This window comes from Asanoa iriomotensis (genome assembly GCF_016862515.1).
In the GTDB taxonomy this organism is placed as follows: Bacteria; Actinomycetota; Actinomycetes; order Mycobacteriales; family Micromonosporaceae; genus Asanoa; species Asanoa iriomotensis.
This window is the reverse complement of record NZ_BONC01000032.1, coordinates 1-98,094: the sequence shown is the minus strand read 5'-3', so window position 1 is coordinate 98,094 and position 98,094 is coordinate 1. Positions and strand designations below refer to the sequence as shown.

General features: G+C 70.9%; 95 protein-coding genes, 2 tRNA genes and 1 pseudogene. 54 read left to right on the top strand and 44 right to left on the bottom strand.

Annotated features, from left to right (window positions below; translation table 11 throughout):
* The 4 genes and pseudogenes from Air01nite_RS22565 to Air01nite_RS22550 form a co-directional block, all read right to left on the bottom strand.
* Positions 1-365, bottom strand: a pseudogene (locus Air01nite_RS22565) (hypothetical protein); the annotation flags it as partial.
* 9 nt (positions 366-374) lie between these two features.
* Positions 375-1,802 (bottom strand): ferredoxin reductase family protein, encoded by a 1,428-nt coding sequence (locus Air01nite_RS22560; RefSeq protein WP_203704902.1) that lies wholly within the window; start codon positions 1,800-1,802, stop codon positions 375-377.
* A complete protein-coding gene (locus Air01nite_RS22555) occupies positions 1,795-3,162 on the bottom strand; it encodes a DUF1501 domain-containing protein (protein ID WP_239090888.1) in 1,368 nt (455 codons plus the stop codon). Before Air01nite_RS22555 ends, Air01nite_RS22560 begins: the two co-directional genes overlap by 8 nt.
* 17 nt (positions 3,163-3,179) lie before the next feature.
* A complete protein-coding gene (locus tag Air01nite_RS22550; protein ID WP_203704898.1) occupies positions 3,180-5,174 on the bottom strand; it encodes a DUF1800 domain-containing protein in 1,995 nt (664 codons plus the stop codon).
* A gap of 360 nt (positions 5,175-5,534) precedes the next feature.
* Here Air01nite_RS22550 and Air01nite_RS22545 point away from each other — a divergent pair, with 360 nt between their 5' ends.
* The 4 genes from Air01nite_RS22545 to Air01nite_RS22530 are packed head-to-tail and all read left to right on the top strand — an operon-like array spanning position 5,535 to position 8,693.
* A complete protein-coding gene (locus Air01nite_RS22545; protein ID WP_203704897.1) occupies positions 5,535-6,605 on the top strand; it encodes an ABC transporter substrate-binding protein in 1,071 nt (356 codons plus the stop codon).
* Entirely contained in the window at positions 6,602-7,396 is a 795-nt protein-coding gene (locus Air01nite_RS22540) for an ABC transporter ATP-binding protein (RefSeq protein ID WP_203704896.1), read from the top strand. Before Air01nite_RS22545 ends, Air01nite_RS22540 begins: the two co-directional genes overlap by 4 nt.
* Positions 7,386-8,234, top strand: coding sequence for an ABC transporter permease (locus tag Air01nite_RS22535; protein WP_203704894.1), 849 nt, complete (start codon positions 7,386-7,388; stop codon positions 8,232-8,234). The genes Air01nite_RS22540 and Air01nite_RS22535 overlap by 11 nt, the downstream gene beginning before the upstream one ends.
* A 3-nt stretch (positions 8,235-8,237) precedes the next feature.
* Positions 8,238-8,693, top strand: a complete 456-nt coding sequence (locus Air01nite_RS22530) for an RrF2 family transcriptional regulator (protein ID WP_203704892.1) — start codon at positions 8,238-8,240, stop codon at positions 8,691-8,693.
* A gap of 5 nt (positions 8,694-8,698) precedes the next feature.
* Here Air01nite_RS22530 and Air01nite_RS22525 read toward each other — a convergent pair whose 3' ends face one another.
* Both Air01nite_RS22525 and Air01nite_RS22520 read right to left on the bottom strand, forming a co-directional pair.
* Complete coding sequence (locus Air01nite_RS22525; RefSeq protein WP_203704890.1) at positions 8,699-9,250, bottom strand: peptidoglycan-binding domain-containing protein; 552 nt, start codon at positions 9,248-9,250, stop codon at positions 8,699-8,701.
* A 45-nt stretch (positions 9,251-9,295) separates the two neighbouring features.
* Positions 9,296-10,531, bottom strand: coding sequence for an FAD/NAD(P)-binding protein (locus Air01nite_RS22520; protein ID WP_203704888.1), 1,236 nt, complete (start codon positions 10,529-10,531; stop codon positions 9,296-9,298).
* 83 nt (positions 10,532-10,614) lie between these two features.
* Here Air01nite_RS22520 and Air01nite_RS22515 point away from each other — a divergent pair, with 83 nt between their 5' ends.
* Genes Air01nite_RS22515 through Air01nite_RS22505 form a run of 3 tightly spaced genes read left to right on the top strand, consistent with a single transcriptional unit; the run spans position 10,615 to position 13,831 of the window.
* Entirely contained in the window at positions 10,615-12,021 is a 1,407-nt protein-coding gene (locus tag Air01nite_RS22515) for a selenium-binding protein SBP56-related protein (RefSeq protein ID WP_203704886.1), read from the top strand.
* Positions 12,018-12,662, top strand: coding sequence for a hypothetical protein (locus Air01nite_RS22510; protein ID WP_203704884.1), 645 nt, complete (start codon positions 12,018-12,020; stop codon positions 12,660-12,662). The genes Air01nite_RS22515 and Air01nite_RS22510 overlap by 4 nt, the downstream gene beginning before the upstream one ends.
* Before the next feature lie 2 nt (positions 12,663-12,664).
* Positions 12,665-13,831 carry an agmatinase family protein gene (locus Air01nite_RS22505; protein ID WP_203704882.1) on the top strand — a complete coding sequence of 389 codons (1,167 nt, stop codon included), beginning with the start codon at positions 12,665-12,667 and terminating at the stop codon, positions 13,829-13,831.
* Here Air01nite_RS22505 and Air01nite_RS22500 read toward each other — a convergent pair.
* Positions 13,821-14,306 carry a septum formation family protein gene (locus Air01nite_RS22500; protein ID WP_239090893.1) on the bottom strand — a complete coding sequence of 162 codons (486 nt, stop codon included), beginning with the start codon at positions 14,304-14,306 and terminating at the stop codon, positions 13,821-13,823. The genes Air01nite_RS22505 and Air01nite_RS22500 overlap by 11 nt on opposite strands.
* A gap of 60 nt (positions 14,307-14,366) precedes the next feature.
* On the opposite strand from Air01nite_RS22500, the gene Air01nite_RS22495 reads away from it, so the two are divergent.
* The 6 genes from Air01nite_RS22495 to aroQ all read left to right on the top strand — a co-directional run bounded on the left by Air01nite_RS22495 (position 14,367) and on the right by aroQ (position 19,400).
* Positions 14,367-15,134, top strand: coding sequence for a GNAT family N-acetyltransferase (locus tag Air01nite_RS22495; protein WP_239090887.1), 768 nt, complete (start codon positions 14,367-14,369; stop codon positions 15,132-15,134).
* Between the two features lie 9 nt (positions 15,135-15,143).
* The gene (locus Air01nite_RS22490; RefSeq protein WP_203704877.1) at positions 15,144-16,037 is read left to right on the top strand and encodes a DMT family transporter; all 894 of its coding nucleotides are present in this window, start codon (positions 15,144-15,146) and stop codon (positions 16,035-16,037) included.
* 5 nt (positions 16,038-16,042) lie between these two features.
* Positions 16,043-16,795: a MerR family transcriptional regulator gene (locus Air01nite_RS22485; protein WP_203704924.1), complete on the top strand. Its 753-nt coding sequence runs from the start codon at positions 16,043-16,045 to the stop codon at positions 16,793-16,795.
* Positions 16,796-16,805: 10 nt separating this feature from the next.
* Positions 16,806-17,279, top strand: a complete 474-nt coding sequence (locus Air01nite_RS22480; protein ID WP_203704876.1) for an aminoacyl-tRNA deacylase — start codon at positions 16,806-16,808, stop codon at positions 17,277-17,279.
* A 139-nt stretch (positions 17,280-17,418) separates the two neighbouring features.
* Entirely contained in the window at positions 17,419-18,948 is a 1,530-nt protein-coding gene (gene zwf, locus Air01nite_RS22475; RefSeq protein WP_203704875.1) for a glucose-6-phosphate dehydrogenase, read from the top strand.
* A complete protein-coding gene (gene aroQ / locus Air01nite_RS22470) occupies positions 18,948-19,400 on the top strand; it encodes a type II 3-dehydroquinate dehydratase (protein ID WP_203704874.1) in 453 nt (150 codons plus the stop codon). The genes zwf and aroQ overlap by 1 nt, the downstream gene beginning before the upstream one ends.
* Here aroQ and Air01nite_RS22465 read toward each other — a convergent pair.
* The 3 genes from Air01nite_RS22465 to Air01nite_RS22455 are packed head-to-tail and all read right to left on the bottom strand — an operon-like array spanning position 19,390 to position 22,025.
* A complete protein-coding gene (locus Air01nite_RS22465) occupies positions 19,390-20,547 on the bottom strand; it encodes a CaiB/BaiF CoA transferase family protein (protein ID WP_203704873.1) in 1,158 nt (385 codons plus the stop codon). The two genes, aroQ and Air01nite_RS22465, sit on opposite strands and share 11 nt — an antisense overlap.
* A 12-nt stretch (positions 20,548-20,559) precedes the next feature.
* Complete coding sequence (locus Air01nite_RS22460) at positions 20,560-21,261, bottom strand: permease prefix domain 1-containing protein (RefSeq protein WP_203704872.1); 702 nt, start codon at positions 21,259-21,261, stop codon at positions 20,560-20,562.
* A 29-nt stretch (positions 21,262-21,290) separates the two neighbouring features.
* Positions 21,291-22,025 (bottom strand): class I SAM-dependent methyltransferase, encoded by a 735-nt coding sequence (locus Air01nite_RS22455; protein ID WP_203704870.1) that lies wholly within the window; start codon positions 22,023-22,025, stop codon positions 21,291-21,293.
* Positions 22,026-22,090: 65 nt separating this feature from the next.
* On the opposite strand from Air01nite_RS22455, the gene Air01nite_RS22450 reads away from it, so the two are divergent.
* Both Air01nite_RS22450 and Air01nite_RS22445 read left to right on the top strand, forming a co-directional pair.
* Positions 22,091-23,128: a TRM11 family SAM-dependent methyltransferase gene (locus Air01nite_RS22450; protein ID WP_239090886.1), complete on the top strand. Its 1,038-nt coding sequence runs from the start codon at positions 22,091-22,093 to the stop codon at positions 23,126-23,128.
* A gap of 29 nt (positions 23,129-23,157) precedes the next feature.
* Complete coding sequence (locus Air01nite_RS22445) at positions 23,158-23,487, top strand: YciI family protein (protein ID WP_239090892.1); 330 nt, start codon at positions 23,158-23,160, stop codon at positions 23,485-23,487.
* Positions 23,488-23,491: 4 nt separating this feature from the next.
* Here the strand turns inward: Air01nite_RS22445 and Air01nite_RS22440 are convergent, their stop codons facing one another.
* Entirely contained in the window at positions 23,492-24,592 is a 1,101-nt protein-coding gene (locus tag Air01nite_RS22440) for an L-dopachrome tautomerase-related protein (protein WP_203704866.1), read from the bottom strand.
* A gap of 128 nt (positions 24,593-24,720) precedes the next feature.
* On the opposite strand from Air01nite_RS22440, the gene Air01nite_RS22435 reads away from it, so the two are divergent.
* The 3 genes from Air01nite_RS22435 to Air01nite_RS22425 are packed head-to-tail and all read left to right on the top strand — an operon-like array spanning position 24,721 to position 27,100.
* Positions 24,721-25,905, top strand: a complete 1,185-nt coding sequence (locus Air01nite_RS22435) for an aminotransferase-like domain-containing protein (protein WP_203704865.1) — start codon at positions 24,721-24,723, stop codon at positions 25,903-25,905.
* Positions 25,902-26,315, top strand: coding sequence for a cupin domain-containing protein (locus Air01nite_RS22430; RefSeq protein ID WP_203704863.1), 414 nt, complete (start codon positions 25,902-25,904; stop codon positions 26,313-26,315). Before Air01nite_RS22435 ends, Air01nite_RS22430 begins: the two co-directional genes overlap by 4 nt.
* A complete protein-coding gene (locus tag Air01nite_RS22425) occupies positions 26,312-27,100 on the top strand; it encodes an SDR family oxidoreductase (RefSeq protein ID WP_203704861.1) in 789 nt (262 codons plus the stop codon). The genes Air01nite_RS22430 and Air01nite_RS22425 overlap by 4 nt, the downstream gene beginning before the upstream one ends.
* Here the strand turns inward: Air01nite_RS22425 and Air01nite_RS22420 are convergent.
* Positions 27,097-27,648, bottom strand: coding sequence for an Lrp/AsnC family transcriptional regulator (locus tag Air01nite_RS22420; RefSeq protein ID WP_203704858.1), 552 nt, complete (start codon positions 27,646-27,648; stop codon positions 27,097-27,099). The genes Air01nite_RS22425 and Air01nite_RS22420 overlap by 4 nt on opposite strands.
* A 263-nt stretch (positions 27,649-27,911) precedes the next feature.
* On the opposite strand from Air01nite_RS22420, the gene Air01nite_RS22415 reads away from it, so the two are divergent.
* Together Air01nite_RS22415 and Air01nite_RS22410 are read left to right on the top strand one after the other, a co-directional pair.
* The gene (locus Air01nite_RS22415; RefSeq protein WP_203704856.1) at positions 27,912-29,897 is read left to right on the top strand and encodes an LVIVD repeat-containing protein; all 1,986 of its coding nucleotides are present in this window, start codon (positions 27,912-27,914) and stop codon (positions 29,895-29,897) included.
* 204 nt (positions 29,898-30,101) lie between these two features.
* Complete coding sequence (locus Air01nite_RS22410; RefSeq protein ID WP_203704854.1) at positions 30,102-30,788, top strand: DUF305 domain-containing protein; 687 nt, start codon at positions 30,102-30,104, stop codon at positions 30,786-30,788.
* A 715-nt stretch (positions 30,789-31,503) separates the two neighbouring features.
* On the opposite strand, the gene Air01nite_RS22405 is transcribed toward Air01nite_RS22410, so the two are convergent.
* Together Air01nite_RS22405 and Air01nite_RS22400 are read right to left on the bottom strand one after the other, a co-directional pair.
* A complete protein-coding gene (locus Air01nite_RS22405) occupies positions 31,504-35,811 on the bottom strand; it encodes a galactose-binding domain-containing protein (protein ID WP_203704852.1) in 4,308 nt (1,435 codons plus the stop codon).
* 172 nt (positions 35,812-35,983) lie between these two features.
* On the bottom strand, positions 35,984-36,343 hold the full coding sequence (locus Air01nite_RS22400) for a hypothetical protein (protein WP_203704850.1): 360 nt from the start codon (positions 36,341-36,343) through the stop codon (positions 35,984-35,986).
* 281 nt (positions 36,344-36,624) lie between these two features.
* Here Air01nite_RS22400 and Air01nite_RS22395 point away from each other — a divergent pair, with 281 nt between their 5' ends.
* On the top strand, positions 36,625-37,275 hold the full coding sequence (locus Air01nite_RS22395) for a TetR/AcrR family transcriptional regulator (protein WP_203704848.1): 651 nt from the start codon (positions 36,625-36,627) through the stop codon (positions 37,273-37,275).
* Positions 37,268-37,537, top strand: coding sequence for a DUF1905 domain-containing protein (locus Air01nite_RS22390; RefSeq protein WP_203704846.1), 270 nt, complete (start codon positions 37,268-37,270; stop codon positions 37,535-37,537). The genes Air01nite_RS22395 and Air01nite_RS22390 overlap by 8 nt, the downstream gene beginning before the upstream one ends.
* On the opposite strand, the gene Air01nite_RS22385 is transcribed toward Air01nite_RS22390, so the two are convergent.
* The 3 genes from Air01nite_RS22385 to Air01nite_RS22375 form a co-directional block, all read right to left on the bottom strand.
* Positions 37,521-39,707 (bottom strand): MMPL family transporter, encoded by a 2,187-nt coding sequence (locus Air01nite_RS22385; protein ID WP_203704844.1) that lies wholly within the window; start codon positions 39,705-39,707, stop codon positions 37,521-37,523. The two genes, Air01nite_RS22390 and Air01nite_RS22385, sit on opposite strands and share 17 nt — an antisense overlap.
* A 1-nt stretch (position 39,708) precedes the next feature.
* Positions 39,709-40,248, bottom strand: a complete 540-nt coding sequence (locus tag Air01nite_RS41615) for a TetR/AcrR family transcriptional regulator (RefSeq protein WP_203704842.1) — start codon at positions 40,246-40,248, stop codon at positions 39,709-39,711.
* A gap of 62 nt (positions 40,249-40,310) precedes the next feature.
* Positions 40,311-41,030, bottom strand: coding sequence for an isocitrate lyase/PEP mutase family protein (locus Air01nite_RS22375; protein WP_203704840.1), 720 nt, complete (start codon positions 41,028-41,030; stop codon positions 40,311-40,313).
* Between the two features lie 121 nt (positions 41,031-41,151).
* Between Air01nite_RS22375 and Air01nite_RS22370 the strand changes: the two genes are divergently transcribed.
* Positions 41,152-41,532, top strand: coding sequence for a VOC family protein (locus tag Air01nite_RS22370; protein ID WP_203704838.1), 381 nt, complete (start codon positions 41,152-41,154; stop codon positions 41,530-41,532).
* A gap of 455 nt (positions 41,533-41,987) precedes the next feature.
* Here Air01nite_RS22370 and Air01nite_RS22365 read toward each other — a convergent pair whose 3' ends face one another.
* Positions 41,988-42,836, bottom strand: a complete 849-nt coding sequence (locus tag Air01nite_RS22365) for a hypothetical protein (RefSeq protein WP_239090885.1) — start codon at positions 42,834-42,836, stop codon at positions 41,988-41,990.
* Positions 42,837-42,956: 120 nt separating this feature from the next.
* Between Air01nite_RS22365 and Air01nite_RS22360 the strand changes: the two genes are divergently transcribed.
* The 3 genes from Air01nite_RS22360 (at position 42,957) to Air01nite_RS22350 (ending at position 46,748) form a co-directional block, all read left to right on the top strand.
* Positions 42,957-43,634: a GNAT family N-acetyltransferase gene (locus tag Air01nite_RS22360; protein ID WP_203704836.1), complete on the top strand. Its 678-nt coding sequence runs from the start codon at positions 42,957-42,959 to the stop codon at positions 43,632-43,634.
* Positions 43,635-44,646: 1,012 nt separating this feature from the next.
* Positions 44,647-45,300, top strand: coding sequence for a DUF4304 domain-containing protein (locus Air01nite_RS22355; protein ID WP_203704834.1), 654 nt, complete (start codon positions 44,647-44,649; stop codon positions 45,298-45,300).
* A gap of 224 nt (positions 45,301-45,524) precedes the next feature.
* A complete protein-coding gene (locus tag Air01nite_RS22350; RefSeq protein WP_203704832.1) occupies positions 45,525-46,748 on the top strand; it encodes an acyltransferase family protein in 1,224 nt (407 codons plus the stop codon).
* A gap of 307 nt (positions 46,749-47,055) precedes the next feature.
* Here the strand turns inward: Air01nite_RS22350 and Air01nite_RS22345 are convergent, their stop codons facing one another.
* The 3 genes from Air01nite_RS22345 to Air01nite_RS22335 are packed head-to-tail and all read right to left on the bottom strand — an operon-like array spanning position 47,056 to position 48,274.
* Positions 47,056-47,436 carry a VOC family protein gene (locus tag Air01nite_RS22345; RefSeq protein WP_203704830.1) on the bottom strand — a complete coding sequence of 127 codons (381 nt, stop codon included), beginning with the start codon at positions 47,434-47,436 and terminating at the stop codon, positions 47,056-47,058.
* Entirely contained in the window at positions 47,436-47,960 is a 525-nt protein-coding gene (locus Air01nite_RS22340) for an SRPBCC domain-containing protein (RefSeq protein ID WP_203704827.1), read from the bottom strand. The genes Air01nite_RS22345 and Air01nite_RS22340 overlap by 1 nt, the downstream gene beginning before the upstream one ends.
* Positions 47,957-48,274: an ArsR/SmtB family transcription factor gene (locus Air01nite_RS22335; protein WP_203704825.1), complete on the bottom strand. Its 318-nt coding sequence runs from the start codon at positions 48,272-48,274 to the stop codon at positions 47,957-47,959. The genes Air01nite_RS22340 and Air01nite_RS22335 overlap by 4 nt, the downstream gene beginning before the upstream one ends.
* Before the next feature lie 83 nt (positions 48,275-48,357).
* Here Air01nite_RS22335 and Air01nite_RS22330 point away from each other — a divergent pair, with 83 nt between their 5' ends.
* The gene (locus tag Air01nite_RS22330; RefSeq protein ID WP_203704823.1) at positions 48,358-48,861 is read left to right on the top strand and encodes a DinB family protein; all 504 of its coding nucleotides are present in this window, start codon (positions 48,358-48,360) and stop codon (positions 48,859-48,861) included.
* 171 nt (positions 48,862-49,032) lie between these two features.
* On the opposite strand, the gene Air01nite_RS22325 is transcribed toward Air01nite_RS22330, so the two are convergent.
* The 4 genes from Air01nite_RS22325 to Air01nite_RS22310 all read right to left on the bottom strand — a co-directional run bounded on the left by Air01nite_RS22325 (position 49,033) and on the right by Air01nite_RS22310 (position 52,350).
* A tRNA-Val gene (locus tag Air01nite_RS22325) sits at positions 49,033-49,104 on the bottom strand.
* Positions 49,105-49,138: 34 nt separating this feature from the next.
* Positions 49,139-49,603: a peroxiredoxin gene (locus tag Air01nite_RS22320; RefSeq protein WP_203704821.1), complete on the bottom strand. Its 465-nt coding sequence runs from the start codon at positions 49,601-49,603 to the stop codon at positions 49,139-49,141.
* A gap of 7 nt (positions 49,604-49,610) precedes the next feature.
* Entirely contained in the window at positions 49,611-50,045 is a 435-nt protein-coding gene (locus Air01nite_RS22315) for a DUF3052 domain-containing protein (RefSeq protein WP_203704820.1), read from the bottom strand.
* A gap of 145 nt (positions 50,046-50,190) precedes the next feature.
* Positions 50,191-52,350: a thiamine pyrophosphate-dependent enzyme gene (locus tag Air01nite_RS22310; RefSeq protein WP_203704919.1), complete on the bottom strand. Its 2,160-nt coding sequence runs from the start codon at positions 52,348-52,350 to the stop codon at positions 50,191-50,193.
* Between the two features lie 175 nt (positions 52,351-52,525).
* Here Air01nite_RS22310 and Air01nite_RS22305 point away from each other — a divergent pair, with 175 nt between their 5' ends.
* Together Air01nite_RS22305 and aceE are read left to right on the top strand one after the other, a co-directional pair.
* Positions 52,526-52,933 (top strand): YjbQ family protein, encoded by a 408-nt coding sequence (locus Air01nite_RS22305; RefSeq protein ID WP_203704819.1) that lies wholly within the window; start codon positions 52,526-52,528, stop codon positions 52,931-52,933.
* A 154-nt stretch (positions 52,934-53,087) separates the two neighbouring features.
* Positions 53,088-55,841 carry a pyruvate dehydrogenase (acetyl-transferring), homodimeric type gene (gene aceE, locus Air01nite_RS22300; RefSeq protein WP_203704917.1) on the top strand — a complete coding sequence of 918 codons (2,754 nt, stop codon included), beginning with the start codon at positions 53,088-53,090 and terminating at the stop codon, positions 55,839-55,841.
* Between the two features lie 11 nt (positions 55,842-55,852).
* Here aceE and Air01nite_RS22295 read toward each other — a convergent pair whose 3' ends face one another.
* Together Air01nite_RS22295 and Air01nite_RS22290 are read right to left on the bottom strand one after the other, a co-directional pair.
* The gene (locus Air01nite_RS22295) at positions 55,853-56,416 is read right to left on the bottom strand and encodes a GNAT family N-acetyltransferase (protein ID WP_203704818.1); all 564 of its coding nucleotides are present in this window, start codon (positions 56,414-56,416) and stop codon (positions 55,853-55,855) included.
* A 57-nt stretch (positions 56,417-56,473) separates the two neighbouring features.
* Positions 56,474-58,012, bottom strand: coding sequence for a gamma-glutamylcyclotransferase family protein (locus Air01nite_RS22290; RefSeq protein WP_203704817.1), 1,539 nt, complete (start codon positions 58,010-58,012; stop codon positions 56,474-56,476).
* A 144-nt stretch (positions 58,013-58,156) separates the two neighbouring features.
* Here Air01nite_RS22290 and Air01nite_RS22285 point away from each other — a divergent pair, with 144 nt between their 5' ends.
* Positions 58,157-58,477, top strand: coding sequence for a hypothetical protein (locus tag Air01nite_RS22285; RefSeq protein ID WP_203704816.1), 321 nt, complete (start codon positions 58,157-58,159; stop codon positions 58,475-58,477).
* Here the strand turns inward: Air01nite_RS22285 and Air01nite_RS22280 are convergent.
* Positions 58,474-58,851: a hypothetical protein gene (locus Air01nite_RS22280; RefSeq protein WP_203704815.1), complete on the bottom strand. Its 378-nt coding sequence runs from the start codon at positions 58,849-58,851 to the stop codon at positions 58,474-58,476. The two genes, Air01nite_RS22285 and Air01nite_RS22280, sit on opposite strands and share 4 nt — an antisense overlap.
* A gap of 32 nt (positions 58,852-58,883) precedes the next feature.
* Positions 58,884-59,447 (bottom strand): hypothetical protein, encoded by a 564-nt coding sequence (locus Air01nite_RS22275; protein WP_203704813.1) that lies wholly within the window; start codon positions 59,445-59,447, stop codon positions 58,884-58,886.
* Positions 59,448-59,539: 92 nt separating this feature from the next.
* Between Air01nite_RS22275 and Air01nite_RS22270 the strand changes: the two genes are divergently transcribed.
* Positions 59,540-59,611, top strand: a tRNA-Val gene (locus Air01nite_RS22270).
* 426 nt (positions 59,612-60,037) lie between these two features.
* Here Air01nite_RS22270 and Air01nite_RS22265 read toward each other — a convergent pair.
* Positions 60,038-60,796 carry a helix-turn-helix domain-containing protein gene (locus tag Air01nite_RS22265; protein WP_203704811.1) on the bottom strand — a complete coding sequence of 253 codons (759 nt, stop codon included), beginning with the start codon at positions 60,794-60,796 and terminating at the stop codon, positions 60,038-60,040.
* 497 nt (positions 60,797-61,293) lie between these two features.
* Entirely contained in the window at positions 61,294-61,719 is a 426-nt protein-coding gene (locus Air01nite_RS22260) for a ribosomal maturation YjgA family protein (RefSeq protein ID WP_203704809.1), read from the bottom strand.
* A gap of 387 nt (positions 61,720-62,106) precedes the next feature.
* On the opposite strand from Air01nite_RS22260, the gene Air01nite_RS22255 reads away from it, so the two are divergent.
* Positions 62,107-63,183: a hypothetical protein gene (locus tag Air01nite_RS22255; RefSeq protein ID WP_203704806.1), complete on the top strand. Its 1,077-nt coding sequence runs from the start codon at positions 62,107-62,109 to the stop codon at positions 63,181-63,183.
* A gap of 199 nt (positions 63,184-63,382) precedes the next feature.
* On the opposite strand, the gene Air01nite_RS22250 is transcribed toward Air01nite_RS22255, so the two are convergent.
* The gene (locus Air01nite_RS22250; protein WP_203704805.1) at positions 63,383-63,643 is read right to left on the bottom strand and encodes a hypothetical protein; all 261 of its coding nucleotides are present in this window, start codon (positions 63,641-63,643) and stop codon (positions 63,383-63,385) included.
* A 403-nt stretch (positions 63,644-64,046) separates the two neighbouring features.
* Positions 64,047-64,574: a hypothetical protein gene (locus Air01nite_RS22245; RefSeq protein WP_239090884.1), complete on the bottom strand. Its 528-nt coding sequence runs from the start codon at positions 64,572-64,574 to the stop codon at positions 64,047-64,049.
* 141 nt (positions 64,575-64,715) lie between these two features.
* On the opposite strand from Air01nite_RS22245, the gene Air01nite_RS22240 reads away from it, so the two are divergent.
* Positions 64,716-65,180: a DIP1984 family protein gene (locus Air01nite_RS22240; protein WP_203704803.1), complete on the top strand. Its 465-nt coding sequence runs from the start codon at positions 64,716-64,718 to the stop codon at positions 65,178-65,180.
* A 569-nt stretch (positions 65,181-65,749) separates the two neighbouring features.
* On the opposite strand, the gene Air01nite_RS22235 is transcribed toward Air01nite_RS22240, so the two are convergent.
* The gene (locus Air01nite_RS22235; protein ID WP_203704801.1) at positions 65,750-66,265 is read right to left on the bottom strand and encodes a hypothetical protein; all 516 of its coding nucleotides are present in this window, start codon (positions 66,263-66,265) and stop codon (positions 65,750-65,752) included.
* A gap of 155 nt (positions 66,266-66,420) precedes the next feature.
* Between Air01nite_RS22235 and Air01nite_RS22230 the strand changes: the two genes are divergently transcribed.
* The 6 genes from Air01nite_RS22230 to Air01nite_RS22205 all read left to right on the top strand — a co-directional run bounded on the left by Air01nite_RS22230 (position 66,421) and on the right by Air01nite_RS22205 (position 73,473).
* Positions 66,421-67,332 carry a phosphotransferase family protein gene (locus tag Air01nite_RS22230; protein ID WP_203704799.1) on the top strand — a complete coding sequence of 304 codons (912 nt, stop codon included), beginning with the start codon at positions 66,421-66,423 and terminating at the stop codon, positions 67,330-67,332.
* 37 nt (positions 67,333-67,369) lie between these two features.
* Positions 67,370-68,422 carry a winged helix DNA-binding domain-containing protein gene (locus tag Air01nite_RS22225; protein ID WP_203704797.1) on the top strand — a complete coding sequence of 351 codons (1,053 nt, stop codon included), beginning with the start codon at positions 67,370-67,372 and terminating at the stop codon, positions 68,420-68,422.
* A gap of 60 nt (positions 68,423-68,482) precedes the next feature.
* The gene (locus Air01nite_RS22220) at positions 68,483-69,799 is read left to right on the top strand and encodes a GH1 family beta-glucosidase (protein ID WP_203704795.1); all 1,317 of its coding nucleotides are present in this window, start codon (positions 68,483-68,485) and stop codon (positions 69,797-69,799) included.
* Positions 69,786-71,048 carry an MFS transporter gene (locus tag Air01nite_RS22215; protein WP_203704793.1) on the top strand — a complete coding sequence of 421 codons (1,263 nt, stop codon included), beginning with the start codon at positions 69,786-69,788 and terminating at the stop codon, positions 71,046-71,048. The genes Air01nite_RS22220 and Air01nite_RS22215 overlap by 14 nt, the downstream gene beginning before the upstream one ends.
* Before the next feature lie 141 nt (positions 71,049-71,189).
* Entirely contained in the window at positions 71,190-72,596 is a 1,407-nt protein-coding gene (gltX, locus tag Air01nite_RS22210; protein WP_275408300.1) for a glutamate--tRNA ligase, read from the top strand.
* Between the two features lie 196 nt (positions 72,597-72,792).
* Entirely contained in the window at positions 72,793-73,473 is a 681-nt protein-coding gene (locus Air01nite_RS22205; RefSeq protein WP_239090883.1) for a hypothetical protein, read from the top strand.
* Here the strand turns inward: Air01nite_RS22205 and Air01nite_RS22200 are convergent.
* From Air01nite_RS22200 to Air01nite_RS22190, 3 genes are all read right to left on the bottom strand, one after another.
* Positions 73,470-74,027, bottom strand: a complete 558-nt coding sequence (locus Air01nite_RS22200; RefSeq protein ID WP_203704791.1) for a TetR/AcrR family transcriptional regulator — start codon at positions 74,025-74,027, stop codon at positions 73,470-73,472. The genes Air01nite_RS22205 and Air01nite_RS22200 overlap by 4 nt on opposite strands.
* A 62-nt stretch (positions 74,028-74,089) precedes the next feature.
* Positions 74,090-74,395, bottom strand: coding sequence for a hypothetical protein (locus Air01nite_RS22195; RefSeq protein ID WP_203704789.1), 306 nt, complete (start codon positions 74,393-74,395; stop codon positions 74,090-74,092).
* Positions 74,396-74,537: 142 nt separating this feature from the next.
* Positions 74,538-75,089 carry a hypothetical protein gene (locus Air01nite_RS22190; protein ID WP_203704787.1) on the bottom strand — a complete coding sequence of 184 codons (552 nt, stop codon included), beginning with the start codon at positions 75,087-75,089 and terminating at the stop codon, positions 74,538-74,540.
* A 160-nt stretch (positions 75,090-75,249) separates the two neighbouring features.
* Here Air01nite_RS22190 and Air01nite_RS22185 point away from each other — a divergent pair, with 160 nt between their 5' ends.
* Positions 75,250-76,422: a sensor histidine kinase gene (locus tag Air01nite_RS22185; RefSeq protein WP_203704786.1), complete on the top strand. Its 1,173-nt coding sequence runs from the start codon at positions 75,250-75,252 to the stop codon at positions 76,420-76,422.
* Here the strand turns inward: Air01nite_RS22185 and Air01nite_RS22180 are convergent.
* The gene (locus tag Air01nite_RS22180; protein WP_203704785.1) at positions 76,402-77,037 is read right to left on the bottom strand and encodes a phosphatase PAP2 family protein; all 636 of its coding nucleotides are present in this window, start codon (positions 77,035-77,037) and stop codon (positions 76,402-76,404) included. The genes Air01nite_RS22185 and Air01nite_RS22180 overlap by 21 nt on opposite strands.
* Positions 77,038-77,061: 24 nt before the next feature.
* On the opposite strand from Air01nite_RS22180, the gene Air01nite_RS22175 reads away from it, so the two are divergent.
* The 8 genes from Air01nite_RS22175 to Air01nite_RS22140 all read left to right on the top strand — a co-directional run bounded on the left by Air01nite_RS22175 (position 77,062) and on the right by Air01nite_RS22140 (position 85,973).
* Positions 77,062-78,255, top strand: coding sequence for a PucR family transcriptional regulator (locus Air01nite_RS22175; protein WP_239090882.1), 1,194 nt, complete (start codon positions 77,062-77,064; stop codon positions 78,253-78,255).
* 136 nt (positions 78,256-78,391) lie between these two features.
* Positions 78,392-79,561: an acyltransferase domain-containing protein gene (locus Air01nite_RS22170; protein WP_203704783.1), complete on the top strand. Its 1,170-nt coding sequence runs from the start codon at positions 78,392-78,394 to the stop codon at positions 79,559-79,561.
* On the top strand, positions 79,558-80,502 hold the full coding sequence (locus tag Air01nite_RS22165) for a beta-ketoacyl-ACP synthase III (protein ID WP_203704782.1): 945 nt from the start codon (positions 79,558-79,560) through the stop codon (positions 80,500-80,502). Before Air01nite_RS22170 ends, Air01nite_RS22165 begins: the two co-directional genes overlap by 4 nt.
* 48 nt (positions 80,503-80,550) lie before the next feature.
* Positions 80,551-80,790, top strand: coding sequence for an acyl carrier protein (locus Air01nite_RS22160; protein WP_116075309.1), 240 nt, complete (start codon positions 80,551-80,553; stop codon positions 80,788-80,790).
* 1 nt (position 80,791) lies between these two features.
* The gene (gene fabF, locus Air01nite_RS22155; RefSeq protein WP_203704781.1) at positions 80,792-82,018 is read left to right on the top strand and encodes a beta-ketoacyl-ACP synthase II; all 1,227 of its coding nucleotides are present in this window, start codon (positions 80,792-80,794) and stop codon (positions 82,016-82,018) included.
* 27 nt (positions 82,019-82,045) lie between these two features.
* Positions 82,046-83,467 carry an acyl-CoA carboxylase subunit beta gene (locus Air01nite_RS22150; RefSeq protein ID WP_203704780.1) on the top strand — a complete coding sequence of 474 codons (1,422 nt, stop codon included), beginning with the start codon at positions 82,046-82,048 and terminating at the stop codon, positions 83,465-83,467.
* Positions 83,468-83,539: 72 nt separating this feature from the next.
* Entirely contained in the window at positions 83,540-84,169 is a 630-nt protein-coding gene (locus Air01nite_RS22145) for a class I SAM-dependent methyltransferase (protein WP_203704778.1), read from the top strand.
* Between the two features lie 22 nt (positions 84,170-84,191).
* Positions 84,192-85,973: an ATP-binding protein gene (locus tag Air01nite_RS22140; protein ID WP_203704776.1), complete on the top strand. Its 1,782-nt coding sequence runs from the start codon at positions 84,192-84,194 to the stop codon at positions 85,971-85,973.
* Here Air01nite_RS22140 and Air01nite_RS22135 read toward each other — a convergent pair.
* The 4 genes from Air01nite_RS22135 to Air01nite_RS22120 all read right to left on the bottom strand — a co-directional run bounded on the left by Air01nite_RS22135 (position 85,970) and on the right by Air01nite_RS22120 (position 88,669).
* On the bottom strand, positions 85,970-86,899 hold the full coding sequence (locus tag Air01nite_RS22135; protein ID WP_203704774.1) for an ion transporter: 930 nt from the start codon (positions 86,897-86,899) through the stop codon (positions 85,970-85,972). The two genes, Air01nite_RS22140 and Air01nite_RS22135, sit on opposite strands and share 4 nt — an antisense overlap.
* Positions 86,900-86,912: 13 nt before the next feature.
* A complete protein-coding gene (locus tag Air01nite_RS22130; protein ID WP_203704772.1) occupies positions 86,913-87,467 on the bottom strand; it encodes a TetR/AcrR family transcriptional regulator in 555 nt (184 codons plus the stop codon).
* A 10-nt stretch (positions 87,468-87,477) separates the two neighbouring features.
* The gene (locus Air01nite_RS22125) at positions 87,478-88,251 is read right to left on the bottom strand and encodes a class I SAM-dependent methyltransferase (protein ID WP_203704771.1); all 774 of its coding nucleotides are present in this window, start codon (positions 88,249-88,251) and stop codon (positions 87,478-87,480) included.
* A gap of 88 nt (positions 88,252-88,339) precedes the next feature.
* Entirely contained in the window at positions 88,340-88,669 is a 330-nt protein-coding gene (locus Air01nite_RS22120; RefSeq protein ID WP_203704770.1) for a hypothetical protein, read from the bottom strand.
* A 216-nt stretch (positions 88,670-88,885) separates the two neighbouring features.
* On the opposite strand from Air01nite_RS22120, the gene Air01nite_RS22115 reads away from it, so the two are divergent.
* The 5 genes from Air01nite_RS22115 (at position 88,886) to Air01nite_RS22095 (ending at position 94,921) form a co-directional block, all read left to right on the top strand.
* Entirely contained in the window at positions 88,886-89,377 is a 492-nt protein-coding gene (locus Air01nite_RS22115; RefSeq protein WP_203704769.1) for a DUF3145 domain-containing protein, read from the top strand.
* Positions 89,378-89,529: 152 nt separating this feature from the next.
* Complete coding sequence (locus Air01nite_RS22110) at positions 89,530-91,248, top strand: glycoside hydrolase family 3 protein (RefSeq protein WP_203704768.1); 1,719 nt, start codon at positions 89,530-89,532, stop codon at positions 91,246-91,248.
* A 61-nt stretch (positions 91,249-91,309) separates the two neighbouring features.
* Positions 91,310-92,326 carry a glycosyltransferase family 2 protein gene (locus Air01nite_RS22105; RefSeq protein ID WP_203704767.1) on the top strand — a complete coding sequence of 339 codons (1,017 nt, stop codon included), beginning with the start codon at positions 91,310-91,312 and terminating at the stop codon, positions 92,324-92,326.
* Positions 92,323-94,665 carry a hypothetical protein gene (locus Air01nite_RS22100; protein WP_203704766.1) on the top strand — a complete coding sequence of 781 codons (2,343 nt, stop codon included), beginning with the start codon at positions 92,323-92,325 and terminating at the stop codon, positions 94,663-94,665. The genes Air01nite_RS22105 and Air01nite_RS22100 overlap by 4 nt, the downstream gene beginning before the upstream one ends.
* A gap of 61 nt (positions 94,666-94,726) precedes the next feature.
* A complete protein-coding gene (locus tag Air01nite_RS22095) occupies positions 94,727-94,921 on the top strand; it encodes a hypothetical protein (protein ID WP_203704765.1) in 195 nt (64 codons plus the stop codon).
* Here the strand turns inward: Air01nite_RS22095 and menC are convergent.
* Both menC and Air01nite_RS22085 read right to left on the bottom strand, forming a co-directional pair.
* Positions 94,870-95,991: an o-succinylbenzoate synthase gene (menC, locus tag Air01nite_RS22090; protein ID WP_203704763.1), complete on the bottom strand. Its 1,122-nt coding sequence runs from the start codon at positions 95,989-95,991 to the stop codon at positions 94,870-94,872. The genes Air01nite_RS22095 and menC overlap by 52 nt on opposite strands.
* Before the next feature lie 11 nt (positions 95,992-96,002).
* Entirely contained in the window at positions 96,003-96,854 is an 852-nt protein-coding gene (locus Air01nite_RS22085; protein WP_203704761.1) for a GNAT family N-acetyltransferase, read from the bottom strand.
* Positions 96,855-97,115: 261 nt separating this feature from the next.
* Here Air01nite_RS22085 and Air01nite_RS22080 point away from each other — a divergent pair, with 261 nt between their 5' ends.
* Positions 97,116-98,045: an alpha/beta fold hydrolase gene (locus Air01nite_RS22080; protein WP_203704759.1), complete on the top strand. Its 930-nt coding sequence runs from the start codon at positions 97,116-97,118 to the stop codon at positions 98,043-98,045.
* The last annotated feature ends 49 nt before the right edge of the window (positions 98,046-98,094 follow it).

The window sequence follows — 98,094 nt, the reverse complement described above, 5'->3', positions numbered from 1 at the left end:
GTGCGGATGTCGGCGATCCGGTTGCCGTCGACCTCGATCACGACCTGGACCGCGCCGTACGGGTTCTCCACCCGCGGCCCGACCACCTTGTTGGACTTCGGCGCGGCGGGCGGCGGCGGCGCGGCGGCCTGGGTGGTCCGGCCGGGCTTCGGCTTCGCCGCGGACTTGGTGGCCGACGGCTTGCCGGTGGCCGGCGCACCCGACGGCCCCGCCGACGGCGGCGCCCCGGAGGGCGTGGCGGACGGCGTGGCTCCGGCGTTGGCCGCCGCCACCGTGTCCGGTGCCGCACCGCCACCGCCTTTGGCCACGACCAGCAGAGAGGTGCCGGCGGCGAGCCCGGCTACGGCCAGCGCGGCACGGCGCACAGGAAACCCCTACAACTCGAAGGCGGCAAGATGGATCTTCTTCCGGCGTACGCCGGCCCGGCGCACCGTCTTCTGCGCCGCCTCGACGAACCCGGCCGGTCCGCACAGCCAGACGTCCCGGCGTTCCAGGTCGGGCACGAGCTGGCGCAGGCCGTTGGGGCTCATCACCTGGCGCGGGCCGGGGTCGGTGCGGGCGCCGATCACGTACCAGACGTCGAGGTCGCGGGCCCGGGCCAGCCAGTCGATCTCGCGCTGGAGCACCACGTCGGCGGGCGTGCTGGCCCGGTAGATCAGCGTCGCGCCCGGCGGCAGTTCCTCCAGCATCGCCCGGATCGGCGTGATGCCGATGCCGCCGGCGATCAGCAGCGAGCGCGGCGCGGTGCGCTGGGCGGCGGTGAACGAGCCGCGCGGCCCGATCGCCCACACCCGCGCCCCGGAGTCCAGGTCGCGCAGCTCCCGGGTGTAGGCACCGACCACCTTGACGGTCAGCCGCAGCCACCGGCCGTTCTTGGCCGCGGAGACCGAGAAGGGGTGCGACTGCCACCACAGTCCCCGAGCCAGGAAGCGGAAGCGGAACCACTGTCCACCCAGGAGCTTGAGCCGGTCGAGGTGGCGGCCGGTCAGGTAGATGGAGATGGTGTCCGGGCCCTCCGCGACCACGTCGGCCACGCGCAGCCCGTACCGCAGATTGAAGATCAACGGCGCGATCACCCGGCCGTACGCGAGGATCACGACCACACCGATGTAGGCGGCGATCCAGCCCGTGCGTACGAGACCGGGCTTGAACAGCTGTTGACCCAGCGAGAACTGGTGGCCGAAGGACAGGTAGAGCACCAGGTAGGTGGACATGTGCAGCCAGCGCCACAGCTCGTAGGGCAGCGCGTTGCGCACCGCCCGGACCGAGAAGAGCCCGACCGCCGTGAGGATGCCGGCCGACAGGAACGCCTCGAGCATGTCGGGCACGTCGACGATCAGCACACGGGCCTCGACCAGCGGGTTGTAGCCGTCGAGGCTCCCGTAGCCGACCAGGATCAACGCCATGTGTGCGAGCACCGCGACGATCAGCGCGCCGCCGATGTCCCGGTGCCAGCGGGTCATCAGCTCCTCGCCGGCCAGCCGGTCGAGCAGGCGCAGCCGGCTCATCAGCAGGATCTGCACGAGCATCACGTAGCCCGCGACCAGGCCGACGATCCGGCCCGCGGCCAGCGCGATGGCGCCTGTGTCGCCCAGCGAGCCGGCCGGCGTGGCCAGCCACCACGGCACGACGGCGAGCACCAGGCCGACCCAGAACAGCAGCACGAGGGCGCGCCGGCCGGTGGCGCCGCGGCGCGCGGGAACGTTGACCGGCGCCGGTGCGGGGCGACCGTCGGACCGGGTCGGGGGGTCCCCGGTCCGACGGCGGCCCGCTACTACGGCGCCCGTTGGGTAGTCACGCAAAGAGCTTCACCGGGGCATACTTCTGACGGGGGAAGATCTTGTCCACCTCGGCGTTGGTCAGACCGAACCGGCCCTGCGCGACGGCACCGTAGACGTTGAACATGTTGTTGTATTCGGGGACGTTGCCTCCGTCCAGCTTCTCCAGCCCGTCCCACCGGCCGAGCAGGTTGCCGGCCAGCTTCTTGCCGGAGAGCAGCGCGATGACGCCGCCGTGGCCGTGGTCGGTGCCGCTGCCGTTCTGGCTCACCCGCCGCCCGAACTCGCTGGACACCAGCACGGTCACGTCGGCCGCGGCCGGGCCCAGGTCGTCGAAGAACGCGGCCAGCGCCCGGGCCAGCTCGTTCATGTGGTCGAACACGTAGCCGCCCTGGGTGCCCTGGTTCTCGTGTGTGTCCCAGCCGCCCATGCCGACGGTCGCCACGCGCACGTTGGCGCCACCCTTGATGAGCTGCGCGAGCTGGCGGAAGGCGTTGCCGATGCCCTGGTATTCCACGCCGTCGGCCGGCTGGTAGCCGTCGGCCGCGAGCTTCTGCGCCAGGCTGAGCGCCGCGAGACCTTCCTGCACCGACTCCTGCACCGGGTGGTTGATGTCGGTGAACAGCGTCTTGATGGCCTTGGCGGTGGCCGCCTTGAACCGCTGGTCGCCGTTGAGGTTGAACGACCCGACGCTGTTCATCGCGATCGCGCCGTTGGTGCCGACCAGCGAGCGGGGCAGTGTGCTGCCGATGCCGACGCTGCGGAACGCGGTGCCCGGGCCGAGCGCGTCGACCAGGCTGTCCAGCCAGCCCCGGCCGCCGGTCTCCCCCGGCAGGCCGCCCAGGTTGCAGGCGTCCGCGGCCTGGAAGTGGCTCAGCGACAGGCGCGGGTCGGTCACCGCCGGCACGAAGCCGAGCTGCCGGGCGTCGAGGTATTTCTTGAGCGGCTCGAAAGCACCGGTGAGCCGGAAGCCGCGCTGCAGCGCGATGCCGCCGTTCTCGGGGATGAGCTGGTCCGGACGGACCTTGGCGAGCACCGGGTCGTCGGCCGGCGCCACCATGGCCAGGCCGTCGAGCCCGCCGTAGAGGAACACGTGGATCAGCGTCCCGGTCTTCGTCGCCGCGAACGACGCCCGGGTCGAGACGAACTGCGTGGTGGCCAGCGCGGTCGCGGTCGCCGCGGCGCCCGTGACGAACGTCCGCCGGGTCATCCCGCGGCCGTCCTGCTGCTGCTCCTCGAGCTCGTTGAGCTGCTGCAGCCGGTCGCGCTCGGCGGTGTTCTCGGCCTCGACGGCCATCGCCTCGGCCCGCAGCACGGCGTCGAACCGGTTGCCGCCCAGCGCCTTGAGGTCGGAGCAGTCCGGGTGGACGGGGAAAGTTGACACGCTGCTCTCCAAAGGAATCACCGGAGGTGGTGCTGCGGGGATGCGAGCAGCGCCCGCACGACGGACGTCAGCGCGCCGTTGAGCGACGCGTCGACCTTGGCGTTGGCGGCGACGCCGGCGATGCCGAGCAGCGCCGCCTTCTCCTTGGCGCTCAGCGTCTGGTGCACCAGGCGCTTGGCCAGCGCGTCGACGTAGGCGCCGGCGGTGGCCGGCGGCTTCGCGCCGGCGAACTTCTCCGGCGTCACGTACGAGAACATCCGGCGGTTGCCGTTGACGATGTCCAGCGCCTCGTTCCAGCCGTTGATCATCGTGCCGGCCGAGGTCCAGGCCAGGAAGATGTCGGGATAGCCGTTGGGCGTCGCCTGGCCGGTCGGGAACTGGCCGAGCTCGTCCATCTTGTTGCGGATCTGCCGCAGCCCCTCGGCGAACGGCGTGCGGTTGCGGTTGCCCTGCTGGAAGCCGGGGCTCGGGGTCGGCGAGACACCCAGCGTCCGGTACGTGGCCGCCAGGTACTCCATCGGCCGGCGTACCTTCTGCCCGACCGCGGCCCAGAACTCCGACGAGCGGAACAGCGTCATCAGCACCGGCTTGATCGCGCCGGCGTTCGCGGTGTACGTCTTCGCCAGCCGGTCGATCAGCGACTTCGGCGGGGTGTCGGAGACGAACCGGACGGCCAGGTTCAGCGCGATGTAGCGCGCGGTCGAGGGGTGCAGGCCCAGGAAGCGGAAGTACGCGTCGCTGGCCGCCTCGCCGCCCTCGGCGGTGCCGTTCGGGTGGCTGAACCCCATGATCTTGACCGGGCCGACGTGGTGCCGCTCCGGCTGGTAGACGTACTGGTCGTCGCGGACACCGCGGCCGGTCTGCAGCAGCGCGGCCTGCTTGACGTCCTTCTCCGTGTAGCCGCCGTCGACGCCGACCGAGTACAGCTCCAGGTTCTCCCGGGCCAGGTTCTCGTTGACGTTGTCCTTGCTCGACTGGTTCTGGTTGAGATAGATCAGCAGCGCCGGGTGCCGGTTGGCGGCGACCAGCATCTCCGGGTAGCGGCCGAGCGCGTGCTTGCGGATGACGTCGCGGTCGAAGCTCGAACGGACCATGTCGGAGCCGTCGAAGAACGGGCCGACGTGCAGGAAGTCGTTCCAGAAGTCGACCATGACCTCGAGGAGCTGCCGCTCGGAGAAGATCATGCGGCCGACCGCCCCGTCGACGACCTCCTGGTCGGCCTGGGTGCCGCGCTCGTTGAGGGCGTCGCGGTTGGCACGCACCTGCGCGATCGACATGTTCAGCGTCGTCAGCTCGCCGAGCTTGAGCTCGCCCGCGGTCGGCGCGATCTTCGCCGGGTCGAGCTGGAGCCGGATCCAGTTGTCGATGCCGAGCCGGCGGATGTCCGCGATCACCTTGGGGGTCGGGCCGAAGGTGGCGCGCCGAGCCAGGTGCAGCACCGGATCCTTGGCGAGGGCCGTCTTGACGGTGACCTTGGTGTTGGCCGCGGCCTCGCTCGGGGTCGCGTACACCCGGCCCGTGGCGGGGGCGTTGCGGCGCAGCTCGTTGCCGGCGCGGGAGCCCATGTAGGACTCGTTCTGCTCGGTGTACGTGCGTACCGTGCTCGGCTGCTGCTGCGCCGGCGAGTTGGAGATGGCGTTGTTGAGCTCCGCGGCCGTGGCGTCCACACCTCCGTCGCCGAGCAGCTTGTCGATCAGGCCACGGCCCTGGTCGGTGAAGCTGAGCGCGGCGCCGCCGCCGGCCACCGCGAGCGCGCCGCCGAGTGCCATCAGCGCCCGCCGCCGGCCCTTGTCTGTGCCGGGCTCGTCGTCGTCCTCGTCGTAGGGCTCTGGCAGGCCGGCCACCGACTCCATGCCGATGCCGCCGTCGGGGCCCACCCAGCGCGGGCCGCGCTGCTCCTGCGTCGCGTACGCGACGGGTCGCTCGCGGTACCTGTCCGTGGTGGGATGCGGCCGGCTCTCCCAGCGGCCGTCATCGCCCGGCCACTGTGGCGGCACGTTCCGGTTGGCCATGTACGCATCCCGGTTCTCGCGAGTGCGCCGCGGCCGTCCGCGGCGAGGGTCGTCACGGAAGCTAAGGCTCGCTGCCTGCCCTGCTCAAGGGCTGTTTTCCGGGGCTCGGCAGCCCGCTTAAGCCGATCACCACGACGGTCGCAACGACGGCGAAGGCAGCACGCTGCATCGATGTCTCCCGCGTGGCGGCCGGTGCGGGCGCAGCCCTAAGTAACGGGCACAGGAAAAATTAAGGACCGGCTAAGCGCGACCACGGCATGTGTCGCTGCTCCCAGATGGTGGACGTCACCTTGACGCGAGCACTCCGCCTAACCCACCCTTCCTATCAATCAAGTAGGAAAACAATGGATTGGACGGGCGATGAGACGTCTCCCCCTGCGCAGGCTCGGCACGCTGGCCACCGTCGCGATCGTGGCCACCGCGACGCTCGGGACCGCCGCCGCGTGCGGCGGTGACGACGCGTCGGGCGGCAGCGGCAGCGCTGCCGACCCGGTCACGCTGCGGCTCGGCTACTTCCCCAACATCACGCACGCGCCGGCGATCGTCGGCGTCGAGAAGGGCATCTTCGCCGACAAGCTCGGCACCGGCGTCAAGCTGGAGACCAAGACCTTCAACGCCGGTCCGGAGGCCATCGAGGCGGTCTTCTCCGGCGCGCTGGATGCCACCTACATCGGTCCTAACCCGACGGTGAACGCGCACTCGAAGTCCAAGGGCGAGGCGGTCCGGGTCGTCTCCGGTGCCGCGTCCGGCGGCGTGGCGCTCGTGGTCAAGCCGGAGATCACCTCGGCCGAGGGGCTGCGCGGCAAGAAGATCGCGACGCCGCAGCTCGGCAACACCCAGGACGTGGCGGTGCGCTACTGGCTCAAGGAGAAGGGCCTGACCACCACGAAGGAGGGCGGCGGCGACGTCGCGATCGTCCCGCAGGCCAACTCGCAGACCCTGGAGACGTTCCGCAGCGGCGCGATCGACGGCGCCTGGGTGCCGGAGCCGTTCGTCTCGCAGCTCGTCAACGCCGGCGGCAAGGTGCTGGTCGACGAGCGCGACCTGTGGCCCGACGGCAAGTTCGTGATCACCAACCTGATCGTCAGCACGAAGTTCCTGAAGGCGCACCCGGACGTCGTGCAGAAGCTGGTCGACGGCCAGGTGGCGGCCAACGACTTCATCAACAAGTCGCCCGGCGAGGCGCAGCAGGCCATCTCCGACCACATCGGCAGCCTCACCGGCAAGCCGCTCGACCTGAAGCTGATCAAGCAGGCCTGGCCGTCCCTCCAGTTCCTCGACGACCCGATCGCGTCGTCGCTGAAGACCGGGCTCGACCACGCGGTCGCGGTGGGTCTCACCGAGCCGGTCGACCTCAACGGGCTCTACGACCTGAGCTTCCTCAACAAGTCCCTGAAGTCGAGCGGCGCGTCCGAGGTCCCGCTGCCGTGAGCACCACGACGACCATCCCGGGGAGCGCGACCGCCGCGGTCGCGCTCTCCGGCGTGACCAAGGTGTACGGGCGGGGCGGGGACGCCGTCGTGGCGCTCGACCGGGTCTCGCTCGACGTGGCGCCCGGCGAGTTCGTCTGTCTCGTCGGCGCGTCCGGGTGCGGCAAGAGCACCCTGCTCAACCTCGTCGCCGGGCTCGACACGACCAGCGGCGGCGACATCCTGGTGGCCGGCGACGCCCGGCCGGGCCTGATGTTCCAGGAGCCGGCGCTGTTCCCCTGGCTGACCGTCGGCGCCAACGTCGAGGTGCCGCTCAAGCTGCGCGGCCTGCCGAGCGCCACGCGCAAGGCCCGGGTCGCCGAGCTGCTCGACACCGTGCACCTGGGCGACTTCGCGCGCCGCCGGCCGCACGAGCTCTCCGGCGGCATGCGGCAGCGGGTGGCGCTGGCCCGCACGCTCGCGCTGGACACACCGGTGCTGCTGATGGACGAGCCGTTCGGCGCGCTGGACGCGATGACCCGCGACATCCTGCACGACGAGCTGGAGCGGCTGTGGAGGGGCCGCAACGCCGCCGGCGAGCCGTTGACGGTGGTCTTCGTGACCCACAACGTGCGCGAGGCGGCCCGGCTCGCCGACCGCATCGTGCTGCTGTCGAGCCGGCCGGGCCGCGTGATCTACGAGACCCGGGTGGAGGTGACACGGCCGCGCCGGATCGACTCCCCCGAGGTGGCCGCCGTGGCCGCCGACGTCACCGACCGGCTGCGCGCGGAGGTGGGTCGGCATGGCCACTGACACGATTTCCGGGCTGGACGCGCTGGAGATCGCCAGCCAGCAGAAGGTGCCCGGCCGGGCCGCCCGGCTCTGGGCGGCCACGTGGCCCAAGCTGACCGCGCTGGCACTGGCGCTGGCGGTCTGGCAGGTCGTGGTCTGGAGCGGTTGGAAGCCGGAGTACGCCCTGCCCGCGCCGGAGACCGTCGCCCGTGACCTGTGGGACTACGCCACGAGCGGCGCCCTCTGGGACGGCCTGCTGATCACGGCCGAGCGGGCCGGCATCGGCTTCGGCGCGGCGGTCGTGGTCGGGCTGCTGCTCGGCCTGGCGGTCGCCCGGGTCAAGGTGCTCCGGGCCGCGCTCGGCTCGATGATCACCGCGCTGCAGACGATGCCGTCGATCGCCTGGTTCCCGCTGGCGATCCTGCTGTTCCAGCTCAGCGAGCAGGCCATCTTCTTCGTCGTGGTGCTCGGCGCCGCACCGTCGATCGCCAACGGCGTCATACACGGCGTCGACTACGTGCCGCCGCTGCTCGTGCGGGCCGGTCGCAACCTGGGCGCCTCCGGGCTGAGCCTGTACCGCTACGTGATCGCGCCCGCCGCGCTGCCGGCCATCGTGGCCGGGCTCAAGCAGGGGTGGGCGTTCGCGTGGCGCAGCCTGATGGCGGGCGAGCTGCTGGTCGTCATCGCGAAGACGACGTCGATCGGCGTGCAGCTCACCTACGCCCGCGAGCTGTCCGACGCGCCGCGGGTGATCAGCGTGATGATCGTGATCCTCGTCCTCGGTCTGCTGGTGGATCTCCTGTTCACCAAGGCCGACCGGGCCATCCGCCGCCGGTGGGGCCTGCTGGACCGGGGCTGACCGATGCAGGTCTCGGCACGCACCGACTACGCCCTGCGCGCGATGCTGGCGGTGGCCGACGCGCCCGGGCGGGTCACCGCCGCGGCGCTGGCCCGCGCGCAGCAGATGCCGCCCGCGTTCCTGCAGAGCATCCTGGTCGACCTGCGCCGCGCCGAACTGTTGCACGGCCGGCGCGGCGGCGAGGGCGGGTACACGCTGACCCGCCCCGCCGCCGAGATCACCGTGGGCGACGTGGTGCGCGCGGTGAACGGCGCACTGACGACCGTGCGCGGGTTGCCGACGCACTCGGCGGCGTACCCGGAAAGGGCCGCCGGGCTGCGCGACGTGTGGTTGGCCGTGCACGACCGGATCGCCGACATCGTCGACCGGACCACTCTCGCCGACCTGCTCAATCCGGCCCAGTCTCCCGAGGCGAGGGCGAGCACCGGCACAGGCCGGCGCCCACCCACACCCAAGTAATCCCCTCAGCAGTACGGCGATGCCTTGGTGTTCCAGGCCTCGGCGTCGACGCGGCCGCCGCCCCACAGGAACACCGCGTAGTAGCCGTTGCCCAGGCGGCGCAGGCCTAGCTCCTGGACCCGGTTGGGCGACTTGTAGGCGACGTGCTCGTAGCCGACGGTGTCGTAGTCGTTGACCAGGTAGTTGTCGGCCTTGCTCCAGGTGTTCGGCCCGACGACGCCGTCGGCGCTGAGCCCGTACCGCCGCTGGAAGCTCTTGGTGCCCGCCTCCGTCGCGGGCCCGAAGTCGCAGTCGATGCCGTTGTTGTCGATGAAGCCCTCGGCGGCGAGGATCGTCTGCCACAGCGCGACGGCCGTGCTGTAGCGGAAGGGACCCGTGCGGCTCAGCGTCGCCTCGTCGCCGAAGTCGTCCGTCACCGCTCCGGAGCCGGAGATGATGCCCTGTGCCGCCGACGCCCGCACGGGCGCCGGGCTCACCAGCACCGCGGCCAACACCGCGACCGCGCTCGCCCCCGCCACGAGCGCCCATCGCCGGCCGGCCCGTTCCAGAAAACTCATGAAAGTCCTTCCCTAGTGGCAAAGTGAAGGGACTATACACAGTGGTCATTGGAGCTCTCGACCGATAAAAGAGGCCTGTGCGCGGATCTCCGGGATCGCGGTCGTCTCCCACCAGCGGCCGCGGCGCAGGCTCCCGAGCACGTGGAGGCCCTCGACCGGGCGGCCGGCGCGGCCCACCGGGCGCCCGGCCGGGTCGACGTCGATGCCGAGCGCCAGCGGGTCCGCCCGGGCCAGGCCGTCGGCCACCAGCGTGCGGACCAGCGGGATGCCGGCCGCGTGGCCGGGGCCGGTGCAGTTGACGACTGCCTCGAAGATCGCCGGTGCCGCACCGCCGAGAGTGACCGCGAAGCCGCGCGGTTCGGTGTGGATCGCGCTCACCCGGGTGGCCGCCACGCGCAGCGCGCCCGACGACACGGCCATCGCGATCGCGGCCGCCACCTCGGGCGCGCACCGGTGCCGGTGCACCTCCCAGTAGCGGGCCAGATGGCGCAGGAAGCGCCGCTGCTCGTCCAGGCTCAACCCCGCCCAGAGCTGGTCGGCGCGCGGGCGCAGCGCGTCCACCGTGGAACGCCAGTCGGGGCTCGCCCGCAGCACCCGCAGCAACTCTCGCAGGCCGGTCGCGTCCACGGCCGGGGCTGGCACAGCCGGCGCGAGGGTGTGCGCCCGGGGCAGCAGGCCGTGCCGGGAGACCGCGACGATCTCGCCCGTGTGACCGCGCGCCAGCAGCGACAGCACGACGTCGACGGCGGTCAGGCCGGTGCCGAGCAGCAGCACCCGGTCGGTCGGGCGGATGCCGGCCAGCGCGCCGGCCGTCCAGGGCACCGCGACGTAGCCGGGCGCCCGGCGTACACCCACCGAAGCCGCCGCCGGGAAGACCGGCGGGGGCGGGCCGACGGCCAGCACCACCGCGGCGGCCTGCCGGGTGGTGCCGTCGCTCAGCTCGACCGCCCAACGGCCCCGACCCGCCGGCCGCACCCGCACGGCACGCCGCGCGAGGTGCGGCACCGGGCCCAGCCGGTCGGCGAGATAGGCGCCGAAGAGGCCGCGCGGGACGAACGCGTCCGGGCGACATCGGGCCCACGCGGCGAAGTCGCCGGGGTCGCGCGGGTCCACGGACATGGTCCCGGCCCGTGAGTTGAGGAGGTGGCGCGGTTCGCCGGTGGCATACGCTGAGCCCGGACCCAGCCTGGACGCGGGGTCCACGACGACCACCTCCCGTCCGTCGTGACGGGTGATGGCCAGCGCCGCCAACGCACCGGCCGGGCCTCCGCCGATGATCACGGTTGGGTCCATCGCGATCGCCGCCCCTTCAAATCCTATAGACATAGTAGGTTATCGAGGGAAACGAACAAAGGAGTGCCGCGATGCCGTTGTGGAAGCCCGACCCGACCTTCTACCCCTCGCCGCGCCAGGCGGTGACCGCGCCCGCCGAGAAGCTGGCCTACGTCGCCGCGTTCGACCGCTCCGCCGAGAAGCCCGACGCGATCGCCGTGCTCGACGTTGACGAGACCTCCACCAGCTACGGGCGGGTGGTCGGCTGGACCGACCTGCCCTACCGCGGCGACGAGTTGCACCACTTCGGCTGGAACGCGTGCAGCAGCGCGCTGTGCCCGGCCGCGCCGCACCCGCACGTCGAGCGCCGCTACCTGATCGTGCCCGGCCTGCGCTCGTCGCGGATCTACGTGCTCGACACCAAGGACGACCCGCGCGCGCCCCGGGTCATGCGCACGATCCAACCCGAGGAGCTGGCCAAGGCCGGCTACTCGCGGCCGCACACCGTGCACTGCGGCCCCGAGGGCATCTACGTGTCCAACCTGGGCGGTGCCGACGGCGCCGACGGCCCCGGCGGGATCGCGCTGCTCGACCACGACTCGTTCGACGTGCTCGGCGCGTGGGAGATCGACCGCGGGCCACAATATTTCGGGTACGACTTCTGGTGGCACCTGACCCGCGACGTGCTGGTCACCAGCGAGTGGGGCACGCCGTCGATGATCGAGGACGGGCTGGTCGGCGAGCTGCTGCTGGGCCGGAAATACGGTCACCAGATCCACTTCTGGGACCTGCGCAAGCGCCGCCACCTGCAGACCCTCGACCTCGGTGACCAGCACCAGATGGCGCTGGAGCTGCGCCCCGCGCACGACCCGACCAAGGAGTACGGCTTCGTCGGCGTGGTCGTCAGCGTCGAGGACCTCTCGGCGTCGGTCTGGCTCTGGCACCGCGACGACGGCGGCGCCTTCACGATCCGCAAGGTGATCGAGATCCCGGCCGAGCCCGCCGACGCCGCCGACCTGCCGCCGATCCTGCAGCCGTTCGGCGCGGTGCCGCCGCTGGTCACCGACATCGACCTGTCCGTCGACGACCGCTACCTCTACGTCTCGGCGTGGGGCATCGGCAAGCTGCTGCAGTACGACGTGAGCGACCCGTTCGCGCCCCGGCTCACCGGCGAGGTGCGGCTCGGCGGCATCGTCTCCCGGGCCGCCCACCCGGCCGCGCCGGAGCTCGCATTGGCCGGCGGACCGCAGATGGTCGAGGTGTCCCGCGACGGCCGCCGCGTCTACATCACCAACTCGCTCTACGGCGCCTGGGACGACCAGTTCTATCCGGACGGTGTCGGCGCCTGGGCCGCCAAGCTCGACGTCGACCTCGACAGCGGCGGCATCGCACCGGATCCGCGCTTCTTCCCGCACGGCGACGAGTTCCGCGGCCTGCGGGTCCACCAGACCCGGCTGCAGGGCGGCGACGCCTCGTCGGACTCATACTGCTTCCCGTGAGTTGGCTGGCAGTTGCGACCCTCGCCGGACTCGGCGCGTTCCACGGCCTCAACCCCGGCATGGGGTGGCTCTTCGCGGTCGCGATCGGCCTGCAGGAACGCTCCGCGCTCGCGGTGCTCCGGTCGCTGCTGCCGATCGCGGCCGGCCACGCCCTCTCGGTGTTCGCGGTGGCCGGCCTGGTCGAGGTGCTCCGCTCGGTGCTGGCGACCCGCGTGGTCGCCATCGCCGGCGGCGTGGTGATGGTCGGCTTCGGGCTCTGGAAGGCACTGTCCCGCCGGCACTTCGCCTGGGCCGGCATGCGGCTCACCCCGTGGCAGCTCACCGGGTGGTCGTTCCTGATGTCGTCGGTGCACGGCGCCGGGCTGATGCTGGTGCCGGTGCTGGTCGCCAACCCGCCGCCGGGCGTGCACCGGGACCACGCGCTGCACGCGCCGTCGGACCCGGGCGCGCTGCTCTGGCAGGGCCTCGCGGCGACCACCGTCCACACCGTCGCGATGGTCGCCGTGGCCGGCGCGGTCGGCCTGCTGGTCTACCGGGTGCTCGGGCTCGAGGTGCTGCGCCGGGCCTGGGTCAACCTCGACCTGGTCTGGGCGGTCGCGCTGATCGGCTCCGGAGCCGCCGCGGTCGTGCTTACGATCTGACGGTGACGCAGGGACACACCCACAGTGATGCGTTCGCCGCCCGGGAAGGCAAGTGGGCGCAGCTCGCCGAGGAGCGCCTGTCGCTGTTCCGCCACGACGAGGAGATCGCCCGCGGGCTCGCCTTCGGCCTGCCGGGCGCGCCGACCCTGGTCGACCGGACCATTCCCACCTTCTCGCGCGGCGAGCTGCCGCACTTCGCCGGCGAGCGCGGCACGTTCCTCAACTGCCCGTACCTGGAGGACGTCAACGACGTCGCGGACGCCGAGGTCGCGGTCTTCGGCGCTCCCCTCGACTCGGGGGCGACCTACCGACCGGGCGCGCGGTTCGGGCCGCAGGGCATCCGCCGGTCGACGAACCTGTTCGGCACCTACTGCTACGAGCTCGGCGTCGACCTGCGCGAGCAGCTCAACATGGTGGACGTCGGCGACGTGTTCACGATCCCCGGCAACCTGGAGAAGTCGTTCGACCAGATCAGCCAGGCCATGTCACACGTGTACGCGCGCGGCGTGTTCCCGGTGATCCTCGGCGGCGACCACTCCATCGGGTATCCCACGATCCGTGGCATGGCGCCGCACGTGGACGGCAACATCGGCATCATCCACTTCGACCGGCACGTCGACACCCAGGAGACCGACCTGGACGAGCGCATGCACACCACGCCGTGGTTCCATGCGACGAACATCGGCAACGCGCCCGCGACGAACCTGGTGCAGGTCGGCATCGGCGGCTGGCAGTCGCCGCGGGCGGGCGTCAAGGTCGGCCGCGAGCGGGGCACGACCGTCGTCACGGTCGGCGACGTCGAGCGGGTCGGCGTCGAGAAGGTGGCCGAGGTCGCGCTGGAGACGGCCTGGCACAACGCGAAAGCGGTCTACCTGTCGTTCGACATCGACGTGGTCGACGCCGGTTTCGTGCCGGGCACGGGCTGGCCCGAGCCGGGCGGGCTGCTGCCGCGCGAGGCGCTCAACCTCGTCCGCCTGGTCGCCGCGCCCGGGCTCGCCGGTCTCGAGGTGGTCGAGTGCGCACCGCCGTACGACTGGGCGGAGCAGACCGCCCTGCTCTCCTCCCGGGTCGTGCTCGACTCGCTCGCGGTCCTCGTGCGCGAGGGGAAGCTCGGCCGGAAAGCCGCGAACGGAGACCGCCACGCGTGGGGGCCGCGGCTCAACCCTTGAGCGAGCCCGTGCGCTTCGCGGTCGGGTCCGTGGCGACGCAGGTGACGCCGCGGTCGCCGGCGGACCAGGAGAGCTGGCTCGGCTGCAGGTAGAACAGCTCGACCTTGTCGTCGGCGACCGACGAGGGCGCGTAGGTCTCGAACCGCTGCAGGCATTCCTGCTGGGCCTGGCGGCCGAGGGCCTCCTCACCGGGGTACGGCCCGGCGGGCAACTCGACGATCGCGAACACCTCGCCCTCGTGCGGCTGCTCGCACGGCAGCACCGGCAGCCCGGCGACGTCGTCGCTCTCCTTCAGCCCGTCGACGCAGTGGCCGACCGCGAGCTTGGCCGCGGACACCTCGCCGCCGTCGGAGGAGCCGCCCGCGTTGCCGAGCGCGACCGCGGCGCCGACCACCGCCGCCACCACGATCACCACCGCGAACAGCACACCGAAGACGAGCAGGCCACGGGCCGGCGCGGGCCGGTCTTCCGACATCACGGGCGGCAAGGTAGCACCATGGACGGTGTCGGGCGAGCCTGTGACACGATCGCGGCCATGTTGCGCAGCGTCCACGACCGCGCCGAGCTTGCCGCGTTGCTCCGCAAGGACACTGCTCTGCACGCGTACGAGCTGGGCGACCTCGACGACTTCTTCTGGCCGTACACGACCTGGTACCGGCACGGCGACGCGCTCGCCCTGATTTACCACGGCCAGCCGGTGCCGACGCTGCTCGCCCTGGGCGGCCGGCTAGGCGACCTGCTCACCGGGCTCGTGCCGCTGCTGCCCCGCACGTTCTACGCCCACCTCTCCCCCGGCGCGGGTGTCGCGCTGGCGCCCGCGTACACCCGGTCGCACGACGGCGGCCCACACCACAAGATGGCCCTGGCGGGCGAGCCGCAGGGTCCGGCCGAGGGCGACCCGCTGGGCGTCGCGGACGAGCCCGAACTGACGGCCCTCTACGCGCGGGCGTACCCGGAGAACTGGTTCGACCGCCGGATGCTGGAGACGGGCCAGTACGTCGGCATCCGCCGCGCGGGCCGGCTCGTCGCGGTGGCCGGTGTGCACGTCTGGTCGCCGACCTACCGCGTGAGCGCGATCGGCAACGTCACCACCGACCCGGAACACCGCGGCCAGGGCCTGGCGCAGCGGGTCACGGCCGCGCTCTGCCACCGCCTGCGCGAGACCACCGACGTCATCACGCTGAACGTGAAGGCCGACAACGCCGCGGCCCGCGCCGCCTACGACCGGATCGGCTTCACGATCGTCGGCGACTACGAGGAGGCGACCTACGTTTCGGCCGGCACCGAAGGGTCCCGCACCTAGTTTGACGGCGTGAGAACCGCCGCCGCCATCGCCACCACCGTCTTCCTCTGGGCCTCCGCGTTCGTCGCCATCCGGCACGTCGGCGCCGACGTGCGCCCGGGTGCGCTCGCCCTCGGCCGCCTCCTCGTCGCCGCCGCCGTCCTCGGGATCCTGGTCCTCGCCCGCCGCCCGCGCTGGCCGGACCGCGGCGCCTGGTCCCGCCTGGTGCTCTGCGGCGTGGCCTGGCTCGGCGTCTACAACGTGGCCCTCAACGCCGCCGAGCGCCGGGTCGACGCCGGCACCGCCGCCATGGTGGTCAACCTCGGGCCCGTGCTGATCGCCCTGCTCGCCGGGCTCTTCCTCGGCGAGGGGTTCCCGCGCACCCTGCTGCTCGGCCTGGCGACCGCGTTCGCCGGCGCGGTGCTGATCGGCGTCGCCGCCGCCGGCGACGCGCACGCCGATCCCTGGGGCGTCGTCCTGTGTCTCGTCGCCGCCGTCGGTTATGCGGTCGGGGTCGTCGCACAGAAGCCGCTGCTGGCCGGGGCCGACCCGCTCGCCGTGACCTTCCTGGCCACGTTGGTCGGCGCCGTCGCCTGCCTGCCGTTCGCCGGGCAGCTCGTCGCGGACGTCCGCGATCCGGCCGCCGCCGGCTGGGTGGTCTACCTCGGCGTCGGCCCGACCGCCCTCGCGTTCACCACCTGGGCGTACGCCCTCGCCCGGACCGGCGCCGGAAAGCTCGGTGCCACCACGTATCTCGTACCCCCGCTGGTGGTGGTCATGGCGTGGGCCCTGCTGGACGAGGTGCCGGCGGCGCTCGCGCTCGGCGGCGGCCTGCTCTGTCTCGCCGGCGTCGCCGTGACCCGGGCGAGAAGCTTGACCCTCACGTCACGGCAGGGTGTTTCGTGGAGGGCGGAGAGGGGGTGAGCCGGATGGGCTACCCGGTGAGTCGGGTCGCGGCGTTGGCCGGAGTCACGGTGCGGACGCTGCACCACTACGACGAGATCGGGTTGTTGGTGCCCGGTGAGCGGACGGCCGCCGGTTACCGCGTCTACACCGACGGCGATCTCGAGCGGCTGCAGCAGATCCGCTACTACCGGGAGCTGGGTTTCGGCCTCGACGAGATCGCGGCCCTGCTGGCCGCCACCGACCCGCGGGAACACTTCCGCCGCCAGCATCAGCTGCTGCTGGAGCGGATCAAGAAACTGCAGGAGATGGTGACCGCCATCGAGTTCGCAATGGAGGCGCAGAAAGTGGGGGTGAACCTGACACCCGAGGAGCGGTTCGAGGTCTTCGGTGACTTCGAGCCCGAGCAGTACGAGGACGAGGCGCAGGAGCGCTGGGGCGGGACCGACGCGTACGCCGAGTCGCAGCGCCGGACCAGCCGCTACGGCAAGGCCGACTGGCTGCGGTTCAAGGCCGAGAGCGAGGACTGGGGCCGCCGGTTCGCCGCCGTGATGGACGGCGGGCAACCCGCCGACGGCGAGGCGGCGACGGAGTTGGCCGAGGAGCACCGGCAGCAGATCAGCCGGTGGTTCTACGAGTGCACGTACGAGATCCACACCGGGCTCGCCGACATGTACGTCGAGGATCCGCGGTTCACGGCGTACTACGAGAAGATCAAGCCAGGGATGGCACGGTTCCTCAACGAGGCGATCCACGCCAACGCGGTGGCAAGGTCATAACCTTGGCCACATGAGTGGTCGCGCGGTCGAAGCGCTCGAAAACGCCGGAGTGGCGCACCGGGTCGTCAACCACGGCCCGGTGCGCAGCCTTTCCGAGGCTGCCGCCGCCCGCGGTGTCGAGATCCCCGACGTGGTGAAGACGATCGTGGTGCGCCGCGGCGAGGGCGACTACGTGTTCGTCCTGGTGCCCGGTGACCGGGTGATCTCCTGGCCCAAGCTGCGCACCCTGCTCGGGGTGAGCCGGCTCTCGATGCCCGACGCGGCGACCGCGTTCGACGCGACCGGCTACGAGCGCGGCACGATCACCCCGTTCGGGTCGCTGGTCCCCTGGCCCGTGATCGCCGACGAGCGGATGGCCGGCCGGGAGATCACGCTCGGCGCGGGCGAGCACGGCGTCGCGGTCGCGGTCGACGCCGACACGGCGGTGCGCGCGCTGGGCGCGACCGTCGCGGACGTGTCGGATCCCGACCAAAGCGAGTCATAACCAGCCGTTAATGGCGTGTTCGGGCGGAAGCGATAGGTTCGAAGAGGCGTCCGTCCCACATCGGCGTGCGCCGCTCCGCGTGAGGCCAATGGGCCGGTAGCGTTTTGCGCGGCGAGACCGACGACCACGAGGGGCACGCATGACAGGCGACCTTGGCCCGGGCAACGAGATCCGGATCAACGGTGACGGCGGCGACGACCGCAAGGCGCCGCCCGGTGTCGTGGTGATCTTCGGGGCTTCCGGCGACCTCACCGAGCGCAAGCTCATGCCGGCGCTGGCCCGGTTGGCGCAATACAAGCGCCTCCCCGACGAGTTCCGCCTCGTCGGCGTCGCCCGCAGCCACCTGTCCGACGAGGAGTTCCGCCGGCGCTTCCCCGCCGGGCCGGCCGCAGAGGCGCCGGGCCTGGTCGAGAACATGCGCTACCTCAGCGGCGACTACGACGACCCGGACACCTTCCACCGGCTCCGCGACCTGCTGGACAGCTTCGACCGCGACGCGGGCACCGCCGGCAACCGGCTGTTCTACCTGGCGACCCCGCCGCAGGCGTTCGTGCCCATCATCGAGAACCTGGCGGCGGCCGGCCTCAACGAGCCCGGCTCGCCGACCGGGTCGGCCCGGCTGGTGATCGAGAAGCCGTACGGGCACGACGAGGCCAGCGCCCGCGACCTCGACCAGCGCATCCACGCCGGTTTCGAGGAGGACCAGGTCTTCCGGATCGACCACTACCTCGGCAAGGACACCGTGCAGAACGTGATGGCGCTGCGCTTCGCCAACACGATCTTCCAGCCCATCTGGAACCGCACGTGGATCGACCAGGTGCAGATCACGGTCGCCGAGACGCTGGGCGTCGGCACCCGCGGCGGCTTCTACGAGCACGCCGGCGCGATGCGCGACATCGTGCAGAACCACGTGCTCCAGGTGCTCGCGCTGGCCCTGATGGAGCCGCCGGCGTCGTTCGCGCCGGAGGCCCTGCGCAACGAGAAGGTCAAGCTGCTGCAGTCGATCCGGCACCCGGCCGACGGCGACATCGACCGGATCGCGGTCCGCGGGCAATACACAAGGGGCGGCACCAGCGGCGACCTGATGCCCGGCTACCGCGACGAGCAGGGCGTCGACCCGCTGTCCCGCACCGAGACGTACGCGGCCATGCGGCTCGACGTCGACAACTGGCGCTGGGCCGGCGTCCCGTTCTACGTCCGCACCGGCAAGCGGCTGCCGCGCCGGGTGACCGAGGTCGTGCTCCAGTTCACCCGGCCGCCGCACCTGCCGATCAGCGCCGCACAGGTCACCGGCCTGCAGCCCGACGCGCTGATCCTGCGCATCCAGCCCGACGAGGGCATCACGCTGCGGTTCGGCGCGAAGGTGCCCGGTCACTCGTTCCGGGTGCGCACGGCCACGATGGAGTTCTCCTACGAGTCGACGTTCCGCGAGGAGTCGCCCGAGGCCTACGAGCGGCTCCTGCTCGACGCGCTGATCGGCGACCCGACGCTGTTCATCCGCTCCGACGAGGTGCTGCAGAGCTGGCGGATCGTCGACCCGATCATCGAGCACTGGGCCAACAGCACGGGCCGGATCCCGCTCTACGAGGCGGCGTCGTGGGGCCCCGACGAGGCCGACCAACTGCTCGCCCGCGACGGCCGCGCCTGGCACAACCCCGGCGGGCGCTGATGACCTCGGTCTACGTGCTCAACGGGCCGAACCTCAACCTGCTCGGCACCCGCCGCCCCGAGGTCTACGGCAGCACCACGCTCGCGGACGTCGAGGACCTGTGCCGGCAGGAGGCCGGCAAGCTCGGCCTGGAACTCGAGTTCCTCCAGTCCAACCACGAGGGTCAGCTCGTCGACTGGGTGCAGGAGGCCGGCGCCCGGGTGGCGGCCGGCGAGTGCCTGGGCGCGGTGATCAACGCGGGCGCCTACACGCACACGTCGATCGCCCTGCACGACGCGATCGAGGGCGCCAGCCTGCCCGTGGTCGAGGTGCACATCTCGAACGTGCACGCCCGCGAGGAGTTCCGGCACCACTCGTACCTCTCGCCCGTCGCCCGTGGCGTCGTGGTCGGCTTCGGGGTCTACGGCTACGTGCTGGCCCTGCAGGGCCTGCACCAGTCGGCTAACCGATAACGCCGCCTGCGCGCAGCTCCGCGCACTCGGCGGCCGTGACGCCCAGCTCCGCGAGGATCGCCTCCGTGTGCGCGCCGGGCGCCGGCGCCGGCCCGGGCAGCGGCGGCGCCGCCGGCTCGCCAGCCGGGTCGGTGGTGAACCGGGGCGTGGGCGTCACCTGCGAGCCGCCGCCGGGCACCGGCGCGTAGAGATCGCGGGCCACGGCCTGCGGCGCGGCCGGGGCCTCGTCCAGTGCGAGCACCGGCGTCACGCACGCGTCGCGCCCGGCGAACCGGTCGGCCCACTCGTCGCGGGTCGCGCCCGCGAACGCGGCGCTCAGCGCCGCCCGCAGGGCCGGCCAGTGCGCGGGGTCGCGGTGCGCGGCCACCAGGTCGGCGTCGCCGTCCAGCCCGAGCACGGCCAGCAGGTTGAGATAGAACCGCCGCTCGATCGGCCCGACCGCCACGTAGCCGCCGTCGGCACACGCGTAGACGTCGTAGTAGGGGCAGCCCGTGTCGATCAGGTTGGTCCCCCGGCGGTCGGACCACAGGCCCACGGCCCGCAGGCCCTGCACCATCGCCATCAGCGAGGTGGTGCCGTCGTGCACGTTCGCGTCGACCACCCGGCCGCCGCCGGCCCACAGCGCGCACATGATGCCGTACACCAGGAAGAGTGAACCGCCCCCGAAGTCGCCGACCAGGTTCATCGGGGGCTGCGGCGGCCCGCCGGCCCGGCCGATCGACGCCAGCGCGCCGGTCAGGCTGATGTAGTTGATGTCGTGCCCGGCCGCGCCCGCCAGCGGCCCGGACTGGCCCCAACCGCTCATCCGGGCGTAGACCAGGCCGGGCCGCACCGCCAGACAGGGCACCGGACCGATGCCGAGCCGCTCGGCGACCCCGGGTCGGAAACTTTCCACGAGTACGTCCGACCGGGCGACCAACCGCAACAGCAACTCGACGCCGGCCGGGGTCTTCAGATCGAGCCCGATCGACCGACGGCCGCGGTCCAGGACGGGGTTGACCAGCGCGTACTCCTCGGGCGGCCCACCGATCCGGTCGACCCGGACCACGTCGGCGCCCATGTCGGCCAGGAGCATCGCGGCGTAGGGCGCGGGACCGATCCCGGCGAGCTCGACGACACTCAGCCCGGACAGCGGGCCACTGGACATGTGCGGTTGGCCTTAAGCTGAAGGGACTGGGGCCGGGCGTCGGGACGGGCGTCCGGCCCCAGGCCCACGTGTGCGGGTCAGTCGCAGGCAGCGCACCCCGAGATAGAGCAGCAGGCCATAGCCGGGCAGCGTGGGCAGGCCGCCGACCAGCGCGCCCCACAGCGAGGTGCCACCCGTGGGCGCGCCCATGGTGAGGAAGAGGCCGCTGCCCATCATCGTCAGCACGGTGCCGATCGCGGCGACGCCGACGATCCGCACCAGGGCCACCGGGGAGGCCGCCCGCCGGGCGACGAGGTGCAGCAGCAGCAACGCCACCGCGAAGCCCACGCTCGCCGCGATCAGGAACACGTCGGTGGCGTGGGCGAGGTCGTGGTAGGCCGGCGACGGCGAGACGCCCGTGCTGCCGGCCCGCCACATCAGCGTGGTCACCGTCATCACCAGCGGCAGCGCGATCGCAAACACCCAGGCGGTGCGCCAAGCCTGCACGACGGCCAACTCCGACTGGAACTCCGGCGCGACGGCCGGGACGGACCCGAACTCCTCGACGGCCTGCCGCTCCGCCTCGGCGTCGCTGACCTCCGGCGACCCGGCCCGCACCGCCTCGGCGGCGTCCTGCAGCCCGTCGCGAACCTCGACGATCATGTCGGCCTTGCGCCGGCGCGGCCCGTGCAGCCGCCGGTCGAGCTCCCGGACGTAGCTGTCGATCGCGGTCACGCGAACCATTCTGCCGGATGCGACCAGCTTCAGCGGGTCCGTGCCTGATAGAGCTCCGTGTCGACCGCGACCCGGACGGAGCCGTCGAGGCGCGCGAGGATGTCCGCGAACAGCGTCGAGCGGGCCTCGGGCTGCAGCGCCGCGTAGCTCGACCGGGCGGCCAGGTTGGCGACGAAGTCCACCGTGGGCAGCGCGACCTGCCAGCGGTAGACGTGCGACTCGCGGTGGGCCAGGCCGTGGATGCCGGGCCAGGGCGGCGGGTCGGGCAGCATGCCCTCCTCGTAGCGGACCCGGGGCGCGTGCAGCCGGTGCGCGGCCCGGAGCTCCTCGCTGACCGCCTCGTCGGCGGGCCGCTCGCGGTTCCAGAACAGCGCGATCACGCCGCCCGGCTCGACCGCCTCGGCCGCCTTGCGCCAGCGCACCGCCGGGTTGACCCGGTGCCAGGCCTGCGCGCTGAACAGCAGGCCGAACCGGCGCTCGGGCGCGTACTCCTCGAAGGTCGTGACCTTGACCGTGACCGGCGCGCCCGCCGTGCGGCGGGTGAGCACCGCGGCCAGTCGCGGGTTGGGCTCGACGGCGGTGATCCGGATGCCCTTGGCGACGAACTTCAGGGTCGCCCGCCCGGTGCCGGCACCGACTTCCAGGGCGGTCGCATCACCCAACCGGGCGTACGCGATCACGTCGTCGACCAACTGATCGGGGTACCCGAGCCGGAGCCGGTCGAGCGAGCCGCCGCGGCGTAGCCGCTCTGGCACTTCTGTCACCCGTCGTACCTATCATCCCGACCGCCCGGAGCGCACTCCCGTACCCGACCTAGAATCTGCGGGCCATGCGTTACGCGATGCTGATCCTGCCCTCCGCCAACCGGGTCTACGCCGAGTCGTCCGTCGAGCTGACCGCCGCCGAACTGGAGATCTTCGCCGGTGCGGTGCTCGGTGGCGGGCTCACCGACGTCGCCGCGGACGAGATCGCCGGTGTCTCCTATGTGACGTTCGAATCAGCGCCGCTGGACGAGCGCGCCACCGCGTTCCTGGCGAACCTGTCGTCGATCTACGCGCTGTTCGCCGTCGAGAGCGGCGGGCTGCTGCGCCCCGTGCCGCTGCACCGGCTCGACCGGTTCGACGACGACCTGATCACCATCCCGAAGTACGCCGGCAAGACCAACGAGCAGTTCACCAAGCTGCTGCTCAACGCGACCGTGATGGGCTCGGCGTTCGCCGACCGGATGCTCGACCGGCGGTTCACCGTGCTGGACCCGCTCGCCGGCCGGGGCACGACGCTCAACCAGGCGATGATGTACGGCTACGACGCGCTCGGTGTCGACCGCGACCAGAAGGACTACGAGGCGTACTCCGCGTTCATCCAGCGCTGGCTCAAGGAGAAGCGGATCAAGCACAAGGCCGAGCACGGCCCGGTGCGGCGCAACCGGCAGGTGGTCGGCCGGCGGCTGCAGATCACGCTGGCCGCGAGCAAAGAGGACTACAAGGCGGCCGACACGCAACGGATCGACATGGTCAACGCGGACACGACACGGACGCTGGAGTTCTGGAAGTCGGGATCGGTGGACCTGGTCGTGGCGGACGCGCCGTACGGCGTGCAGCACGGCAGCCGCACCCAGGAGAAGGGCCTGGCCCGCGGTCCGCTGGAGCTGCTGCGGGTCGCGGCGCCGGTGTGGGCGGGCGCACTGCGGCCCGGCGGCGCGCTCGGCCTGTCCTGGAACACGTTCGTGGCCGACCGCGCCGACACGGCGTCGATCCTGGCCGACGCGGGCCTGGAGGTGCTGGACACGCCGGCCCACCGACGCCTGGTGCACCGCGTCGACCAGGCGATCCGCCGCGACGTGCTGGTCGCACGCAAACCGGCCTAGCCGGACTATCGTTGGCGCCCGTGAAGTACATGCTGCTGATCTACAACAACCCGGCCACCATCGAGACGCTCTCGGAAGAGGAGCGCGCGGGGTTGTTCGCCCAGGTCGACGAGATCATGGCCGAGCTGACCGCGTCCGGCGAGCTGATCCGGGGCGAGGCGCTCGCGGGCGCGGCCAAGACGGTGCGCCTGCGCGGCGGCGTCGCGGCCACCACCGACGGCCCGTTCCTGGAGGCCAAGGAGCAGTTCGCGGGCTACATCGCCGTCGACGTCGCCACCGAGGAGCGCGCCATCGAGATCGCCGCCCGCTGGCCGGACGCCGGCTGGGGCGGCATGGAGGTCCGGCAGATCCTGGGCTGACGGATCAGTCCTGGCGCAGCAGCACCGGGCCGGCGTCGATCGCGACCCGGAACACCGCGTACGGCGGCTGCCGCAGGTCCTTGCCGTCGTTGTAGGCGGGCTGCCGGTGGAGCTGGTTGGCCGTCACGTAGAGGTGCCTGTCGGTGGCCACGGCCATCGTGTCCGGCCAGAGCAGCCGCGGGTCGTGCACCAGGGTGTCGAACGTGCCGTCCGGCTCGCGGGTGAACACCGCGTTCTGCTCGTACGCGGTGAGGTAGATCCGCCCGGTGTCGTCGCTCTCCAGCCCGTCGGAGCAGCTGCCCTTGTCGCCCTCGTCGATCACGGTCGCGGCCACCGCGTCGTCGTCGAGCGACCGGTCGCAGAGCGCGTCGACCGACACGCTGTAGAGGTGGCGGGACATCAGCGGGCAGTAGAACAGCCGGCTGCCGTCGGCCGAGATGGCGATCCCGTCGCTGCCGAAGGTGAGCTGCGACGGGTCCGCGTCTCCCGGGCGGTTGAGGAAGTAGCGCCCCTCGACCACCGGCCTGGTGGCGTGCACCGGCGGCGCCTTGGTGGACGGGTGGTCGTGCAGCCTGCGCCACGACTCGCCGGTGGCCAGGTCGACGACGACGATCCCGTTGGGGCCCTGGTGCGCCGAGTCGGTGACGAAGGCGGTGCCCTGGTCGCCGCGCCGCAGGTCGAAGCGGACGTCGTTGAGGTAGCTCGACGGCAGGACGACCGCCGCCGGGAAGGTGATCACGTGGCACGCGGCGTCCATGTCGAGGTCGACGCACACCAGCTTCGGCCCGCCGTGCCGGGTCCGCCGGAGCATCGGCGCGCCGGTGTCGACCACCCACAGCCGGTCGTGCGGGTCGACCACCACGCATTGCACGGAGACGAAGGCGTGCGGGTCGTCGTCGGAGTCGGGTCGGTTCCACTGTTCGTTGGGGTACGGCACGCGCGTGCCGTCGCGCAGCTCGACGACGCCGGCGGCGACGTCGTCGCCCCACTGCGGGTGGTTGAGGAAGATCCGGCCGGTGTGGGAGACCGCGACGCCCGTCGGCATCGGTGGATCGAGGGGCGCCACCAGCTCGAGGTTGCCGGTCGCTTGGTCGGTGCTGGTCATACCTGGACGCGTACCCGCGTACCGCCCGATTTATCGGGGTAGGTGTAAGGCGAATTTGGCCCTTGGTCTAACGGATGGCGCGATGTTAGGGTCACGCACCGAACGCTTGGCTACTGCGGAGGCCACCCGTGACCGACCTCGACCTACGCCTGGCCCGCCGGGCCGCGGGCAGCGGCGACGAGCTGAGCGCGATCCTCTCACTCGTCAATGCGCCCGGGCTCATCACCTTCTCCGGCGGGTTCCCGGCACACGAGATCTTCCCGGTCGAGTTCGTCCGCGAGCTCGCGGCCGACCGGCTCGACGCCGGGGCGCCGGTCGCGCTCCAGTACACCCCGACCGAGGGGCTCGCCTCGTTCCGCGACGCCCTGGCCACCTGGATCAAGGCGTCCCAGGGTCTCGCACCGGACGCGCTGATGGTGACCAGCGGTGGCATCGAGGCCCTCCAGCTCATCTGCCGCACGCTGCTCGACCCAGGCGACCGGGTGCTCGTCGAGTCGCCCACCTACGTCGGCGCGCTCACCGCGTTCAGCGGTTTCGAAGCGCACGTCGAGGCGGTGGCGGCCGACGCCGACGGCCTCGTACCGGAGGCGCTGGCCGCCGCGCTGGCGACCGGGCCGACGCCGAAGCTGCTCTACGTGATCCCCGACTTCCAGAACCCGACCGGAGCCTGGCTGTCCACGGAACGCCGGCACGCGCTGGTCGCGCTCGCCCGCCGGCACGGCCTGCTGGTGGTCGAGGACGTCGCCTACCGGGAGCTGGGCTTCACCGGCGAGCAGCGGCCGTCGCTCTGGTCGCTCGCGCCCGACGTCGTGGTCCAGGTCGGCACCTTTTCGAAGATCCTCTTCCCGGGTGTCCGGCTCGGCTGGGCGGCCGGGCCGCCGGCGCTGATCCCGCACCTGGTGCGCGCCAAGCAGAACTCCGACCAGTGCGCCGGCGGCCTCGGGCAGTGGCTGGCCGAGTCGTTCCTGCGCGACGGCCGGCTCGACGCGCACGTGGCCCGGGCGCGGGCGACCTACGCCGCACGCTGGGCGGCCATGTCGGCCGGGCTGACCAAGCACCTGGGCACCGCGTTCCACTGGAGCCAGCCGGGCGGCGGCTTCTTCACCTGGGTGACCGGCCCGCCCGGGCTGGACACCGCCGCCCTGCTCCCCCGGGCCCGCGAGCTGGGCGTCGCCTACGTGCCCGGCACGCCGTTCCACGCCGGCCGCGACGCACGCCATACGCTGCGGCTGTCGTTCAGCGCGACCACCCCCGACGAGATCGCCGAAGGCACCCGGCGGCTCGGCCTTCTGTTGACTGGAGCAACCCCATGACCGACGCGTCGTCCCACTTCGGCAGCACCGGTGGCACGCCCACCACCCCCGGGCGGTTCGTCGACCGCACGAAGATCCAGCCGCACGAGATCCTGCCCGGACTCAACTTCCAGCCGGTGCTGGGCGAGCGGAGCCTGCTCAATTTCGTCCAGTTCGACGCGCACGCCGAGGCGCCGCGCCACACCCACGAGGAGGAGCAGGTCGTGCTGGTCCTCGAGGGCGAGATCGAGTTCGAGGTCGACGGCGAGGTGCGGGTGCTCAAGCCCGGCGACGTCGCGGTGATCCCGCCGTGGGTGCCGCACGGCGCGCGGACCACCGGCACACCCTGCCTCGAGGTCGACTTCTTCACGCCGCCGCGGGCGACGCTGCTGGACCAGGCGCGGGCCGCGGTCGAGCAGGGCGACGCGTGAGGCTCGGTCTGGACGGCCGGCACGCGCTGGTCACGGGCGGCAGCAAGGGCATCGGGTACGCCGTGGCCGCCGAGCTGCTGGCCGAGGGTGCGTCCGTGGCCATCTGCGCGCGTACGCCCGACGAGGTGGCCGCCGCGGTCAAGTCGCTGTCCGAAGTAGACGGCGGTGGTCCGGTCTCCGGGCACGTCTGCGACGTCACCGACGCGGACGCGGTCTCGGCGCTCGTCGCCTCGGCCGCCGCGGAGCACGGTGGCCTCGACATCCTGGTCAACAACGCCGGCGGCGCGCACCCGGGCGGCTTCGAGGACCTGACCGACGAGATCTGGAAGCGCGACCTCGACGTCAAGCTGTTCTCCCAGATCCGCTGCACGCGGGCCGCACTGCCGCACCTGCGGCGCAGCACCGCGCCGCGGGTGGTCAACGTCAACGCGGTGTACGCCCGCTATCCCGACCCGGCGTTCTTCGCCACCTCGGTCAACCGGGCCGCGTGCCACAACCTGACCAAGGTGCTGGCGCAGCAGTACGGCCCGGAGGGGATCCTCGTCAACAGCGTCAACATCGGGTTCGTGGTGACGCCGCAGTGGGCCAACATCCGCGCCCGGCGGGCGCCGGACCTGACCGAGTCGGAGTTCTTCGCCCAGCTGGCGGCCGAGGAAGTGCCCCTGGGCCGGTTCGGCACCGTCGACGAGGTGTCCGGCCTGGTGGCGTTCCTCGCGAGCGACCGGGCGAGCTACATCACCGGCGCGTCGATCGACGTCGCCGGTGGGATGGGCAAGTACAGCTAGCCTCTGTCGGCGCGCAGTTCGGCGATGAGGCCGTTGACGAAGTCCTTGCGCGGGGTCTCGGCCAGGCTCAGCAGCGTCTCGGTGCGGGAGACGCCCGGGATCTGCCAGATGCCCTCGAGCAGGATCGTGCGCAGGTGCGCCTGGTCGCGCACCCGCAGCCGGGCCAGCAGGTCGATCGAGCCGGTCACCACGCTGATCTCCTCGACCTCGGGGATCGCGTGCAGCGCGCGGATGATCGCGGCCTGGTCGGTGGCCGCGATGACGGACAGGAAGACCTGCATCGGGAAACCCAGCGCCGCCCAGTCGATGTCGGCGCGATAACCGCGGATGACGCCCAACCGCTCGAGGCGGGCGATCCGGTCGCCCACCGCGGGCGGCGACATCTGCAGCTCGCGTGCGAGCCCGCGCTGGCTCGTGCGGGCATCCTGGACCAACAGCTCGAGCAGGCGGAGGTCGATCGCGTCGAGCGTGGCCGGCGTCGCCGGTGTGCTCACCACGTCCGCGATCGCCGCCAGCGGGCTGGGTTTTCTGGGCGCGTCTTCCGTCACGCGGGAACTATAACGGCGGGGGCGTTCCGGCCAAACAGACCGTAAGGGGCTTGCCCCGATTACCGGCATGCCCGACTTATGGTTCTCTTCTGCTCGCGTGTGCCAGGAAGTGTCGACAGGTTGGCAACTGTTCGGGCCAACCGGCTCGGGAAAGTTGCCCGTAAGGCATTATCTGATGTCCACTGTTCGATATAACGTGTGCGCAAAGACGCGGTCGTTACCCGTCCGTCACCCTTGGGTCCCCTGCCCCCGAGAGGCTCCACATGGCACTCACCGTCAGAAAGGGCGTCGTCGCCACCGCGGCCGCTCTCCTCGTGCTGGCGTTCACCCCGGGCGCCGCCGCCGCTGATCCGGATCCCCGGATCGGGCTGGGCGGTGGCTGGCTCGATGCCGAAGAGGCCGCCAGCAACCTCGAACACCTGGCACACGTCGACAAGCCGGCCGGCAACTTCGACCCGGCCAACCCGTCGAACTTCTCCTACGTCGCCTCCGACCTCGCCTTCAAGGGCGACGTCGCCTTCATGGGCGGCTACAACGGCTTCACCGTCCTGGACGTCGCGAACCCGTCCGCACCGTCCATCCTGACCACGGTGGTCTGCCCCGGCGGCCAGGGTGACGTCTCCGTCTACGGCAACCTGCTCTTCATGTCCGTCGAGGAGACGCGCGGTCGCGTCGACTGCGGCACCAACCCCGCGGTCGGCACCCGGTTCCAGGGCGTCCGGGTCTTCGACATCAGCAACGTGAGCAACCCGCAGCAGGTCGCCGCCGTGCAGCTCTGCCGTGGTTCGCACACCCACTCGCTGGTGACGAAGCCCGGCGACAACGACAACGTCTACGTCTACGTGTCCGGCACCGCGGGTGTCCGCAACGACATGCCGGCCAGCTGCAACAACAACCCGGCCTCCGGCGTCGACCCGTCGCGCTGGCGGATCGACGTCATCAAGGTGCCGGTCGCCAACCCGGCGGCGGCCGCCGTGGTCAGCGGCCCGCGGCTGTTCACCAACCCGGAGACCGGCGCGGTCGACGGCCTGCAGAACGCGCCGCAGACCCCGCGACACCCGTCGGGCAGCAACTGGAGCCCGTCGCCGGTCACCGACGCCTGCCACGACATCACGTCGTACCCGGCGCTCGGGCTGGCCGCCGGTGCCTGTGAGGGCAACGGCATCCTGATCGACATCTCCGACCCGGCCAACCCGAAGCGGCTCGACGAGGTCGCCGACCCGAACTTCGCGTACTGGCACTCGGCGACGATCAACAACGACGGCACCAAGGTCATCTTCACCGACGAGTGGGGCGGTGGCACCGGTGCCCGATGCCGCGACACCGACCTGCCCGAGTGGGGTGCCAACGCCATCTTCGACATCGTCGACGGCAAGATGCAGTTCCGCAGCTACTACAAGCTGCCCGTGCCGCAGGCACTGGTGGAGAACTGCGTCGCGCACAACGGCTCGCTGCTGCCGGTCCCGGGCCGGGACATCCTGGTCCAGGCCTGGTACCAGGGCGGTATTTCGCTGATGGACTTCACCGACTCGGCCCACCCGAAGGAGATCGCCTTCTTCGACCGCGGCCCGGTCAGCCCCACCGCACTCTCGCTCGGTGGTTTCTGGTCGGCCTACTGGCACAACGGCCAGATCTACGGCAGTGAGATCGCGCGCGGCTTCGACACGTTCGGCCTCAAGCCGAGCGCCGACCTGAGCGCCGCCGAGATCGAGGCGGCGCGCGAGGTCCAGGTGGTGGAGACCAACCCGCAGCACCAGGAGAAGTTCAGCTGGGCGGCCAGCCGCGCCACGGCCCGGGCCAAGTTCGACCAGCTCGCCCGCACCTGCACGACGACGATCACGGGCACCCGCAACGGCGGCCTAGTGGTCGACGGGGTGACCTGCCTCGACGGTGCCACCGTCCGGGGTGCGGTCACGGTGCGGCCGGGTGCCTCGCTGCTGGCGATCGACTCGTCGTTCAGCGGTGCGGTGTCGTCGGCCAACGCCGCGGCCGTGCACCTCTACAACACCTCGGTCAGCGGTGCCATCTCGGTGAGTGGCACGACCGGCAGCCTCGCGGTCGTCGACTCGACGATCCGGGGTGCGGTCTCGCTCAGCGGTGCCAACACGCCGGGCTTCGCGACCGTGGTCGCCGGCAACCAGGTGAGCGGTGTGCTCTCCTGCTCCGGCAACACCCCCGCGCCGATCAACGTCGGCGCGGCCAACGAGGTGCGTGGACTGGCCGCCGGCCAGTGCGCCGCGCTGGACTGAACGCCGCACGTGGCGCCCGCCTCAGCTCCCCCCGCTGACCGGGCGCCACGCCGGTGGCGCGCCAGGGCGGCCGGTTCTCCGGTCCGCTAGGTGCGTCCCTGTTCAGGGCGCCCGTCCCTGCTCCCCCCGCAGGGGCGGGCGCCCTGTCACCGATCTGTTCGCTGTTACACCGAACTGCTTTTGCAAGATGAGGGTTTCGCTCAGATGCAGTCCAACCGCCGTGTCGTCCTCGTGTCGCTGGTGGCCGCCGCGCTGATCGCGGGAGCCGTCGGGATCTCGATCGCCGCGAACCGCGACGACAAGCCCGCCGCCACCGCCACCCCACCGTCGCCCGGCCGGGTGGTCCAGCCGGGCGCTCCCGGCCAGGACTCCCGCACCCTCTCCCCCGACGATCTGGCGCGGCTGTCCGCGCCGCCGCACTCGGCCGCCGACGCCGAGTTCATGCGCAAGATGATCACGCACCACTCGCAGGCGCTGGAGCTGACCGCGCTGGTCGCCGGCCGCAGCCCGAGCCAGGACATCCCGCAGCTCGCCAAGCGCATCGAGGTGTCGCAGAAGGACGAGATCGCCCAGCTCCAGCAGTGGCTGCGCGACCGGGGCGAGGCGCTGCCCGAGCCGCACGCCAACCACGTCGGCCACGGCGGCCTGATGCCCGGCATGCTCGACGCCACCGACCTGACCGCGCTCGCGGCGGCCAACGGCCCGGCGTTCGACAAGCTGTTCCTGCAGCTGATGATCCGCCACCACGAGGGCGCGATCACGATGGTCCAGCAGCTCTACCGCGACGGCGGCGGCGTCGAGTCAGCCGCGGACCGGGTGGCCCGCGAGGTCAACGCCGACCAGTCCATCGAGGTCCGCCGCATGAACGACATGCTCGCGAAGCGCGCCTGACCGATCCCGGTTCCACATCGCTTCGTCGCTGTCGGCGTCACACGAGCGGTGGCACGGCGCCCCGATCGCCTGCCGACGCGCTGGCCCGCTTCGCGACACCGCTGGCCGCGGTGGACGTGGGCCGACCTGGTCCGCCGCGACTACCCTTTCCACCAGCGCCGCCCTACCGCCGAGGCTGAACGCGTGCTCGGCAAGCGGTGGTCCGGCCTCGTGACCGGCACGAACGGGGTTCCGCGAACTTTCCCGGTCCAACAAGGTTCGTCGTCGACGACTAGACGATCAATTCCAAGGGTTGTCGGGACAGCGAACCGACGTCGATCAGCCAGCCCGGCCCGGGTCGGGCCGGCCTTGGCCATGATCGTGTGTACCTCATCGGATCAGGACAACCCCGCTTACCTGATCAGGTGTGCGGGATCAGCTAACCCGCCGGTGTGTCGCGCAGACCAACCGCACCGGATCATTCGACGCACGCCGCCCCCGGCTGGCCAGCCGCACACGATCAGCCCCGGACGGCCTGAAGCGCAGAGGATCAACCGGCCATCGGGCCGACCGAACCGCCGCAGGCGACCGACCGCCCGGACCGCTCCTTCCACCGACGCTGCCCCGACGGCCGACGCTGAACACGCCGGAGGCGACTCACCGCCGGACCACGCCTCCTGAAAGCGCGGCGTCGCTCCCCGGGGAGCGGACCCACCGGGGAGCGACGACCGGATCTTCAGTTGATGACGAACTGGGTGCCCGGCTCCCGGACGATGTCCCCGGTCGCCGAGTTGGTGATGGTCACGTTTGACAGCGTGGCGGTGCCCTGCGCGCCGCTCATCGCGAGGATGCCGGCGCCGTTGTTGGACTTGTCGATCCGCACGTTGCTGATCGTCGCGGTGACCCGCCCGCCGCCGGTCTTGAACTGGATGCCGTCGTACGTGGAGTCGACGATCTCCGAGTCCCGGATGACGACGCCCGGTATGCCGGTGCTCGGTGCGAACAGCGTGATCGCGCCGAACTCCTGCGCCTCACCCCAGAACGCGCCGCCGCACCGGTAGAGGCCGTTGTTGGCGATCGTCGTCGTGCCGCTGAACGGGATCGGCGAGTGGTCGGTCGCCAGCATGATGCCGGGGTAGTTCATCGTGTCGTACACGAGGTTGTTCTCGATGGTGTTGCCGTAGCCGCCGTAGATCGCGATGCCGTTGGCCCGCCACGGAAGCTGGATCGTGTTGTTCGTGAAGTGGTTGTCGTGCCCGATGTCGACCGACTGGTCCTTGACGTACGTGCTGGACCAGACCGCGAGCGAGTCGTCGCCCGTCGTCCGGAACGACGAGTTGAACACCGTCGAGTTGCGCGTGCTGTTGGCGAAGTTGATGCCGTCTGCGTACGTGTCGCGGATCCGCATGCCGGAGAACTCGATCCCGTCGCCCGGGTTCCAGTAGGCCGGCGTGTCCGAGTAGTCGCGGCCGACCCAGGCGCCGACGTTGACGTGCTCGATCCACACATTGTTGATCTTCGTGTTCTTGCCCAGCCGGCCGTTGATGCCGTGGCCGCGGGTGTTGCGGTTGGTGGTCATCCCGAAGATGGCCAGGTCGGAGATCTGCGTGTTGTCGTCGATGTCGAAGCCGACGTTGCCCTCGTGCGGGTGGTTGATGTTGCCCTGCACGTTCTGCGGCTCGGTGTTCGTGTAGAGCTTCGTGTGCCACATGCCGGCGCCGCGGATGACGGCGTTGCGGATGCCCTTCTGGTTGTAGCCGGTGCGGGTCGGGTCCGGCGAGAGGATCTTCTGCTCCTGCCGCCACTGCCCGGCCGGGATCCAGACGCAGGAGATGACGCCGTTCTCGTCGTCGGTGACCGCACGCTGGATCGCGCCCGAGTCGTCGACGTTGTCGTTCGGCACCGCGCCGTAAGACGTGATCGAGGTGCATCCGGCCGGCTGGCTGAGCGGCGGCGCGACCTGCTCCAGGTCGATCAGGTCGATGTAGTAGAACGCCGCGTCGTCACCGGAGTCACGCTGCAGCTTGAAACGCGTGCCCACCGGGTACGAGGACGCCAGCAGCGCCTGCGACTCGTCGAAGAGCCGGCGGGCGTTGGCCTGCGGCGTGTTCGACAGGCCCTCGGTGTCGTCGGTCAATCCGTAGAGCCAACTGTTGCGCGACGAGAGCGTCAGCTTCTGCACGAACTGGTCGTTGGCGTAGAGGCTGATCGTCGCGGTGGTGCCGCCGCCGCTCGCCGAGTCCGGGATCGAGTTGCGCACCACGATCGAGTTGGTCGGCACGGTCGAGGTGAACTGCACGTACTGGCCCTGGCTGGACAGCCGCACCGACTTGCGGCCCGACGACTCGGTGCCGAAGTTGGTGTGCCCGAACGTGCGCAGCGCGTCGGCCTCGACCAGCGTGCCGGTGAACTGGCCGTTCTCCGCCTCGTAGGAGGTGAACGGCACCGCGGCGCCGCGACCGACCACGATGGACTGTGTCCGGGTGTTGTTGCCCTCGTTGGTCTCCGCCACGACGTTGGTCGCGTCGGCGGTCGCCGTGATGGTCGCGCCGCCGCTGGTCGCGGTCCAGGTGCCGGTGACCGCCACCGTGGCGGTGGCACCCGCGGCGATGGTCGCCGTGTTGGTGTTCAGCGTCGTCGAGCCGACCGTCAGCCGGGTGACGGACGCGGCCGCGGCGGTCGTGCCGCGGTTGTTGACGCTCACGGTGAAGGAGACCGCCGCGCCGACGGCCGGGTTCGACGGGTTGGACGTGATCCCGGTGACCTGCAGGTCCGGCCCCGGAGCCTGGGCGACCACGAGTTGGCTCGGCGCCGTGAAGGTGTTGTTGGCGTCGTTCTGCTCGATGACCGTGTTGGTCGGGTCGGCGACCGCCGAGACGGCGTAGGAGCCCATCGAGCGGGTGCCGGCGTTGAACGTCACCGTCGTGTTCGCGCCCGCGGCCAGCGCCGGCACGTTGGCGCTGCCGACGACGAGGCCGCCCAGGTTGAAGTTGACGGTGGTCGCGGCGGCCGCCGCGGTGCCGACGTTCTGCACGGTGGCCGACAGCGTGATCGCGCTCGTCTCGTTGGGCTGCGCCGGGGTCCAGCCCACCGCGCTGACCGTCAGGTCCGGGTTCGGGGCCGGGGTGCCGCAGACCTCGAACTCCGCGACCTGGCCGCTCGGGGCGCCCGTGTTGGAGGTGAACCGCAGCCGCACGTCGGCCACGGTCGCCGAGACCGGGATCGCGACCACGTTGTTGCCCTGCACGAACTGGTAGGGGGCCGCCGACACCAGGCTGGTGTACGTCGAGCCGGCCTGGTCACGACCCAGGACCTGGATCGTCTGGGTACGGGTGCCCCAGGCGGCGTCCGGGTTGAGCTTGACGTTGACGCCCGTGACGACGTGGTTGGCGCCGAGCGCGACGGTCAGGTCCTGCGGGTAGCTCGCCGCGCCCTCCCAGTAGGTGCCGACCTGCCCGTCGTTGGCCTTCTCGGGTGTGAAGGTGAACGTCGAGCCGGTCGCGGTCATCGTCTTGCCGGGCGCGACGTTGGTGCAGCCGGGCGGCTGGGTGCCCGTCCGGGTCACGGTGTTGCTGTTGCCGGACAGGTTGCCGGCGTTGTCCCGGGCCCGCACGAAGTAGGAAACCGTGGCCGTCGCCGGCTGGGTGTCCTGGTAGGACGTGCCGGTGCCGGCGGTCGCGATCTGCGCGCCGTTGCGGTAGACGTTGTAGCCGGCCAGCCCGCTGCCACCGGTGTCGGTGGACGCGCCCCAGTTGAGGGTGATGGTCGTGCCGCTCACGGTGTAGGACAGCGTGCCCGGCACGCTCGGCGGCATGGTGTCGCCGGGCTGGGTGCCGGTCCGGGTCACCGTGTTGCTGTTGCCGGACAGGTTGCCGGCGTTGTCCCGGGCCCGCACGAAGTAGCTCACCGTCGCGGTCGCGGGCTGCGTGTCCTGGTAGGACGTGCCGGTGCCGGCGGTCGCGATCAGAGTGCCGTCGCGGTAGACGTTGTAGCCGGCCAGCCCGCTCCCGCCGGAGTTGTCCGTGGAGGCACCCCAGTTGAGGGTGATCATCGTGCCCGACACGGTGTACGACAGCGTGCCCGGGACGCTCGGCGGCGTCGTGTCGGTCGGCGGTGGCCCGCCGGGGCCGTACACCTCGAGCTCGGAGAGCTGGCCCGCCGGCCACCCGCTGTTGGCCGTGATGGTGATCCGCACGTACCGCGTGCTGGCCTGGGTGAAGGTGATCGTGACCGAGTTGCCGGCCACGGCGGGGTTGAACGTGTAGGTCTGCGACCCGACCAGCGTGGTGAACGACGTCCCGTTGGTGCTGCCGGACACGCTCAGCGTCTGCGTGCGGGTGCCCCAACCGGAGGCGGGCAGCTTGAGCACGACCCGGTCGACCGTCTGCGCGCTGCCGAGGTCGACCTGGACGAACTGCGGGAACGCGTTGTTCGCGCTCTCCCAGTAGGTGCCCTGGTTGCCGTCGACGACGTTGCCGGAGCCGTAGACGTCGGCGTGACCGCTCTCGGCCGTCGGCCGGCCCTGTGCGAGGTTGCCGGTGCCGCCGGAGCCGGCGCCGTAGATCTCCAGCTCGGACAGCTGCGCCGCGCCCCAGCCGGTGTTGGCCGAGATGCTGGCCCGCACGTACCGGGTGGTCGACGCGGTGAAGTTGATCGTCACGGCGTTGCCGCTGCCCGGGTTGAACGCGTAGGAGGTGGCGGCGACGAGCGTGCTGAACGTGCTGCCGTTGGTGCTGCCCTGGAGGGTGACCGTCTGGTTGCGGGCGCCCCAGCCGCCGGGCAGCTTGAGCACGACCTGGTCGATCGCCGTGCTGGCGCCGAGGTCGACCTGCGCCCACTGTGGCAGCGCGCCGGAGCTCTCCCAGTAGCTGCCAGCGTTGCCGTCGTTGAGGTTGCCGGCGCCGAAGCCGCCGTTGGTCGAGCTGGCCGAGGCGGTCTTGCCGAGCGCGAGGTTGGGGCCGCCGGCGGCCTGCGCCGGCACCTGCCAACCCATCGTGAACAGGGCCGCCGCGAGGGCGGCGGCCGCGAGTCGGGTACGTCTCATCGCTGTCCTTTTCGCAGTGGGGACTTCTCCCCGGGGGCGACCGGGGAGGGGCGGAAGTCGGCACAGAGCCGGTGGAACGGCTTTGGAGCGAAGTGCTGCGCGAAAATTTCAGGTGCTTGTCGCAATCTTGCGGCAAGTTGTGCGCCAGGTTACCGACGTGCTACGGAACCCGTCAACGGGTGGACGCCAATCGATGCGATTCGAGCGAGATGTGCGGGGCGAGCGCCCGCAGGAAGTCCGGCGCGTCGAACATCTCGCCCGCGGAGGCGACGCCGGTCGTGCTGGTCCGGCCGTCGAGGATCCGTTGGACGGCCTCGACGGCGAGCGGCGCGGTGACCGCGTAGATGTCCCGGCCGTGTGCCGTGCGGCGGCGCTCTTCCGCGCCCCTGCGCACCCGGACGTCCACTGTGAACGTCTGCGCGGACCGGCCCCGGTCGTCGACCGCGACGGGCGCCGCGGCGCCGGCCAGGTCGTCCGCGGCAGCGGTGGTCAGGTAGGTGCGGACCTCGGGGATGGCCAGGTGGCTGGGCACGGCGACGACCCTACGCCGGGATTTCCACCGGGCCCTCGGCGTCGCACCGGACGCCTACCGGCGCACGTTCCGCGGCGCGTGACCGTCGTCGGCGCGCGCCGGTGGCGTGGTCGCGCGGACCGCCCCCTCATGGGCGTTCCCGCCGGCAGACCGGCCGGTTTCCCCGGTCGCCCCGGTCCGCGCGGCCGCGCCGGCCGCTCCGGTGTGGACAGATCTTTGGTGTACGCTGTCCACATCCGCAATGTTGACACCGTACACCAGGTTCCGGGAGGCTTCCAGAGGTGCGGGCTAGGTCGTATCACCACGGTGACCTGCGGACCGCGCTGATCACGGCCGGCCTGCGGGCCGCCCGGTCCGGTGGGGCCGCGGCGCTGGGGATGCGGGAGCTCACCCGGGCGGTCGGCGTGACGCCCAACGCCGCCTACCGGCACTTCGCCGACCGGAACGCGCTGGTGCGGGCCGTGGCCGCCGAAGCGCAGGAGCTGGTCGCGCGCGCGATGCACGAGCGGATCACCGGGATCAACCCGGACGCCTCCCCCGCGCAGGCCGCCGTCGACCGGCTGCGCGCGGTGGGCCTGGGTTACATCCACTTCGCCCGCACCGAACGCGGCTGGTTCGAGCTGGCCTTTCTCACCCAGGAGGCGGGCCCGGTGGCGGCACCGCCGCCCTACCAACTGCTGGTCGACGCGCTCGACGGCCTGGTGGCGACCGGTGTCCTCACGCCGGAGCGGCGGGCCAGCGCCGAGTGGCCGTGCTGGTCGACCGTCCACGGCTTCGCCGACCTGGCCACCCGCGGCCCACTGCGACACCAGGACCCGCGGGTCGTCGACGCGGCCGCCGCGCGGGTCGTCGACACCGTCATCCGTGGCCTGGGCGTCCCGCCCGCGCTGCTGCTGCGTACCCCAGCCGATGGAGGATCCGAGAATGCCTGACACCCTCGACGCGACCTTTACCGCACCGATCCTGGCCGACGGGGCGTTCGCGACCTACATCGAGCTGCCGGGCTCGCACGAGCTGCTCGGCACCCGCAAGCCCGTCAAGGTCAGCGGCACGATCGACGGTCACCCGTTCGACGCGACGCTGATGCCCTCCGGCCAGGGCCCGCACTGGCTGCCGGTGCGGGCCGCCCTGAAGAAGACCGTCGGCAAGGAGGCCGGCGCACAGGTGACGGTCCGGCTCACCGCCCGCCGCTGACGCCGGCTCCCACCGAGACCCGGGGCTCCGGCTCGACCAGCTCCGCGCGGAGCCTCTCGCCCTCGATGTCCACATTGGGCAGTGCGCGGTCGAGCCAGCGCGGCAGCCACCAGGCGGCGCGGCCGAGCAGCGACATCACCGCCGGCACGATGGTCATCCGCACGACGAACGCGTCGATCGCGACGCCGAGGGCCAGGGCGAAGCCGATCGACTTGATGATCGGGTCGTCGATCAGCACGAAGCCGGCGAACACGCTGATCATGATCAACGCGGCGGCGGTGACCACCCGGGCACCGTGGCCCAGACCGGAGATCGTCGCCTGCTGCGCGCCGGCTCCGTGCACGTGGTCCTCACGCATCCGGGAGACCAGGAACACCTCGTAGTCCATCGCGAGCCCGAACAGGATGCCGACCAGCAGGATCGGCAGGAAGCTGATCAGCGGGCCGGGCGTGCCGATGCCGAGCAGCCCGGCCAGGTGCCCCTCCTGGAAGATCCAGACGGTGATGCCGAAGGTCGCGCCGACCGTGAGCAGGAAGCCCAGAGCGGCCTTGACGGGCACGAGGACAGAGCGGAAGACCAACATCAGCAGGAGTACGGAGAGGCCGACGACGATCAGCAGGTAGATCGGCAGCGCGTCGGCGAGCTTCTCCGACACGTCGACGCCGACGGCGGTCTGGCCGGTCACCGCGACGTCGGCGGCACCGAGGCCGTGTGTCTTCGCGCGGACGTCGTGCACCAGGGTCTCGGTGCTCTCGGCGGTCGGACCCTCCTTGGGGATGATGCCGAGCAGCGCGGTGCGCTGGTCACCGCTGAGCGTGGGCGGGGTGACCGCGACCAGGTTGGGCGTGCCCTCCAGCGCCGGGCCCACCTGTCGCACCGCGGCCGCGGTCCGCTCCGCCGAGTCGCTGGTGACGACCACGGTCAGCCGGCCGTTGAAGCCCGGCCCGAAGCCCTCGGTGACGAGGTCGGCGGCGACGCGGGCGGGCGTACCCTCGGGACCCGATCCGGCGTCCGGCAGCGCGAGCCGCATGTCGGCGGCGGGCAGCGCCAACGCGCCCAGGCCGACGATCCCGACCAGGATGACGGGTACGCGGGCGCGGGTCATCAGCCGGGCCCACCGGAAGCCGAAGCCCTCCCGCGGCGGCCTCGGCGCGGTGCCACGCTGCTTGCGCGGCAACACCTTCCGGCCGGCGAACCCGAGCAGCGCGGGCAGCAGCGTGATCGCGACGAGCACCGCGACCGCCACGGTGCCGGCGGCGGCCAGACCCATCGCGCTCAGGAACGGGATGCCCACCACCGCGAGCCCGGCCAGCGCGATCACCACGGTGACGCCGGCGAACACGACCGCGGAACCGGCCGTGCCGACCGCGCGCGCCGCCGCCTCCTCGGGGTCCAGCCCCTCGGCCAGGTGCTGGCGGTGGCGGGACGTGATGAACAGTGAGTAGTCGATGCCGACCGCGAGGCCGAGCATCAGCGCCAGCACGGGCGTCACGTTGGTCATCTCGACGACGCTGCTCAGCGCGTAGATGCCGGCCATGCCGGCGCCGACGCCGATCAGCGCGTTGAGCATGGTCATCCCCGCGGCGACCAGCGAACCGAACGTCACCAGCAGCACGACCAGCGCGATCGCCACACCGATGCCCTCGGTGCCGCCGACCTCGGGCGCGGAGTTCATCACCTCGCCGCCGTGGCCGACCCGCAGCCCGGCGGCCTCGGCGCGCGCACCGGTCTCCTCGTACGCGGCGCGCTGTGCCTCGGTGAGCTCGTCGGCGCGGCCGGCGAACTGCACCTGGACCAGCGCGTACCGCGTGTCCTGGGAAATGGCCCTGGCTTCGAACGGGTCGACGGCGCCGACCACACCGGGCAGTTCCTTCGCCTCGCCGACGAGGTCCTTGACCGCGGCGGTGAGCGGCGGGTCGGTCAGCGTGGCCCCCTCGGGCGCGGCCACGACGATCAACCCGACCGCGCCGCTGCCCTCCGGGAACTCGTGCCGGAGGGAGTCGATGGCCCGCTGGGACTCGGTGCCCGGCATGGTGAAGTTGCTCGACGTCGGCCCCTTGAAGGCCAGCGCGGCGCCGCCGAGCGCGACGAGCAGCGCGAGCCAGAGCACGACAACCAGCCGGCGGCGGCGGTACGAGGCGCGGCCGAGCCGGTAGAGCAGCGTAGCCATGTCAGTCCTTCCCGGGGATGAGAGCGCGGCGGGCGACGGCGACCAGGGCCGGGCGCAACTCCACCGCGTCGGTCTTGTCGTCGATGACCACGGCGGCGATGCCACCGAGCACCACCTTGGCGGCGGTCTGGTCGGCGGGGTCGGCCGAGCGGCCGGCGAACCCGGCAACGAGCGCGTCGGTCAGCTCGCGCACCCGGTCGAACGCGGGTTCCTGCAGGAACTGCGGAGTCACGTCGTAGATCAGCGCGACCTCGCGCCGGTAACGGAGCACGAGGTCGACGAAGCCGTCGATGGCCGCGTCCCGGACACCCTTGTCGTCGACGCCGGCGAGCCGGGCCACAAGGTCGATCAGCGACTGCCGGGCGGGCTCGACGAGGGCGAGCAGGATCGCGTCCTTGTGCGCGAAGTGGTAGAGCAACGTCGCTTTCGAACACCCCACCTCGGCGGCGATGTCGTGCAGCGACGTGCCCTTGAAGCCGTACCGCGTGAACAGCTCCGCGGCGACCCGCAGGATCTCGTCACGCGTCCGGATGCGAACCACGGGTTCATTGTTCCTGACCGCTCGGTCAGATTCTGACCGAGCGGTCAGGTTGGTGGCTCAGGTCACACGTGTGGGTGACCCGCCAGGATGTCCCGGGCCGCTTTCTCGATCGCCGCGAACGCCGCGAGGGTGATGGCGGGCCCGACGCTGACGCGGGCGACGCCGAGGTCGGCCAGTTCCTGGACGCTGGGTGATCCGGTGCCGATCATGACGTTCAACGGAACGTCTTTCGGAAGGGCCGCGATGGTCTCTTCGTCGGTCACACCGGGCACGAAGATGCCGTCGGCGCCGGCTTCGACGTAGGCGGCCGCGCGGTCGAGGGTCTCGGCGAGCCTCGTCGCCGGGTCGCCGATCTCGCGCAGGTAGGTATCGATCCTTGCGTTGATGAACAGGTCGGTGCCGGCGACGCCGCGCGCGGCGCGGATCCGCGCGGCGTGCTCTTCTCGTGTCGCGGTGCCGTCCTCGATGTTGACCCCTTGGGCGCCCGCCGCCAGCACGCCGCGGATGGTCCCTTCGACATCGCCGTAGCCCGCCTCGACGTCGGCGGTGACGGGAATCTTGACGGCGGCGACCACCTGAGCGATCACCTCGAGCGCGGCCTGCTGTCCGAGTCCTCCGTCGTCGGTGGTGCCGAGGCTGATGGCGACGCCGTAACTGGTGGTGGCGATAGCGGCGGCGCCGGCCTTCTCGATGATCCGCGCACTGGCGGCGTCCCAGGCGTTGGGCAGCACGAGGGGTTGACCGGGTCGGTGGTGAAGCGCGCGGAAGTCCTGCAGTGTCATGCCGTCCAGCCAACCGGGGTGGGCCGCCGCGGTCCGGCGGTTATCGGACTTCTACCGGTCGCCCAGCCTCTCCAGCTCGATCACATCCGCGGGACCAGCCAGCCCGGTACGCTCCTGACCCGTGGTCAGCCGAGTGGGCGACATCATCATCGACTGCAACGATCCGGAGTTGCTCGCCGGCTTCTGGTGTGCGGTCCTGGGCTACCGGATTTTCGCCCGCGACGAGACCGGGGTGGCGATCCGAGGGGCGACGGTCAGTCCGGACATCCTGTTCATCCGCGTCGACGAGCGCAAGACGACGAAGAACCGCCTGCATTTCGACGTGTGCCCGGCCGACCGCGAGCAGGACGAGGAACTCGGTCGGCTGCTCTCTCTCGGCGCCAAGCGCTCAACCATCATCGGCAGCGGCTCGTGGGTGGTCCTGGAGGACCCGGAAGGCAACGAGTTCTGCCTGATGTCCAAACGAATCCCGCCGGAACCGGCCCCCTTCCACGAGGCGTAAAACAGGCGTGCGCAGGTTCGAACCCCCAGCGGGATACAGCCCACAACTGCGCACCGTCCGGACGGTTGGCAGCGGGTGTGGGGACCTGCGCACGGGGGCGGCCTGAGGGAATCATGGCAGGCGGCTTCGGCGGAGTACCAGACTGTCAAGCGCCGCATCCGCCTCTGTCGACATGAGTGCGTCGTGCGCGCGCTCGGCACCGATCCTGAACGCCGATGGGCACCGACGCTCTCGGTAGGCACGCTACGTCGCCCTGAGACGCCGACGTGCGGGCATCACAGTGGCTCAGGCCATCGCTTCCGGAAATTGGGCGGCGATCCATGCTGAGGACCCGAACTCGACGCTCGCGACCGGCTTGCGCGCTCACCCTTCGCGTCGCGGCGCCTCTTCTGCCGCGCACGCGGCAAGCGCGCGCGTCGCGTCGTACGTGAAGACGCGATGCCACCGGCGGGCCGTCAACCGGTGGTGTGGGGTGACGCGAGCAGGCTGTCGATCGCGGTGTGGAACTCGTCGAAGGTGCGGATCTGCCTGACCCGCTCGATGTAGCGGCGAAATGATCGGCTGAAGTGATCAGCGAGCCGATCGACGTCGTCGGTCGCTTCGGGCGTCTTGACGGTGAAGTAGCTGGCTGGGCCAGCGCCGAGATCACGAACGACGGCCAGATCAACGAAGATGTCACCGGCCTGCAGAATGTCGGCCAGGCGAGGGCGGTGGTTCTGGTTGAGCGCAGCGGCCAGAGAATCAGCCCGGTCCGGGCCTCGCAGCGCAAAGAGCGTCAGCTCTGACGTGGCATCGCCCGAGATTGCCAAGTCGAGATCAGTGAGGTGCTGAAAGCCGGCCAGCTCGAAAAGCCCGGCGAACCCGGCGTGGTCTCGTTCCCACGGATCTGGCGGCGGCCGCAGCGGCACGCAGGCGCGGGCGGGAACGAACCCGACATCGGCGGTGAGCCAGTCGGGCTGCTCGAGATCGACCTCGTACTCCCATCGGACCAGCCGCACCGTTTCACGATCGACACCCAACAGCCCGGCGGCCTCGTCCCGGTAGTACGCGGGAGTCGCGAACCGGGTCATGCCTGCAGTCAGCGCCCACGCCAGCGCCCGCCACACCGCCAGCGCCTCACCGTCAGAGTTGTTGATCCCATGACGCCACCACGGGTTCAGGGCCCGGTCCTCCGAATAGTCCTGTTCCCACAGCCCCGACCACGCTGGACCAGGCAGACCCGCCTCATCCGCACGCACCACATAGCAATGCAGCCCATCCCGGCGCCGATACTCGAACCTCAGAAACCCTTCTGGGTCTGCCACGTCGCCATCATGCCGGAAGCCATACACCGACACTTGCGCGTCTAGCTCTGCCGCCGACGGCGCTCACGCGGGCGGGAAATGAAGCCGACTGATCACCGCTTGGCGGCCATGATAGCCACCATGTCGCTCGTCGAAATCTGGCCGCTGCTAGGGATCAAGGTGCGTACTCCGGCCGTCGAGTTGTTCGTCTCCGACCCGGACACCCTTGAAGCGCTGGCCCGGCTGGCCGCCGCCGGCGGCGTCTACGACCCGCAGAACCAGTATCTGCCGCGCACCCCGGTCGGCGGATGGGAGGACGTGGCCTCGCCGGAGGCCGAACGCAGGTTTCTGCGCTACTTCTGGGCCGGGCTGGCGGATTGGCGACCCGAGCGGTGGAACCTGATGCTCGCCGTCAAGGTCGGCGGCGACATCGTCGGGGTGCAGGAGATCGGGGCTCAGCATTTCGCGGTGACCCGCACTGTTTCGACCGGGTCGTGGATCGGTCGGCGATACCAGGGCGCGGGATACGGCAAGGGCGCCCGTGAGGCGGTCCTGCATCTGGCGTTCGACGGTCTTCGTGCCGAGCGCGCGGACACCGCAGCCTGGGTCACCAACTACGCTTCCCTCGGCGTCTCCCGGGCGATGGGCTACCGGGGCAACGGCACGACCACGAGGGCGGCCGAGGACAGACGGGTGGAGCAGGTCAATCTCACGCTGAGCCGGTCCGACTGGCGCGGTTCGACTGGCGACTACGTCATCGCCGGCCTTACGTCAGACGCCTCGGAAATGCTGGGCATACCACCGACGGGTGCACCGTAGGACGCGCGGCACCACACATTCATCGTGGGCAGACAGGACTACTCGCCTCTGCATCGCGGGTGCGGTCATCCGGAGCCCAGGCACCTTGGGCGAGGACTGGCCCAGCCTAAACGGCAGCCGCGGATGGATCGCCGTACGCGATCGCGGCGGTCGTCGTTGCCGGGGAGGCCTCGCGGCCATCGCTTTGTCGATTCGTCGTGCGCAGGTTCGAGCCCACCTCGACGGGCCGAGACGCGCCCCTACGCGTATCGAGACGCCCGCTTTGAGCTGGGAGGATGCGACGGACGAGCAGGTCTAGCTCGATGGCGGGATGCAGCCCACAACTGCGCACCGGGACAGGCGGGCTCGGCTTGGTGTCAGAATGTCAGGCGCCACATCCGCTTCTTTCGATGTGCTGATGTTCCGTGTCTTCGAGTCCGACTCGGAGCCGGACTGCGAGCTGCGAGAGTTTCGAGCGGCCATCGACGTTCCCGACGGTCCGCGGGGATGACACCTGGCGTTGTTCGTCGTCGGGGCTGGGCCGGAGCCCGCGGCCAGGCGGATCGACCTTCTCCCGGGCGTGAGCGGAGACGCGACGTTCCGATACTGCTGCGAAGGCTGGGGGCTCATTCAGCTCTACTACGGCGGATCCTTCGGGGCGCAGGAGTTGCGATGGAGCCATACCAACCACAACACGGAGAGGCGCGCCTCGGCATGGGCAGCGACCTTGCCACGACTGGGTGATCCCGCCGCGTGGAACTGGGCGGCGGTGACAACCGCCTCCGGCAAGCTCAATCGGGTCATTCGCCGGATGGCCGTGAGCAAGATCGGTTCGCACCCCGTGCTGCCGTACCCCGCGCAGTTCGTCACGCTCCGGCGAACGCCTCCGCCCGCCCACATCAGCTCACGCCAACTCACAGCAAACGTCGGCGTGGTTGTCGGCCGACTCCGTTTGTCGGCTGTGTTCTGGGGGCGACGCGTCTGCTGCCAGCCGTGGACCGCGCGCGATGACGGGTCGTGAGACGGTGTGGCCGTGACTGCGCAGGAGTTCTTGAAACGAGCGCTGCAGGACGTCGTAGGCCCAGACGCCCGCGCCCACGGGTTCAAGGGCACCAGGCCGACGTGGCGGAAGTCGAACAGGTCCGGGGACTGGGCAGTCGTAAACGTTCAATCCTCGCCCTACAGCACTTCACAAAGCCTCAGCTGCGTTATCAATCTCGCTGTTGCCCCCGAACCCTGGCTTCGTTGGCAGCATGAGGAGCGCGGCAACGACATGCCGAAAGCGGTGCCCGAGTACCTCGGGCTCTATCGCGAGAGGCTGCACCCTGCCGGTACGCCTGACGGGGTGGACGGCTGGTGGGAGGTCACCGACGAGGAATCCGCCGTCGCGGTCGCTGCGGACATGGTTGTCCAGCTGGAGGCAGCTGGATGGCCCGTTCTTGACCGGCTGCTGACCGCCGGCGGCATGCTCGATCAGGTCCGATGTGGCGACCTTGGGTACATGAAGCAAGCGAACTTCGACGTCTTCTTCGCGCGCGCCGAGGCCTTGCTGCTCATGGACCAAGGGCCGAGTGACCTGTTGGAGAAGAACCTCCGGCATGCGCGCGAACACTGCATCGCGACGCAGCACGAGAACGCCAAGAAATTCGACGAATGGGTACGAGCCCAGGCGCGGGGTGCGGCCTAAAGGCTCGGCGGCGGCGCGGGTAGCGTCGGACACTGCCGCGATCGGTGGGCGCGACCTGACGAGTTGCGCCTTAGCCCTCTGCACGGCTGCTTGGCATATGGCCTGATGTCCCAAGGCCTTCGCCAGTCGTCTCGTGGAGATCTTGCCGACGTCGCGCTCGCCCTGTTAGCTTGCCCGGCGTGCGCCGCGCCGGGTCGGGCCGTGGCCCCCGACGAGGAGATCATTTGAAGCCGCCGTCCGAAGCCGCCGCGCCGCGCCTGTACGTCCTCGACGGGTTGCGCCTGGTCGCCGCCATCCTCGTCGTGGCCTTCCACTTCACCGTCTTCTCCAAGCCGTGGGGCAACCCGCCCAGCCAGACCCTGCCGACCCTGAGCATCTACACCCAGTTCGGCTGGCTGGGTGTCTTCCTCTTCTTTCTCATCAGCGGCTTTGTGATCTGTATGAGCGCCGAGGGGCGCGGCCTGGGCCAGTTCGCGGCAGCCCGGATCACTCGACTCTTTCCCGCGTACTGGTTCGCGGTGATCGTCACCGCCGTGGTGGTGACGCTCTGGCCGGTGGTCACGAAGGCACCGCGCCCGGGTGACGTGCTGACCAACCTCACCATGTTCCATGATCTGATGCGCGTGGAGTCCGTCGACTACGTCTACTGGACCCTGGCGCACGAGCTCCGCTTCTATCTCCTGTTCGGCCTGTTCGTGCTGGTCCGGGGATACACCCCGCGGCGGGTCCTGCTGTTCGCCGCCGGCTGGCTGATCGCCAGCCTGTTCGCCTACAACTCCATCCCGTGGCTCACCGGCCTGCTGGTGCCCCTCAGCGCGCCCTGCTTCGTGGCAGGCATGGCCCTGTACCTGATCTACCGGCACGGCTCCAACATCTACGTCTGGGGTCTGCTCGGCGCCTCCTGGCTCGTCTCGCTCCAGATGATCGGCACCATCACCCCGCACCCCCCGTCCCGGACGGTGCTTTCCTCGACCCAGGTCGCGATGATCGAGGCGGCCCTGGTCACGTTCTTCTTCCTGCTCCTCGCCGCGGTGGCCACCCGCCGCCTCGCGGTCGGCTGGCGGTGGCTGGCCACCGCCGGCGCGTTGACCTACCCGCTCTACCTGATGCACGAGTACATCGGGTGGGTGATGATCTACCACCTGCACCAGATACTTCCGGACTGGATGACCGGGCTCGTCGTCGTGTTGTTCTTCTTCGTGGTCTCGTGGCTGGTGCACCGGTTCATCGAGAAGCCGGTCTCCGGCTGGATGCGGCGCAGGTTCGCCGCCGCCCGGGACCTGGCCTTCCTGCGCCAGCCGCCGTCCGGCCCGCCGACCCGGTCCCGCCCGGACACGGCGGCACCGACCAGCGCTGGCCCCGTGGCCGCCCCCGACGAGCCGCGGACGTCGCCGACAGATGCACCGAGCCTCGTTCTGGCCCAGGTCACCCGGAGCTCCACCAACTGAGCCGCTCACCGCTGGCCGACGCCGCGCGGATCAGTGGCCGCGCGGCCCGGCCGGCTGCCGGCACACCACACCGCCGGTCAACGCCCCGGTCGTTCTGCGGCCTGCCCTCCGCGATCCGCGCCAGCCGCCAGTGCAGGTCGTAGTTCGTCGTGACGATCCGTACCGGCGAGCGTCCATCGCAATCTGTTCCGTGAGCCCCACGAACGTCGGCGGCCCGCTGGCGCGTTGATCGAAGCGCCGGCGCCAACGAACAGCACCACGTTGCCGGCCCGGAACTCGCCGAGCGCGCCAAGAGCTCGCCGCTGAGTCAGTCGCCGACTCTCGGGGCGCCCCACATGGACAGGCAGAACGGATGCCCGGCCGGGTCGGCGTACACGAAGCAATGGTCCGCGTTGGGCTGATGCTCGAATCGGGTAGCGCCGGCGGCCAGCACACGCGCTCCGGTCGCCACCAGGTCGTCGACGAAGAACTCGAGGTGCATCTGCATCCCCACCTCGTCATCCGGCCAGGTGGGTGGCCGGTAGTCGTCGATCTGCTGGAACCCGATGTCACCGTTCGGCCCTTCGACGAGCGCCCAGTGCTCGTCACCCTTCGCGACCCCGCCGGTGATCTCGGCGTAGAACCGCGCGAGCGCGATCGCGTTGGGCGCATTGACTGTCGTCAGGCTGAGCCTGATCAGGTCCGACATCAACCGATTTCCATCTGCTGGTATGTCGGCGTGAGCTCTTCCCAGCGTTCCTTCCAGCCGGGCGCTCCGGCATCGGAGCTCCAGCCCTCCGGATGGACCGGGCCGTCGACCTCCAGCGACCGACCGAGATCCTCGAGGTGGACCCGCCAACCAGAGGCGTGGAACGGGAGATGCCTCATCGGCAGGCCGCGCTCCTCGACCACCAGCCGGGTCTTCGAGCCCTCCTCGGTCAGCCACGCCTCGATCTGCCCCTCGTCGTCCGTGCCCGGCTCCGTCGTCAGCAGCAGGTGGTGGGGCGCATCGCACACCTCGATGCGCGCCGGACCGGTCCAGCTGCTCGTGAAGACGGTCTGGATCGTGCCGCCGACCCGCATGTCGCCGTCGACCCGGGCGATCCAGCTGGCCAGCCGCTCGGGCGTCGTGCACGCCTGCCAGAGGTCGCCGATGTCCGTGTCGTAAAGGTCCTCGACCCTGACTGCTCCGCGGGTCTCGTCGAGCGTTCGCATCGTCGCGATCGTGGTCATCGTCGTGCCTTCTTTCCTCGTGCGATCTCAGCATGAAGAGCGTCGAGCCGGTTCTCCCAGAGCCGGCGGTACTCTCCCAGCCACTCGTCGACCTCGACGAGCGGCTCCGGGCGGAGTGTGTAGATCCGGCGCTGCGCGTCCTGGCGTACCTCGACCAGCCCGGCCTCCCGCAGCACGCGGAGATGCCGGGACACGCCCGGGCGAGCGATCGGGAGAGCCTCGGCCAACTCTCCTGCACTCGCCTGGTGGTCGCGGAGAATCTCGAGAACCGTGCGCCGGCTCTCGTCTGCCAGCGCGTGCAACACGACGTCCATGATGCGAATGTAACCTTGCGGGTACGTACCCGCAAGGTTACATTCAAATCCGTGAAGAAGCGTCGTGTCCGGGAGGTTCAGAGATGACGGTGGCAGTCGACGCCGAGATCACCGCGTTGATGCAGTGCCTCCAGAGGCAGCGAGACCACGTGCTGGGTGCCGTGGAAGGCCTGAGCGATGAGGCGCTACGGCGCCCCGTGCTGCCCTCTGGGTGGAGCTGCGTGGGGATGGTGCAGCACCTCACGCTGTCGGTGGAGCGGTTGTACTTCCGTGCCGCTGTGGCTGGGGATCCGGTGGTCATCGACCAGGTGGGCAGCCAAGGCAGCGCATGGCAGGTGGATCCCGGGCTGCCGGCCGCCGACGTCCTTGACCGCTATCGCCATGAGGCTTCGTTGGCAGATGCCGTCATCGCCGCCTCATCGCCAGATGCCGACCTGGCCTGGTGGCCCTTTCCCGAGGGTGAGTGGCGCCTGCACAATGTTGGGGATGTCCTGCTCCATGTGATCACTGAGACCGCCTGCCACGCCGGACACCTCGACGCGGTTCGCGAACTCATCGACGGGCAACAGTGGCTGGTGAACACCTGACCAGTAGCCCTGGCTCCGTGCGGACATCAGCTCGGGCCACAGTGCCTCCCGCATACCGCGGACCGCGCCCACCCATCGTGGGGTCTCCGGGGGTCGCCCCCGGAATCGGAATGCCGAATGGCTTCCTAGTTCGTGGCCGCGGAGCGGACACGAACTAGGAAGCCATTCGGGTGGGCGCGGCAGGTTTCGAACCTGCGACCCCTCGCTTGTAAGGCGAGTGCTCTTCCGCTGAGCTACGCGCCCCGGACCGGCCGAAGCTTACCCGACCATCGGGTGGTCAGCCGTCGTCCAGGGTGGCTACCGCGGACAGCCACGCGGTCGTGTCCCGCGACTCGCCCGGCCCGAGGCATTCCGACCACCTGATCACACCGGCCCGGTCGATCAGGAAGGTGCCTCGGTCCGCGAAACCGGCGCTCGCGTTGAAGACGCCGTAGGACGACGCGACGCCGCCGTGTGGCCAGAAGTCCGCCAGCATGCGCATCGACCAGGACTCGCGGTCGAGCCAGATCTTGTGCGCGTACGCCGAGTCCACGCTGACCGTCAGCACCTCGACGCCCGCCGACGCGAAAGCCGGCAGCGCCTTCTCCAGCGCTGCCATCTCGCCGCCGCAGGTGCCCGTGAAGGCCAGCGGGTAGAAGACCAACAGGACCGGACGGGACCCGAGGTACGACGACAGTCGTACCTCCTGGTTGTTCTGGTCCTTGAGTGTGAAGTCCGGTGCCGGCGTGCCGACTTCGAGCATCGCGCCCCTACTTCTTGCGGGACCCGCGCGGCACGACCAGGCGTGCGGCGCTCCAGTCCTTGCCGGCGTTGACCGTCGACGTCTGCTGCAAGCCCGCTGTCGGTGCCAGCTCCGTGATCTCGCTCGGCTCGACGTGCCCGGGGCGCCCGGCCTTGGGCGTCAGCAGCCAGACGACGCCGTTGCCGGCCAGCGGGCTGAGCGTCTCGACGAGCATCTCGAAGAGGTCTCCGTCGCCGTCGCGGTACCAGAGCAGCACCGCGTCGACCACCTCGTCGGTGTCCTCGTCGACCAGCTCACCTGCGCGGTCGGTCAGGGCGTCGCGGAGATCCTGGTCGACGTCGTCGTCGTACCCCATCTCCATGACGACCATCCCCGGCTCGATGCCGAACCGGTCCGCCAGGCTGCGTACGCCGTCGGCGGCCTGACCTGCGGTCGCGCTCACTGTTGCGTGCCTCCCTCGCTCGTTGTAGTTCCCGCAAAGTCCACACAGTCGGCGGCTCGCGCGCAAGTGGCGCACCGACCGATCCGTGCTCGATTTTCCGGCGCGCCGGATCTTCGACACGGACTTTTCGGGTCCCCCGGGAAACTTACCGTGCCAGGAGGGCTCGGGCACCCTGAGTGATGGCATCCTCTGCGACCAGGACTTCTCTGGCTGCTGGGCCGAGCGGGACGAACGAGTCGACGGACGCGATCCGGCTAACAGATCCGACATATCCGGCGTCGACCAGGGCCGCCAGCACTCCCTCGCCGACCCCGCCGGATCGACGTGTCTCGTCCACGACAAGAACGCGGCCCGTAGCGGAGGACTCACGGATCACGTCCGCGACCGGCAGCGGGGCGAGCCAGCGCAGGTCGACCACCCGCGCGCCGATGCCCTCCTCGACGAGCCGGGCGGCGACCCGCAGCGACATCCGTACCCCGTTGCCGAACGTGATGATCGTCAAGTCCTCGGCCGAGCCGACGTGGTAGACGCGCGCCCGTCCGATCGGCACGTGCGCGTCCGCCCACGACGCCGGGCCGAGATACGGCGCCAGCCACTCGTTGTCGCCGTCCTCGTAGAGGTCGCGCGTGTGGTAGAGCGCGATCGGCTCCAGGAACACGCAGACGCTGCCGTCGACGGCCGCCGAGGCCAGGCAGGTGCGCAGCAGCGGCGCGGCGTCGTCGGCGCGGGCCGGCACCGCCACCACCAGGCCCGGGATGTCCCGCAGGACGGCAACCGAGTTGTCGTTGTGGAAGTGCCCGCCGAAACCTTCCTGGTACGCGAGCCCGGCGATCCGCACCACCATCGGGTTGCGGTAGGCCCCGCCCGAGAAGAACTGCATGGTCGCCGCCTCGCCGCGCAACTGGTCCTCGGCGTTGTGCAGGTAGGCGAGGTATTGGATCTCCGGCACCGGCAGCATCCCGGCCAGCCCCGCGCCGAGGCCCAGGCCCAGGATCGAGGTCTCGTCGAGCAGCGTGTCGAAGACCCGGGTCGCGCCGAACCGCTCGCGCAGGCCCTTGGTCACCCCGTACACGCCGCCCTTGAGCGCCACGTCCTCGCCGAAGACCGCCATCGTCGGGTTGGTCAGCAGGCCGTCGGCGAGCGTCGCGTTGATCGTCTGCGCCAGCGTGAGCGGGCCGGCCTCCTCGGGGAGGCGCCCACCGAACGCCGCGGCGCGGTCCGCGGTCGCCGATCCGGACAGATCGGCCACGGTACGCGCGACGCGCGCCGGCCGCCGGGGCGCCAGCGTGGCGACGATCTCCGCCGCCCCGGCCAGCTTCGGCTCGCCCAGCACCTCCTCGGCGACCTTGCGCACCTGCCAGCCGACCTCGTCGTAGCGGGCGAGCACCTCCTCCGGCGTCGACAACCCTGACGAGACGAGGAGCCGCGCGGTCGCGACGACCGGGTCGCGGGTCAGGTCCCGGTCCAGGTCGGCGGCCGGTCGGTAGCCGACCTCGGCGTCGGCGCCCGCATGACCCATGAACCGCACCGTCCGCAGGTGCAGCACGGCCGGCCGGCGGGTCCGCCGCACGTGCTCGGCGGCCGCCACCGCGGTGGCATAGGCACCGGCCGGGTCATCTCCTTCGGCGCCGAAATACTTCAGCCCGGGCCGGCCCCGCAAGGTGGCCTCGACCCAGCCCTGGGGTGACTTCACACTGATCCCGATGCCGTTGTCCTCGCAGACCAGCAGCAGCGGCAGGCGCAGGCCGGTGTGGTCGATCCAGCCGGCGGTGTTGAACGCCGCGGCGGCGGTCGCGTGGTTGACCGACGCGTCGCCGAACGAGCACACGACCAGCGCGTCCGCCGGCCACGGCGTACCCGAGGCGCCGTTGCCGTGGCCGTTGACCTTGCGGAGGCGCTCGATCGCGAAGGCGGTGCCCACCGCGCGGGGCAGGTGCGAGGCGATCGTCGAGGTCGTCGGCACCACGTGGTGCGCGGCGTTGCCGAACACCTTGTGCCGGCCACCGGCGACCGGCTCCAGCGCCGAGGCCACGACCCCGCGCAGCACGTCGCGGGCGGCGTCGGCGACCGGTTCGGTCCCGCCGCCCTGCGCCACCCGGGCGGCGTAGAACGCGCCGGACCGGTAGTGCAGGAACGCGGGGTCGGTGTGCCGGAGCGCGGCGGCGACGGCCGCGTTGCTCTCGTGGCCGGCGGACCCGATCGTGTAGAAGCCTTCGCCGAAGCTGCGCAACCAGCGCGCGGCCAGGTCGAGATGGCGGCTGGTCAGCTGGGCGTCGAACACGGCCAGCACCAGCTCGCGCGGCATCCCGTCGGGGAGGCCGGCGGTGCCGGGGGTCAGCTCGCCGACCGCCGCCCGGAACCGTTCGTCGAGATCTTGCGGCGTGGTCACGTCGAAAGCATTACCGACGGGCACCACTCACGGCCAGTCACCTGCCCCACTCGCCCCATGCGAACCGTTGATGATCACTAGACTTATCCGGATGCGGAGTGAGGTGATCACGGTCCAGACGGGCCGCCGCCCGGCGGTACGCGACGTCACGGCGGAGGCGCAGCAGTTCGTCTCCGGCGAGGGCGACGGGCTGCTGCACGTTTTCGTCCCGCACGCCACCGCCGGCATCGCGATCATCGAGAGCGGTTCCGGCACCGACGACCCCGACCTGCTGACCGCGATCGACGGCTTCCTGCCGGCCGACGACCGCTGGCGGCATCGGCACGGATCCCCCGGTCACGGGCGTGATCACGTGCTGCCGGCGTTCGTCGCCCCGTACGCCTCGATCCCGGTGTTGCGCGGCCGGCTCGCCCTGGGCACCTGGCAGTCCATCTGCCTGGTCGACACCAACGGTGACAACGCTGTCCGACAGGTCCGGTTTTCGTTCCTTCCGGGATGAGTTACCGGTGGGTATCTGTGTCGAGAGTCGCGTCTGGCAGTACGCGACGTGACGCCGAGGCGAGAAACGGGGCAGGATGGCGTTGGAGACGAATCCCACACCCGGGACACTTGGCTCCGAAATGTCAGTCGTCCCCACAATCTGAGGAATGCCTGTGGCTACGGAACGCAAGCGCCCGGTGATCAGTGACGGCCTGCCGAGCCAGCTTCCGGACGTCGACCCTGAGGAAACCGCCGAATGGGTCGAGTCGCTCGACGGAGTCATCGACGCGGGCGGCGCCAAGCGCGCCCGATACGTCATGTTGCGGTTGCTGGAGCGGGCGCGCGAGCGCAACGTCGGCGTGCCCCCGCTGACCACCACCGACTACATCAACACGATTCCGCCGGAGCGCGAGCCCTGGTTCCCCGGTGACGAGTTCGTCGAGCGGCGGATCCGCGCCTACATCCGGTGGAATGCCGCGATGCTGGTGCACCGCGCCCAGCGCCCCGAGATCGGGGTCGGCGGCCACATCTCGACCTACGCGAGCGCCGCGGCGCTCTACGAGGTCGGCTTCAACCACTTCTTCCGGGGCAAGAGCCACCCGGGCGGTGGCGACCACATCTTCTACCAGGGGCACGCGTCGCCGGGAATGTACGCACGCGCGTACATGGAGGGTCGCCTGTCCGAGGAGCGGCTCGACGGGTTCCGCCAGGAGCTGTCGCACGCCGGGTTGGGTGGCGGCCTGCCGTCGTACCCGCACCCGCGGTTGATGCCCGACTTCTGGGAGTTCCCGACGGTCTCCATGGGCCTCGGCGGTCTCAACGCGATCTACCAGGCGCGGTTCAACCGCTACCTGCAGCACCGCGGCATCAAGGACACGTCCGACCAGCACGTATGGGCGTTCCTCGGCGACGGTGAGATGGACGAGCCGGAGTCGCTCGGCGCGATCGGCGTCGCGGCCCGCGAGGAGCTCGACAACCTGACCTTCGTGATCAACTGCAACCTGCAGCGCCTCGACGGCCCGGTCCGCGGCAACGGCAAGGTCATCCAGGAGCTGGAGGCGTTCTTCCGGGGTGCCGGCTGGAACGTCATCAAGGTCGTCTGGGGCCGCGAGTGGGACCCGCTGCTCGCCGCCGACGCCGACGGTGCGCTGGTCAACCTGATGAACTCGACGCCCGACGGCGACTACCAGACCTACAAGGCAGAGTCCGGCGCGTACGTCCGCGAGCACTTCTTCGGCCGCGACCCCCGTACCCGCAAGATGGTCGAGTCGATGTCCGACGACGAGATCTGGAACCTCAAGCGCGGCGGACACGACTACCGCAAGATCTACGCGGCGTACAAGGCGGCGACCGAGCACACGGGTCAGCCGACGGTGATCCTGGCCAAGACGATCAAGGGCTGGACGCTCGGGTCGTCGTTCGAGGGCCGCAACGCCACGCACCAGATGAAGAAGCTGACGCTGGACGATCTGAAGACGTTCCGGGATCGGCTCTACCTGGACATTACGGACAAGCAGCTCGAAGAGAACCCGTATCTGCCGCCGTACATCCGGCCGGAGACGAAGTCCTCCGAGATGGAATACCTGCACGAGCGGCGGCGCGCGCTCGGCGGCTACCTGCCCGCGCGGAACACCAAGGTGATCCCGCTGCAGATCCCGGGCAGCGAACGGTTCGCCGACGTCAAGCGCGGGTCGGGCAAGCAGAAGGTCGCGACCACGATGGCCTTCGTACGCCTGCTCAAGGACATCATGAAGGACCGCGAGTTCGGCAAGCGCTGGGTGCCGATCATCCCGGACGAGGCGCGGACCTTCGGCATGGACTCGCTGTTCCCGACGCAGAAGATCTACTCGCCGCACGGGCAGAACTACACCCCGGTCGACCGGGAGCTGTTCCTGTCCTACAAGGAGTCGACGGCCGGCCAAATCCTGCACGAGGGCATCAACGAGGCGGGCTCGGTGGCGTCGTTCACCGCGGCCGGCTCGGCCTATGCCACCCACGGCGAGCCGATGATCCCGCTGTACATCTTCTATTCGATGTTCGGCTTCCAGCGCACGGGCGACGGCTTCTGGGCCGCGGCCGACCAGATGTCGCGCGGCTTCGTGCTGGGCGCGACCGCCGGCCGCACCACGTTGAACGGCGAGGGCCTCCAGCACGAGGACGGCCACTCCCACCTGATCGCGGCGACCAACCCGGCCGTCGTGGCGTGGGACCCGGCGTTCGCGTTCGAGATCGCGCACATCGTCGAGCGCGGCCTGCACCGGATGTACGGCGAGGAGGCGGAGAACGTCTTCTACTACCTCACCGTCTACAACGAGCCGATCCTGCAGCCCGCGGAGCCGGTCGACCTCGACGTCGAGGGCGTCCTGCGCGGCATCTACCGCTACTCGCCCGCCCCCGCTGTCGAGGGTGGCTCCGGCATCAAGGCCAACATCCTGGCGTCGGGTACGGGCATGCAGTGGGCGCTCAAGGCCCAGCAGCTGCTGGCGCAGGACTGGGGCGTCTCGGCCGATGTCTGGTCGGTGACGTCGTGGACGGAGCTGCGCCGGGACGCGGTGCAGGCGGAGGAATACAACCTGCTGCACCCGGGATCGGAGCCGCGCGTTCCCTACATCCGCCGCAAGCTGGCGGGTGCCGAGGGCCCGGTGGTCGCGGTCAGCGACTTCATGCGGGCGGTGCCGGACCTGATCGCGCGCTGGGTGCCGGGCGACTACACGTCGCTGGGCACCGACGGGTTCGGCCTGTCGGACACCCGGCACGCGCTGCGCCGGCACTTCCACGTGGACGCGGAGTCGGTCGCGGTGGCGACGCTGCGGCAGCTCGCGGTCCGCGGCGAGATCGCCCCGGCGATCCCGGTGGAAGCGGCCCGCAAGTACGCGATCGACGACGTCAACGCGGCGCCGGTCGGCGAAACGGGCGGCGACTCGTAGGTCGGGTTATTTCATGGAAAGGGCGCCCCACACGGGGCGCCCTTACAGTTTGTGACCGGGGCCCGCCGGCCGAGCCACTGTTCGGCGTCCCAGGCGTGGAACCGCTCGACCTCGGTGAACCCGAGCTTCGCCGCGAGGCGCATCGAGGCGACGTTGGCGGTCTGGGTGGCGAGCACCACGGGCTCGCCGGGAAGGACACCGTCGACCCAGCCGAGCGCCGCCGCGCACGCCTCGGCGGCGTACCCGAACCCCCAGGCCCGCGGCAGGAACAGATAGCCGAGATCGACCTTCCCGACGGCGGCCGGGCGGTGGTCGGTCGCTCTCCGGAGCAGAACCTGACCGATCATCGCCCCGTCGAGATCGACGACGAAACTCCCGGGCCGCTGCCCAGGCACCTCGGGCATGTCACGCTCGAGCTCGTCACGCGCCCGGGGACCGCCGAGATAGGTGTGCACCTCCGGCGAGGCCAGCAACTCGACGAACGCCGCCCGATCCCTTGCCTCGGACGCACGAAGCACAAGCCGCTCGGTCCGAATCGGCTCAGGCGGCCAGCCGACGGCTCCGAGATCACTCATGCGGGCCAGCCAACCAGCGGACCCGACAACGATCAAGACCGTCCGACCGATCAAGGATTATCGCGGCGCGTCGGCGTACGGGTCAGCCGGCTGGTCTCGCTTTCGTCTGTCGAGGTCGACGACCCGCACGTCAGGCGGAAGCGGTTCGCGCTGGAAGGTCTCCAGCAGGTTGTCATGCTGCGCGAAAGCGTCGCTGAGTCGATCGAGGTAGGGCCGCCAGATGACCGCCGATCGCCGCACGATCCCGCGGTTGGCTTGACGGACCGCGGATTCCTTGCCGACGTAGGCCCAGACCACGTCGGGCTTGAGCTCGTCGGCCACGCCGGACAGATCCACACTCGACGTCACGTCAACCCGGTCGTAGTTGCCTTCGCGGTCGTCGAGATAAGCCAACGCGTCGGACTGGACGAGAAGAACCACACCCCGAACGCTGGATGCTTTCTCGCGCACGAGGTTGAGGAACAGGATCTGCCCGTCGATGCGGTTGTCGGAGTCGGGTTCGAAGTAGGCGACAGATCGGCTCCGATCCGTGTTGTCCGTGCAGACCGTCCAGGATCGTCTCCAGTCGCTTAGCTCCGCGATGAAGAAGTTCTTGTCGCGCTCGACGGCACCACACAACTGCCGGATCGTGTTGGGATGGGCGAGCGAGCCATATCCGAAGACCGCGTATCGGGCCGGCTCCCCGAAGTGCTCCCACCCGCGCCAATTAGCGGCGATCACGTCTTTCCTCGATTCAACTGCGGGGTGGACCGGCGCGAAACGTCCGAGTTGGACGTCGTGTTCGGTGCTGTACCACTTCTCGTCGATGATATCGGTCGTGAACCCTACCGTCTTTCCGGTCAACCGAACCAGTAATCCCGGCGAACTCACTCCGCGCAGGCCGCGACCCTGGATCTCCACCAACCTGCCCGCGTCCATCTCGGCGTCGACCGGGATCCACAAGGTCAGTGGCATACCCGTCCAGACGCGGGGAAAGGTCCTGCCGTACGTCGGCTGGTCAGGTGGACCGAGGACCCGCAGCCGTTCGGTGCGGTGCACGACGCTGCCGTCGACCCGCGACACGGTTCTGTAGTTGAGAAAGGCCTCGGCAAGAAGGTTCGAAATCACCAACTGTCGCGGGATCTTGTACCAGCGCACCGCGATAATCATCTGCCGGTCGTTCTTGATCAGGCGGTGCGTCTCGTCGTCGACCTCGGAACCGCGGATCAGGCTGATGGTCGCGCGCCATTTGAAGATCCGGACGGTGAATATCCTGACGAGGACGATGCCCAGGACGAGGGCCGGCAGCAGCACGCTGAGAATCGCACAAATGAAGGCGATGACGGCGTGATAGAAGTTGGCCGGCTCGGCCGGGAAGTCCATCACCCCCATGATTGCCGCGCCGACGGTGAAGAACAGCCGGATGGCGGTCGCGGCCTCGAAGTCCATTGAGGAGCTCGTCCAGATCAGCGCGACCGACGCGCAGGTGGCGGACAATACGACCACCGCGAGCAGTCCACAGACCGCGATCCACGCCGGCGCGCGTGCGATCAGCCACCGCAGCGAGCTGCGATGTGCCGGGTGCCGGCCCGGCGACCAACGATCTCGCAGCGCCATCCATCAATATTGTCCGGCTCGATCGCGAGAGCGCATCGTCCGAGCGGCGACTTCTCATATCAACGGCGCGAGTGCGCCGGCGCCCCTTGTGGGGCGCCCTTCCCGACGACCGCTACCGTGCTGGGCTGAAGCGGGAGGGTTTGGATGGACTGGACTGACGATCTGTCGATTGCGCTGCCGTCGGGTCGGACGGTTGCTGAGCTGGTCGACGTGACGCTGTCGTTGATGCTCAGGAAGGCCGCCGAGGAGGAGGTCGAGGCGGTGCTCGGTGCCGAGTTCGGGCTTTCGGCCGACGACGCCGAGCTTGCCCACGACCGGACGGGTGGCGGGCTGGTGCGGGCGTCGTCCGGCATCGCCGAGAACTGCCCGCCCGCCGACAAGGACCCTGTGGCCTGGGAGAGCTTCCAGCGTGGCCTGCGGGACCCGTCGCTGATCGCCCGCGTCTATCCGGAGTTCGCGCGCTAGCGATCCGCGGGCAGCGCGAACACGTCGCCGGTGCGTAGGCAGTCGTAGCCGGCGCGCAGGGGTTCCGGCTCGTCGAACGTCACCTGCGAGCGCCAACCGCCCAGCCGCAGGCCGGCGTCGCCGTGCTCCGCCAGGCGGGCGTCGGCGGCGTCGCCGATCAGGCCGGCGTGTTCCAGGAGCACGTAGATCGCGTCGGCGGCGGCGGTCACCTGTTCCTCGGCCTCGGCCTCCGTCGCCTCCGGGTGGAGGTCGCGATAGTGCCGGCGCGCGGTCGCCAGGAACCGCGCGGCGTCGGTGACGACGAAGTCGCGGCGGTAGCGCACAGCGATGGTCATGCCGTCGACGAGCGGGTCGTCTCCCAGGATGTCGTCCACGAGCGAACCGTAGCGACCAACCCCGTTCTGCGTCAGTCCAGTTCGAACATGGCGTCTCCTGGCTGGGTGGCCGATCGCCCACGGTGGTTGGTGCAACGGACGCCGCCCGTCGGGGCCGTGCAGCGGCTGCCGTCGCGTTTGGTGGCTCCGCACTGGACCTTCGGATCGTGGAGGTGGCACAAGCCGGACGAGCGCGGGCCGACCGGGCACAGGCGACCTTGCCTCGTCCTGGCGCGGCAGGACCGCTTCGCCGAGTAACGCCGGAGGCCGTCGACCACCCGGCTCGTCGTCACGACGGTGACGAGGCCGATGGGTGCTGGGACCAATTCGCGGGAATCCCGCCAGCGCACCCGCAACACGACCGCGCCGGCCGCGGATGGCTCGTCGTCCCCGATCGCGATGGCGATCGGCGGGGCATCGGTCCGCGAACAGACGAGGTCGGCGGTCACCGGCCAACCGTGCGCGCCGGCCCAGGCCACGACATGCCGACGGATCTCCGCCACCACCTGGTGCGGCAACAGGTCCTTGAAGGTCATCCGCCGCAGCCAACTCGACAGCGAGTCCGCGGCGCGCGCGGTGCGCACGAACAGGTCCATCCGCGGGACGCTAGGGACGGGCCGCAGCAGGCAAAGCCCATGCAAACGAAGCCGGGCCTATTGACGGGAACCGTTACCGTAAGGCAACGCACGGGCGCGTAGCTCAGCGGTAGAGCACTCGCCTTACAAGCGAGAAGCCGCAGGTTCGAACCCTGCCGCGCCCACCCGAAACGCGTACCCAAACGCGGTCTGTGAAGGCGGCAAAGCCCTGATCAGACCGCGTTTTCGGTTGGTTCGCACAGGCCCGTTTCGGCGTGGTAGGGCCGCGCCACAGGCACGGTTGTCGAGCCGCGGATCGACGCTGATCAGAACGCACACCGACATCAACGCCGGGCTGCTGTGGCTCCGGCGCTGATCCCGACTCCGCGAGTCCTCTGACGCAACCCGCCCGTGCCCGTGCTCGCCGGTCTCCCTGCCCTGGCCACCCCGGCAAGCCATCACCGCGTCCTCGGCGACGTGCGCCGTGCGGCGGCCCGCAGAGAACGACTCGTTGCGCCACCCAACTCGGTGCCTGTCGGATCTTGGGCTTACTCCCTGCGTGTCGCTACATCTGCTCGTGCCGAATTGAGGGCATCGGATCCCGGCGAGTTTCAGGCGCTGCGGATGGTCCGGGCCGCGGCCATGACTTCGGCCAGCTGGTCGCTGCTGAGACCCCGTGCCTGCCAGGCCAGCGTCGCGATCTCCACGCTCGCCGGGTGTGTTTTCGCATCGTCGACGACCGGGCCGACTCCGGTCAGCGCGACCATGTCTCCGGGCCGGTAGCCGAGCAGGTGAGCGAACGCCGTCACGTACTGCGGGGTGATCACGACCCGGCCCGAGCCCAATCCCGCAACGGTGGACTCGGAGACGTACGGGCCGCCGCCGACCGCATAGAGAATCCGCGCGCAGTACGGACGGATGTTGCGGTTGCGGAGGAGGCGCAGTAGCAGCGCTCCAGGGGTGTCCGGGTAGTCGTCGCCCGGCGCGGACCCGGTACGCGGCTGCACTGGCAGCGACGTGATGAGCGCCTCCAACCGGCTGCGCTGATCGGCGTTCATCCTGATGGCTTGATGAACGAGTGAGCCCACGTCCCAAGGCGACGTCGGCCACGCCGAGGCGAGGTCGTCGGGCATCGGCATCCCAGCGATGACGAACAGGTCGGCGGTGTGGATATCGAGCGCTGGTGCCAGTTTCCGGACGAGGCTTGGGCTCGGCACCGCGCCGTGCTCAACCACGGCAGCAAGCGTCGCGGTGGACACACCAGCGTCCCTAGCCAGGACGGCTTGCATGTGCTCGATCGACGTCGCGACGGTCGGACGACGGTGCGACAGCAGGCGCCGCAGCCGAACACCAAATGGCGAAGTCTCCACGACGTGCGACCGTACCGCCCAACGGTCCGAACCTGAGCGTGCAGCCGGCTGTCAATCGAGCACCGTGGCGCGCTCAACGTCGCTGGACGAATCGAACAAGGTGCACGTCGGCCACGGCGCGCTCTCTGGCTTCCCGCTCCAAGTCAGATGAATCAGCCTATCGGTCACCGATCCTGACCAGCACGTCGTCGCGTGCCTTGGATCGTGCCACGACAGTGAAGGCCAGGCCGTACAACGGATGGCCGGTCGATACCTTTCGCGGAGCAGTTCGTGTGTGACCGTTCGGGCCTGCTGCTGCTCGGCGTCGCAGGGAGCCTGCAGATCCCACCAGAGTTACCCAACGACCAAATCGTCAGGCACGCCGGCATACTGTCATGCCGCCACCCGAGCGGATGTATACGCCCGCGTTGACGAGACGGTCGCCGTAGAGCGTGGTGCTCGCGGCGGAGGTGAACTCTGCGCTCCCACCCGAAGATTGCGGAATTAAAGGCAGTCCATCAGGACGAGGTTGGGTTGCTCGCCGGTGTCCGGCACCGTAGGGCGTGGTGCAGCGCGATGAGCGGTGCGATGCCGACCGGGTACCAGAGAACGTCGATCAGGTCGAACTGAATGCCCAGCACCAACCGGGACAAGAGGCTGCGGTCCGATAGCTCAGCCGGCACGCCGGTCAGCTGAAACAATTCCATCGCCCAACACCATGTCAATGCGATCACACCGGTTGGTAGCGGTCGCAGTCGTGGCCATACGGCGAGAAGACCGACGTAGCACATCGATCCGTAGAGGGCGGTTCCGGAATACTGCTCCAGCACTCCCGTGCTGTCCAGCGCACCGACGCGGATGGCGCGGATAGCCAGCGCGACGGCCAGGAAGCCGGCCATGGCGGCCAGCATCAGCAGCCGAAACCGCCGGAACCTGGATGGCATGGGGCGATCGTACGCCCCAATGATCACCCACTTGATCGACGTTTTGTGACCCCGCCTCGCGTGGGCCGGCTGTCGATCGCGCTGCATCCGCTCATGCCGCGATCCGCGCGGCCTCTCGATCTGCCGATTATCCATCGTGAGTGACCCGACGTGCGTCACCCTAGCGGCCGCCTTGCAGCGTTCCCGACTCCTATCCGGTCTGGCCCCTGCACATTTGGCGCACCTGGTACTGCACCGAATCTGTACACCGACGCCGTCACCGTCGGCGCATACTCGAGGTCGATTCTCCCGCCCACCCGGCGAAACGGCCGCCGGCGTGAGCCAGCTGACCGTCGTGTCGGTCATAGGCGGCACTGGCACGGCGTCCGACGAGTGAAGGGCAAAGCTATGGGTAAGTGCGCCTTCTGTGGCTTCACCGGCAAACTCACCCAGGAGCACGTTCTTGGCGACTGGCTCTCGACCATTGGGCTCGACCTGCGGCCCGCCCCACACGTGACCGGGCCACTCAACCGCATCGGGCGAGACCTTGGCGTCCGGCCCCCGTTTCGGCAGACCGTCGGCATCTGCGGGCCGTGCAACAACGGCTGGATGAGCCGCCTCGAAATCGTCGCCAAGCGCACACTGACACCGTTCATCCTCGGCAACGCCGGCCACATCAGTGCCGAGGACGCCGGCCCGGCGGCGGCGTGGCTACAGAAGACCGCGCTCACCGCGATGCTGGTGTCCTCGGAGAAGGAACGCGACGCTGGCTACGGCCTTCCGCCGTCCGAGTACCACCGTCTGTGGAATCTGCGCGACCAGAAGGTGCCCCTGCCTACCAGCCAGTGTTGGATCGGCAGGTATGCCGGGCGGCGCCGGCTCGCTGCCACCTGGGTAACGCCGATCACGGTCTCCGTTGACGGTCTGCCCAAGCCCGACGCGCCCCAGGGCTACGCCACCACCATTGTGCTCGGCCAGCTCTTGCTGCACGGCGTTCGATTTACCGCCGAAGCCCTAGCCTGCAAGGCCACGACCCGCCAACAACTCCCGCAACTCTGGCCGGCGGCGACCCCGGTCGTCTGGCCGCACGGCACCCCGGTCGATGACACCGCGTTTCTCGCATTCGCCGGTGCCAGCGACCTGCGCTCCACAGAGCCGTTCATCAGGCTCGGCCCGTGGAAACCGGCCACGGAGCTCCCGGCCAGCGAGGCCGTCGGGGACTTGGTCGAGTTACCCACGATCTGCGGCAAACACGTCGTGTTCTACCCCATGACGCTGGTCCACGAGGCGATGCGCGGACGGTTCTACGCGTTCGGCAGGGTCTGCGAGTGCCCCACCGCGTACCTCATCCATACCGAACCCGACGGCGCCCACTGCAAGGCCGCCGGCACCGTCGAGGCCATGAGCGAGCTGTACGAAGCGCTCCCAGGCCAGGAGATCATGATCCGCGGCGAACCCGGCGGGTTAATTTGCAAGCGGCTGTAGTGGCGCCAGCACCTTGATCCGGTCGGTACAGCAGCGTTTCGCTTGATCGCGACCACACGCCCACCGAGACTCCAGCGCGACAGCAATACGGTGACGAGCTGACCAACTCCATAACGTCTCCTGCCGGGCGCGGCATCCTCATTTGCCGCGATCTGCACTCGCCTCGACCACGTTGTAATCCCGGCGGGTCCACAGTGATTCAGGGCGTCCCACCGCCGTCGCTCGACACGCCTGCGTTGTAACCCTGGCTGTCGTCTCCGCCGTATCCCGTGCCGCGGATGCTGCCCCTGCGCCGGCGACGCTGATCGCGTCCGCTCTGGCGGATAGAGCGGCTCGCTGCCTTCAGCGTTCGATCGGACCCGCCCGCCTTTGTTCGATGCCGCAGGGCCAGCGCAAGGACAGCTACGAATATGGGGATCGCGGTCAGGGACCCGACGATGATCCACGCCGCTTCGTTCATGGCACCGATCGTAGGTATGACGAACAATGTCGTCGGCCGACGCCGCAAAGTCGCCGACTGCCAGCAGCAAATGTCTGTCCAGCCGCGACCGGCACGTTTGCTTGCCGCGAGATCAGGCGCACGATCATGCCGCGATGAGGGCTCGGGGCCGCTCCGGTGAGCGGAGCGACCCCCGGACTCGGCCCGGCTTGAACGGGCTGCCACCCTCTCCGATTGCGGGTGCGGTCATCCGGAGCCAGCGCACCTTGGGCGAGGACCGGGCCAGCGTACGACGCGCATCCGCGGCTGCCCATCGAGATCCTGAGGTCAGCTGTCCGGTTAACGCCTGCGCACTTCACGGCCGCAAGTCGTGCGCGGCGGGGCAGCTCGAACGGCAGAGCGGTGGGCGCGTGATGGGCGTCTGCTAGCGGCTAGTTTGGCGTGCGGGGCTGTCGTAGAGGCGGACACGGTTGTCGACATCGCGGTCCGGTTCGCCGCGCAGAAACCGGTTGGGAGCAACATCGCCGTTGCTGACATGGACCACCCAGTCCTCGTAGTACCAGCTCGGATCGCACGCGCAGTCGGTGAACCGGAATCGGAAGTTGGCCCTGTAGCGGCCGACCTGCCCTTGGGTGAGGGTGAACAGGTAGGTCGACCGTCCACTCCGGGGGAAGGCCGCTTTGCCGGGCAGTCGCGCGACGGTCACCGCGGCGCCGTCGAAGGCGAGCGACAGGTCGAGGCTTCGGACGATGCCTACGTCGCCGGCGAGTACGTCTTCGCGGCGCGTGTACTTGGCGGCCTCATCGGCGAAGACGTCATGGACAACCACATCGATCGCTGGCAACGGCGTGGGAATTTGCACTGCGTGGTTGAGTCCTCGGCGGGCGTCGGCCTGTGGCGCGCCGCGCCCAGCCGCGCTCCACCGCACCCGCACCCGCTGGATGACGATCACGTCCGAACGATGGACCATGAAGTGCACGCGCCGCTAGGGGATATCCGCTCATTGCCGCAGACCGGGCGCCCTCCGGCATGCGGAGTTGGAACTCACGGAAAATGCGGCGCGATGTCGATCTTGGCTGGCATACTGATGCTCATGAAACTTGCCGAGGCCCTCGCGCTGCGCGCGGATGCGTCGCGTCGCGCTGAACAGCTCCGCTCCCGGGTCATCAGCAGCGCGCGTTTTCAGGAAGGCGAGACGCCGGCTGAGGACGCCGCTGCCCTCCTGGCCGAAGCAGGCGCGGTGCTCGATGAGCTTGAGTCGCTGATCCGGCAGATCAACCGGACCAACGCCGCCACCGTGATCGAGGGTGGCACGCTTACCGATGCGCTTGCCCGTCGCGATGTCCTGCGCCTGCGGCATGGCATGGTTACCTCGGCAGCTGACGCCGCGGCCGGTGAGGGTCAGCGCGGGTTCCGCCAGTTGCGCTCCGAACTGAAGATGATCCCGGCGCTGCCGGTGGCCGACCTGCGGCGCCAAGCCGACGAACTCGCTCGACAGCTTCGTGAGATCGATACGCTGATCCAGCGGACCAACTGGGAGGCTGATTTGCTCGGCTGAGGGCGCGGAAGCAGGTAGCCGACGTGGAGGCGTGCACAGACCCGAGAGCCGGCGGGTAAATCGGCTCCTTTCTTGGCGCGCCGAGGGCAGGTGCAGGGGTTCGATTCCCTGAAATACATCGCATGCCCAGCATGGAACACAAGTGACGGCGCACCGGGTACAGCACACCACCGGGTGCAGATCCACGAGGTGAGGGTGGGAATGGGGAACTCCGCGCCCCGTTGTGAACAGCACGAGAAGCGATACGGGTGGCGTCCTCATCTGCCGCAGATAATGCGCGGAGGCGGGGCTGCGGCCCACGTTGCCTGACGATCCAGCCCGCCGGCCGATCTGCTGCGCACTATGGTTACTCCGCGTTGCTCGGCATGGTGGGGCGCTTATGATCTTGTCGTCACGGCGCGGTGGCGAACCGCGGCGACCGCCACAGATGGGCCCTGAACAGGGAAAACGCGGTTCTTATTCTGCCACGTTTGGTCCACCGACGCAGACGCCGCGCCCGATCGGAAGAAGCGGCGCCCGGCTAGTGGCGGGCCGAGGATCTCCCGCCCACCAACTGACCCGGCAGCCAATTACCGCGCCGGGCTCAGGACCTCGACGGGCCGTTGCCCCCGGCGCAGTGACTCCGCGATCTCATCACGCCTGCGCAGCGCCGCACGCCATCCCACGACCTCCGTGACGACCTTCTCGCCGTTGGCCGCCGTCGCCTCCACCGTCCACGGCCGACGGAACAACACTCGCCCCGCAATCGTCGCGACCAGCAGCACGAGCACGATCATGAGGTCGACGACGATCAGTAGCAGCGGAAGCAGCACCCACCAGAACAGCGCGGCGGCAACGATGACCGCGAGGAAGACCACCACGACGACGATGACCGCGTCGCCGAGGTCGAAGCCGTCCCCATTGCCTCCGCCCGAACCCGACGTTGCCGCGTCGTCGATCCGCATCGCGCTGTCGACGACATCACCGGCATCGATATCCCGCTTCTTTCGCCTACGGCGCCAGCCGCCGAAGCGTCGGGCGAGCGCTCGCCAACGTGGTTCCCAGACCACACGCACCGTCCACCGTGTGTCATCGGGCGCCGTCACCAGAACACTCCTCACGGCGACAAGATATCTACCCGCATCAAGGCCCTCCGCCCACACCGAACCGGCTAGCCGAGCGACTCCGGGAGACCGCCGCGTCGGGGAAAGCGGTCTGTGCAGCGGCCGCGGGTCGCATCACGACGCCCTAGATTGCGTGGGTGGACCTTTCGCATCTCGGCGTGCCGGTCGGGCCGATGGTTCGGGTCGGCGGCGGGTTTGCCAACCGGATGTACCGGCTCGACACCGACCAGGGGTCGTTCGCGGTGAAGGAGTTGAATCTCCTCGATCGCCGCTGGGCCTACCGCGCCGAGGACGTGTTCCGGTTCGAGCGGGCCGCCTTCGCCGCCGGCATCCCGATGCCCGAGCCGATCTCGGCCAGCCGAACCACGCTCGTCCACCGGTGGGTCGAGGGCGAGAAGATGCCCGAAGCACCCGTGTCGCCGGCGTACGCGTTCGAGATCGGTCAGATTCTCGCCCGCCTTCACGCGCTCGACGTCGCGTGGCCCCGCGTCGAAGAGGACCCGACCCCAGCGGACTGGCCCGACCTCGCTGAGCGGGCGACGGCGACCCGACAGCCGTGGGCCGGCGAGCTCACCGCTCAGGTCGAGACGTTCCTCGCGATCGCCCACTTCGTCGACACCTGTGAGCGACCAGGGCCCGTCGTGCTGACCCACAAGGACATCCAGCCGTGGAACCTGCTCGCGAGGGACGGTCGGCCGGTGGTGCTCGACTGGGAGCTCTCGGGGATGCTCGACCTGTCCGGTGAGCTCGGCTCGACGGCGCTGAGCCTCGCGAAGGGACCCGGCATCGAGCCCGGCGTCTTTCGCTCGGTCCTCGACGGCTACGTCGCGGGAGGCGGGGCGCTGCCGCCGCCGGGTCCGAGCTGGTTCGTGTTCATGATCGGCGGCTGGCTGGGGTTCACGAGGTGGAACATCCTCCGCTGCCTCGCCGGTGTCGAGCCCGGCACCGGCCCTGATCTCGCGCTCTCGCACGAGTCCGCGCGCAACGGCATACGCGGCCTCCCCGACCTGTTCGGCCGGCTTCCCGAGCTCGAGGCACTGCTCAGATGAGAACCACATGTCCCGTGACACCAGTTAAAGTGGTTACATGAGGGTGACGTGGGACCAGGTGTTGCGGTGGCGGATGCGGCGGCACCACCTGGCCGGCGACAAGGCGGCCGACCCCGTCGCGGTGGCGCGGCGGGTCGTCGGCATCCACGCCCAGGTCGCCGCGTCCGCCGTCGCCGCGACCAGGCTGCGGACCAAGGCCACGGCGGAGACCATCGACAGCCTGTTGTACGAGAAGCGCACCCTCGTCAGAACCTGGGCCGCCCGCGGCACCCTGCACCTCCTGCCCGCCGCGGACTTTCCCCTCTGGACCGCCGCCATGTCGACGCGCAAGCGGGAGACGACCAACTCCTGGCTCAAGTACAACGGCGTGACCGCGGACCAGATGGCCGACATCCTCGCCGCGCTGCCCGACGTGCTCGGCGCCGACCCGCTCACCCGCGAGGAACTGGCCGACGCGATCATCGCGGCCACCGGCCACGAGGACCTCCGGCCGCCGCTGACCCAAGGGTTCGGCGCCATCCTCAAACCCGCCGCCTTCCGCGGGCTCCTCTGCTCGGGACCCCCACGCGGCCGCAACGTCACCTTCGTGGCGCCGCGGCACTGGCTCGGCGACTGGCAGCCGCCGGACACCGACCAGGCCGTCGACCGGCTCGCGACCGACCACCTCGGCGCGTTCGGGCCCGCCACCCCCGACGAGTTCGCGCGCTGGTTCGACCTGGCACCCGCGCTCGCCAAGAAGTCCTTCAAGCGCCTCGACCTGGCCGAGGTCGACCTGGACGGCGAGACCACCTTCCTCCCGCACGAGCACCTGCCGGGGCTGACCGGCAAGCACCCGGCGGCGGCCGCGCTGTTGCCGGCGTTCGACCCCTACGTCACCGGCAGCACCCGCCAACTCGAGCGGATCGGCGCCGCCGGGCACAAGGCCGCCGTCTCCCGGCCCCAGGGGTGGATCTCCGCCACCGTGGTCGTCGACGGCTGGATCCGCGGCGTCTGGGAGCCCGGCGACGGCGGAAAGCCGACGATAACTACGTTCGGGACACTCCCGGCGACGGTACGCAAGGCGGTGGCCGACCTCTCGACTGGCGGCTGACCGAGGGCTAAAGTCCGAGCGAGTCTCGGCTTACCAGCCGGTAACGATCGAGGAGGCTGGATGCCCGAGCTACCAGGCGGATTCCTCTGGGGAGTGTCCACGTCCGCCTACCAGATCGAGGGTGCCGTCCACGAGGACGGGCGCGGTCCGTCCATTTGGGACACGTTCGCCGGCCAGCCCGGGCGTATCGTCGACGGGACCGACGGCGCGGTCGCCACCGACTCGTACCATCGCTATGCCGACGACATCGCGCTGATGAAGGACCTCGGCGTCGGTGCCTACCGCTTCTCCGTCGCCTGGCCGAGGATCCAGCCCGACGGGACCGGTCCCGCCAACCAGGCCGGGCTCGACCACTACGAGCGCCTCTGCGACGCGCTGGAAGACGCCGGCATCGCGCCCGTCGCCACGCTCTTCCACTGGGACCTTCCGCAACCGCTCCAGGACAAGGGCGGCTGGCTCGACCGCGAGACCGCACACCGGTTCGGCGAGTACGCCGCCCTCGTCTCGCAACGGCTCGGCGACCGCGTCAAGATGTGGATCACGCTCAACGAGCCGTTCGTGCACATGTCGCTCGGCTACGCCCTCGGCACCCACGCGCCCGGCGAGCAGCTCCTCTTCGGCGCGTTCCCGGTCGCGCACCACCAGTTGCTCGGCCACGGGCTCGCGGTCGCCGCGCTGCGTGACCACTCGAACAGCCCGGTCACGATCGCCAACAACTACTCCCCCGCCCGGCCGGCCGGCCACAAACCGGAAGACCTGGCCGCCGCGGCCGCGTACGACGCCCTGCACAACCGGGTCTTCACCGACCCGCTGCTGGGCCTCGGCTATCCCGAGGGCGCCGCCGACCTGTCGGTGGTCCGCGAGGGCGACCTCGACGTGATCGCGGCGCCGCTCGACGCGCTCGGTGTCAACTACTACAACCCCACCGGCGTACGCGCTCCGGAAGAGGGCAGCCCGCTGCCGTTCGAGATGGTGCCGCTCGACGGCTATCCGACCACGGCGTTCGGCTGGCCGGTCGCCCCCGACGGGCTGCGCGAGTTGCTGGTCACGTTGCACGGCCGCTACCAGGACAAGCTCCCACCGATCTACGTCACCGAGAGCGGCTGCGCGTACGACGACGTGGTCACCGCCGACGGCACCTGCGACGACCCGGACCGGATCGCCTACCTCGACGCCCACCTGGCCGCCGTCGACGATGCCAAGGCCGACGGCGTCGACGTGCGCGGCTACTTCGTGTGGTCGCTGCTCGACAACTGGGAGTGGGCCGAGGGCTTCACCAAGCGCTTCGGGCTCGTGCACGTCGACTTCGACACGCAGGCGCGTACACCCAAGAGCTCCTATGCATGGTTGCGGGAGCGCATCCGTGACCACCGTTGACCCGGAGGCGTCCGCCCTGCCGGCGGCGCTGGCCGAGCCGACGGTGCGGGTCCGGCGGGGGTGGATCGCGCTCCTCTTCTCCGCCAACCTCGGCGTCTGGATGGCGTTCTTCACGCCGATCCAGATCCTGCTGCCCAACCAGGTCGCCGCGATCGCGCCCGACAACAAGGAGACGAGCCTCGCCTGGGCGATGGGGTTCGGCGCGCTCGTCGCGATCGTCGCCAACCCGCTCGCCGGGGCGTTCTCGGACCGGACCACGCTGGCGCGCGGGCGCCGCCATGTCTGGACCGTCGGCGGAGCGATCCTCGGCGCGATCTCCCTGGTGGTGCTCGCCCAGCAGGACACGATCCTCGGCGTCACGCTGGCCTGGGTCGCCGCGCAGGCCTGCTTCAACGCGATGCTGGCCGCGCTGACCGCGGCGCTGCCCGACCGCGTGCCGGTCGACCAGCGCGGCGGCGTGTCCGGCTGGGCCGGCATTCCGCAGGCGCTCGGCCTGGTGATCGGCGCGGTCCTCGTGACCACCGTGTTCACCGGAAACCGGGAAGGCTACCTGGCGGTGGCGGTCGCGGTGCTGGTGCTCGGGCTGCCGTTCGCGTTCCTCACCAGGGACGACCCGCTGCCCCGCGGGCACCGGCCGCCGTTCTCGTTCGGCGGGCTGATCCGCGGCATGTGGATCAGCCCGCGCCGGTACCCGGACTTCGCCTGGGCCTGGGGCACCCGGTTCCTCGTGCAGGTCGGCAACGCGTTGGGCACCCTCTACCTGCTCTACTTTCTCGAGGACGGGGTGCACTACGCCGACCCCGAGGGCGGGCTGCTGATCCTGATCCTGCTGTACACCGCCGGGATGATGGCCACGGCCGTGGTGGCCGGGCGGCTCTCCGACCGGTCCGGGCGGCGCAAGGTGTTCGTGGTCTGGTCGGGCGTGATCATGGCGGTGGCGGCGCTGCTGCTGGCGATCTGGCCGGTCTGGCCGGCGGCGACGGTCGCGGCGGTGCTGCTCGGCGCGGGCTACGGCGCCTACCTGGCGGTGGACGCGGCGCTGATCACCCAGGTGCTGCCGGCGGCGACGAGCCGGGGCCAGGACCTCGGGGTGATCAACATCGCCAACTCGGCGCCGCAGGCGCTGGGGCCGTTCGCCGCGGCGTGGATCGTGGTCTACCTGGGCGGCTATCCGACGCTGTACGCGGCCACCGCGGCCGTGACGCTGCTCGGCAGCGTGCTGGTCCGCAAGATCCGCTCCGTGCCGTAGTGCACCGTTAGGAACGGTCCGTTCCAATCGCCTTCCGATAGGAACGGTCCGTTCCAATCGGAAAGCGATTGGAACGGACCGTTCCTTGCACCAGGAAACCTGGTGGCGGACCTACCGGGAGTCGCCCGTACGCTTGACCGCGTGACGGTACGCGTGCGGTTCGCCCCTTCCCCGACAGGCATGTTCCACGTCGGCGGCGCCCGGTCGGCGCTGCAGAACTGGATCTACGCCAAGCAGCACGGCGGCGTGTTCGTGCTGCGCGTCGAAGACACCGACGCCGCCCGCAACCGCCCCGAGTGGACCGAGGGCATCCTCTCCGCGCTCGACTGGATCGGCATCGCGCGGGGCACCTACGAGGGTCCTTACTTCCAGTCGTCCAACGCCGACGAGCAGCGGGCCGCCGCCGGCCGGCTCTACAGCGCCGGCAAGGCCTACTACTGCGACTGCACCCGCGAGATGGTGCAGGCCCGCACCGGCAACTCGTACGCCGGATATGACGGTTTCTGCCGTGATCGCAACCTGGGCCCCGGCGAGGGACGGGCGCTGCGGTTCCGCACCCCGGACGAGGGCCAGACCCGCGTGATCGACCTGATCCGCGGCGAGCCGACCTTCGAGAACGCCAAGATCGAGGATTTCGTGATCGCCCGCGCCGACGGGTCGCCGGTGTTCCTGCTGGCCAACGTCGTCGACGACATCTCGCAGGGCATCACGCACGTGATCCGCGCCGAGGAGCACCTGCCCAACACGCCCAAGCAGCAGCTCCTCTGGGAAGCGCTCGGCGTCAAGCCGCCGGTCTGGGCACACGTGCCCGTCGTGGTCAACGAGAAGCGGCAGAAGCTCTCGAAGCGGCGCGACAAGGTGGCCCTGGAGGCCTACCGCGACGAGGGCTACCTCGCCGACGCGATGCGCAACTACCTCATGCTGCTGGGCTGGGCGCCGAGCAACGACCGGGAGATCGTGCCCTGGTCGGTGATCGAGGACGAGTTCCGCCTCGAGGAGGTCAACCCCTCCCCCGCGTTCTTCGACGAGAAGAAGCTCCGCGCGTTCAACGGCGAATACATCCGCGCGCTGACGGTCGACGAGTTCATCGCGGCCTGCGACCCGTGGCTGACCGGCACCGAGACGATCCCGGCACCGGCGTGGTCGCCGGCGGAGTTCGACGCGGCCGCGTTCGCGGCGGTCGCGCCGTTCGCGCAGACCCGGGTCGCGGTGCTCAGCGAGATCGTGCCCAATGTCGACTTCCTGTTCCTCGCCGAGCCGGCCACCGACGAGGCGGCCTGGGCAAAGGCCATGAAGGACGGTGCCGCCGACCTGCTGGACGCCGCGGCCGTCGCGTTCGAGGCGCTGCCGGAGTGGTCCGCCGAGCCGCTCAAGAACGCGCTCGAAGAGGTCGGCGCCGCGCGTGGGCTCAAGTTGGGCAAGGCGCAGGCGCCCGTTCGGGTTGCGGTCACCGGGCGTTCAGTCGGGCTGCCGTTGTTCGAGTCGCTCGCCGTGCTGGGCCGCGAACGCACACTCGCCCGCATCCGGGCCGCGCGCGCCAAGCTCTGAGACACCGGTACCCATCGGATGGCGGCGGGCGGATACGATGCCGGCTGCCGATGATCACGGTGATGTCCCCCACGCGTGGGTCACCGAGATGGCAGAACCTGCAAATAACCCGACGGTTGGATGCAACCAACGGGGTGTTCGCGGAGTCTATGGATTAAGCAAGAGCCAGCCATCGAACGGGGCGAGGAGGACGGTGGTGGGGCGATCGGTCCGCAGGCGGTTGTTGTTGGTGGTCGCCGCCGGCTTCCTTCTGGGCACCACCGGTGCGGCGGCTCCGGCGCTGGCCGCGGCGCGTCCGGCCACTGTGGTCGGTCAGGCGCCCAAGGCGCCCCAGGCCACCGCGGTGGTCATCACGGCCGAGGGCATGGCCGACAGCACCGTGACCGCCAAGGACAAGCCGCAGCTCTTCCGTGACCTGCTCCGCGAGGTGAGCTTCCTGCCCGGCACGGTCGGCCAGATCACCGCTCCCAAGAAGGAGACGCTGGGCAAGAAGTTCACGGTCGTCGTGCGATACGACGACAAGCCGCGGTACACCTACGACCTCTACCCGCTGGCGCAGGGTGGCCCCAAGGCATACCGCCCCGCGGCCCAGCCGGACAAGAAGAAGACCACGCCGGCCTGGTTCCTCGGGCGCATGACCATGTCGGAGGCCCTGCGCATCGCCGGCGCGCCGATCCCCGAAAAGCCCGACGTGATCAGCGGTGGCATCGGCGGCGGCGAACGCGTCATCCCGGACGACGCCCTGCCCACGGGCCGCGACGTCGACACGTTGCTGTCTGAGCTGCGCCGCCTGGTGCTGCTCAACGGCGGTGTGGTGCTGGTGCTCGCCTTCATGGTCGCCGGCGTCGCCCTGATCATCCGGCACCGCACACGCTAGGTCGCGCTTGATCGGGTGATGATCCCTTCGATCAGGCGGATCTCGTCGTCCAGGTCGCGGTCGAACTCCGTGTCCCAGTCGCCCGTCGCCGGCCCGGCGCCGAACCGGCCGTTGACCTCGGAGTTCGCGAATCCCAGCAGGATCGTCGACAGTAGTCGCTCCAGCCGGGCCACGTCGGCGGCCGGCACGCCGGCCGCGCGCAGGATCTCCGAGATCAGGTCGTCGAGACGGCGGGTCTCGGCCGTTTCGCCGGGCCGCGACATGATCAGCGGGTACGCGCCCGGATGGCGCCGGGCCAGCGCGCGCACCGCCCGGGCGACCGCCCGCAGCTGCTCCTGCCAGCCGCCGGTGGCCGGTGCCATCGCGAGCAGCTCGCCGAGCAGCCGCTCGACCATGCCGTCGAGCAGCGCGTCCTTGCTGCGCAGGTAGGGGTACAGCGCCATCGGACTGAGCCCGAGCCGCTGCCCGACCGCGCGCATCGAAACGGCATCGATCCCGCGGGCGTCGGCGATCGCGATCGCCTCGTCGACGATCCGCCGCTGCTTCTCGTCCATATCGGACAAAATCTACATCGTGGGCGCGGCACTCCCTAGCTGATCGCCAGGACGAGCCCCGGTCAGCACCAGCGGTCTGGCGGGCGTTCGCGGCGCGTCGCGCGCCGGCGCGGTCGGACAGCGCCGTGGCGGTGGGCGCCCGCCCAACCCGGGCGCTCGCTGCGACAGGCCGGCGCGCGGCCGAAGAGGATCACGTGCTCCGGCGGCTCGGCGTCGTCGTCGCCGTCGCGGGTGCGTTCGGCCGTGGGCTCCGCGCAGATGCGCCGGATCTGCCGGCCCGGCGCGGGCTCGTCGGGGTCGGGTGAGTCCGCTGCCTGCGGTGGGTTGCCCGCTTCGACGCAGCCGGGATCGGCCTCCCCGTGCGCCATCACGGCCTCCTGTTCTCCGCCGTCTCTCCACCCGGCCGCCACCGGGTGAACCATTAGGCCTCCACACCCTAATGGTCTGAGCAGCAGAAATCCCGTCCGCGGGGCCGGGTTAACTACCTGTACACTACAGCGATTCGCTCCGTCAACGAACCGCGTCCTCTTTGGGCCGACCCGGGAAGAGTGTCGCCCAACCCGGGCCCGCGACGAACCAGATCGCGACGACGAGCGGCAGCCGCGTCAGCCACGCGACGAGGCCGGCCGCGCGGTCGGCGTCGTCGACCATCAGGATGCCGGCACCGAGCAGCGCCGCCGAGATCCCGCACGCGAGGACGGCCTTGAACCACTCCCGCCACTCGTGCCGGGTCCGCGCCCAGCCCCCGGACGGCGGCTTCCACGGCGGCGGGCCGCCCGCGAACCGGTGCGCGAACCGCTGGTCCGCCCAGCGGATCATGGCGTGCCCGAACATCACCGAGAAGCCGAGGTAGATCGCCGCGAGGCCGTGCATCGCGCCGGCGGTGCCGCCCCGGCGCAGGTCGACCACGGTCGCCACCAGCAGCACCAGGTCGAGCACCGGCGAGCCGACCAGCAGCACCACGCTGAGCCGGCGCATCCGCAGCACGTACCGCGCGAGCAGGCCCAGGCCGAGCAGCACCCAGAACCCGATCTCGCTGGCCACGATCAACGCCACGATCATGTCGACCCCCCTCGACGCACGGTCACCAGGCAAGGGTTTCCCGGCGAACCGGCATCGGCGTCGGCGCCGACGGCGAAACCGGTCTCCTCCCAGCGGCGGAGGGCGCTCGTCTCACAGGCGGACGAGGACGCGGCCGGAGCGTGCTTACATCGATGCTGTGATGCGCCTTCCCCCACGCGGCTCACCGGCCCGCGACCTCGCGCTGGCCGCCGTCGCGCTGGCCGGCGGGACGTTGATCATCGCGTCCGGTGCGTACCTGACGATCGGCGCCGGCTGGGGCAACGGCCCGCACTGGCTGCTCTACCTGCCGATGGTGGTGGCCAGCGGCGCCGTCGCCCTGCGCCGGCGGGCGCCGCTCGCCTCGCTCGGGATCGGCACCTCGGCCATGCTCGCCGACCTGGCCCTGGGCGGCTCGATCGCCACGTTGCTGATCTACACCCAAGTGCTCTACGACGCCTGCGTGTTCGGTCCGCCCAGGCTGTGGCGGCGGGCGCTCGAGGTGTCGATCGCGGTCGTGGCGGCGACCGCGGCCCTCGGTGTCGCCGAGTCCGGCTCGGTGCGCGGATTGGCGCTGGGCATCCCCGCCGTACTCGTGCTGGTGTTGCCGATCCTGACCGGGCTGAGCGTCCGGCAGTATCGGGACCAGGCCGCGCTCGAACGGTCACGGGCCGAGCAGACCGCCCGCGTCGCCGAGCTCGACCGGCGGCAGGCCGTCGCGGCCGAGCGCACCCGGATGGCCCGCGAGCTGCACGACATGGTCGCCAACCACCTCAGCGTGGTGGCGATCCACGCGACGGCGGCGCTGAGCGTGCGCAACCTGACGACGACCCAGGTCGAGGACTCCCTGCGGGTGATCCGGGAGAACAGCGTGCAGGGGCTGGCGGAGATGCGGCAGATGATCGACGTGCTGCGCGGCCCGGAGGCCGAGCCGGGCGACGACCCGGTGACGCCCGGCCTGGCCGAGGTCGAGCGCCTGGTCAGCGGGGCTCGGGCGGCGGGGCTGGCGGTCGACCTGACCACCACCGGCGAGCCGCGGGAGCTGCCGGTCAACGTCGACCTGGCCGGCTACCGGATCGTCCAGGAGTCGCTGACCAACGCCCTCAAACACGGCACGGGTACGGCGAGCGTGAAGGTCCACTACGACACCCACGAGGTCCGCCTGACCGTGCACAACCCGGTCGCCAGCCCCGGCCCCCTCGACCACCTCGGCGCCGGCGCCGGCCTGATCGGGATGCGCGAGCGGGCCGCCCTGCTGCGCGGCCGCCTCGACGCGGGCCCGGAAACGGAAGCGCACTGGCGGGTGCACGCGGCGCTACCGGTCGACGCCGCCTAGGCGGGCGACCCGGGCGGCCACCGGGACCACCGACGCGGCCAGCAGGATGCCGCCGAGCACGTCGGTCGGCCAGTGCGCCAGCAGCGCGACCCGGGTGAACCCGATGAACCCGGTGAACGCCGCCGCGGCCAGGCAGGTGGCCGCCCGGGCGCCCGCACCCGCGCGCGGCCAGACCAGCAGCACCAGGGCGATCGAGAACGCGGCGGCGTTGCTGGTGTGCCCGCTGGGGAACCCGGAGCTGGTCACCACCACGAACCCGTCGGCCGGCCGCGGGTTGTGCAGCGTCCAGTGCATGATGCCCCAGAGGATCGGCACGGCCGCCGTGACCAGGGCGCAGAACACCGCGTCCCGGCGATCCCGGCGCAGCGCGAAGAGCAGGGTCGCCGCGGCGCCGACGGCCACGTACGGGATGGTCGCGGCGACGCTGGTCAGCGCCCTCAGCCAGTCGATCAGCACCGGGCGCGCGCCGCCGAAGGCGCGCAGGTCGGCGATCACCGAACTGTCCCAGCGGACCAGCGGCGGCCAGTCCCCGGCGACGAGGCCGAGCAGCACCCCGAAAGCGGCCAGCGCGGCCAGCGGAAGGGCGACGGGCGGGCGCGCGGGTGAGCGGTACATCCGGGCCAGCTTATGGTGTATCTCGTGGACGACCAGGCGGCGGACGGGCTCGCGGCGACGTTGCGCCGGATCGAGCGGTCCGCCGGCGCCCTCGCCACGGCCAGCGTCGCCCGGATGGACGAGACGCTGGTCTGGTTCCGCCAACTCCCCGCCGACCAGCGCGCATGGGTGATGCTGGTCGCCCAGGCGGGTGTCCGGTCGCTGGTCGAGTTCATGCGCCAGGGGCCCAAGAGCCGGCCCCGCGAGGTCTCCGACGAGGTGTTCGCGGCGGCGCCCCGGGCCCTGGCCCGCAGCATCAGCCTGCAGCAGACGGTCGCGCTGATCCAGGTCACCATCGACGTCGTCGAGGAGCAGGCCGCCCACCTCGCCGCGCCCGGCGAGGAGCGCGACCTGCGCGAGGAGGTGCTCCGGTTCTCGCGGGAGATCGCCTTCTCCGCCGCCCGGGTGTACGCGCGGGCGGCCGAGTCCCGCGGCTCCTGGGACGCCCGCCTCCAGGCCCTGCTGGTCGACGCGCTGCTGCGCGGCGACTCCACGGACACCCTGGCCAGCCGGGCGGCCGCCCTCGGCTGGGCGGACGCGCCACCGGTCGCCGTCGCGGTCGGGCGCTCACCCGGCGGCGAGGTGGCGCCGGTGCTGCACACCGTCTACCGGCAGGCCCGGCGGATCGGCGTCGAGGTGATCAGCGGCGTCCACGGCGACCGGCTCGTGGTGGTGCTGGGCGGCGCGGCCGACCCCCTCAACGCGACCGAGAAGCTCCTCGAAGGCTTCGGCGCCGGGCCGGTGGTGGTCGGGCCGGCGGTGGCCAGCCTCGACGAGGCGACCGAGTCGGCGCGGGCGGCCCTGGCCGGGTTCCGCGCGGCGCCCGCCTGGCCGGACGCGCCCCGGCCGGTCGCCGCCGCGGCGCTGCTGCCCGAGCGGGCCCTGGCCGGCGACGCGGCGGCCCGCCGGGCGCTGCGCCGCGACGTCTACGGCGCCCTGGTGCGGGCCGGCGGCGAGCTGATCGAGACCCTGGACGCGTTCTTCGCGGCCGGCGGCGTGCTGGAGAGTGCGGCCCGGGCGCTGTTCGTGCATCCCAACACGGTCCGTTACCGGCTGCGCAGGATCGGCGACGTCACCGGCTTCTCGCCGCTGTCACCGCGGGACCTGTTCGCGTTGCGGATCGCGTTGACGGTCGGGCGCCTTGATCCGCGGAGTTCCGCGGCGACCGGCGACGCCTGAACGCTCGTTTGGAAAAAATCGCACCATACCGTACGTGATCGCAGCCACTCATTGTAGAAACCATACAAAACCAATAGTGTGGTTTGGTGCCTGCCGGCAACCACATGACCCACGAGTATCCCGCAGAGTCGTAAACGTGCTCGCCGTACTCTCGCCCGGCCAGGGCTCGCAAAAGCCCGGATTCCTCGCTTCGTGGCTCGAACTTCCCGGCACCGAAGCCCGACTCCGTTGGTGGTCCGCACTCTCCGGAGTCGACCTCGTGCATCTCGGCACTGCTGCCGATGCCGAGGAGATCAAGGACACGGCCCGCACCCAGCCGCTGCTGGTGGCGGCCGCGCTGCTCGCCGCGGAGCGGCTGCCGATGCACGACGTCTCGGTGGTCGCCGGGCACAGCGTCGGCGAGCTGGGCGCCGCGGCCCTCGCGGGCGCGCTGAGCGCCGAGGCGGCGGTGACGCTCGCCGGCGTACGCGGTCGCGAGATGGCCGCCGCCTGCGCGCTCGAGCCGACCGGCATGTCGGCCGTGCTCGGTGGCGACGCCGCCGAGGTGCTCGCCGCGATCGAGGCACACGGGCTCTACCCGGCCAACCGCAACGGCGCGGGCCAGGTGGTCGCCGCCGGCGCGCTCGACGCGCTGGCCAAGCTCGGCGCCGAGCCGCCGGCCAAGGCGCGGGTCATCGCGCTGCAGGTCGCGGGCGCCTTCCACACCCCGTACATGGCCCCCGCCGAACAGGCGCTGGCGGCCGTCGCGGCCGGCATCACCCCCGCCGACCCGACCCGGATCCTGCTGTCGAACCTCGACGGCAACGCCGTGGCCCACGGCCGCGACCTGCTCACCCGGCTGGTCCGCCAGGTGACCGCCCCCGTCCGCTGGGACCTGTGCATGCGCACCCTCGCCGACCTGGGCGTGACCGCCGTGCTCGAGCTGCCGCCCGCCGGCACCCTCGCCGGTCTGGTCAAGCGCGAGCTCAAGGCCAACGGCATCGAGATCGTCACCCTCAACACGCCCGACGACCTGCCCGCCGCCCGCGACCTCGTGGCCCGCCACGGCACGGCACCGAGCCACGAGCCCAGCCCACAGTTCCGGGTCGTGGTCGCCGGCACCGCCGGGCTGTTCCACCCGGCCGAGGGGCTCGCCGAAGGCGATACCGTAAGCACTGGTCAGACCATCGGGCACGTGTCCACCCGGCAGGGCCCGGTCGAGGTCGCCGCCCACGGCGACGGCCTGCTGACCGAATGGCTCGCCCATCACGACGACCCGGTCGCACCGGGCCAGCCGCTCGCGCGCATCGGAGGACATCCCGCATGACAGGCTCCCGCATCCTCGCTCTCGGCCACTACCAGCCGTCCCGGGTGCTCACTAACGACGACCTGGCCCAGATCGTCGACACCAACGACGAGTGGATCCGCGACCGGGTCGGCATCGCGACCCGGCGGATCGCCGACAGCGAGACGGTCGCCGACATGGCCGGCTTCGCGGCCGAGAAGGCCCTGGCCAACGCCGGCCTCACCCCCAGCGACATCGACCTGGTCGTGGTCGCCACCTGCAGCTCCGTCGACCGCAGCCCCAACGTGGCCTGCCGGGTCGCCGCCAAGCTGGGCATCAACGCCCCCGGCGCCTACGACCTCAACACCGCGTGCTCGGGCTTCTCGTACGCGCTCGGCACCGTCGACCACGCGATCCGCGCCGGTGCGGCCCGCAACGCCCTGGTCATCGGCGCCGAGAAGCTCTCGGACTTCACCGACTGGACCGACCGCTCGACCTGCATCATCTTCGGCGACGGCGCGGGCGCCGCGGTGGTCACCGCCGCGGCCGAGGACGAGGCGCCCGGCGTCGGCCCGGTGATCTGGGGCTCGGTGCCGGAGAAGTCCGACGCCGTCCGGATCGAGGGCTGGCGCCCGTACATCCAGCAGGAGGGCCAGCAGGTCTTCCGCTGGGCGACCACCGCGCTCGCACCGCTGGCGCTGCAGGCCTGCGAGCGGGCCGGCGTGGCGCCGGAGGAGATCGCGGCCTTCGTGCCGCACCAGGCCAACGCCCGCATCATCGACGGCATCGCCAAGCGGCTCGGCATGCCGCAGGCGGTCGTCGCCAAGGACATCGTCGAGTCCGGCAACACGTCGGCGGCGAGCGTGCCGCTGGCCCTGTCGAAGCTGATCGAGCGGCGCGAGGTGCCCTCGGGTGCACCCGTCCTGCTGTTCGGCTTCGGCGGCGGCCTAACGTACGCCGGGCAGGTTGTTCGCTGCCCCTGAGCGAACGCGCAACGACAACATCAACAAACCTGAGAGGAAACCACTGCAATGACCCGTGACGAGATCACGTCGGGCCTGGCCGAGATCCTGGAAGAGGTCGCCGGGGTCAACCCCGACGACGTGGCCGAAGAGAAGTCGTTCACCGACGACCTCGACGTCGACTCGCTGTCCATGGTCGAGGTCGTGGTCGCGGCCGAGGAGAAGTTCGGCGTGAAGATCCCGGACAACGAGGTGCAGAACCTCAAGACCGTCGGCGACGCCGTGACCTACATCGAGTCGAACGCCTGACATGAGTCGCGCCGACGTCGTCGTCACCGGGCTCGGCGCGACGACCCCGCTGGGCGGGGACGTCGCGTCGACGTGGGACGCCATGCTGGCCGGCCGCTCCGGGGTGGGTCCGCTCACCCAGGAGTGGGCCGGCCAACTGCCGGTCCGGATCGCGGCGCAGCTCGCCGTCGAACCGAGCGAGCGGATCGACCGCGTCAAGCTGCGCCGGCTCGACCGCTCCGAGGCGATCGCGCTGATCGCCGCCGGTGAGGCCTGGGCCGACGCCGGCCTGGCCGACTCCGGGCTCGACCCGGAGCGGCTCGCGGTCAGCATCGGCTCCGGCATAGGCGGTGCGACCACGCTGCTCGCGCAGGACGACATCCTGGAGGCATCCGGCCCTCGCCGGGTGTCACCGCACACCGTGCCCATGCTCATGCCGAACGGCCCGGCCGCCTGGGTCGGGCTGGAGCTGCAGGCGCGGGCCGGCGTGCACTCGGTGGCCAGCGCGTGCGCCACCGGCGCCGAGGCGATCGCGCTCGGCCTCGACATGATCCGCGCCGGCCGGGCCGACGTGGTCGTGGCCGGCGGCACCGAAGCGGTCATCCACCCCCTGCCGATCGCCGGCTTCGCGTCGATGCGGGCGATGTCGACCCGCAACGACGACCCCGAGCGGGCGTCCCGGCCCTGGGACAAGGGTCGCGACGGCTTCGTGCTCGGCGAGGGCTCCGGCGTCATCGTCCTGGAGCGGGCCGACCACGCCGTCGCGCGCGGCGCCCGGATCTACGCCCGGCTGGCCGGCGCGGGCCTGACCTCGGACGGCTACGACATCGTCCAGCCGCACCCAGAGGGGCTGGGCGCGATCCGCGCGATCGCCAAGGCGATCGCCGACGCCGGTGTCGACAAGTCCGACATCGTGCACGTCAACGCGCACGCCACCTCGACGCCGGTCGGTGACGTGGCGGAGATCGCCGCGTTGCACGCGGCGCTGGGCGACCACCCGGTGCTGAGCGCGACCAAGTCGATGACCGGGCACCTGCTGGGTGCCGCGGGCGCGCTGGAGTCGATCGCGTCGATCCTGGCCATCCGCGACAGCGTGGTGCCGCCGACGATCAACCTCGACGACCCCGACGACAAGCTCGACATGGACGTCGCCGCGCACAAGGCGCGACCGATGGACGTGCCGGCGGTGATCAACAACTCGTTCGGCTTCGGCGGGCACAACGTGGCGCTGGTGTTCACCCGCGGGTGACCCAGGGCTTCGATCGGGGGGATTTCGATGACCAGGGGCAGCGCGCTAGACGATCATGCGGTCGTGGACTACCGGGATCCGGAGGTACGGCTGCGGGCGCTGTTCGACGCCGGCACGCTGCGCCTGGTCGCCCCGCGTGACGACTCCGGTGTGCTCTGCGCCCGCGGCGAGATCGACGGCACCCCGGTCGTCGCCTACGCCACCGACGCCACCCGGATGGGCGGCGCGCTGGGCACCGAGGGCTGCCGGCACGTCGTCGACGCGATCGACGCCGCGGTCCGGGAGCGGGTGCCGGTCCTCGGGCTGTGGCACTCCGGCGGCGCGCGGCTGGCCGAGGGCGTGGTCGCGCTCGACGCGGTCGGCCAGGTCTTCGCGGCCATGGTGCGGGCGTCCGGCCGGGTGCCGCAGATCTCGGTGGTGCTCGGCCCCGCGGCCGGTGGCGCGGCCTACGGGCCCGCGCTGACCGACGTCGTGGTGATGAGCGACAACGGCCGGATCTTCGTGACCGGCCCCGAGGTCGTCCGCAGCGTCACCGGCGAGCAGGTCGACATGGAACGGCTCGGTGGCCCCGAGCCGCACGGACGCCGCTCCGGGGTCGTGCACGTGACCACCGAGGACGACGACACGGCGCTGCTCGAGGCGCGCCGGCTGGCCGCGCTGCTCGGCCGGCAGGGCCGGATCTCCCCGGTCGACGTGGCCACCGACGACCCCGACCACGACCTGTCTGCCACGATGCCGGCGGCGGCCAACCGGGCGTACGACGTGAAGCCCGTGGTCCGGGCCCTGCTCGACGAGCCCGGCGTGGAGTTGCACGCCAGGTGGGCGCCGAACGTCGTCACCACGCTGGGCCGGTTCGGCAGGCGGACGGTCGGCGTGATCGCCAACAACCCGCTGCGCCTGGGCGGCTGCCTGGACGCGGCGAGCGCCGAGAAGGCCGCCCGGTTCGTCCGGATGTGCGACGCGCTGGGCGTGCCGCTGATCGTGCTGGTCGACGTGCCCGGCTACCTGCCCGGCCTCGGCCAGGAGTGGGACGGCGTGGTGCGCCGCGGCGCCAAGCTGTTGCACGCGTTCGCCGAGGCGGTCGTGCCCCGGGTCACGCTGGTGACCCGCAAGGCGTACGGGGGCGCGTACATCGCGATGAACTCCCGCTCCCTGGGCGCGACCGCGGTGTTCGCCTGGCCCACCGCGGAGATCGCGGTGATGGGTGCCGCCGCGGCGGTCAACGTGCTGCACCGCAAGAAGCTCGCGGCCACGCCGCACGAGGAGCGCGAGGCGCTCCGCCAGCAACTGGTCGACGAGCAGGTCAAGGTGGCCGGCGGCGTGCAGCGGGCGTTGGAGATCGGCGTCGTCGACGACGTCATCGAGCCCGGTGAGTCCCGCCGCCGGATCGCGGAGGCGCTGGCCGCCGCACCGGCCGCACGTGGCGCGCACGGCAACATCCCGCTCTAGGCGGAGTTCCGCTATCCTCCCGTGAAGTCTGATGCTCGCGCGCCCATCGCCCCTGTTAGGAGACCTGTCCCCGTGCTGGCCCCTCTCAAGTCCCTGCTGAGCAACGTCTCCATGTACGTGGCCCTGCAGAAGGCGGTCGGTGCCGACCGCCTGCGCTACCGCTGCCTGGACGAGCTCGCCCTGCGTGACGGTGACACGGTGATCGACGTGGGCTGCGGCCCGGCCTACTACTTCGACCGGCTGCCCAAGGTCACCTACTTCGGCTTCGACACCTCGGAGCGCTACATCGCGCACGCCAAGGCCCGCTACGGGTCCGAGCGCGCGTCGTTCTCCACGGAGATCTTCGGCGAGCAGCACCTCGGTGTCCTGCCCCCGGCCAACGCCGTGCTGCTGCTCGGCCTGCTGCACCACCTCTCCGACGAGGACTCGCGCCACCTGCTGCGGGTCGCGTCGCAGGCGCTGGCGCCCGGCGGCCGGGTGATCTCGGTCGACACCTGCTTCGCGCCCGGCCAGAACCGGATCTCGCGGTGGATGAGCGACAACGACCGCGGCGAGTTCGTCCGTGAGCCGGCCGCCTTCGAGGCCCTGGCCCGCGAGTCCTTCGCCGACGTCTCCGGCGAGGTCGTCGACACCGCCACCCGCGTGCCGTCCGCACACTGGATGATGCGGATGACCAGCCCGGTCCACGTCGCGGCTGCGTGACACCGAGCAGCACGATGCCTTGATGCGCCGGGTGCACCTGGAAGCGGCCGAGGACCATGTCCAGCGGCTGGCCCGGGAGAGTGACCCGCTCGGCGCGATCAAGGAGCTGATCTGGAACGCGCTCGACGCCGACGCCACCCGAGTCGACGTGGTCCTGCACCGGTCGCCTCTGGGTGCCGTCGAGCGCGTCACGGTGCGTGACGACGGCACCGGCATCGCGCCCGAGGCACTGGCCGCCGCGTTCGACCGGATCGGCGGGTCCTGGAAGAAGTGGACCTCCGGGACCCTGCTCAGGCAGCGCACCCTGCACGGCAGCAAAGGGCAGGGCCGGTTGCGGGCGTACGCGCTCGGCGACCACATCCGGTGGACCACCGTCGCCGACGGGACGGGCGGCCGGTCGAGGACCGAGGTGTCCGCGCACGCCGGCGCCCGCAACGACTTCCTGATCGCCGACAGCGAGCCGACCCAGGCGGCGACCGGCACGCTGGTCGAGGCGTGGGGCAAGCAGTCGCCCCGGCTCGACCGGCTGCCGCTGCGGGCCAACCACCGGCGGCTGACCACCGAACTCGCGCCCTACCTGACCGCGTACCCGGGTATCACCGTCGTCTACGACGGCGTGCCGGTCGACCCGGGCACCTCGGTCGCCCGCACCGCCGTCTACCCGCTGACCTTCACCACCGTCGCCGGCACCGCCGAGGAGGCGCGGCTCAAGGTGATCGAGTGGTCGACGGCGGTCGAGCGCGAACTGCACCTGTGCGACGGGAACGGCATGCCGGTCGCCTCGATCGACATCGGCATCCGGGCACCGGGGTTCGAGTTCACCGCGTACGTGCTCTGGCCCGCGATGGGCGACCACATGGGCGACGTGTATCTCGGCGGTGGGCACGACTCCGACGTCACCGCCCTGGTCGCCGCCGCCCGGGAACGGCTGCGGGAGCATTTCCGCGGCAGGGCCGACGACCGGCGGCGTGAACTGGTGCAACGGTGGCGGAGCGAGGGCAGCTATCCGTACGCGGACGACGCCGGGCCACGGCTCGAGCGCGAGACGTTCGACCTCGTCGCCGCCGCGGTCCACCGGCACATCCCGCGCCGGGCCAACCAGCGGCGGGCCACCCTGGCACTGCTCCGCGACGCGCTGCGGTCGCGCCCGGACCGGCTCACCGACCTGCTGGGCACGGTCTTCAACCTGTCCGCCGACGACCGGGGGCAGCTCGAGCGGATCCTGGGTGACGCCGACCGGTCCTGGCTCATCCGCGCCTCGACCACCGTCGCCGAACGCCTCGAGGCGATCGCCGAGTTGCGCCGGCTCACGGCGGGCGGCGCCGACCTGGAGCGGCTCTCCGCGGTGCTGTCGGAGCAGACGTGGGTGTTCGGCGAGCGGCACGGGCTGCTGGCCGGCGACCGGGCCCTCGACGCCGTGCTCGACCGGCACGCGGGGCCGGACCTGCTGCTGGCGCGGGCGCGCCGCGAGCACGAGCGCCACCAGCACCTGGTCGTGACCGGCACGGAGGGTGCCGCGGACGGCAAGGACCTGGACCGCCTGGTGGCGTACGCGGAGGCCGTCGCGGGTGATGCGCACTATCGCGGCCTGCGGGTCGACTGGGACGTCTGGTTGGTCGCCGGCCGGCTGCCGACTACCGACCCGCACCGCCCGGCCGGTTGCCTGGTCGACCGCGACGACGGTTCCAGCCACCTGCGGGTCTGGGCGCGCACGTGGTCCGACGTGCTGCTCGAGTGCACCGACCGGGTCCGCTTCTTCGAGCGGAGCGTCACGGACGGCGCCGCCGCCCACGAGCGGCGTTAGCCGGACGACCGGACGCGGCGGGGCTGGTCGTCGTCGGTGCCGCGGTCGATCCGCAGCTCGCGTTCCAGTTCCGCGAGGGCGGACCGCAGGTCGTCGATCCGTTGGGTGATCGCGATGCGGTCGACCTCGTCGGGCACGCCGTCGCCGTCGTGGTCGTAGCCGGGTGCCAGGCCCTGGCTCATCTCCAGGCGGCGCGCCTCCTCCATCGAGTTGACGATGACCGCGATCAGGATGTTGAGCAGCAGGTTGGCCGTGATCAGCACGTAGCTGATGTAGTAGACCAGCGTCCACTGCGAGACCGACATGCCCTGCTCGATCAGGTCCGGCAGGGTCTCCTGCGAGAGCAGCACGAACAGGGTCAGCACCGCCCGGCCGATCGTCCCGTACTGGTCCGGGAAGTCGTCGTGGAAGATCAGCCAGCCGGCCATGCCGTAGACGTAGAGGGTGACCAGGGCCAACGCCAGGAAGCCGCCGACGCCCGGCAGGCTGCGCAGCAGCGCGGTGACGATCGTGCGCAACCCGGGTGAGAACCGGACCAGCCGCAGCACGCGCGCGATCCGCACGATCCGCAGGGCGGTCGAGTCGCCGTGCAGGCCCGGTATGAACGCGGCGGCGATGACCGCGAAGTCGAAGACGTTCCAGCCGTGGCGGAAGAAGTCCTGCGGCCGGCGGCCGTGCGCGCCGACGCGGATGGCGATCTCCACGACGAACACGACCCGGAAGATCCACTCCAGGACGTGCAGGAGCGGTCGGAACGAGCCCAGATGGGGGTACGTCTCGACGCCGAGCACGACCGCGTTGGCACCGATCACGACGACGATCACCACGTCGAAGGCGCGCGAGTCGGCGATCCGGCCGCACCGCCGCGCGAAAGCTGAGAGCTGCTCCGGCGTGGACCGTTGGGCGGGCACCTTGCGCGTGATCATCAATGGATCGTAGTCAGGCCAGATGCGCGTCCAGTGTGGCCCGCAGCAGGGCCTCGGGGTCCTCCTCGCCGGTGGCGAGCTGGAGACTCCCCCAGCTCCAGAGCTGTGCGACACCGTGCAGGTTGGCCCAGAGCGCACCCGCGACGACGCGCGGCGGCGCGGCCGACCGGGTGCCGGCCCGCCCGACCAGGTCGACCAGCGTCGCGAACAGCGGCAGGGCCGTCCCGCGCAGGCCGAGGTGGCCGCTGACCAGCAGGTCGTGCCGGAACATCAGCCCGAACATGCCGGGGTTGGCTCGCGCGAACGCGAGGTAGCCGCGCCCGAGCCGGGCCAGCTCCGCGCGCGGCTCGCCGGCGGGATCGGGCCGCACCTCGACGGCGAGCCGCGCGTAGCCCTCGCGCGCGATGGCCGACAGCAACTCGAGGTGGGTCGGGAAGTAGCGACGCGGCGCACCGTGCGAAACACCGGCCCGGCGCGCGATCTCGCGCAGCGTCAACGCCTGCAGGCCGTCCTGCTCCAGCAGCTCGACCCCGGCCCGCACCAGCCGCTCCCGCAGCCCATCCGTCATGGACAGTGTCCTACCACTTACTCAAATGCCAGATCAGCGCGGCCGGGGTGTTGCCGTAGGCGGCGTCGACCGCGTCGGCGGCCCAGGCCCGCAGGAACGGACCGCCGCCGGTGTCGGTGCGCGGCCAGAGCGGCTCGTGGCAGGCCCGCACCGCGAACCCGGCCCCCACCGCGGCGCTGACGTAGGCGCTCGGCCGGAACCGGCTCGCCGGCAGCCGCGCCTCGGCGCCGTCGTCGTCCACGGCGGACGCGATGCCGCCGAGGTAGAGCGACTGCCAGTGGATGTCCGAGGTGACCAGCTGCCCGCCCGGCCGCAACACGCGGGCGAACTCGGCGAACGCCGGCTCGAGCGCCGGGAGGTGGGTCAGTGCCAGCGCGCAGACGACCAGGTCGACGGAGGCGTCCCGGACCGGCAGCGCGCGCAGGTCACCGCGCAGGAACGAGGCCGCCGGGACGGTGGCTCGGGCGAGCATGTCCGGTGAGCTGTCGACGCCCGTGACAACGTGGCCGGCGGCGGCGAGAAAGGCGGCGTGCCGGCCGGTGCCGCAGGCCGCGTCGAGCGCGCGCCCGGCGGGCAGACCGGCGAGGATCTGCCGGACCACCGGCTCCTCGACGTCGATCAGCGGGTTGCCCGGCTCGTCGTAGGTCCGCGACCAGATGCGGTAGCCGCTGACCGTGTCGGTCTCGCCGACGTGGTCGCCGGCGCCGAGCTCGCCGCGCTCGTCGGCGGCCAGGATCGCGCGGACCTCGGCCAGCCGCCGGATGCCGGTAGGCCATGCGGGCACGCTAATGATCAAGCAGCGGCGTCGCGAGTGGGTTTCCGGGCATACGAAAGAGCGCCCCGGGGCTGCCGGGGCGCTCTGACAGGGTGACTCAGGCTTCGAAGACGCCCGCGTCGACCAGGCGCTTCTCGGTCACGTCCCAGCCGTGGGCCGGGAACTGGGCCGCGAGGCCGGTCAGCTCGGCGCGGATCTTCGTGGCGTGACCGGCGCCGGCCAGCGACCGGATCTCCTCGACGAACGCGTCGGAGTCGGTGCGCAGGTGCGCGGTCTTGCCGTTGGTCAGGTTGCGCACGTAGGCGAACTTCCCGCCCGCGAGCGGGATCAGGTACTTGAACTCGCCGAGCACGCTGAGGGCGCCACCCTGCCCGGCCTGGCCGGCCCGGACGGAGGCGCGCGCGGTCTTGGAGGTGTTGCTCGCCACGGGGGGACTCCTCAAGGTGACGCGTACATGGGAAAGGCCCGAGGGGGCCCAGTTGAGAGTACACGACGAGGTGGATCGGCCATCCGGACCAATCGTCACAACCAGTTTTCCGATTCCCTGGCGCAACATCGGCCTCAGGCGTCATCATGAACGCTGACTGATCGGAGTGATCGAGGTCGTAGGGGAAGACGCACCTCGGGTCTTCGGGAGGTCACCGTGCCAACGCGTGGCGTCGTTTACGTCCACTCGACCCCGCTCGCCGTGTGTCCACACGTCGAGTGGGCGATCGCGCGCGTCCTCACCGCGCCGGTCACACTGCACTGGACCGCTCAGCCGGTCGACCCCGGCGCGCGGCGCACGGAGTGCAGCTGGACCGGCCGCGCGGGGACGGGTGCGGAGCTGGCTGCTGCCCTCCGGCAGTGGCCCATGATCCGTTTCGAGATCACCGAAGAGCCCAGCCCGGGCTGCGACGGTGAACGCTTCATGTTCGTGCCGGGCCGCGGACTGTTCCGGGCGACCGCCGGCGCCGCCGGCGACATCCAGCTCGGCGAGGACCGCCTGCGCGCCATCATGGCCAGCTCGCGCGCGCCCGAGGCACTGCAGCACGCCCTCGACAAGGCGCTCGGCACCGCCTGGGACGCCGAGCTCGAGCCCTACCGGTACGCCGGTGACGGCGCACCGGTGACACTGCTCACCCGCGTGGGCTGATCGCAACCCCCAACGGGGACCGAACGGACTACCGGGAAACCGCCCACCAGCCACCATCGCCGCGCAGGGACGCCCGTCCCGGATAAATTCCGAACCGACCGTATTGCCGGCTTCACTTGCCTGTCGAGCAACGAGGTGGCCATCATTGCTCGATGGCCTCCCCCCGGAGCCGCCTCGCGTTGTTTTTTGCCGTGGTCGTCGCCGCGATCCTCGTGGCCGTCGCCGCATGCGGAAAGCCGGCGCCCCGCGCGGCAGCACCGTCCCCGACCCCGCCCTCCGCGGCGGCGGCAAGCGCGACGACCCCCACCGGCGGCGATCCCGCCACCAGGGCCGCGGCGCTGGTCAAGCAGCTCTCCGACGAGCAGCTCGCCGGCCAGGTGCTGATGCCCTACGCGTACGGCTCCTCGGCGACCGACGTCAGCCCGGCCTCGGCGGCCGGCAACCAGAAGCTCGGCAAGGTCGACACCCCGGCCCAGATGATCCAGAAATACCACCTGGGCGGGCTCATCCTGGTCGGCTTCTCCGCGGACGACCCGACGTCGACGAACCAGGCCACCACCAACGTCGACAACCCGAAGCAGATCACCGCGCTCACCGACGGGCTGCAGAAGGCGGCCGGCGGCCAGGCGCCGATCCTGATCGGCACCGACCAGGAATACGGGGCGGTCACCCGGATCAAGAGCGGCGTCACGCTGCTGCCCAGCGCGATGGCGCTCGGCGCGGGCAACAACCCGGCCGGCACCGAGCAGGGCTGGAAGGTGGCGGGCGACGAGCTGCGCGCGATGGGGCTCAACGTCGACTTCGCGCCCGACGCCGACGTGCTCGGCACCGCCGACGGCGGCGTGATCGGCTCGCGGTCGTTCGGCTCCGACCCGAAGGCCGTCGGCGACCAGGTCGCCGCCTCGGTCAAGGGCCTGCAGTCGGCCGGCGTCGCCGCCACGCTCAAGCACTTCCCCGGGCACGGCAGCACGCCGTCCGACTCGCACACCGACCTGCCGGTGATCGGCAGGAGCAAGGCCGACCTGACCAAGGTCGACCTGGCGCCGTTCCAGGCCGGCATCGACGCCGGCGCGCAGCTCGTGATGAGCGGCCACCTCGACGTGAAGTCGATCGAGCCCGGCGTGCCCGCGTCGTTCTCGCACAAGGCGCTGGTCGACGTGCTCCGCGGCGAGATGGGCTTCAAGGGCGTCGTGGTCAGCGACGCGCTCAACATGGCTCCGGCCGAGAAGTGGCCGGCGGGCGAGGCCGCCGTGCGCGCCCTCAACGCCGGCAACGACCTGCTGCTGATGCCGCCGAACGTCGGCGGTGCCTACCAGGGCCTGCTCGACGGTCTGCACAACGGCTCGCTGAAGAAGGACCGCCTGGTCGAGGCCGCCACCCGCGACCTGACGCTGCGCTTCACGCTGGCCGACGCCGGCGCCAAGCCGGACCAGAACGTGCTCGCCTCGGACTCGCACCTCAGCGTGGCCGGCGGCCTCTCGGCCGCGGCGGTCACCCAGCTCCGCGGCCAGTGCGGCGCGCCGATCCAGGGTCCGGTCACGGTGAGCACCTCGCCGGGCCGCGACACCAGCAAGGCGACGCTCGAGAAGGCGCTGCGGGCCGAGGGCGTCCAGGTCGTGGCCAGCGGCGGGCGGGTCGTCCATCTGGTCGGCTACGGGGACGGCCCCAAGGACCTCGACCCGGCGGCCGACGTGACGGTCGGGTTGGACACCCCGTACGTGCTGGGCAGCGCTAAGTCACCGAACATCGTGGCCACCTACTCGTCGACGCCGGACTCGCTGAAGGCGTTGGCGAAGGTGCTCGCGGGCAAGCAGAAGCCGACCGGCAAATCCCCCGTGGACGTGCCCGGTTTGCCCCGTACCGTGTGCTGATTTTGCCTAGCCCCGCCTGGTACGGTTCCCCGGTCGAAACCCGGAGGGAGCACAAGGCGGCATGGGTCAGCAGAGTCCGGCACTCTCCGTCGTCGTGCCGATGTACAACGAGGAGAGCGTGCTGCCGCTGCTAGCGGAGCGGTTGCGCGGTGTCCTCGACGGGTTGGACGAGACCTACGAGGTCGTGGCGGTCGACGACGGCAGCACCGACGCCACCGCCGCCGCGCTGCGCGGGTTGCGGGAGCGCTGGCCCCAGTTGCGGGTGATCCGGCTGCGCCGCAACTCCGGCCACCAGGCGGCGCTCAACGCCGGCCTGATGCGGTCCCGCGGCGAATACGTGGTAAGCATCGACGCCGACCTGCAGGACCCGCCGGAGACCATCGCCGACATGCTCGCGCTGGCCCGGTCCCAGAACCTCGACATCGTCTACGGCGTGCGCGCCGACCGCAGCAGCGACACGGCGTTCAAGCGGCTCACCGCCGGCGCCTACTACCGGATGATGCGCCGCCTGGTCGGCAAGTCGATGCCGGCGCAGGCGGGCGACTTCCGGTTGCTCAGCCGCACGGCCGTCGAGGCGCTGCGCGACCTGCCCGAGCGCAGCCCCGTGCTCCGCCTGGTGGTGCCGTGGCTGGGCTTCCCCAGCGGCGAGGTGCGCTTCGAGCGTGCCGAGCGGGCGGCCGGCCGCACCAAATACCCGCTGTCCAAGATGCTCGCGCTGGCCGCGGAGAGCGTGACCAGCTTCTCCGCGGCGCCGCTGCGCGTGGCGACCTGGCTCGGCCTGCTCGGTGTCGGCGTCTGCGCCCTGCTGGTGATCGCGGTGGTGGTGGCCTACGCGACCGGCCACACGGTCAGCGGCTGGCCGTCGATCCTGGTCGCGGTGCTCTTCCTCGGCGCCGTCCAACTGCTCTGTCTTGGCCTGCTGGGCGAATACGTGGGCCGCATCTACACCGCGCTGCTGGCCCGCCCGGCCTACTTCATCGCCAGCGACAGCGACCCGGGTGACGAGACCGACGCCGGCGCCGCCCCGGAGCAGCGCGCCGGGTTCGACCCGGTGGTCCTGGTCGACAGCCACCGGTGACCGCGGCTGCCGACCGGCCCACCGGGGGGCGGGCCGAGTCGGACGCGACCGCCGTGCCGGCCGTGCGGCCGCCGGCGCCGGTGGATGCCGCACCGGCCGGGTCGGTCTCCACCGAGACCGGAGCGCCCCGTCGCGCGTATCCCCTGCTGCGTTTCCTGCCGTTCGTGGCGACGGTGCTGTACGTCGCGGCGGTGCTCCTCGCCGCGGACACCGCCGTGCTCGACCTGGTGAAGTACGCGCTCTACCTGGCGCTCGCGCTGACCCTGCCGGGCACGCTGGTCTATCGGGCGCTGCGCCGCACGCCGCACTCGCTGCTCGACGACCTGGCCATGGGCACCGCGATCGGCCTGGTGCTGGAGCTGCCGGCCTGGTTGCTGGTCTCGGTGCTCGACCTCCGCGGCGCGCTGTGGGCCTGGCCGCTGGTCGTGCTGGCGCTGTTCGCCGCGACGCCCCGGCTGCGCCGGCACCTCCGGCCGCCGCGCTACGCGACCGCCGCGCCGCTGGGCTTCTCGTGGGCGGTCGGCGGCGCGGTCGCGTTCTTCACGACCTACCTGTCGTCGACGTTCCTCGAACGCAACCCGATCCTGCCGACCTCCGACGACACCCGGCAGTATCTGGACCTCGCCTACCAGCTGTCGCTCGCGGGCGAGGCCAAGCACCATTTCCCGCTGCACGTGCCACAGGTGGCCGGCGAGCCGCTGTTCTACCACTGGTTCGGCTACGCGCACATGGCGGCGACCAGCATGATCGGCGGGATCGACCTGCCGGTGGTGGCGCTGCGGCTGGCGATCCCGTTCCTGTGCGCGCTGGCGATCCTGCTGACCGCGGTGGTCGGCTGGCGGATCAGCGGCCGCGCGCTGGTCGGCGCCGTGGCCGCGGCGCTGTTCTTCGTGGTCGGCGAGACCAACTTCACCGACCCGGTCACCATGCCGTTCGGCACCCAGGCCTCGTTCGTCATCTGGCACGGCATGTCGATGATCTACTCCTGGGTGCTGCTGATCGCGCTGATCGGCGTGGTCTGCGCGCTGCTCAAGGGTGAGCTGGGCCGCGGCGGCTTCGCGCTCGCGTTCCTCCTGCTGCTCGCGTCCAGCGGTGCCAAGGCCAGCTCGCTGCCCCCGGTCGCGGCGGCGCTGCTGGTGACGTTCGTGGTCGTGCTGGTCGTGCGCCGGCGGATCCCGTGGACGCTGCTGATCCTGGGCGTGCTCGCGGCGGCCGCCCAACTGTTCGCGCTGGCCGTGCTGTTCCGGTTCCAGTCGTACGGCGTGACGCCCGAGCCGATGTGGAGCTTCGAGCGGTTCTGGACCCCACCGGACGGCCCGATGTGGCTCGCGGTGCTGCCGGTCTGGCTCGCGTTCCTGGTCAACATGCAGCTGCGGACGGCGGGCATCGTGCCGCTGCTCTGGCTGCGCCGGGGCCGGCTGGAGCCGAGCCAGGTGTTCCTGCTGGCCGGGGGCATCGCCGGACCGCTGATCTACCTGATGGTCAAGCAGCCCGGTGACGGCAACCAGTACTTCGCCCGGGCCGGGTTCACGTTCGCGGTGCTGCTCTCGGCGTGGGGCTACGTCATGGTGTTCGACCGGGCCAAGCTCTCGCGGGCGGGCCGGGTCTTCCTCGCGGTGGAGGCGCTGGCCCTCGCGGTGGTGCTGGTGGTGGCGCAGTTCCGGCTCGCCGGCCCGGCGGAGGCGTCCGTGCCTCCGCGGCCGATCGACCCGCTGCTGCCGCTGCTGCGCTGGGCGCTGGTGCTGGCCGCCGTGCTCCTGCTGGTGACCGCGCTCTGGCCGGCCCTGAGCCGCTGGCTGCCGGCCCTGCGCGGGCGCGGTGGCATCGTGGCGCTGACCGCGATCCTGGTGGTCGGCGCGCCCGGCCTGATCATGGACATGCGCAAGTCGGAACGCTTCTCCAACGGCGGCGCGTACGCCACGATCTCCCTGCCCAAGTCCCGGGTGGACGCGGCCCGGTGGCTGCGCGACCACAGCGCGGCGACGGACGTCGTGGCCACGAACGCGCACTGCATCAACACACCGGCGGACGGCTACTGCGACCCACGCTCGTTCTGGCTGTCGGCGTACTCGGAGCGGCGGGTGCTGGTCGAGGGCTGGGCGTTCGCGCCGCGGGTCTCGGCCGCGGGCTCGTGGGCGTTCTGGGACCAGCCGCTGCTCGACCGCAACGACGCCGCGTTCACCGCACCGACCGCCGCGTCACTGGCCGCGCTGCGGTCCGACGACGGCGTCCGCTGGCTGGTCGCCGACCACGAGGTCGCCGCGGAGTCACCGGAGCTGCGGATCCTGGCCCGCCTGCGCTACTCGAACGACCGGATCTTCGTGTACGAGCTCAGCTGAGCTGCCGTTGTCACTCGAAAGGCGAATACCAGGCATGTCAACGGCGACGTAGCTTCTGGGGATGAATCTCCCGCGCGGCTGGGCCGCCCCTCCTGACCAGCGCAGCGTGCTGGGCACGGTGGCGCTGGTGATCGCCGCGCTGGCGATCGTGATCAGCATCGCCGGCATCGTGCTGGCGGCGCTCGCGCTCGGTCGCGACGAGGCTCAGGGCAGCAAGGGCAGCCACTCCGTGCCGGTGGTGAGCTCGGTCAGGTAGTCCTGGTCCGGCGTCACGCCCAGGCCCGGCCCGGTCGGCACCGCGACGTGGCCGCCGTCGAGGACGAACGGCTCGGTGATATCGCGGGCGAAATACCGGTCCGAGGCCGAGGTGTCGCCCGGCAGCGTGAAGTTCGGCAGCGCCGCCAGCGCCACGTTGGCCGCGCGCCCGATGCCCGTCTCCAGCATCCCGCCGCACCAGACCGGCACGCCGTTGGCCGCGCAGACGTCGTGCACCCGGCGGGCCTCCAGGTAGCCGCCCACCCGGCCGGGCTTCACGTTGACCACCGAGGTGGCGCCCAGCGCGATCGCGTCGGCCGCCGCGCGGGCCGAGGTGATCGACTCGTCGAGGCAGACCGGGGTGCGGATCAGCCGGGCCAGCGCGGCGTGGCCGCGCAGGTCGTCCTCGGGCAGCGGCTGCTCGATCAGCAGCAGGTCGAACGGGTCGAGCCGGGCCAACTGCCGGGCGTCCGCCAGGGTGTACGCGGTGTTCGCGTCCACCTGCAGCAGCAGGTCGCCGCCGAACCGCTCGCGGACGGCCCGCACCGGCTCGACGTCCCAGCCCGGCTCGATCTTCAGCTTGATCCGCACGTAGCCCTGCGCCCGGTAGCCGTCGACCGCGTCGAGCAACGCCGGGATCGACGACATGATGCCGACGGAGACGCCGGCGGGCACGGTGGTCCGCACCGCGCCGAGGTAGGCGCCGAACGACGTGCCGGACTCCCGCAGGGACAGGTCGAGCAGCGCGGTCAGCACGGCCGCCTTGGCCATCGGGTGGCCCTTGATCCGGCCGAGCGCCGCCTCCAGCCTCGGCACGGTCAGCTCGCCGGCCTTGGCGAGGGCGGTCACCTCGGGCAGCAGGAAGCGGCGGATCACCTCGGCGGCGCCGTCGACGTGTTCGCTGGAGTAGAGCGGCTCCGACATCGCCACGCACTCGCCCCAGCCCTCGGCGGTCTCCCCGGCCGCGCGCACCAGCAGGACGTCGCGGGCGGTCTCGATGCCGAAGGAGGTGCGGAACGGGCTGACCAGAGGGAGGGCGATGCGCCGAAGCTCGAGACCACGCAGGTTCAACAAAAGATCCTTTACTCGGTTTCCATGACATACCAGCCGTCGCGGGCCATCCCGACGATGCGGTAACCCGAATCGAACGCCGCGCAGAGCGCGTCACCGACCTCGCGCCGCCAGGCGACGGCGAGCGCCGGGTCGGTGCCCCGCATGGCCTCGATGTCCAGGGGCACGGCGACCAGCAGCGGCCGGCCGTCGTGCACCGCCTTGCCGGGGCTGGGCCGGCCGAAGTCGTCGCGGGCGAGGGCCACGTCCGCGCCGGCCGCGTACACCGCCTGCATGTTGATCTCGCGGGCGTCGCCGGCCGCGGCCGCGATCGCCTCCGGGGAGGCGACGTCCCACTGGATGTAGAGGCGGTCGCTGGTGGCGTCGCCGGCGTTGATCCCGTCGGTCATCGGGCCGTAGAAGTCCGGCAGGTATTTGATGGCCCGGGCGCCCAGCTTGTGCAGGTTGAAGTAGGCGTTGCGGCGGACCAGCGGGTCGAAGGTCCAGTGCACCGACTCGATGTGCCGATCCAGCGCCCAGGCGCGCTGGTGCAGCTTGATGGCGTGCCCGGCACCGCGACTCTGCGTGCCCGGGTCGACGCCCGTGATGTGCGAGTGCAGGTGGTCGATGCCGAAGAAGGCGACGGCCGCGCCGATCAGCACGTCATCACGGAACGCGCCCACCACGTAGTTGCCCGCGTAGGACAATGCCCGCATCATCCGCGCGTCGAGCAACTGGTTGGGCGAGTCCGTGCGCCAGATCCTGCCGAACAGCTGGGCCACATCCTCGTGCGCGGCGGGCTCGCGAAGCTCCCGCACGGTGATTCCCAGCCGGGTCGCGGCGGCGGTCGCGACCTCTTTTGCCTCCGCGATCAGCTCGTCCACCCAGCCTCCCGTTGTGCAAGCCGAGTCCTTACTTCAACAGGTGAACAGGGCTCGTGTCGAGGCTACCGTCGGTAATTGATGGTTTTCTTTACGTTGCCGCACGTCGGCGACTCGCCCATCGGGGATAGTTGGCCCCAAACAGGCCGGAACCGGGTAGTGGATCTGGCGTCCTGAACGCAGCTTAAGGCATGATTGTTACTGCCCGGTATGTCAGTGGGTAAGAACAACGGTGCGGAATCCTCGGGCTTGAAGGAGGTGACCATGCCGGAGCGGATCGCGGTGACGCTGCCAGACGGCGTGCGGCTGCACGTCGAGGTGAGCGGGCCCAGCGACGCGCCGATAACGGTGTTCCTGCTGCACGGCTGGACACTCGACACCCGCACCTGGCACCGGCAGCTCAGCGGGCTCCCGGAGGCGCTGCACACCCCCGTCCGGATCGTCGCCTACGACGCCCGGGGGCACGGCCGCTCCGACAACACCACCCGGGCGGGCGCCACGCTCGCGCAGCTCGGCGACGACCTCGCCGAGGTGATCGCCACGGTCGCACCGACCGGGCCGATCGTGCTGGCCGGCCACTCCCTCGGCGGCATGACGATCATGGAGTTCGCGCACGGGCACCCGCTGACCTTCGCCGCGCGGGTCGCCGGGCTGGTCTTCATCTCGACGACCGCCGAGGGACACACCCACACGGAGTACGGGCTCCCCTCGCGGATCACCCGCCTCATCCGCCTCCTGGAGACCACCGGCGCCGGCATCCTCGCCCGCGGCGGCTCGTGGCGGGTGCACCGCTACCTGCTCCGGGCGCTCGCGCCGTCGCTGCGCTGGCTGCTCTTCGGCGACCGGGCCACGCCCGACGACCTGATCCTGACCACTGCGGCGGTCGCCCGCGTGCAGCTCCTCGCGATCGGCGCGTTCCGTTCGTCGGTCGGCGAGCAGCGCCGGCTGGCCACGCTGGCCGCGCTCGGCGACCTGCCGGCGGCGGCGCTGGTCGGCGACCGGGACCGGCTCACGCCGCCGCCCTGCGCCGAGTCGATCGCCGCCGCGCTGCCCGACGCCGACCTGACCGTCTGCCCGGGCGCCGGCCACATGCTGATGCTGGAGCGACCCGCCCTCGTCACGGCCGCACTGGCGGCGGTGACCCGGGCGGCCCTCGGCGACCAGCGCGACTCCGCCGACCTGCAGGCGGCTTAGGCCGTGTTTCGTATCCAGGGCCGGGCTGCGGCGGGCCCAGGTGTCGGCT

Bases quoted from the DNA above. Each gene is read 5' to 3' on its own strand.
- Air01nite_RS22550 (WP_203704898.1), bottom strand. From the start codon at position 5,174: ATGGCCAACCGGAACGTGCCGCCACAGTGGCCGGGCGATGACGGCCGC.
- Air01nite_RS22545 (WP_203704897.1), top strand. From the start codon at position 5,535: ATGAGACGTCTCCCCCTGCGCAGGCTCGGCACGCTGGCCACCGTCGCG.
- Air01nite_RS22535 (WP_203704894.1), top strand. From the start codon at position 7,386: ATGGCCACTGACACGATTTCCGGGCTGGACGCGCTGGAGATCGCCAGC.
- Air01nite_RS22530 (WP_203704892.1), top strand. From the start codon at position 8,238: ATGCAGGTCTCGGCACGCACCGACTACGCCCTGCGCGCGATGCTGGCG.
- Air01nite_RS22525 (WP_203704890.1), bottom strand. From the start codon at position 9,250: ATGAGTTTTCTGGAACGGGCCGGCCGGCGATGGGCGCTCGTGGCGGGG.
- Air01nite_RS22515 (WP_203704886.1), top strand. From the start codon at position 10,615: ATGCCGTTGTGGAAGCCCGACCCGACCTTCTACCCCTCGCCGCGCCAG.
- Air01nite_RS22500 (WP_239090893.1), bottom strand. From the start codon at position 14,306: ATGTCGGAAGACCGGCCCGCGCCGGCCCGTGGCCTGCTCGTCTTCGGT.
- Air01nite_RS22495 (WP_239090887.1), top strand. From the start codon at position 14,367: ATGTTGCGCAGCGTCCACGACCGCGCCGAGCTTGCCGCGTTGCTCCGC.
- Air01nite_RS22485 (WP_203704924.1), top strand. From the start codon at position 16,043: ATGGGCTACCCGGTGAGTCGGGTCGCGGCGTTGGCCGGAGTCACGGTG.
- Air01nite_RS22480 (WP_203704876.1), top strand. From the start codon at position 16,806: ATGAGTGGTCGCGCGGTCGAAGCGCTCGAAAACGCCGGAGTGGCGCAC.
- zwf (WP_203704875.1), top strand. From the start codon at position 17,419: ATGACAGGCGACCTTGGCCCGGGCAACGAGATCCGGATCAACGGTGAC.
- aroQ (WP_203704874.1), top strand. From the start codon at position 18,948: ATGACCTCGGTCTACGTGCTCAACGGGCCGAACCTCAACCTGCTCGGC.
- Air01nite_RS22465 (WP_203704873.1), bottom strand. From the start codon at position 20,547: ATGTCCAGTGGCCCGCTGTCCGGGCTGAGTGTCGTCGAGCTCGCCGGG.
- Air01nite_RS22450 (WP_239090886.1), top strand. From the start codon at position 22,091: ATGCGTTACGCGATGCTGATCCTGCCCTCCGCCAACCGGGTCTACGCC.
- Air01nite_RS22445 (WP_239090892.1), top strand. From the start codon at position 23,158: ATGCTGCTGATCTACAACAACCCGGCCACCATCGAGACGCTCTCGGAA.
- Air01nite_RS22440 (WP_203704866.1), bottom strand. From the start codon at position 24,592: ATGACCAGCACCGACCAAGCGACCGGCAACCTCGAGCTGGTGGCGCCC.
- Air01nite_RS22430 (WP_203704863.1), top strand. From the start codon at position 25,902: ATGACCGACGCGTCGTCCCACTTCGGCAGCACCGGTGGCACGCCCACC.
- Air01nite_RS22415 (WP_203704856.1), top strand. From the start codon at position 27,912: ATGGCACTCACCGTCAGAAAGGGCGTCGTCGCCACCGCGGCCGCTCTC.
- Air01nite_RS22410 (WP_203704854.1), top strand. From the start codon at position 30,102: ATGCAGTCCAACCGCCGTGTCGTCCTCGTGTCGCTGGTGGCCGCCGCG.
- Air01nite_RS22405 (WP_203704852.1), bottom strand. From the start codon at position 35,811: ATGAGACGTACCCGACTCGCGGCCGCCGCCCTCGCGGCGGCCCTGTTC.
- Air01nite_RS22390 (WP_203704846.1), top strand. From the start codon at position 37,268: ATGCCTGACACCCTCGACGCGACCTTTACCGCACCGATCCTGGCCGAC.
- Air01nite_RS22385 (WP_203704844.1), bottom strand. From the start codon at position 39,707: ATGGCTACGCTGCTCTACCGGCTCGGCCGCGCCTCGTACCGCCGCCGC.
- Air01nite_RS22375 (WP_203704840.1), bottom strand. From the start codon at position 41,030: ATGACACTGCAGGACTTCCGCGCGCTTCACCACCGACCCGGTCAACCC.
- Air01nite_RS22360 (WP_203704836.1), top strand. From the start codon at position 42,957: ATGTCGCTCGTCGAAATCTGGCCGCTGCTAGGGATCAAGGTGCGTACT.
- Air01nite_RS22345 (WP_203704830.1), bottom strand. From the start codon at position 47,436: ATGTCGGACCTGATCAGGCTCAGCCTGACGACAGTCAATGCGCCCAAC.
- Air01nite_RS22340 (WP_203704827.1), bottom strand. From the start codon at position 47,960: ATGACCACGATCGCGACGATGCGAACGCTCGACGAGACCCGCGGAGCA.
- Air01nite_RS22335 (WP_203704825.1), bottom strand. From the start codon at position 48,274: ATGGACGTCGTGTTGCACGCGCTGGCAGACGAGAGCCGGCGCACGGTT.
- Air01nite_RS22330 (WP_203704823.1), top strand. From the start codon at position 48,358: ATGACGGTGGCAGTCGACGCCGAGATCACCGCGTTGATGCAGTGCCTC.
- Air01nite_RS22320 (WP_203704821.1), bottom strand. From the start codon at position 49,603: ATGCTCGAAGTCGGCACGCCGGCACCGGACTTCACACTCAAGGACCAG.
- Air01nite_RS22310 (WP_203704919.1), bottom strand. From the start codon at position 52,350: ATGCCGCGCGAGCTGGTGCTGGCCGTGTTCGACGCCCAGCTGACCAGC.
- Air01nite_RS22305 (WP_203704819.1), top strand. From the start codon at position 52,526: ATGCGGAGTGAGGTGATCACGGTCCAGACGGGCCGCCGCCCGGCGGTA.
- Air01nite_RS22295 (WP_203704818.1), bottom strand. From the start codon at position 56,416: ATGAGTGATCTCGGAGCCGTCGGCTGGCCGCCTGAGCCGATTCGGACC.
- Air01nite_RS22290 (WP_203704817.1), bottom strand. From the start codon at position 58,012: ATGGCGCTGCGAGATCGTTGGTCGCCGGGCCGGCACCCGGCACATCGC.
- Air01nite_RS22285 (WP_203704816.1), top strand. From the start codon at position 58,157: ATGGACTGGACTGACGATCTGTCGATTGCGCTGCCGTCGGGTCGGACG.
- Air01nite_RS22275 (WP_203704813.1), bottom strand. From the start codon at position 59,447: ATGGACCTGTTCGTGCGCACCGCGCGCGCCGCGGACTCGCTGTCGAGT.
- Air01nite_RS22260 (WP_203704809.1), bottom strand. From the start codon at position 61,719: ATGCCATCCAGGTTCCGGCGGTTTCGGCTGCTGATGCTGGCCGCCATG.
- Air01nite_RS22255 (WP_203704806.1), top strand. From the start codon at position 62,107: ATGGGTAAGTGCGCCTTCTGTGGCTTCACCGGCAAACTCACCCAGGAG.
- Air01nite_RS22250 (WP_203704805.1), bottom strand. From the start codon at position 63,643: ATGAACGAAGCGGCGTGGATCATCGTCGGGTCCCTGACCGCGATCCCC.
- Air01nite_RS22240 (WP_203704803.1), top strand. From the start codon at position 64,716: ATGAAACTTGCCGAGGCCCTCGCGCTGCGCGCGGATGCGTCGCGTCGC.
- Air01nite_RS22225 (WP_203704797.1), top strand. From the start codon at position 67,370: ATGAGGGTGACGTGGGACCAGGTGTTGCGGTGGCGGATGCGGCGGCAC.
- Air01nite_RS22220 (WP_203704795.1), top strand. From the start codon at position 68,483: ATGCCCGAGCTACCAGGCGGATTCCTCTGGGGAGTGTCCACGTCCGCC.
- Air01nite_RS22200 (WP_203704791.1), bottom strand. From the start codon at position 74,027: ATGGACGAGAAGCAGCGGCGGATCGTCGACGAGGCGATCGCGATCGCC.
- Air01nite_RS22195 (WP_203704789.1), bottom strand. From the start codon at position 74,395: ATGGCGCACGGGGAGGCCGATCCCGGCTGCGTCGAAGCGGGCAACCCA.
- Air01nite_RS22190 (WP_203704787.1), bottom strand. From the start codon at position 75,089: ATGATCGTGGCGTTGATCGTGGCCAGCGAGATCGGGTTCTGGGTGCTG.
- Air01nite_RS22185 (WP_203704786.1), top strand. From the start codon at position 75,250: ATGCGCCTTCCCCCACGCGGCTCACCGGCCCGCGACCTCGCGCTGGCC.
- Air01nite_RS22180 (WP_203704785.1), bottom strand. From the start codon at position 77,037: ATGTACCGCTCACCCGCGCGCCCGCCCGTCGCCCTTCCGCTGGCCGCG.
- Air01nite_RS22165 (WP_203704782.1), top strand. From the start codon at position 79,558: ATGACAGGCTCCCGCATCCTCGCTCTCGGCCACTACCAGCCGTCCCGG.
- Air01nite_RS22160 (WP_116075309.1), top strand. From the start codon at position 80,551: ATGACCCGTGACGAGATCACGTCGGGCCTGGCCGAGATCCTGGAAGAG.
- fabF (WP_203704781.1), top strand. From the start codon at position 80,792: ATGAGTCGCGCCGACGTCGTCGTCACCGGGCTCGGCGCGACGACCCCG.
- Air01nite_RS22150 (WP_203704780.1), top strand. From the start codon at position 82,046: ATGACCAGGGGCAGCGCGCTAGACGATCATGCGGTCGTGGACTACCGG.
- Air01nite_RS22140 (WP_203704776.1), top strand. From the start codon at position 84,192: ATGCGCCGGGTGCACCTGGAAGCGGCCGAGGACCATGTCCAGCGGCTG.
- Air01nite_RS22135 (WP_203704774.1), bottom strand. From the start codon at position 86,899: ATGATCACGCGCAAGGTGCCCGCCCAACGGTCCACGCCGGAGCAGCTC.
- Air01nite_RS22130 (WP_203704772.1), bottom strand. From the start codon at position 87,467: ATGACGGATGGGCTGCGGGAGCGGCTGGTGCGGGCCGGGGTCGAGCTG.
- Air01nite_RS22110 (WP_203704768.1), top strand. From the start codon at position 89,530: ATGGCCTCCCCCCGGAGCCGCCTCGCGTTGTTTTTTGCCGTGGTCGTC.
- Air01nite_RS22105 (WP_203704767.1), top strand. From the start codon at position 91,310: ATGGGTCAGCAGAGTCCGGCACTCTCCGTCGTCGTGCCGATGTACAAC.
- Air01nite_RS22095 (WP_203704765.1), top strand. From the start codon at position 94,727: ATGAATCTCCCGCGCGGCTGGGCCGCCCCTCCTGACCAGCGCAGCGTG.
- Air01nite_RS22080 (WP_203704759.1), top strand. From the start codon at position 97,116: ATGCCGGAGCGGATCGCGGTGACGCTGCCAGACGGCGTGCGGCTGCAC.